We start from the raw sequence: 84,720 nt of genomic DNA, 5'->3' as shown, positions 1-84,720 counted from the left end.
CGCTCACGTCCCGTTGCTGAAATAAAAGTTTAACGGGCTCAGATACTGTTATATATCTGGCTTTGTTTGGTTGTTTCAAATTCTATAAATTAACCTACTGTTTAATTTTCAAAGTTCTTTTATGCTCCTCTTGAGCACATTATTAATATTATCACCATAAAAAAAATAAGTCAACATTTTTTTTATATATTTTTTTACAATTATATGTGTTAAATTATAAAAAGCCCTATTTCTAGGTCTTTTTATAATTAATTTTATTTATTAAGCAGCTTTTTTAATTTCTTTTGTCTTATTTATACTTAACTTAGGAACCCCAAACACTATTGCAAGTATACCACATATAGCCATTAATAACGGATAATGTAAATATTTAATTACCTCAACAGGAGATATAGAAGCCAAACCTGCTGCAGTTAACAATTGTGCTCCATAAGGAAGTATCCCCTGCCAACATGCAGAGAATATATCAAGCAAACTAGCTGTTCTTCTTGGATCTATTTCATATTCATCAGCAATATCCTTAGCTAAAGGTCCTGCCATTACTATTGCAATAGTATTATTAGCTGTACACATATCTACAAGACTAACTAATGCAGCTATTCCAAACTCAGCACCTTTCTTACTTTTAATCCTACTAGTTATGAAGTGTAGTAAAAAATCTATTCCACCATTATACTTTATAAGCTCAACCATTCCACCTATAACTAAGCTTATCATTGCCAACTCTTGCATTCCAGCCATACCATCAGCAACTGCAGTTAATGCACCTAAAATATCAAATGAGTTTGTAAATATACCTACTATTGATGCAAATATTACACCTCCACCCAATAAAGCAAATACATTAACTCCTACTAATGCACCAATTAATACACCTATGTAAGGTAATATTTTTATTAATTCATAATTGTATGCTTCATTTAATACTACATCATATCCAGATGTACTTATTCCTAATATTATCATAGTTATTATTGCTGCTGGTAGCACTATTAAAAAGTTAACCTTAAACTTATCTTTTAATTCGCATCCTTGTGTTCTTACTGCCGCTATAGTTGTATCAGATATCATAGATAGATTATCTCCAAACATCGCTCCTCCAACTATTGCGCCTAAAACTAATGCTACAGGTATTCCTGTAGTTTCTGATATTCCTAGACCAATAGGAGCTATTGCCGCTATAGTTCCCATAGATGTTCCCATAGATACAGATATAAAACAACCTATCACAAATAGTCCAACTACTACTAAGTTAGCAGGTAAAATTGATAAACTTAAATTAACAACTGAGTCAACTCCACCCATTGTTTTTGTAACACTTCCAAATGCTCCTGCTAATAAGAATATAATTACCATTAATATAATATTAGAATTTCCCGCACCTTCACAAAAGACTTCTAATTTTTTATTGAAGCTTTTCTTTGGATTAAATAAAAATGCTACAGCCGTAGATATAATAAAAGCTACTAAAACTGGCATACTGTAGAAATCTCCTGTTATAACTCCACTTCCTATAAATAATAATAAAAATACGCCTATTGGTAATAACGCCCACGGATTACCTTTTTCTAATTTTTTTCTCATTTTATCACCTCTCCTTTAATCTTAATATGAAAAATTTACTTTGCTTCTCCCGCTCATACTCTACCTATGTATAAATGAATGTTTTAACATATCCATAATATTAAAATAAGCCTGAGCATAAACTCAGGCTTTATAAGCAACATTTACACTCATCTTTCAGCATACACTGCAGGATTTAGCACCAATGTATATATAATATACTGGTTGCTGGGTTTCATAGGGCCAGTCCCTCCACCACTCTTGATAAAAGTATTTAAATTCATATTTAATTTTATTTTTTATATATTAACATTTTTCTGTAAATTAGTCAATATTTATATAAAATTTTATTCTTACTTCTGTACTTCCCAGTCAAATAATTGTAAGTTGTAATTTCTAATTAAGTTAATTAGCATCTCTGCATATATAGGTTGACCTTTATCGTCTTTCTTTGTACTATACCCTGCGTCTTCTAAAGCTTGAGCTTGACTTGTATAATGCTTTGCTTCAAATAAACCATTATCGCTATATCTTTTATTCTCAGTTAAAAATTTGCCGTGATCCTTAATTGATCCATCAACAGAGTCATAAACTCTAAAAGATGCAACAATCTTATCATTATAATTTTCACTAGTAGAAACCTCTATGCTTTTCCCATCCCAACGACTATCTGCCTTTATTCCAAATAAGTTATTACTGCTTTTGCTCAACTCTGACTCTCCCCACCCTGACTCTAATATACACTGCGCCATAGTTATTGAAGGAAGTATTTTATAGTCATAATAATTATCAATTGCCATTTTTTTTATTTTTTCTATAAATAAAACTTGCTTACTATCACTAGCTAAATCTTTACCAATCAAGTATACATTTTCTAGATTTTTCTTATAATCATTTGCTTTTTTCTTTTCCTTTTCAGATAGTTTAAGATTATCTAAAATCTTATTAAAGTCTTTTAGTTTATATATATACTCACCATCTTCATTTTTCTCTTTATATATAAACTCCTTACCTATATCCAAAGAGTCTTTTTTCCTTATTTGTGTTAAATCTCCATTATATATAGCCATTTCGATAGCCATAATCTCTTTCCAATTTACCTGTGTTTTTAAATCAGAGGCTTCGTCTGCTACATTCATATAATATTCTATTTTTGAGTTTTCAATATTTTTCTTTTTATACAACTCTTCAATGTGCTTCGTTGTAAAATATGTAGCTATTAAAAACAGTAACAAACCAGTTATTATTAATATTCTTTTCAAATAAACATCTATTTTGCTTTTGCTAGTCCTAAATCTCCTTCTTCTTCCGAGATTTTTTATCCTCTTTCTCCCCATAACAACCTCCCTGCCATACTCATATATCTATTATAATATAGTTTTTAAAATGCTAGTTAAGCAAAAATAAATCCTATATATAAATATATATTTCACCATAAAATTAATATTCTTTACTTTTGCATTTTAAGTACAAAAAAGCCTTCTGTTGAAATTCTCAAGAGAAGGCTTTACATTATCTATTTAGATTTTATTTCTGTCCATGCATCATCGTATAATCTTAATACGTCTGCTGGTAAGTTTACAAATGATTCACTTTTTTCTAGTATTTCTGAAGAAGGGTATGCTATTTTACTGTCCTTCATTTTTGGATCTAATAATTCTAAAGCACCTGTATTTGGAGTAGAGTATCCAATATAATCTACATTTACCTTAGCATTTTCTGGATCTAGCATAAAGTTTATAAACATTTCTGCTTCTTTTTTATTTTCTGCTGTTGTTGGAATACACATTGCATCTATCCACTTATTAGTCCCTTCTTTTGGTATTGCATACTCAAGATTTTCATTACTCTCCATTAAAGTAAGAGCATCTCCTGAATATACTATACCCATTGCAGCTTCTTCAGATAATAATCTATCTTTACCTTCGTCATTAACATAAGCTTGAACTAATGGCTTTTGCTTCACAAGCTCCTCTTTGGCAGCATTTATTTCATCTGGATTAGTAGTATTCATTGAATATCCTAGTTTCTTTAACGCTATACCAAAGCTATCTCTAACAGAATCTAACATTTGTATTTGACCTTCATATTTAGAGTCCCATAATATATCCCAACTATCTACAGTATCTTTTACCATAGTTTTATTGTATAATATTCCAAAAGTTCCCCATAAATATGGAACACTGTACTTATCTTCTGGATCATATGATGGCTTTTTAAAATCCTCACTTATATATTTATAATTAGGTATGTTATTATAATCTATTTCTTGTAACATATCTTCACTTATCATTTTTTCTACCATATAATCTGATGGGAATACTAAATCATATTTAGAACTTCCACTTTTAACTTTTTGATACATACCTTCGTTTGTATCATAAGTTTCATAAACTACCTTTATACCTGTTTCTTTTTCAAATTCTTTTATAAGACTTTCATCTATGTAGTCTCCTACATTATATACGTTTAGTACTTCATTTGATGCTTTTGAGCCACCACATCCTACTAGTAATGTAGATGCTAACATAAATACTGTTCCTAAAGATACTAATTTTTTAAACTTCATATCTAAACCTCCTTATATATTTTTTCGCATATTAATTATTTTTATTTTATTCTTTATTTAACACAGCTTGTTTCTTTGATGTTCTATTTGATAATAGTAATAATATTAAAACCACAACAAACATTATTGTTGATAAAGCATTTATTTCTGGTCTTATTCCTCTTCTAGTCATTGAATATATTTCTATAGACAAGTTACTTACTCCATTTCCTGCAGTAAAGAAACTTATTACAAAGTCATCTATAGACATTGTAAATGCTATAAGCATCCCCGAAATAATGCCTGGTTTTATTTGAGGTAATATTACTTTTCTTAAAGCATACATAGGTGTTGCACCTAAATCCATAGCAGCATCTTCAATATTAGTAGGAAGTTGCTTTAACTTAGGTAAAACAGAAAGTATTACATAAGGTATATTGAATACTACATGAGATAATAACATTGTAGTAAAGCCAAAGTCCATTTTGAAAAATACAAAAAGTGTCATTAATGATACCCCTGTAACAACATCTGGATTTAATATTGGTAAATAGTTTACATTTAGAAGTAACTTTTTGCGATTACCACTTCTCATCTTATGTATACCTATTGCAGTTATTGTACCTATTATTGTAGCTATTGCTGCTGATATTACCGCTATTACTATTGTGTAATATAGCGCACTCATTATTCTGTCATTTTGAAATAATTCTCCATACCACTTAAAGGTAAATCCTTCCCACTTTGACATAGACTTTGAATCATTAAATGAAAATACAGCTAGTGCAGCAATTGGTGCATATAAAAATATAAACACCAACGTTAAATATATATTAGATGTTATTTTCTTTAAAATAATAATCCACCGCCTTCTTTATCTGAATCCTTATCAAACTTATTCATAAATGCCATAGACAGTAAAATCATTATCATCATAAATATTGATACTGCCGAACCAAAATGCCAGTCTCCTACTGTCATAAACTGTTGCTCTATTAAGTTACCTAGTAACATGTACTGTCCTCCACCAAGTAGCTTCGATATAACAAACGTAGAAACTGCCGGCATAAACACCATAGTTATTCCTGAAGCAACTCCAGGCATACTTAATGGAAATACTACTTTTGTGAAAACATGGAATTTATTAGCTCCTAAATCCTCAGCTGCATTTATCAAATCTTGATCCATTTTTGAAAGGACCGTATATATTGGCAGTACCATAAATGGCAGGAAGTTATATACCATACCTAGTAATACTGCTGTATCTGTATATAATATATTAATTGGGCTAAATCCTATTGCGGTGATTATTGTATTTATAATACCATTTTTACCTAGTATTGCTGCCCATGCATATGTTCTTAATAAAAAGTTCATCCACATTGGTAATATGAAAAGTAATATTAAAGTTCCTCTTCTACTTACCTTAGCTTTTGATATTATATATGCTGCAGGATAACCTACAAATAAGCATATTATAGTTGATAATAAAGCTAACCATAATGATCTACCAAAAACCGTAATATATATAGGATCCATTAATCTATTGAAGTTTTCAAGAGAAAACGCATATTGACCATTTTGTTCTGTTGTAAAACCAAAGAATACAATTAAAAGTAAAGGAATTATTATAAATATTGCACTCCATATAGCATAAGGTGATGCTAAATATGAATATGAGTTATTTTTTTTCTTCATTATGCTTCACTTACCTTTTTCATTATGTGTATATCTTCTGGATATATGTCCATACCAAGTTCTTCTCCAACCTTAGCATTTTTAGTGTTGTGTAATATCCATTTTCTTGAGTTTTCTTCTACTACTATTTCATAGTGAACTCCTTTGAATACAACATCAGTTACGATTCCCTTTATCATTCCTTCACTTGGACTTGTCATTTTAATATCTTCAGGTCTTATTACAACATCTATATTTTCATTTTTTCCAAATCCTTTGTCAACACAATCAAAGTTTTGTTCACAGAACTCTACTTTATAATCATCATGCATAATACCATCGAATATATTACTCTCTCCTATAAACCTTGCAACAAAAGCATTTTCTGGTTCATTATATATATCTTCGGGTGTTCCCATTTGTTGGATTTTACCTTTATTCATAACTATTATTGTATCAGACATAGTAAGAGCTTCCTCTTGATCATGTGTAACAAATATAAATGTAATCCCTAATTTTTGTTGAATTTTTTTTAGCTCAGTTTGCATTTCTTGTCTAAGCTTTAAGTCTAATGCTCCTAGTGGTTCATCTAGTAAAAGTACCTTTGGTTCATTTACTAACGCTCTAGCTATAGCTATTCTTTGCTGTTGCCCACCACTTAGTGAGTCGATGCTTCTATTTTCAAAACCTTCTAAAGCTACAAGCTTTAACATTTCTTTAACTTTTTTATCTATTTCTGCCTTAGGCATTTTCTTTATTTTTAATCCAAATGCTATATTTTCATATATATTCATATGTGGGAATAAAGCATATTTTTGGAAAACTGTATTTACCGGTCTTTCATAAGGAGGTATTTCATTCATTTCTTTATCTTCGAATAATACATTACCTGCGTCTGCAAACTCAAATCCAGCAATTATTTTTAATGTAGTTGTTTTACCACATCCACTTGGTCCTAATAAAGTTAAAAACTCATTTTTCTTTATATCTAAAGATAAATTATCTAAAACCGTTAGGTCATCATATGTTTTACTAATGTTTTGTAATCTTATAATATTTTCTACCAAATTTAACACCTCTTTTCTAGAATGACGGCGGAGTAGTTACCCAAATCACTTTTGCATCTGTTTTACCTGAGTTTGATATATAGTGATTTGCTCTAGGTCTAAAATAGAAACTCTCTCCTTTTTTTACTTTGCTTTTTTTATCGCCTATATGTACATATATAGATCCTGCAAGTACATAACCAAACTCTTCTCCTTCGTGAGGCTTTTCTTCTTTATATTGCCCACCTGGATATAAAGTTATTATTATAGGCTCCATTTCGTTTTTTTGAGAATTCGGAATTAACCATTTTAATGTATACTTTAAGTCCTCGTCTTCAGTCTCAAACATATCATCTTTAGTAAATGAAATTCTCTCATCATCTATTTCATTAAAAAATTCCCTTAAATTTGTTCCTAAAATCTCTAGTATATCTATAAGGGTCGCAATGGATGGTGATGTTAAATTGTTTTCTAATTGAGATATAAATCCTTTTGATAGCTCACATCTATTAGCTAATTCTTCTTGTGTAAGCTGTTTTTCTATTCTCATTCTCTTAATTTTTTCACCTATATCCATATTCTCACCTCCTTAGTTTTTTGTTATTATAACTAAACATCTAGTTTAAAATTTCTAAACAACAAAGCTTATTATATAAAATTCTATGATATAATTCAATACTTTGTAACTAATTTTTTATTTTTTTTTAATTTAAGTAAAACTAGCATTTCTCACGCTTTCAAATAATATAGTTCAAAAGTTGTTTATATAAATATTCATAAAGTTTAGTATCCCTAATTTTTATAATTTAATTACAAAAAGCATAATAATAAAAAAATAACACCCATTTAAGGTGTTATTTTAGCTAGCTATTATCTTGTACACTTTCAATATTTTGTACTTCTTCTATATAACTTTTATTTTTATCTTCAATATATGTTTTAATGCATCTTATATCATCTGCAATGAATCTATGTTTTATTTTGCTACTATCAAATTTACATATCTTAAATACAATATGAATAATATATCCTAAACCTATAGCACTTATTACTGTCCCGATTCCTACGCTACCTCCTAAAATATAACCTACTATTAAAGCTCCTATTTCAATCGTACCTCTTATTAACTTAACCGGTTTATTAGTTCTTTTTTGTATAGCTACCATAAGACCATCTCTTGGTCCGCTTCCTAAACCACATCCCATATATAAAACTGTACCAAATGCCATGCATATCATACCTGATATTAACATTATAACTCCAGATAAAAATCTACTAGATACAGGAATTATATTACTAAAAGCTATCAAATCCATAAATATTCCTATGAAAGTCATATTTAATACTGTTCCCCATCCTATATTCTCACCTAATATAGCATCTAATATTACTACTATTGCACCTACAGTTATAGAAGCTGTACCTATAGTAATTCCGATATTTTTTGATAAGCCTTGATGTAATACATCCCAAGGTGATAAACCTAGACTTGCATTTATCATCAATACTATTCCAAATGCACAAATTATAAACCCTGCAAATAACCTAATTAACTTAAAACACACCTTTTTAATCAATTTCAAATCCCCCAAATTATATAGTCTCATAACAATTATAACATAACAATCATTCGTCCTAACAATGTTACCTCATTTTAATTCATACTTACCCTTACAATAACATTACTTTAGTATAAATTTAAGCATTATGATTTATATTTAGATTTATTACTAAATATTTGTCTATAATATATTTGTTAGGTATGATATTATAGTGAATTATACATAAAATTATTATTTATAAGGAGATGATTTAATTTGATTAATATAGGCGAATTTAATACATTAAAAGTAAAAAGAAAAGCTGAATTTGGCTATTTCTTAGATGGACTAACTCAAAATTCTAAAGATGATATACTACTTCACAATAGATTTCTTGGTAAGAAGTCATTAGAAGTAGGAGAAGAAGTTACTGCATTCATATATAAGGATTCAGAAGGACGTCCTACTGCAACATTAGATTTACCATTTGCTAAAGTTGGAGATGTTGCATTATTAAAAGTTGTTGAAAATACGGAAATAGGTACATTTATAGATATGGGACTTCCTAAGGATATATTAGTTCCTTTTAAAGAAAAAACTTTTGACTTAATTCCTGGTCAAAAATACTTATTCTATATATACTTAGATAAATCAGGTAGATTAGCTGCAACAACTAACATTGATTTACACTTATCTACTGACCATGAATATAATGTAGGAGACAACGTAAACGGTATAGTATATGGTTTCCAAACAAATAACTCAGCTATGATATGTGTAGATAACAAGTATGCTGGCGTGATTCTTCATAACGAATACTTCACTGAACTTAATATAGGTGATGAACTAAACTTAAACGTTATAAAATTATACGAAGATGGCAAACTAGGTCTTACGCCTAGACAAGCTAGAAAAGAAGAATTAGATACTCTTGAAACAAAAATCTTAAGTTACCTTGAAGGTGCTGATGGTCATATGAGATTTAATGACAAATCAACTCCAGAAGAAATATCAACAGTATTTAACTCTAGTAAGAAAAACTTCAAACGTGCTCTTGGAGTGTTAATGAAAAAAGGAATAATAATACAAGATGAGAACGGAACTCACTTAAAATAAAACCTTACATCTTCAAGTAAGTTAATTAACTATTACATATTTATAAATATGTAGATTTGTTAATATGCAAAATAAAAATAGGTTGTCTCTAAAAGGAGACAACCTATTTTTATTTTGCATATTGGATTCTTCCTGTTTCATATATATTATTTCCATAACTATCTATAGCCACAATTAATTGCAAGTCTTTTACAACTATTTTTCTTACAGCTTCTGCACCTAATTCTTCATATGCTATTATTTCACATTCTTTTATAGAGTTAGATATGTACGCACCAGCTCCACCAATAGCTGCTAAATAAACTGCTCCATAATTTTCCATAGCATCAATGACCTTCTTATCTCTCTTGCCTTTTCCAATCATAACTCTAAGTCCCCTTTCTAAAAGAGGAACTGTCAAGTCATCCATTCTATAACTTGTAGTTGGTCCTGCTGAACCAATAACATCTCCTGGTTTACTTGGAGTTGGTCCTACATAATAAATTCCTTGACCATCTAAATCAAATGGTAAGCTTTCGCCTTTATTTATACTATCAATCAACCTTTTATGCGCTGCGTCTCGAGCTGTATATATTGCACCACTTAAGCTTATAACATCTCCGCAAGTCAGTTTTCTTATATCTTCTTCTTTTAACGGCATATTTAAATTAATCATAGCCTTCCCCCCTATATTATTACTTTTTTATGTCTCGATGCATGACAATTTATATTTACTACAACTGGCAATCCTGCAATATGAGTTGGAAAAGTCTCAATATTTACTGCAAGTGTAGTTGTATTTCCTCCTAGTCCCTGTGGACCAATACCTAAATTATTTATTGATGTAACTAGCTCTTTTTCTAACTTAGATATTTCTTCATTTTCATGGTTTTCTCCAACATTTCTTAGAAGAGCTTTTTTTGCAATTTGAGCACATTTATCAACTGTGCCTCCAATACCTACACCTACTACTATAGGTGGACATGGATTTGGTCCTGCCTCTGAAACTGTATCAATAATAAACTTTTTAATACCTTCCACTCCATCTGACGGTTTAAGCATTTTTAACTTACTCATATTTTCACTTCCAAATCCTTTTGGCGCAAACTCAATACAAATTTCTTCTCCTTTTGTCATTTCATAATGTATTATTGCAGGAGTATTGTCTTTTGTATTAATTCTATTGATCGGCTCTACAACAGATTTTCTTAAATATCCCTCTTCATAGCCTTTTCTAACGCCTTCATTAATAGCTTCTTCTATAGTATCTCCTTCAACTATCACATTTTGACCTAATTTAACAAAGAATACTGCCATTCCCGTATCCTGGCATATCGGAATATTATTTTCCTTTGCAATTTTTGTGTTTTCCAATAATATGTTTAATATATTTTTACCTAGTGGACTTTCTTCTTTATCCAAACTTTTATTTATAGCATCGACAACATCATTACCTAAGTTAATATTTGCATCAATACACATGTTTTTAACTTTATCTGTTATTTCTATGGATTTCACTACCCTCACTCGAACATCCCCCTTTTTTTTAATTTTAAATATTCGTATACATATAAACCTTATCATTTTTAAGATAGTTTAACAATATATGAAAGTATATTATTAAAAATAACCCAATAAATTTTTCTAAAATATTATAATTTAATTTTATATTTACTCTATTGTGCATTTTTTGTTTTATTTTTAATTTTTTTAGAATATAAAAAGGAGGTAATCAAATCTTTTTATAGAATTAATTATATATAAGTATATTACTTGCTGTAGTATAATTTACACAATTTAGTCGTATCGGGAGTGAAATAAATGAATTTTGAAAGTATAGATCTAACAGTAAAATCTTTTGATGATATCAATCTTCATTATAAAAAAGATCTTATCGATAATCCAAAAGCAATAATATTAATTTCTCATGGGCTTGCTGAACATTGCGGTAGATACGACTATACTTCAAAAAAATTAAATAGTTTTGGGTATAGTGTTTATAGATACGATCTTAGAGGTCATGGGCTATCAGACGGACGCAGAGGATTTATAAAAAAAGTAGACGACTTATTTGAAGATGCTAATACATTTGTTAATTTAATAAAGTCAGAAAATCCAGGTAAACCTATATTTATGCTAGGTCATAGTTTAGGTGGACATATTTTAGCCGGTTTTGGCTGTAAATATAAAGATAAAGTTAACGGAATGATATTTTGTAGTTCTCTAATTTGTGATAACTTCGGATATACAGATGTGGAAGAGGAAAATCCAGACCCATATACTTTAATTCCAGAATGTAATGTTCATGATTTAACTCATGATCTTGAAGCTATATATTCTTACGAGAACGACGGTTTAGTATTAGAATATATCACATTAGGCATGTATAATGCATTAAATGAAAGCTGCAGTACTATAGAGAACATAATTCCAGATTTTAAGTACCCTAGCCTTATAATACATAGCAGTTCAGATAGCATAGTATCACCTGAAGATAGCAAGTATCTTTTTAATAATATTACTTCTAATGATAAAGAGTTTATGTTAATAAACGGACTTTATCATAAGCTTTTAGATGAAATAATGAAAGATGAGATATTACTTAAAATATCAAGTTGGATGGACTTAAGGATAGAAAAATAGAGACTTAATAAAGTCTCTATTTTTTTATTATATCTTCAAATTCACAATTTATTATAGATTTTAAATCACTAGGTGATAATTCTATTTGATATCCTATTTTCCCAGCACTAACTATTATAGTTTCTAAACTTTTCGCACTTTCATTTACAAATGTTTTATATAACTTTTTCATACCTATAGGAGAACATCCACCTCTAATATATCCAGTATATTTATTGATATCTTTTACAGCAATCATTTCTATATTTTTTTCTTTAGCTACTTTTGCACCTTTTTTTAAGTCTAAACTTTCATGAACTGGAATAACAAAAACATATAATTCTTTACTAGCTCCTTGAGCAACCAAAGTTTTATATACCTCATTAACATCACGACCTATTTCATTAGCCACTTCCACACCATCAACATGATCATTTTTTACACTATAAGACCATGTGTTATAATTCACCTTATTTGAATCTAATATTCTCATTGCATTAGTTTTTACTTTGCTCATAATCTTACTCCTTTTTCATTGGCTATTTAATTTAATATAATGTTATATTAAATTTGATACATCATCTTTATTCAAAAATTCATCATTACTAAGTATGCACTTAATTTCAACTGGACTATTACCTAAAACAAATATTTTATCTGATAAATATAAAGCTTCATCTATATCATGGGTAACAAAAATTATAGTTCTATTTTCTTTGACCTGAATTTCTTTTATTTTCTCCATAATCATATTTTTATTTTTTATATCAATAGACTTAAAAGGCTCATCCATTATTATTACTTTTGATGTATACATAAGACCTCTAGCAATGTTTACTCGTTGTCTAAGACCACCACTAAGCATTTGTGGGTAATATTTTTTAAATTCTTTTATCCCTACCATATCAAGATATTTATCACATATATTATCTATATCTTTTTTATTATATTTTTTTCTACATACAAGCTTTATATTTTCCTCAACGCTTAACCAGTCAATTAACCTGTCATCTTGAAAAATATAACTTATTCCCAATTCTTTTACCTTTTGTATTTCTTCAGTATCATTATCCATAATACCACTTATAATATTTAATAATGTACTTTTTCCACATCCCGACTTTCCAACTATAGTATTTATTTTATTACTATAAAAACCTATTTGAAAATCTTTAAATACAATTTTATCTCCATATTTCTTATTTATTTTTATAACATCTATCATCTTTTCCATATATATAGTCTCCTTTCTATTATTTTTGAAATTTTATCCAAAATCATAGAAATAGAGACTATAACAATTATCCAAGCAAATATAGCAGGAGTATTAAAATTTATCTTCTCTACTTGTATCATAGCCCCCATACCATACTTAGGTTGGCTATATACTTCCCCCGCAATAACAACTTTTAGTGCTAAAGAATATGTAGATACCAAAATTCCTGAAAGCTGTATCTTTATTGCAGGCAGATAAATTTTTAATATTTTATCTTTAAAATCTACTTTGTATAAACTAACCATCTCTATTACATTTTTATCTATCCCCATCAAAGCTGATAATACTGCGTCATATAAAATAGGAAACACTATTAAAAAGCCTACAATAAAAGAAGCCTTCTCTTTATTAAACCATATAAGTGCTAGAATTATTAGTACCATAGTAGGTATTGATGTTGCCAATGAATTTAATGGCTTTAAAAAATTTCTAAACAACCTACTAGCATATGCAAATATGCCAAGTATTATAGCTAATAAAGAAGCACATATAAAACTAAATAAGCATCTAAATATAGAATATAAAACGTCTAGGTAAAACTTCGAACTAGAAACTATTTCTCTTAAACTCTCAATCACCTGACCTATAGTAGGAAGGTAAATATCATTATTTATTTTAACTGCAACTATCTGCCATAAAAATAAGAGGATAGCACAAGAAAGCACTACCTCCATCTTATCATTACTTAGTATTTTTTCTAGATTTAGTTGCCACGGTTTAATATTTATCTTACTTTTTAACAAAGAAGATTTTTTCATCTGGCAAACTTCCCCCCACTGTCTTTCCATCAAAATTAAATAATTTTTTGTAGTAATCATTATACTCATCTTTCATATCTGCTATTGGTATGAATTTTAAGTTTGCTCTTTCCATACATTTGCCAATAACTTTAGCATCTGTAGAAACACCTATTTCATTTGCATAAACTCCAGCTTCTTCACTATTTGAATTTGCCCAATCTATACTTATTGATAATTCTTTTAAAAATATATCAACAAATTCCCTATTAGACTCTGCAAAGTCACTCTTTACTATAACTGTAGATTGAGGATATCCATTTTTTGAGTTGTTAGCTTCTTTCCATTCATCATTTAAACTTGATATGATCTTCATATCACTATTTTTTGCTAGTAAACCAGTAAGAGCTGGCTCAGGAACAAATCCTGTGCTTACCTTACCTGTTGCTAATAAAGGTACAAGTTCACTTGCTGAGTTTACATAATTAAAATTAATTTCATCAATATTTATACCTTTTTCATTTAGTAGTGATTGTACTGTAATATCTGGAGTTAATCCCTTACCTGTATTTCCAACTTCTTTCCCCACTATATCAGAAATACTAGATATATCATCACTAGATACTAAGTAAAAAGATCCCATACCTACTGTTCCTGCAATTTGATAATTAGATGTTTTATTATAAGCTATAGCTGCCATATTTGACGGAACTATGGCTATGTCTGGTTCTTCTTTCATAACTGTCGTAGACAACGTCTCAGCTGTTGCCTCTACATTGTATGCTAAATTATATCCGTCTTTTATTTTTGTTTTTTCTTTAGCTAATTTCGCTATAGATATTGCTGGCAACCCATCTGGTGATACTATTTTTACTTCAACATCTTCCTTTACGACTTCATTCTTCTCACCACTGCATCCGACTAATAATGTTGTACATAATGCTAGTGACAATATTACTGATACATACTTTTTCATTTTTACTCCCCCTTCATATCCCTCTTTATATTTTTACGAATAGACCCCTTTTATATTATTTTATTTATTAGTTCAGTATAAAAATAACCTATAGAATAAACAATAAATAATTGTCCATGCTATAGGTATTATATCTTATACGTCTAAACCATAATTTTTACATAATGTTTCTAGTCCGCCTTCAAAACCTGAACCTACAGCACTAAACTTCCATTCTCCATTATGTCTATATAATTCACAAACAACTATCGCTGTTTCTGTACTAAAGTCTTCTCCTAAATCATACTTTAATAACTCTTCTTGGTTGTCATCATTCATAACTCTAACATATGAATTTGATACTTGTCCAAAATTTTGTCTTCTTTCCATAGCATCATATATTGTAGCTGTTACTGCTATTCTTTCTATATGCTGAGGAACTCCTTTTAATTCTACAAATATCTGCTCATCATCACCATCGCCAGCTCCAGTTCTATTGTCTCCTAAGTGTTCAACTGAACCTGATACATGTTTTAAATTATTATAGAATATAAAATCTTCATCTCTCTCAACTTTTCCTGATTTACCAACTAAAAATATACTTACATCTAAATCAAATTCATGACCACTATCAAATGAATTTGTATCCCATCCTAATCCTAACAATATTTTGTTTAAGCTAGGATTTCCTTTTGTTAAATCAATTTTTTGGCCTTTTTTTAATACTATCCCCATAGTTAAACCTCCTAAAAATATTTATAAGTATATTTTAACATATTTTACTTTAATACTTAATCATTTTTAGAAGACGCATAGGTTATTTATTTTTGTATTTAACATCAGTTATATAGACTTTTTGAAGTGGTGGTAATATATTTATATTAAGGGAAATAATTTTTATAAGGTGGTGATAGTAAATGAAAAATAATAAACTTACATTTAATGAAATCGTTTCTATGATTATTGGATGTTTGTTAATGTCAGTATCAATAAATATGTTTTTCGAACCACATTCCATAGCTCCAGGAGGATTGACTGGACTTGCAATAGTTATTAATAAAGTAATTCCAATACCATTATGGGTAATAAACTTAATATTTAATATTCCATTATTCTTATTAGCATATAAAATACTTAGCAAAAAAGATTGTTTAAAAACTATCCTTGGTATAATATTTTTGACTATAGGATTAAAAATCACAGTAGGGTTAGCTAGTGTTAACGCAACTTCTGATCCAATATTAGCAAGTGTATGTGGCTCTATTCTAATGGGTATATCACTTGCCTTTATATTTAGAATAAATGGTTCTACTGGTGGCACAGATTTGATAGGTTTACTCGCTAATAGTTTTTTCCCAAACTTAAGCATTGCTATCCTTATGGGTTTTGCAGATTTAATAGTAGTTGTATTATCAGGTATAGCTTCTGGACAAATAGAAATTGCACTTTATTCTGCTGTATCTCTATATGTTATTGTTAAAGTTACAGACTTATTTATTGATGGATTTAATTATGCAAAATCATTTACAATAATATCAGATCAATACGAAGATATAAGCAGCTCAATAATAGATGAGCTTGGAAGAGGCGCTACTATATTAAAGGGGACAGGAGCATATACTGGAAATGACAAAAATATAATATTAGTTGTTGTATCAAAAAAACAGGTTGTTACATTAAAAAAACTCGTAAAATCAATAGACCCATATGCTTTCGTAATAATTTCAGATATACATGAAACTTTAGGCGATGGCTTTAAAACAATATAAAATATCTAAATGATAAGTTCATATACAAAAAGCCTATATGTCATAAACATATAGGCTTATATTTTAATAATATATCATTTTTTATTTTATTTATCTAGATAAATGGATTATAGAATCTAGCTCCATTTACATTAACCATATATATAACTACAACAAGCATTAACGTTAATATTATTATAGATATACAGTCCTTTTTACCAATCTTCTTGCTATTGTACCATGTACGTTTTTTACCATTACCAAATGCTCTTAGCTCCATAGCTAAACTTATCTTATCAATTCTTTCTAAGCTAGAAAATATAAGAGGCATTAATATAGCTGCAGAATTTTTAATTCTCTTACTTAACTTTTCTTTTTTAGATAAATCTATTCCTCTTGCTTGCTGAGCAAATGCTATATCTTTATAATCTCTTTGTACATCAGGAATATATCTTAACGCTATAGAAACTGTATATGCAGCCTTGTAGCTAACCCCTAGTTTATTTAGCGATGACGCAAATTCGCTAGGTTCTGTTGTAAGTATAAACAGTAACGCCATAGGTATCGTTGAGAAATATTTTAATATAACATTAAATTCATAGAATAATTGCTCTAATGTTACATAATATGGTCCTGCAATATGGAACAATTCTGTCCTTGAACCATAAATCGCCACCCCTTCTTCAGGAGAAAATATAAATATCATTATAGCATTAAGTAATAAAAACACGAGTATAAAGTAAAGCACAAAAGAAACTTCCTTAAACTCTATTTTTGATACTTTAAAAATTACTATACCAAATATAAACATTCCTAGTAATATTCTAGTATCATAAGTAATCATTGCCGCAACAGTCCATAATAAGAAACAAATTAATTTTGTTGCACCAGTTAATTTATGAATAGGAGAATCCTTTTTTATATATGATAACATTTCTGAATTCATATTTATTTGTCCCTCCTATCATAGCTTATAAACTTTTGTATAAATTCTTTCGGATTATTTATTTCACATTTTGTAGCTAATTCATATAATGATGTTTCTTTTAAATTAGCTTTCTCTATTACTTCATCATTAGTTAATATACTTATAGCATCATCATTTGCTATTACTTTACCATCACTTAATACTATTACATTATTAGTGTACTCTAACATTAAGTGCATATCATGAGTTATCATAACTATAGTTACACCTTTTTTGTTAAGCTCAACTAAGAATTCCATTATCTCATAATAATGCCTATAGTCTTGTCCAGCTGTAGGCTCATCAAGAATAATAACTTCAGGACTTAAAACAAGTATTGATGCTATTGTTACTCTTTTCTTTTGACCAAAGCTTAAAGCAGATATAGGCCAATTTCTATAGCCATATAAGCCACATATTTTTAAAACATGGTATACTCTTTCTTTTATATCTTCATCCTTAATTCCTCTTACTTTAAGACCAAATGCTACTTCATCAAATACCATTGTTTTAGATATCATTTGATTAGGGTTTTGCATAACAAAACCTATTTTCTCAGATCTTTCTTTTATAGTATCACTAGTTATTTCTTTTCCATCAAGGAATATAGAACCACTTGTAGGCTTATAGAATCCACAAATCACTTTTGAAATAGTTGACTTGCCAGCTCCATTTTTACCAACAATACTTACCATATCACCTTTATTTACTTTAAATGATACATTTTCTAAAATCTTCTTTTCACTGTTATATGAGAAGTTTATATTATCTAATTCTAATATTGTTTTAGAATTTACTGATTGTAAATAGTTTTTAGCACTTGTATTCCATGACTTTATGTTTCCTTTAAGGCCATCTATTTTTATTGTGTCTATACTGTGCGGTTTAATTTCTTCATTTATTTCGCAACCTGCATATTTTAAAGCTGTTAAGTATAATGGTTCACGTATACCAACACTAGTTAATATATCACTAGATAATAACTTATCTGGAGTAGTGTCTGCTACTATTTCACCTTTATCCATAACTACTATTCTATCTAATTCTCTATGAAGCACGTCTTCTAATCTATGTTCGATTATAACCATAGTCTTATTATGTTTTTTCTGTATTGAATCAATAAGCTCTATTGCACTTTTTCCAGTTGCAGGGTCTAAGCTTGCTAAAGGCTCATCAAACAAAAGAATTTTAACTTCATCTACTGTAACTCCCGCTAATGTTACTCTTTGCTTTTGACCTCCAGATAACTTATAAGGCGATGTAGCTAACTCTTTTTCAATATCTACTAGTTTAGCTGATTCCTTAACCTTATCTATCATTTCATTTTGTTCTACGCAATAGTTTTCTAATTTAAAGGCAATATCTTCCCCTACTGTTAATCCAATAAATTGGCTATCTGGGTCTTGTAGTACCGTACCTACAATTTCAGATAATTCAAATATATTTTTTTCGCTAATATCTTGTCCATCTATTTTTAAACTTCCAGTTGTTTTCCCACTATAAAAAAATGGAACTAATCCATTTAAACAATGCGCCAAAGTACTTTTACCAGAGCCTGAAGGTCCTAATATAAGTACTTTTTCGCCTTCGTATATAGTAAGGTTTATATTCTTAAGAGTTGGTTCTGATTGAACTCTGTACTGAAAGTTAAAATCCTTAAACTCTATCATCTTTCTTTTCATGAATATCTCCTTATATTCTTAGTATTAATCTTCTATTCTTAAACTTCCGCTCTTAATCTTTGTTTTAGAATAAGTTGATAATATTAATGTACCTAATATACCTACTGTAATCATATTTGCAGTTCCACCTATTGCCCCTTGAAGATAAACCTTATTTGCAGGCTCTAAATATATAACTATATCTAATGTAGGTGCAATCACAAACCAAGCAAGTACATTGGCAAATATTTGAGTTATATTAAATATTATTATTTCTTTTTTGCCGAAATCACCTTGGTCAACTTTAATCTTCTTCCACATGATTCCTATAACAAGGCCAACTACCGCAGATGATATCACCCAACTAAACCAAGGCATACCATAAAATACTAAATCTTTAAGTCCATGACCTATAAGCCCAATTAAAAAACCTGCTTTGGGTCCATATAAAATTGCCATTAATGCAAGATATGCATAAGCAGTTTCAATATTAGTATTTGGTATACCAGTTGGTATAGAACCAAATCTACCTAATATCATAAATACTGCTGCACCAATACCTACAGCAACTATAGTTTTTATTGAAAACTTACTATTTTTCATATTTGTACCTTTCTATATATAAATGATATATTAATATTACTTTAAATTTCACACAAATTTCAGTATAGATGGAATTTAAGCAAATGTCAATATTAGTCGAATTTCCTTTTTTAAACACATAAAAAATTCGCTTCGCTCATATCGCCAACGATTTCGTCTGTTGCTCAAAAGCTTTTTTACTTACAACTAGTGCATTATTATCACTTGGTTTTATGAGTTATACACAGATTATTAGCCATTATAATCCCCTAACACGCAAAATAGACTGAATCAAAATATCATTATTTTGGTTCAGTCATTACTAGTCTTTTAATCATATTTATCACTGACATAATTATACTCACTATATAGATAATATAGTGTATTTTTCAACAAACTTAACTGGATGATAACTTAATTTTGCCTTTCTAAGTCCCTCTATTCCTAAATCTTCTTCTCTATTAACAAGCTCTGCCGCCTCAAATTCATTTACTAAGAATTGTTGGTTTATGAATTGGTATAACCCTCTAATTTCCGAATTTGCTTTTTCTATATGAATAACAGCCATATTATCATTTAAGTATTCACCAATACTAAATGCCTCTAATCTATTATCTATAAATACGCCAAATATTTTAACTCTATCTTTTAGCATATTGTAGTTATCAAATATTTTCATAATAGCTACAAGCTCATCATCTACGCCATCTTCTTTGCTATCACTTTCTTCCTTATCCTCTTCCCATTTCTTCAACAACTTAATACATGAATCAAAATCATTCTCATCTAATAATCTATAATCATATCTTCCTTCATATTCTTTTAAGAAGGCGTTAAGGTGATTTCTTTTCTTTTGATTTTTTCTTCCAGCTAATGTTCTTAAACTTTCACCATCGTATACATAATCAAAGAAGTCCCGTTCTTCTTTATATTCAAATTCGTCTCCATATGTTTCCTTTATATAATCTACTACCTCTTTGGTAATGGCTCTTAGATATACTTTTTTATTTTCGTCCTTAAAGTATTCCATTATAAAATTCATAGCCTTAGGTAAGTTTTCTTTTTTTGATAAGGGCATTACAGAAAATGCATCACCTTCATATTCACCAACTACTATTGCAAAATCTTCTTCTATATAATATTTAGTATTATATACATTTTGCCACATATATAAAGTTGTGAAGCAGTATTCACAAGCTTCATAATCAACCATATCAAAGTATTTATCTAATATTTGCTTCGATTCTATATTTATGTCATTAAAAGTTATTGTTTGTGTAAAAATAATCATACACCTCCAGATATTTTTAAATAAAGTATATTGTATCCACTAAATAAGGCCAATATTAACTTTATTTACATTTAATTATTTTTAATTTATACTTAAATTATATATGATATTATTAATTTAGAAAGTACTTACTTTTTTGTTACATACTATCCATAAAGATAGTGAGGTGAAATTTATGGCTGATAATTGTAAACGTTGTAACTGTCCTGTAAACTACACTTTAAGCGTAATCGGCGGAAAGTGGAAACTAGTTATACTATGGTATCTTTATAATAATGGAGTTAAAAGATACGGTGAAATATATAAATTTTTAGATGGCATTACTCATAAAACTTTAAGCAATCAACTAAAAGAACTTGAATCAAGTGGTTTGGTCCACAGGGAAGAATATCCTCAAATACCTCCAAAGGTAGAATATTCTATAACAGAAAAAGGTGTTACTTTAATGCCAATTTTAAAAGCAATGTGTGAATGGGGAGATGAGCATCAAGAGTAAAAATTTATTTTACTCAAAAAGGTATGAAGCGCTGATATACGCTTCATACCTTTTCTTGTTATCTTCTTTTCTTTTTTCTATTATCAGTTTTTCTGTTTGAGTTTCTATTGTCTTGCTTACTATTTCTATTATCATTCTTAGAATTTCTATTACTCTTAGAATTTTTGTCTCTATTATCCTTAGAGTTTCTTGAAGAACCAGAATTTTTTCTATTTTTATTGTTGCTATTATTTGAACCTGAATTTCTATTTCCGTAGTATCTATCCTCTTTAGGCTTTATTAAACATCTTGGTCCATATCCAATTAAATCTTCTCTTCCTGCTTCAACTAACGCATTATGAACTAGATCATAATTTCTAGGAGCCCTATATTGTAATAATGCTCTTTGCATAGCTTTTTCAGTTTTACTCTTAGGCACATATACCGGCTTCATACTAAGAGGATCTATACCTGTGTAGAACATTGTAGTAGATAACGTACCCGGTGTTGGATAGAAGTCTTGTACTTGTTCTGGTTGGTAATGAGTGTCCCTTAGGTATTCTGCTAATTCTATTGCACTATTTAAAGTAGAGCCTGGATGACTTGACATTAAGTATGGTATTAAGTATTGTTTTTTACCTAATTGTTCATTTATAGCAAAGAACTTTTGTCTAAACTTATCATAAGTTTGTCCAGCTGGTTTTTGCATATAATGTAATACTTCATCAGCCACGTGTTCTGGTGCAACCTTAAGCTGTCCACTAACATGATGCTCTATAAGTTCTCTTAAGAACTTGTTATCTTTATCTGCCATTACATAATCATATCTAATACCAGAACGTACGAATACTTTCTTTATATTCGGAAGCTTTCTAAGCTTTCTTAATAATTGAAGATATTCGCTATGGTCTACATCTAAATTTTTGCATGGAGCTGGTGATAAACATTGTCTATTTTTACATGCCCCAACTGTAATTTGCTTTTTACATGCAGCCTTTCTGAAGTTTGCTGTAGGTCCACCTACGTCATGTATATATCCTTTAAAGTCAGGAAGCTGTGTAATTCCTACTGCTTCATCTATTATAGAGTTTTGACTTCTACTTTGAACCGCTCTACCTTGATGGAATGTTATTGCACAGAAAGAGCAACTTCCAAAACATCCTCTAGAACTAACTACACTAAACTTAACTTCTTCTATTGCTGGTATTCCACCCAGTTTTTCATATATTGGATGATAAGTTTTTTGATAAGGTAGTGCATAAACCTCATCTAATTCAGCTCTATTTAATGGCTTTTCAGGTTTATTCTGAACTAAGAACTTGTTACCATGAGGTTGAACTATTGCTTTACCTCTAAATGGATCTTGTTCGTCATATTGAACCTTAAATGCATCAACGTATTTCATCTTGTCATCACATACATCTTTATATGATGGTATTAAAATATAGTCTTCATATATTTCGTCTAAACTATCAGCTAAATAACAAGTACCATTTATATGTCTTATATATTTAGGATCAAATCCATTATTTAAAGCATCTGCAACTTCTACAATCTGCTTTTCACTCATTCCATATACTAATAAGTCGGCGCCACTATCTACTAACATGGATTTTCTTACTTTATCACTCCAGTAGTCATAGTGAGCAAATCTTCTTAAACTTGCTTCTATACCTCCTATTACTATAGGTATATCTTTGTATGCTTCCCTTATCTTGTTACAATAAACTATTGTAGCTCTATCCGGTCTGCATCCCATTTTTCCACCTGGAGAATAAAGATCTTTATCTCTTTGTTTCTTACTTACTGAGTAGTGGTTAACCATTGAGTCCATGTTACCACCATTGACTAGAAATCCTAATCTCGGTCTTCCTAGCTTCATAAAATCATCATTTGTTTTCCAATTAGGTTGAGCTATAATACCAACCTTATATCCAGCATGTTCTAATACTCTAGATATTATTGCCGTTCCAAAACTATGATGGTCAACATAAGCATCTCCTGTAACTAATACAAAATCTAGTTGATCCCATCCTCTATCTATCATATCTTGTTTGCATATTGGTAAAAATTTATTTTCCATTTTATCACCTGCTTACTCTATAGTTAAAATTATTATTGACTATTATCTTTCATTTTAATTCTCAAACATTAATTATATCACTAAAATCAATATATTTTTACAAAAAATAAAAAAAGGTATGAAATGTTTAAAACTTCCATACCTTTTCACTATAATATAAAGTTAATTTTATTTAAAAATTAATATTAAAGAACTCAATAATATCATCTTCATGATAGTTTATTACTAATTCATTTGGGAATTCATAACTGTCTAGAAGTTCCTGTGCATTAGTAAAATCTCCTATTTGGTAGCATATATGAGAGTCACTACCAAGTATTACCTTTACATTATGCTTTTCACATAATTCTAATAATGTTTTGTAATTTTCTTTTGCGCCTTGTCTAAAAGAGTTAGGACTTAAAGATGAGTTATTAACTTCAAATAAAATATTTTTTTCTTTTGCTTTTTTTACAATAACTTCATAATCGACTGGCCATCTTGAGTCATCTAAATGACCTATTATTTTAATTTTTGGATTATCCATAACCTTAAGTATTGTGTTTGTGTTTTCTTCCTTATTCCCACATCTTAAACAAGGTTCATGAAGACTTGCTATTACATAATCTACTCTTTCTAAAATATCTTCTTGAACATCAATATTTCCATCATAATCAATTATATTTGCTTCTATACCTCTAAGTATTTTTAAATCCTCAACTTGTCTAGGTATTACATGAAGATTGAAGAAATGAAATAGATGAGGACCTCCAGGCATATTTACACTATGGTCTGAAACACCATAAAACTTTAAGTTTTTCTTTATGGCTTCATCAATATTTTCCTTTATAGTACTATGAGCATGACCACTTACTATAGTATGTGTATGTAAATCTATTAAAGCTTTCATATTAATTCTCCTTACTAGTTAGTCAAATTTTCTATTAAAAGTATAATAATATTATTATCTTAATCTCAGTTTTTAATATCCAAAAAAGCCATACTGCGTATGCAAATATGGCCTTATATACAAAATATTACTTTTCTAAGTTCTTGAATTTATCTTTGAATAATTCTCCAAGAGTACCTAAAGAATCTTCAACTTCTAAGAATTCTGTTATATCTTCTTCTGGCTCTCTGTTAGCTTCTTTTATTGATACTAACATTCTTCTATTTTTAGGGTTGAAGTTAAGAACCATAACATTAACTTCATCTCCAACATTAACAACGTTAGTCATTTTTACTACTCTTTCATCACTTAATTCAGATATTGGTAAGTAAGCTTCAACACCTTCTCTTATTTCAACAAAAGCACCTTTTTCTATTATTCTAACAACTTTACCAGTTATTATATCATCTTCTTCAACTTCCTCAGCTACTAAATCCCATGGATCATTATTTATATCTTTTAAAGCTAAAGCTATTTTCTTAGTCTCTGCATCTACATCTAATACATAAACTTCTACTTCTTGACCTTCAGCTAAAACATCTTCTACAGATTCAACTCTAGTCCAAGCTAAGTTATTTAAGTGTACTAAACCTTCTAATCCTCCGATATCAACAAATGCACCGTAAGGCATTATTTTAGTAACTTTACCTTCTCTTTTTTGTCCTGCTTCTAAAGAATTAAATAACTCTTCTTTCTCAGCTTTTATTCTAGCTTTTTGTGCTGTTCTTTCTTCTTGAACACGTATTCTTTCTGCTTCTTTTTCTGCTTTTATACGTTCTCTTCTCTCTGCTCTTTCTATATCTAAACGCTCTTGTAATACTTCTCTATGAGTAGCTACTAATCTGTTTTTCTTAGTATCTAATTCCATTATGTATACTTCTAAATTACGACCTACATATGAAGAAGTCTCATTTACGAACTTAGTATCTAATTGAGATATTGGTATAAATAGTGAGTATGTCTTATATGATGCAAAAACTCCTCTTTCTATATTTTTTTCAACCTTTACAGTTATTATTCTATGTTCCTTGTAAGCCTTTTCAAGTTCTGCAAAATCATTTTTCTTATCCGCTTGTAATTTAGATAAAGTTATAACTCCATCTTTTTGAGATACTCTTGTTATAATGGCAGTAATTTCGTCTCCTACATTATATACTTCATTTGCAAATTTATTTTTTTCTATATTTAATTCGCTCACAGGTATAATCCCATCGAATCCGTAGTTTAATTCTAAAACAACTGAATCATTAGTTATTCTAGATATTTTTCCTGTTATTATTTCTCCAACTTTTACTGAACTAAAAGCTTGCTCTTGTTGATCTAATAGTTCTTGCATTGATAAATTATTAGTCATTATAATACATCCTTTCATTTGTATATGGTAGATATAAATATTATACCATTAATATTGCAAATGCTTACATTTTTCTTACAATTTTTCTAAGTATAATATAAATTTTATATTTCTATATTAAAGTACTACTTTAACTTCTTCCTTAATTTCTATAGAACCAGGAGTTACGACACTATCATAAGCCAAAACTTGAACTCCATTATTAGATGCATATATAAGTGCATCTCCTAATTCTTTATGCATCTCATTATTTGGAGTAAAATAAATAACTTCTTCCATTTGAACTACAAATATTATATAGCATTTATATCCATCTCTTGTAGCTTCTACAAGTTCATTTATATGTTTTACTCCTCTTTCTGTTTTGGCATCTGGAAACTTAACTATATTATTATCTTCTAAAGTTACTCCTTTTATTTCTATAAATACTTTTTCACTTTCAGTTTCTAAATAAATATCAAATCTAGAGTTACCATAAGTCTTTTCCGGTTTTATTAATATTATGTCATCTTTTAAACCTGGCAACACTATTGATTTATTAATAATTGCTTCTTGCACCACTTTATTAGGTACTTGAGAATCCATATTAATTAATCTATTCCCTTTTCTAACAGCTATTAATGAATATTTAGTCTTTCTATTAGGATTATCGCTTTCTTCTAGATATACAGTACAACCTGGAATTAATAGTTCCCTACACCTACCTGTGTTTTTTACATGAACTTTATGAGTCTCTCCACCTACACTACAATATGCTATAAATCTATTTGGTCTTTCTATAAACTTTGCTTCTAAAACTGTATTATAATTCATATTTCAGCCTTTCATATTTATTAGTAATATTTATATTATTTACTTTAATTCATTATTAATCATCTCTCAAGTCCTTTTATACAATAAATCTCTACTAACAATAATTATATCTAGCTTAAATTATAAAATAAAAGCCCTCATGATGTATAATCATAAAGGCTTTATATAAATTAGTGAGACTTCACTATCGTTTCTTTTATTTGCGTATTTTCAGTATCTGCTGAGCTTAAAGTCTTCTTGTAGAATGAAGCAAAGAATACCGCTGTAGTAAGTGCTGCTAGTATATCTGCTACAGGCTCTGCAAAGAATACTCCAAATAATTTATCTTGCATAAACATTGGTAATATAAATATTAAAGGAACTAATAATATTACTTTTCTTAATAGTGCTAAGAAAAGAGATACTTTTGCTTGACCCAGAGACAAGAATGTCTGCTGACAAGCCATTTGTATACCAAATATAAATATACCACCGAAGTATATTCTTATAGCCCATGAAGTTATTTCCATTAAAGCTGGGTCATTATTAAATATACCTACAAATACTTGTGGAGCTAGCATAAGTGCTGCCCACATTATAGTTGTATATGCTGTACATAATACTAAACATAATCTAAATGCCTTTTTAACTCTGTCCATTTGCTTGGCACCATAGTTATAACTTATTATAGGTTGAGCACCTTGAGTTAATCCCATAGTAGGTAATAATATTATTTGCATAATACTACTCATAATAGTCATAGCCCCAACAGCCAAGTCTCCACCATATTTTACCAATTGGCTATTCAAAGATACTAATACTAAACTTTCAGTAGATTGCATTATAAAAGGTGCTATTCCTAGTGTTAGTATAGGAAGTATAACCTTCATATCTGGCATTAAGAATTTTTTTCTTATTTTAAGAGTGCTTTTCTTACCAAACAAGAAACTTAACACCCATATTGCTGATACAGCTTGAGCTGTTACTGTCGCTAAAGCCGCACCTTTAACCCCAAGACCAAATCCAAATATTAAAATAGGGTCAAGTACTATATTTATTATAGCCCCAATTGTTACTGTCATCATACCAACTTTAGCAAAACCTTGAGTATTTATATATGGATTCATACCTAAAGCTATTTGAACAAATACTGTACCAAATACATATATACCAATATAATCTAAGGCATATCCTATCGTTGCATCACTTGCTCCAAATGTCCATAATATAGGCTCTTTAAATATAGTAAATCCTATTGTTAATACAGCCGCTAATATCATTAATGCAGAGAAACTATTACTCATTATCTTCTCCGCTCCATCATTATCCTTTTCTCCCATTTTTATTGCAGCTAAAGGCGCTCCACCCATTCCTACAAGTGAACTAAAAGCAGATATTAATAATATTATCGGGAAAGCAACACCAACTCCTGCCATTGCTAGGTCGCCATTTTCCATTCTACCAATAAATATTCTATCTACTATGTTATATAAAACATTTACCAGCTGTGCAATTATTGCTGGTGTAGCTAATTTAAAAATCAACTTAGGAATACTTTCACTTCCCAAATCAGTACTAGTTTTTTTTACGTCACTCATTATTCTCCTCCTAAAGTAATTTATGTCATTTACAATCATATGGCTCCAATTCTATATATTATACTATATTTTAAATCGTAGGTGAATGTTTTAATCTAAAATGAAATTTTTTTCACATTAAACTCATCTACTATATTCTTTTTTGCATTCATAAAATATGTTATCACAATTATACTATTATATATTTATTTTATTGAGTTTTTATATCAAACTATTATATAATTAAAATACATATCGTAACATTCGTTACATTAAACTCGAAAGTGCGGTGATAAAGTGTTCAAATCAAAAAGTAAAAATGAAATTTTAAAGTTCTTTGAAAACATACAGTATACGATTATTGATTATTCTAAAAATGATATAATAGCCTTAGAAGGCGATCCATGTGAAAGGGTTGGCCTTGTCTTAGAGGGGAACATTGATATCAAGAGAATATTAACTAGTAATAGTGTAATTCATTTATCTTCTTTTACAACAGGTAATTTATTTGGTGAAGTAATAGCATTTTCTAATACTAATAAGTATCCTGCAACTGTAATTTCTACAACTCCAAGTAAAGTAATGTTTTTAAGAAAAGAAGATTTTATTAAATTCTGTACGAAACATCCAGATTTTCTAGAGATGTTTTTAAATGAGCTAACTAATAAAATTATTACTCTTAATAATTCTATTACAGGACTATCTTTAACTAGTATTAGACAAAAGATCAGTAACTACTTAATTAATCAATATAAAATTCAAGACAGTCATTTTATTAAGCTTAATATGACAAAACAAAAGCTATCTGAAGCTCTAGGAGTTCCAAGACCATCATTGTCTAGAGAGCTTATTAATATGAAAGAACTCGGCCTTATCGATTATTCAAAGGACTTTATAAAAATATTAGACTTAGACAGTTTAGAAGAAATATTGATGGAATAATAAAAGTGGCGTTACACGCCACTTTTATTTATATATCCTTATGATCATTGCTATATGGTTCTATATGAACAATTACTTGCACACTATTATTTACCTTTTCTTGTATAACTTTTTCTATTTCATGCATTATATTATGAGAAGTTTCTACTGTTATTGTTGGGTCTACTAAAATATGCATATCTATATGAGCATCATTCAAACTACCTCTACTTCTAATTTCATGTACATCTCTTACTTCATTAAAATTTGAAATTATATCTCTAATTAAATCTTCATCTATAATCGCTTGATCTACCAAAACACTTGTTGATTCTTTAAATATGCTAAAAGCAGAATATATAATAAACCCAGAAACAACTAATGAAGCTATCTCATCAATAATAGATGGCAATCCAAGTTTTACACCTATTAAAGTAAATATAACGCCAATAGATACAAATATATCACTTCTTGTATGCATGGAGTCTGAAATAAGTATATAGCTATTTAATCTTTTTCCCTCTTTATACTCATATGTTGATACGAATATATTTATACATAAAGTGATTATTAAAACTATTAAACTTGAAATCGATATTGAAGGTGTAATCTGATTATTAAACCTTGAAAACGCATCAAATATTATTTTAGTAGCTACAACTATAAGCATGGCACCTATGAATAAACTAGACATCACCTCAAACTTTTTGTGTCCATATGGATGTTCTTTATCCTTTGGCTTAGAAGCTAGTGCTATGCCAATTAAGCCAACAATATTTGACGAACCATCTGATAAAGAATGAAATCCATCTGCCGTCATACTAGCGCTATTAACAGCATTTCCTATAATAATTTTTAATAATGCTACAGCAATATTGGCAAATAAGATACCCCAAAGTATCATCTTTACCTTTTCATAATTGTTGCTTTCCACTTTATTGCCTCCTTAAAATAAATTAAATAGAATATTTAATACAAAAAATCCATGGGAAGTGTTTTTAACTGTCCCATGGATAATATCCACTGCTAAAAGCCCGGCTACATGATATATACATTGCCTGCTCAGTTTTCTATATTCTTAATGTATTCAAATAAAGTAATATTTGTGCATTCTTCTTTTATATCTACTAAATTCGAAATAGTTACCCCTAAAAGGCGTATCTGCTTTCCATTGTTTAATAGATTTTTTAATAAATTATATATATTTACTCTTATGTCTTCATGCTTATATATAGGACTTTCAAGACTTATACTTCTAGTTATTTGTGTGAAGTCATCATATTTTATCTTTAATGTTATTGTCTTTCCCATTTTTTCCGAATTATTTAGTCTTCTTGATACGTCTTCACATATCTCACTTAAAATATCTGCCACTTCTTCATCTTCAATATTTAGATTTTGACTTAAAGTAGTTTCAGCTCCTACAGATTTTCTTTCTCTATATGGCTCCACAGGTCTATTATCTATTCCTCTTGAGTATTGGTAATATGAGTATCCTCTACTCTTAAATAGATTTTCTAATTCATACAGATCTAATTGCCTTAAATCATATCCATTGTTTATTCCTAAATTAAGTAATGCTCTAGATGTAACTTTACCTATTCCAAAAAACTTATTTATTGGTAGGTTATCTAAAAATTCTTGTGCATTTTTCGGCGTTAATACTGTCATGCCATTGGGCTTTTTATAATCAGAAGCCAGCTTAGCTAAAAATTTGTTATATGATACTCCTGCTGAAGCAGTAAGCCCTACTTCATTAAATATTTCTTCTTTTATTCTTTTAGCAATTTCTGTTGCATATTTAATATTCTTCTTGTTATTTGTTACATCCAAAAATGCCTCATCTAATGATAACGGCTCTACTAAGTCAGTGTACCTATAAAATATTTCTCTTATTTGATAAGAAACTTTCTTATACACATCAAATCTAGGTGGCACAAAAACTGCATAAGGACATCTATTGTATGCTACCTTTGAAGGCATTGCAGAATGAATACCATATTGTCTCGCCTCATAAGAACAGGTAGCAACCACTCCTCTACTTTGAGGATTACCTCCAACTATAACAGGCTTCCCCTTAAGCTTAGGATTATCCCTTTGTTCTACAGAAGCAAAAAAAGCATCCATATCTATATGAATAATTTTTCTTCTATATTCCATAAATAATCACCTTTAAAAATTTATATACTATAATTATATCAAACTTATGTTCTTTTTATTAATTTTTTATTATATTTTTATTTTTTTTTATTTTTTTCTTGCAAAGTTATACAAAAACCTTTAAAATAGATATTCCAAGGAACTAAACTAAATTCCTTATTGATAACCGTATATTTTTTATTTTTTATTTTTAAAAAAAGACCATACTACCTAAGTGGCAATATGGTCTTATATTTGTCTTTATTTTTATTAATTAGCGTAGTATAAATTCTTTGAAGGGTATTCAGGATCACTTGTTACGTCTATACCAAGTTCTCTAAATGTTTGTTCATCATTTTTACTTAATATAGTAGTTGAATGAGCTTGAGCACCTTTTAATATTGGTAATTTATCTATTGCAACTTGAGCCGTTGGATTAGTTACAGCACTTATACTTAATGCTGCTAGTACTTCTTCACAACTTAACTCAGGAGTTCTACTTGCCAATGTTTTAGTTTTTAAATTTAAGATTGGTTCTAATACTGCTGGAGATATTAAATGCATATCATCTGCAATGTTAGCTATATGCTTTATAGCATTTAATACTACTGCTGCACTTGCATTCATTACATTTGAACCTTTACCAGTTAATATTGTACCATCATTTAATTCTAAAGCTACAACTGGACATGTATCATTTTTACTAGCATTTTCTTTTAATTTAGCACTGTAGTTTCTAGCTGGTATAACAACCTTTCTATCTTCAGGCTTTAAATTAACTTCTTCCATTATTAATTTTATAGTGTCATATGCACTCTTATCAAACTGACCTTTTTTATATTCACAAGCAGTTTTAAAATATCTTCTTATTATCTCTTCTTTTGCAGCTTCTTTAACAACTTCATCATCAACTATACCAAATCCTACTCTATTGACACCCATATCTGTTGGTGATTGATATATTGATTCTTTTCCAGTTATTTTTTCTATTATTTTCTTAAGAACAGGGAATAATTCTAAATCTCTGTTATAGTTTACTGAAGTTTGTCCATATTTTTCAAGATGGAATGAATCTATCATGTTAACATCCTTTAAATCAACTGTTGCAGCTTCATAAGCTATGTTTACTGGATGCTTTAATGGTAAGTTCCAAACTGGGAATGTTTCAAATTTTGAATACCCAACACTATTTCCTCTTTTATTTTCATGATATAACTGACTTAAACAAGTTCCTAATTTACCACTGTTTGGCCCTGGAGCTGTTACAACAACTATCGGCTTAGTAGTTTCTATATATGGATTTGCTCCATATCCTTCATCACTTACTATTGTATCTACATCTGATGGATATCCTTTTGTTGGAGCATGCTTGTAAACTTTTATTCCTCTACGTTCTAATTTATTTATAAATACCGTTGTAGCAGGTTGTCCTTCAAATCTTGTGATTACAACACTATTAACATCTAATTCATAAGATCTTAAATCATCTATTAATCTTAGAACTTCCATATCGTATGTTATTCCGTAATCCCCTCTTATTTTGTTTCTTTCTATATCTCCTGCATAAACACATATAACAACTTCAACTTTTTCTTTCATGTGCTGTAAGACTTTTATTTTTGCATTTTCATCAAATCCTGGTAATATTCTTTTTGCGTGTAAGTCTCCTATTAACTTTCCACCAAACTCAAGATACAATTTATCAAAGTTATTAACTCTCTCTAATATGTATTTTGACTGTTCCTCTAGGTATTTCTTATGATCGAATCCTATTTTCATATTTCCACCTCACTAAATTTTAATTATTGATAACCGTATATTTTTTATATTTTTTATTTGTATTTAGTTAAATTTTCCAATTCGCTTAGTTTACGAACTTTTTTAACTAAGTTTATATTATACATTTAAGAAAAATTTTTTTCAAGACAATTTTCTCAATATTTTTTCAAAAAAATAGACTATCTTACGATAGCCTACCTTTAAACTTAACATCCACAGCCGTCAAAGAATTCTCCATAGCTGCAAACTATTAATAATAATATTAAGAATGGTATCCAAGTGCAAATATCAAACTCTGCCCAACAATCTTGGAATGCTAAGAATAGGAAAAATAATATTATTATCCACCATCCATCGCCACCAAAAAATCCACATTCTCCAAATAGTCTATCTAGCATATTGCTACCCCCTTGTTGATTTACATTCAGAGCTTTTTACTCTTGGTTTATATTATGAATTACTATTGGTTTTTGACATTACTTTCTAAAATTAATTATAAAAATAGACTATCTTTCGATAGTCTATCCTTATTTTACTTTAGCACTCGTCGAAGCATCCGCCACAACTAATTGCAATTAGTAATAATATTAAGAATGGTATCCACGCACAAATATCTATATCTACCCAAGTCTCACCAAAAGCTAAGAATAGGAAGAATAGTATTACTATCCACCATCCACATCCACCAAAAAATCCACATTCTCCAAATAGTCTATCTAGCATATTGCTACCCCCTTGTTGATTAATACCTGGAGTATTTACTCCTAGCATATACTATGATGCAAACTTAATTTTTGACATTACAATTTTAAGTTTTTCTTAATTTTTTTCTTCAGGCAACTAGTTATTATTTTTACAATAACTAATTTTTCCTTATACATAAAAAATAGACTATCTTTCGATAGTCTATTTCATAATTAACATCCGCAACCGTCGAAGAAATCTCCGCAGCTACAAACTATTAATAATAATATTAAGAATGGTATCCAATCACAAATATCAAATTCTGCCCAACACTCTTGGAATGCTAGGAATAAGAAGAATAATATTATTATCCACCATCCACAGCCACCAAAAAATCCACTTTCTCCGAAAAATCTATCTAGCATATTCTTACCCCCTTGTAGAATTATATCTAGAGTTTTTCTACTCCTAAAATATATTATGAAGCTAGATAGGTTTTTGACATTACTTTTTTATTTTAACTAAGAATATTTTTTATTTCCTTAAAATTAAGCCCATCCTCCAGTATTAGACTTCCATGATTATAGGGAATACACTAGGTCTTCTCTTTGTTTTATCATATATATAATGCTCAACAGATTTTTTTACACTTCCTTTTAATACTTGCCATTCGATTACTTTATTATCTAAACATTTTTCAACTTCTTCTTTAGATATGTTTTTTATACTGTTAATTAAAGATTCAGACTCCCTTGCATAAATAAAGCCTCTAGTAATTATATCAGGTCCTGCTAAGATGCTATAGGTTTCTCTTTCAATAGCTATAACAATAGTAACCATACCGTCTTTTGCTAGTTCTCTTCTATCTCTTAACACTATATTACCAACATCTCCAACACCTATTCCATCTACATATACAACCCCTGTATGAACATGTTTAGATGTATTTACTCCACTTTTAGATATTTCCAATACTTGACCAGTCTCTAATGTAAATACATTTTTAGGGTTCATACCTAATTTGATTGCCAAATCACTATGATGTTTTAAATGTCTATATTCTCCATGTACAGGCATGAAGTACTTAGGATTCACCAAAGTATGAATTAATTTAAGCTCTTCTTTATATGCATGCCCTGAGACATGGACTTCTTCTAAATCTTCATATATTACTTCTACACCTTTTCTAAATAACTGGTTTATAACTCTAGAAATCATTTTATCATTGCCTGGTATTGGTGAAGCTGAGATTATAAATAAATCATCTTTATATATTTCAATTTTTCTATGAGATCCATAAGCTATTCTTGATAGGCCTGCCATTGGCTCACCTTGACTACCAGTAGTTATTATTGTTATATTTTCATTTGGATAATTATTTATTTCATCTATATCAACAATATAGTCATTCGGTATATGTAAATACCCTAGCTCCATAGCAACTTGTGAAATATTTTCCATACTCCTTCCACTAAAAGCTATCTTTCTATTATATTTCATTGATGCATTAGCTATTTGTTGCATTCTATGAATATTAGAAGCAAATGTAGCAACTATAACTCTTCCTTTTGCATTTGAGAATATTCTTGTTAAAGTTTCTCCTATAGTCATTTCCGATAAAGAATGACCAGTTCTTTCTACATTTGTACTATCCGCCATTAGTAGTAGTACACCCTTTTTACCTATCTGAGATATCCTATTTAAATCGGTTATTCTTCCATCAATAGGTGTATAGTCTATTTTAAAGTCTCCTGTATGAAGAATAATACCTTGTGGTGTATAAATAGCTAATGCGCATGAATCTGCTATACTATGTGTAACTCCTATAAATTCAACACTTATTTTTTCTAGCTTTATAGTGTCTCCAGTTTTTACAGATATAATAGTGCAGTCAGATAACATCTCATGCTCTTTTAACTTATTCTCTACTAAGCCTAACGTTAACTTAGTTCCATATACAGGTATATTGATTTGTTTTAAAATATAGGGTATTGCACCAATATGATCTTCGTGCCCATGGGTAAGAAATATACCCTTAATTTTATCTCTTCGTTCAATTAAATACTTAATATCTGGTATAACCAAGTCTACACCATACATTTCTTCATCTGGGAAAGATACTCCGCAATCTATCACTATAATTTCTTCTCCACATTCAATAGCTGTAATATTCTTTCCTATCTCACCTAATCCCCCTAAGGGTATTATTTTTACACTATCACTATTCATAAAACACTCCTCCTTAGTTATATGTACTTTTATATGGTAAAAATATTTTACTAATATTTAAATTTCACAATTAGTCTTTCTCTTCATAATTATATTTCTACTCTCATATATTATTTTTTCTTTATTTACCTATATTTAATCCTATTTTTATTAAATAGATTAAAAAAAATATTTTAATTTTTGAATAATCTAGATAAATTTACTAAAACTAGTATTGGAGGTGTATTTATGATTAATTTAAATAATAAAGAAAGAATGCTTTTAGAAGATGAAAAATCTCACGAAGAATTATGTGTAAAAAAATACCAAGATTATGCTAAAAAAGTAGAAGACCCAACACTACAAGCACTATTTAACGAGCTTGCACAAAAAGAACAAGAACATTTAGATTCTATAAATCAAATGTTAAACGGAACTGTGCCAAATGTTAATCAACAACAAGGACAGCAACAACAGTCTCAACAAAATATGGCAGGTTCTATGAGTAATAATATAGAATCAATGATAAACGTTAACAATATGAATATAAATTCTATACAAAATACAACTTATAATGAGCATGATAAATTACTTTGCCAAGATACGCTTTCTACTGAAAAATATGTATCATCTACATATAATACAGCTATATTTGAGTTTAGGGATAAAAATATAAGACAAGTTCTAAACCATATACAAAAAGAAGAACAAGAACATGGAGAAAAAATTTACAACTACATGGCTCAACACGGCATGTACAATGCCTAAACAAAAAAGCTATAGACTAATTTGTCTATAGCTTTTATATGCATTATTTTACTAATGCTTCATATTCTTCTTTAGTTTTTGGAGCTTTTAATTCACCTTTTTGGAATCTTTGAGCTTGCTCGTTAACATAATCTATTATTTCTTGTGGCACTAACTTAGAAGTAGTATCAGCTATTCCAACCGCATTTTGATCTAATCCGTAAGTAACTGATGATCCACCTTTAAAGTTACCTTCAACTAAAGCTTTAACTGTCTCGTATACACCAACATCAACTCTTTTTATAGCTGAAGATAATACATTTTCTGGAGCTAATCCACTTTGATCTCTATCTACACCTATAGCAAATTTCCCTGTTTCTTTAGCTACTTCTATAGCTCCTGTTCCAACATCTCCACCTGCTGTGAATATTATATCTGCACTCTTATTGTACATTTGACTAGCTATAGCCTTACCTTTAGCTTGGTCAGTAAATGAGTTTGCATATTGAGCTTGTATTTCTGCTTCTGGGTTAGCAGCTTTCACCCCTGCCATAAATCCATATTTAAAAGTATCTATTACTGGTAATTCCATACCACCTATAAATCCTACATTATTTGTTTCAGTCGTTTTACCTGCAACTAGTCCAACTAGGTATGCAGATTGTTCTGCGTTGAATAGTATAGTTTGGACATTTCCTGGTATTTCAGGATAAGTTTCATCTACTAATACAAATTTTTGATCTTCATATAATTCAGATGCTTCTTTTATAGTATCAGCTAACTTCATACCTACACCTATTATTAAATCTGTATCTTGATCTACTAATGTTTCAACATTTGTCATGTAATCAGAATCTTGCTTTGATTCTAAGTAACTAACTTCTACACCTAATTCAGCTTTAGCTTTTTCTAATCCTTCCCAAGCACTTTGGTTGAAAGATTGGTCATTTACTCCTGCAACGTCTGTTATCATTGCTATCTTTAATTTGTCATCACTTGAACTTTCTTTTTCATCGTTACTTGAACATCCTACTAGTAAAGATGTTGATAATATAGCTACTGTTGATAATGCTACTAATTTTTTTAATTTCATGATTGTACCTCCGTCGTCTTTAATTAGCATAGCTAATGACACTCGTACTTTTCCATTCTTACTATTTTTGCTATAAAAAAATCCTTCTATCTTCAGAGATAAAAGGATGTACATTTTGATTATAATTGCTGTAAGTATGTAAATACCTTCATAGCCTCTCTGGACTAAGTTAAAGTGTCTTCATTTATTTTTCTTAATTATGTCATTATTCGACATTATTGTCAATATCAAAATATTATTTTATTTTATTTTTTATATGTAATCTTACTATTAGATTCTGTATATAGTTGTTGTTTTTATAAGTTTTTCAGGAATAAATTTCTTAATATATGTATATAAATGTATTATGTATTCTTCAGCAAAACTCAGAGGAAAATGTTTTTTTATATTGAATTTATTAACAACAAGTTAATTTCAAATAATTATTTTATAAGAAGGTTGGTGTAATTTATGGTAAACAATATAGTTAATTTCCCTTATAATGCTAGGGCTGTTGCAAGATTAGATTCAAATAATGTAGTTCACAATCACCTTTATCACGACTGTCCTATTGGTAGAATCGATGATAATAATGTTATACACAACCATCATAGCAATCATTCTCCTATTGGTAGAATAGACGAAGAAGGAATAATTCACAATCATCACTGCGATGACTCTCCTATTGGTAGAGTTTGCTCAGAAGGTTTTATACATAATCATCACGCTGAACACTCTCCTGTTGGTAGAATCGATGGTGATAATCCAAATTTAGCTGGAAGTGCTTATTTATTACTACTACACGGTAATAGATAATATTATAAATAATCGATACTAAAAAAACTTTGTGCATATATCTGCACAAAGTTTTTATTTTTGTATTATTTTATAAACTCATTTACAAACTTTATCATCATGGGCTTTAATACACCACTATAATCTACTATTTGAGCTATTTGACGATTATTTTCTGTTTGGGAATTAAAGTTTGCTATTTTAAATGTATAGCATCCATCTACTACTTCAATTAAATATCCACAATCCTTAGTATTATTTATTTCTATATCTGCTAAATCAGATTCACCTTCTATTATGCGCTCTTTATTTGCACATACTATATTTTCTTGTGCTGAGCTATCACCAATAGCAAATACAACGTATTGACCATTACTTTGTACGTTTTCATCCTTAACAAATAAACGATTTGTAAGACTACTTTTTACCATATTAACTGGGATTAAAGAACTATCTATAACTTCATCTAAGTTTTCCTTTGTACTTTCTATGAATTTGTCCATATCAAATTTTTCTAATTCAATTTTTAATATATTTAGGTTATCTAAATTTTCCTGTGGTATGTATTTAGATACATTTTGGAAAACGTGATAAAAATCTTGTATTTCATATCCTTTATTTATGTAATTATTTTTAACTTCATACTCTTCATCAAATTCTTTTAGTAATTTGCTTAGTTCTTCCTTTGTCTTTGAATCTTTTATGCTAGTTACAAAAGGTATTATCTTACTAGGTTTCATTAAAAAGTTTTGAAGCGGCTTCATAGTTTCATTAGCTTCTTTTATATCATTTTCTTCAAAAGCTACTTCAATACCATCTTCTAAAAATGCTACTTCTACTTCCATTTCATAGTCATCAATATCCATAACATTAGTTCCAACTGGATACATTGCTATCAACTTACTTTTATCATAAACATATCCAAATGCATAATCTATTTCTAGTTGTTTTTTCATATTTATCTCCTCGATTCTTTGTTTTTATGTAGATATATTATCATATATATTATATTATGTCTTAATTATGTTTTATACAAACAAAAAAGACGCCATCACAGGCGTCAATTTATTTTCACTTTATTTTTTATTTGCCTTAGCATTTTGCTTTATAGCTTTTAAATGCCTTCTTATAAAATATACTTCCATTGTCATTGCTGCACAAGCAAGTAACCTACTACTTATCTCCGATGAGTTTATAGCAAAATTATAGAAATACATTAACAGAGACAAATCAAGCCCTATCATAATTACATCGAACATATTACTATTATCTCCTATTCCATTTATATATAAAACTTTTAATTTCATTTATTTTGATTTAGTCTAATTAATAGTGTTATAATAACAAAATAGATTTATTAAGTCAAATAAATTTGAACATGATTAATTTCATTCAATCATTTTCAAAAATACTTTCAAATACTCTATTTTAAGATAGTATTTCACCAAGGAGAAAATAACATGTCTGGCAAAATTGATAATATAAAAAATAAAGCTAAAGAATATATAAAATTTAATATAGTAGGTATAAGTAATTTTTTAATCTCTCAATGTTTCTACATTACTTTAAACATAGTTTTTAAAATAAATTATATATTAGCATATACAGTTACAAGTGTTTTAAGTGTCATCGCTTCTTATATATTTAATACGAAATATACTTTTAGAGAAGAAAGTTTCTCCACTAAGAAATTTTCTTTAACTGTATTAATATATATTCTTCAATATATTATTAATATGGGTTCTATTATTACAATGGTAAATATATTTAACATTGGAGAAATATTGGCTTCTTTCTTTGCCCCAGCAATTTCAACACCTATAGTTTTTATATTAATGAGATTAGCAATAAAGAACAAAAGAGCTTGATTTTCAAGCTCTTCAAACTAGTCTATCGTAATTTTACATTTACGAAGAAATACACCAATTATTATAATTACACCCATTGCACCTGAGATAGGATATATAAAGTTTACTAAAGTAGCAAATGGAAGTCTCCCACCTATAAATCCAATAATACTACAACCTATAGCTATGAGCTTGAACTTATTTGAATTTTCCTTCGCAAAGCTAGAACATACACTCCAAAGTAATGGTACTGCTGTAGTATATATTCCTGCTATAAGCATAATAGAAAACATAGTTCCTACAATAGGGGATATTTTATCCGCCATATATAATGTAGGAATTTCTTTTATGTATACATTTTGTATATCAGAAAGTAGTCCTATATTCAAAAACATAGCTGCTATCATAAAAACTATTCCACCTATTATTCCGCCCCATATACAATTGCTCTTATTTTTTGCAGTAGATCCAACTCCAATTAAAAATGGCGTTACCACTATAATATTCAAACCACTATATAAAGGCACTGCAAGCCACCAGTTATCTACTGCTTTTGTTATACTTAAATTTTGAATTATAGTATCCACACTTGATAGTGTATCATAATTTCTAGCAATAGTGACTATACCAATACCTACAGATATAATAATAATCATCGGTCCAATATTTCCTAAGATATCAATAATTTTATTTAGCCCTAACAGAATAGATGCTAACGCTAAAATCACTATTAATAAACTTCCTAAACTTTTACTTATGCCATAATATTGATTGATAGCAGCACCTGCACCTGATATCATAACAACAAAGCTACAAAAGAAAAATATCGGCATGAATAGCTTAAAAAATTTTCCTATACAATTCCCACATAAGTATGTAAATATATCATTATTACTTCTGAGTCTAACACTTTTCCCCATCTCTAATAAACTAGCTCCACAATATGCAAGTATTACCATACAGAAAATATTAGCTACTATACTTACAGTTCCGTATGCTGTAAAAAATTGCATGATTTCTTGTCCTGTAGCAAATCCAGAACCGATACATACAGATATATACGTACCCGCAAACATCATTATCTCTTTAATATTATTTCCTTTACTCATTTTCCCCTCCTTATAAAATAGTTAATAACGTTGTCCATATATATATATGCTTGTTTAAATTTATTATTATTAAATAAAAAAAGTAGCTACAAAGATTGTTAATCTTTATAGCTACTTTCATTTACTAAACTATTTCATATCCATTACACATTAAAGCCTTTAATGCATATTCTATATCATTATTTTTTACTAATATATAATCACTATCAAATGTGGAAATTTCAAAAATATTTATCTTAGCATCTTTTAGTATTCTTTCTATTTTATTCAAAATACCTACCAAGTATAAATTCAATGGCTCAAGTATCTTAAGAATTTTCCACTCTTTATCAATATCCATGTCTGATGGTATATTTTCATCTGAACATATTAAACTTAATTGGTCTTTTATATTAGTTATATAGTAAAAATCATTAGTGTCTACAAATATTGGTGAACTTATATTACTATCTAAGCTACAAACTGCATAATTCCCTTTAAACAATTCTAACTGCATGTTTCTCCATCCCCTTTTATTTACACCTTTATTGGACTTGCTTTTACTTTATACTATGCTGCTTTTACTTTATTGTCATCATTATACATATCTAAATTTAAATCATTTTCACTTTTTGCTATTACAAGAGTACAAATATTATCTCCCATAACATTTACAGTTGTTCTAAACATATCTATTATTCTTTCAACTCCCATTATAAGGCCTATACCTTCTAATGGTAATCCTACTGATTGTAAGACCATAGATAACATTATCATACCTACTCCAGGCACTCCTGCTGTACCTATTGATGCTAATGTGGCTGTTAATACTATGGTAATCATATCATTTAATCCTAATTGTATTCCATATATTTGTGCTATAAATAATGCAGCTACCCCTTGCATTATTGCAGTACCATCCATGTTAATTGTTGCTCCCATAGGTATTGTAAATGATCTAGTACTTTTTCCAACGCCTAGCTCTTCCATTATCTCTAAACTAGCTGGCACTGAAGCATTACTTGATGCTGTCGAAAATGTTATTGCTGCAACTCTAGTAAATTTCTTTATAAAAGGCGCTATTTTTTGCTTAGTAAATAACTTGAACAATCCACCATACACAACACTTACATGTATTAATAATCCTAATAATACAATAACTACATATTTTAGTAGAGCCATTATTGCATCTGTTCCAACTGTAGCAAATGTATTTGTCACTAATGCAAACACTCCATATGGAGCAAATAACATTATTATATTTACCATCTTCATACAAATTTCGTTTGCACTCTCAAATATTACTCTAACTGGTTCTGCTTTTTCACCGACTACACTCATTGCAATACCTATAAGCATCGAGAAGAATATTACTTGTAACATCTCTCCATTTGCTAGTGAAGCTATTGGATTTGAAGGTATAATACTTAGTACTATATCTACCAATGATTTCGATTCTCCAATTGCTACTTCACCCGTAACCATACTACTCATATCAAGACCTATACCAGGCTTTAATAAATTACCTAGTGCTAACGATATAACTATTGCTATTGCTGTAGTTCCTAAGTAGAATACCATTGTCTTTCCACCTATTCTACCTAACTTCTTTACATCTCCCATAGAAGATGTTCCACAAACTAATGAAACAAACACTAATGGTACAACCATCATCTTTATTGCAGTTGTAAATCCGCTACCTAACACTTTAATAATCCCGTTTAATAGTACCGTATCTTTTAAAAATCCACCTGGTAATCCTTTTAATACAAGACCAAAGATGAATCCTAAGAATAATCCTAATAATATCTTACTTGTTAATGTCATTTTTCTCATAATGTATACCTCGTTTCGAACTTTTTTCTTATGCTATATATTTATTATACTCATATTTCACTTTTTTGTACATAATAAAATTAAGTATCGAACTGTACTTAAGCTCTATTTTTTAATTAAATATAGTTTTTTGTATTTTTTCTTAATTTTTTTAGGATATTCTTTCATTTACAGTTCTTTTTAATGTAAACACCTTAAAATTTGTTATTTAAGAAATAATTCGCATGTTATTAAAGTTAAAACCCATTTTTAATGATATAAATATAGCACTTTTTAGTTTTTATTCTAACTAATAAAGCTAATTCTAACTTTACCTTGATTATATAAATACAAAAAAACTGCTTCAATTATCTTGAAACAGTTTTCTCACATTATGACTTAATTATTATTAAATTCAATTATGTTATATTCATTATATAGTAAATCAACTATAAGCAATTTGTTTCTTAGTGTACTTCCCTTACTTAATAATACTTTTATAACTTCTCCAACTTGAATAGAAGCTATATTAGCAGGAGTAAATGCTGGGTTGCCAAGATCATTTTCTATACCTTTATTAATACCATTTTTATATATTAAACTTAATGTATTATCTCCTGGAAGTATTGTACACACCTGACCAAACCACCCACCTATTGCTCCATGTATCATAGGTATACCCAATTCTTCACAACTATTTTGAAGTATAAATCTAACACTTATACTATCTAGCGCATCTACTACTATATTATGATTTTTTATTATCTCTCTACAGTTATCTTCCTTTATTTCCTCTTTGATAAAGGTTACTTCTACATCAGAATTTATTTCCTTAATCCTATTTCTTGCTATTTCTACTTTACTAATTCCTATTGAATCTTCTTTGCATAATATTTGCCTGTTTAAGTTTGATTCTTCAAATACATCATAGTCAACAAGTGTTAAACACCCTATACCTAATCGTGCCAGCATTTCTATGATATACCCTCCAAGACCTCCGCACCCAACTATACATACACGAAATTCTTTTAATTTTTCATTTTCTTCTATACTCAACGAAGATATATTTCTTTTATATCTATCTTTAATTTTAACCACCTCCAACAGGCGGAAATAAAGATAATACATCTCCATCTTTTAGTTTTCTATTACTTGGTCCATCAAAACCATTTAATAATAATAAGGCTACTTCTTCTTCTCTTATTTGAATTCTCTTCAATATATCTAAGATACTAGTGCTATCATCCACATTTAATACTTGCACCTTATCTCGTCCTTCTCTAAAATATGCAAAAAGCCTTACTTCTATCTTAATTTTCCCCACCTCTACTTTCCTTAAATCTGATACTATTTTTATAACTAGCACTTCTATTATTTATAAAAATAGCCCCAAAACAAATTGAGGCTATTGTATATTACTAGCAAGTTACGCCTGATTCAAACGTACCTATATATTCTTCTAAACCTAACTTTATCAATGTTTCTTCTGTTGGTATCCCATTTTCATCCCAACCTCTTACACTATAATATTCTGGTAATAATATATCCAATTCATATTTTTCACCTTTAGTCGGTCCATTTACTATTGGGTCATTTAACAGTCTATCAGGTAAAGTATCTTGAGATTTATCTATACCAGCTCTCAAGTTAAATATTTTTTCTAAGTTCCATATTCTATCCCCAGCTTCTAATAGAGTTTCTGGAGTATACACTTCTCCACAAACTGCATTATACATATCTGTATAATCTTGAAGCCCCAATCCAAATGTTGTAAATACACAGATTCCCATAGAATCTATTACTGCTGTTAAATCATGGAATACCTTAGCATATGCAGGCTTTCCATCTAATGCTAATCTATCTAACTTTTCAGGAACACCTAATATTTCTGGATTTATCATATATCCTTTTATATGACATCCTCCTCTATTATTTACTGCATAAGTTATGCCATGTCCTTTAACACCTCTTGGGTCATATGCAGGTAATTCTTGTTTCTTTACAGTCATAGAATATTCTGTTGCATCATAGTTTTCACATAATCTATATGAACCTTCTGCTAGCTTATCTCCAAAACCTTCTCTTATTCCCATCTTTTTAGTCCACTCTACCATAGAATTAGAATCACCCCAATTAAGAGATAAACCATCTTTTTCTATTTCTTCATCTTTAATATATCCTCTTTGATATAACTCCATGGCTGTAGCTATAGTAGCACCAGCCGAAATAGTATCTAAACCATATTCATTACAAAGCATATTTGCTTCATTTATTGCATCTAAATCATATACATCACAATCTGAACCAAATGACCATAAAGTTTCGTATTCTGGTCCTCCACATTCAGTACCATTTTTTAGTTTAACCCATCTTCCACATGCTATTGGACATCTATAACAAGGATTTTTTCTTACTAAAGTATTTGCAGTCATACTTTCACCACTTATCAAGTCTGCATTTGGAGTATATGATTCTTGGAAGTTTTTAACTGGGTGTATTCCATTTTCATTAATTATATTTACTAATACTGCAGTTCCATAAGTAGGTAATCCTCCTCCTGCTACTGGATCATTCTTTAATATATTTACCTTTTCCAGGTTTACTTTCTTAACAAGTTCTTCATCAGATACTTTAACTTTACCAGTTCCCTTTACTACTACAGCCTTAACATTTTTTGATCCAAGCACTGCTCCTACTCCACCTCTACCAGCAGCTCTATCTACATCATTCATTATTGCTGATATAGGTGACAATTTTTCTCCTGCTGGACCTATACAAAGCACTTTAGCACCTTCATGAATTTTTGTAAGCTCATTAGTAATTTCTGAAGTTACCATTCCCCAATACTTAGATGCATCTTTAATTTCTACTTTATCATCTTCTATATAAACATATACTGGTGCCTCCGACTTTCCTTCCAGTATCATCATGTCATAACCAGCATTTTTTAATTTTGCTCCCCAGTGACCTCCTGAATTTGAAATAGCAATAGTTCCAGTTAATGGCGATTTTGTTACAACCATGTATCTACCACTTGTAGGCATAGGCGCTGCAGTAATTGCGCCAGTTGCTATTATAAATTTATTTTCTTCACTTAAAGGATCTACCATAGGATCCACTTCATCTATAAAAGTTTTTACTCCTAACCCTCTAGCCCCTATATATTTTTGTGCTACTTCTAAATTCAAATCTTCTTTGATAATATCTTTACTACTTAATTTAATTCTTAAAACCTTCCCACAATATCCATACATACTAAAATCCTCCTCATCTTGAATATCAATAGATTTTTATCATCAATATAACTAGAGTTAAGATTGTATAATTAAAAAGCCACCACCAAAATAAGTAAATATTAATCTACTCATCTTAGCGATGGCTATTTTTATTATTGCTAGTCCCCCAGAAATATAGATAATATTTTAAAATACTATCTCCTTTCCATCTGGAGGCATATTCATTTCTAAATACACCCTATCGTCCTATAAACCATAGTACATACTTTAGGTATAATAGGATCGGAGAAACTCTATTAACTTTTAATATAATGGTAGTACCCTTGTTGTCTTATGTCAACTAAGTTAATTATTTAATTTATATAACTTAATTAAAATTTAAAGTCACCTGATTTACCACCTGTTTTTTCTAATAAGTGTATATCGCTAATAACCATTCTTTTGTCTATAGCCTTACACATATCATATATTGTAAGAGCTGCTATAGATACACTGTTTAAAGCCTCCATCTCTACGCCTGTTTTACCTAAAGATTTAGCCGTACAGATTATCTCTATGTATTTATTTTCTTCATTAATATTAAATTCAAGATCACAACCTACTAGATTTATTTGATGACACATAGGAATGTTCATTGAGGTATTTTTTGCTCCCATTATTCCTGCTACCTGTGCAACAGATAAAACATCACCCTTTTTTATTCCACCAGTTTTTATTCTATCTAGAGTTTCTTCACTTATATATATTTTTCCACTAGCTACTGCACATCTTACAGTATCATTTTTTTCACTTATATCTACCATTTTTGCATAACCTTTATCATTTATGTGTGTTAGCATATTTTTCTCCCTATGTATTAATAATTATTTTCTGTCTTTAGCGCATTCACTTGCATCGCCTCTTAAAATATCAATTCCATGTCCTAAGACATCTATTACAAATTCTATACTTTCTATAGCTCCCTTTGGACTTCCTGGTAAATTTATTATTATAGTATTTTTTCTTATTCCACATACAGCTCTACTAAGGATTGCCCTTTTTATAATCTTAGATGATTCCATTCTTATATACTCACTTATACCTGGTATTTCTCTTTCTATAACATCCTTAGTCGCCTCAGGAGTAATATCTCTTTTTGAAAATCCTGTTCCACCATTAGTTAATATCAGATCTATATTGTTATCACACAGTCTTATTAACTCATTTTTTAGTTTTTCTTTGTCATCAGGAATCATTACATAATCCTTAACAACATAATTATCTTGACTTTCAATAAACTCTGTTAGTTTTTTGCCTGTTAAGTCTTCTCTTTCTCCCTTTGATCCCTTATCACTTAAGGTAATTATTGCAACGTTATACATATTCCCACCTCTTTAATTGTTGTATTGCTCCTATTTATTTAATTGTTTCAATATTCCTCTTATTTAGACAATCTTATATATATTGTATTGCTATTTTAAGTTAATATCAATAAAAGAGTCATAAGTTTAATAATTAAACTTATGACTCTTAATATTTTATCTAAATTAAAATGGTATATCTTCTTCTGCAATATCCACACATATTTCATCTTGTTTAAAAAGCTCTTTGCCTTCAAATATTATTTTCTTACTAATATCTTCTTGATTTTTATTTTTAGACTCTAAAAAATTTACATCATACAATCTTATTTTAGTAACACTTCTAGACCTTCCATCTGAACCTTTATAATTATCTACAATAATACTTCCATCTACACTAACTAAACTTCCTTTTCTTAAGTACTTATGGCATAACTCAGCCTTTTTATCCCATGCCTCAATATTTATAAAATCAGTTTTTTTACTTCCATCTTTACTTTTATGTTTTCTGTCTACAGCAAGTATAAATTCTACTACTGCACTTTGAGCACTTCCTACATACTTAATCTCTGGATTTTTCGTTAATCTACCTATTAAAAGAACTTTATTCAAATTAATCACCTTTCATTTTTTAATATTAATTATTTAGATTATAAACAAACATAAGTTCTGTTATACAGTAAATTAAAAATATTTTAAAAAGCCTATAACTGGCTTTAGCAGTTATAGGCTTATAAGTAGTAGATACTTTTATTTATATCTCATTAATTTCTAAATTATGTTTTAAATCGAATATAATAAAAGACTTAGGGTTTAAATCTATATAAAATAATCCATTTTCTTTTACTATATTTTCTATATATATTTTCTCAATACCTTTAGAATCTATTTCTTGTAAAAAGTCCCCATCTAAGTCTACTGATATTGATTTAGTATCATTACTTCTATTTAATAATATTACTACTTTATTATCAAAGTTATTTTCATCACATCTTATAAATCCAAAAACATCTTCGTCTTTAGTATCCACAAAGTTAGTTTCTCCGCTTGTAAGAACTTTATTTTTTGTTCTAACATTGATAATACTTTTATAAAACTCTATCATATCTTCATCTTCATTTTTCCAAGGATATGTTCTTCTATTATCTGGATCACTATTTCCTATTAATCCAGCTTCATCACCATAGTATATATATGGTACTCCTTCAAAAGTCATTTGTGTAGCTACTGCTAACTTAACCATGTCCTTATCTTCATTTAATTCTGTTTTTACTCTTCTTACATCATGAGTTCCTATTAAATTCAAGTTAGATTTAAAAGCTTCCTTTGGGTAGTTTTCTTTTATTTTCATATACTCACTAACCAATTGAGCTGATGTTATCTCATTCTTCAAAAATCCTAATATATTTTTTCTAAATGGATAACCCATAACTGAATCTAATTCATCTCCTAGAAGATAACTTCTTCTCTCCCCATAGCTTATTTTATTAGAAGCATCTTCCCATACTTCTCCAACTAATATACCTTCTTCATCTACATTTCTAATTTCTTTTTTTAATTCTTTTATAAATTTAGTTGGAAGTTCATCAGCTACATCAAGTCTCCATCCTTTGACTCCCATACTTGTCCATTTTTTTATAACACTATCATCATCATATATTATATAATCCATAAAGCTTGCTTCAAGTTCGTTAGTATTAGGTAGAGCTTTTATGTCCCACCAATATTTATAATCACCATTGTCTTTTGTATACCACTTACTATATGGTGAATCCTCACTTTGACATGCTCCTAAAGTATCATAGTTATTATATCTATTGAAATATTTGCTATCATCTCCAGTATGACTAAATACTCCATCTAAGATAATAGATATTCCTTTCTCTTTAGCTTTTTCTATTAATTCCTTAAATATCTCTTCATCTCCAAACATTGGATCTATTTTTTTATAGTCTCCAGTATCATATTTATGATTGCTAGAAGATTCAAATATAGGACTTAAATATATTATACTTACCCCTAATCTTTTTAAATATGTAAGCTTACTTATTATACCTTTTAAGTTCCCTCCATAGAAATCCCATCTTGAAATATTACCTTCTTCATCTTTTATATACATAGGATCATCTTCCCAATTCGCGTATATAAAACTATTTTTCTTTGGATTATTTATTTTTCCATTTCTGTTTCCATTATTAAATCTATCTACAAATATATGATATAAAATACCTTCCTTAAACCAACTCGGAGTATCATATTCTTCATATACTGTAATTTGATATTTATTTAGATTGTCATAGTTATATTCTTTGCTTTGAGCATCTTCATAGCTTCTTCCATAAAATAACTTTTCTAAACTCCCATCAATGTAAACATCAAGTTCAAAATGATAATAATAAACGCCTGTTTCATCAATTTTTTCAATTTCACCTATAAAATCCTTATTATTTTCATCATAAGTAAGTGCTATTCTATCACTTTCTACATCATCTTTGAAAATTACCCAGGTAATACTTTCTATATAGTAATTATCATTACCTGTGACAGCAATTTTCACCCCTTGATTTTTTTGTAAGGCTCCAAACGGAGCCTTACATTTTTCATCCCATGAATTATAACTTATTATATTTCTCATTTATCCCACACCCTTTAAACCAAATATCATTGGCATATTCTGAAATGGTTCTATCAGTAGAAAATATGCCTGAATTTGCAATATTAATTAAAGAAATTCTATTCCATTGTTCTTTATTCTTATATAGCTCATTTATTTTAGCTTGAGCTTCTTCATAATTAATCATATCTCTTAATACAAAATATTCATCATTGTAGGTTAATAAAGAATTATATATAGCTCTTCCTTCATTACCCATATTTGGTATAAAACCATTTATCAAATCATCTACTACTCTCTTAATCTTATGATTTGAATTATATAAATCTAGAGCTGAATACCCTCCATATTTATTATAATCCAACACCTGTCTAGCACTTAAGCCAAATAATACAATATTTTCGTCTCCAACTTGTTCATATATTTCTACATTTGCACCATCTAATGTTGCAAGAGTTATTGCCCCATTCATCATAAACTTCATGTTACTAGTTCCAGAAGCTTCTTTTGTTGTAGTGGAAATTTGTTCACTTACATTTGCAGCTGGTATTATTATTTCTGCTAATGAAACTCCATAGTTTTCAATAAATACAACCTTTATTTTATTATTTACTCTAGGGTCATTATTGATTTTTTCAGCTACTGAGTTAATAAATTTAATAATACACTTTGCTAAATAATATCCTGGTGCTGCTTTAGCTCCAAATATGAACGTTCTAGGCTCCATACTAAAATTAGGATTTTCTAATAACTCATGATATAAATGTAATACATGTAAGATGTTTAATAGCTGTCTTTTATATGCATGTAATCTTTTAACTTGAACATCAAATATTGAGTTAGGATCAACCAAAATATTATATCTATCCTTTATATAATTTGATAATATTTTTTTATTATAGTACTTAATATCGTCTAATTTTTCTAATACACTTTTATCATTTTTGTATCTTTCTAATTCCTTTAATTTGGAAGTATCACTCTTCCATTCATCACCAATTAATTCTGTAATAGCATCGCTCAATCCTGGATTAGCACTTATTAACCATCTTCTATGGGCTATTCCATTAGTCTTATTATTGAACTTACTTGGCTCATCATCATAGAAATTTTTTAACACTTCTTTTTTCAGTAGCTCTGTATGAAGCGCTGCAACCCCATTTACGCTATGACTTCCAATAATACATAAATTCGCCATACTAACATGATTATTATTAATTATTTTCATACTTTGAATTTTGGTATCGTTACCGTAATTTTTGAATAAATATTCATTATATCTTCTGTCTATCTCTTCTATTATCATATAAATTCTAGGTAGTAAATTTTTCAACATATCAGTTGGCCATTTTTCCATTGCTTCTGCCATTATGGTGTGGTTAGTATAAGACATTGTATTTTTAGTAATTTCCCATGCCTCATCCCATGATAGACCTTCTTCATCTAATAAAATTCTCATAAACTCTGGAATGCATAATGACGGATGTGTGTCATTTATGTGAATTGCTATTTTATTTGATATATTTTTTATATCAAGCTTATTTTTTCTATATTTTCTTATTATATCTTGTATTCCTGCACTTACAAAGAAGTATTCTTGCTTTAATCTTAATAGTAATCCTGCATAATTAGAATCGTTAGGATATAAAACTTGGGAAATTTCTTCTGTGTAATATTTATAATTTAATGCTTCTTCATAACTACCCGTATAACTTCTTGCATCACTTAATACTTTTGAGAAATCACTTCTAGGTGTTTCACTTTTCCATAATCTTAAAGTATTAATTCTTTCATTATGATATCCAATAATCGGTATATCATATGGCATAGCCATTACTGGCACGTAGTTTTTATGAACAGGTCTCAGTTTTTCTCCATCAGGTTCTAAATAAACATCCCCTTCAAACTTTACAATTATAGCTTTATTTGGCCTTACAGTTTCCCATACATATCCACCCTCCGTTAACCAGTTATCAGGTACTTCTACCTGATAACCATTAACAAATTTTTGCTCAAATAATCCATACTTATATCTAATTCCATAACCATGTCCGCTTATGTTTATAGATGCCATAGAATCCAAAAAGCATGCTGCTAGTCTCCCTAGGCCACCATTACCTAAAGCTGGATCTACTTCAGATTTGATTATTTCTTCTAACTCAATTCCTAATTCTTTTAATCCTTGTTTAATTGTTTCTTCTATGTTCAAATTTAGTATATTTGATTTAAGTTGTCTTCCTAACAAAAACTCAACACTAAAATAATAAACCTCTTTTTCAGTAGAAAGTTTGTTATCTATCCATTTTTTAGATATATGATCTTTTATTACACTGCATAGTGCATTTAATAATTGTTCATTAGTTGCTTCTTTAATAGGTTGTGCATATATACTGTACATTTTAGTTTCAAATTCTTGCTTAAACTTATTCTTACTTATTGTGACCATTAAATCACTCCTTTTAATCGAGCATTTCTTTATATGTTTCTAAATAAATTTGTGCTGATTTATTCCAGCTATTGTCAGTATTCATAGCATTTTTCACTAGTTTTTCCCATGTTTTTTTATCTTTATATACTTCTAATGCATTTTTTATTGTATATAGCATTTCATGTGCATTATAATTTGCAAAACTAAATCCATTACCTTCCTTTGTATATTTATTAAAAGGTATAACAGTATCCTTAAGACCACCTGTTTCTCTTACTATTGGTAATGTTCCATATCTCATTGCTAACATTTGACCTATTCCACATGGTTCAAATAAAGATGGCATTAAGAACATATCGCTAGCTGCATAAATTTGCTGTGCAAGTGATGCATCAAAAGTAATACTTGCAGATAGTTTTTTAGGGTCATGAGAGCTGTAATAATTAAACATAGATTGATATTGATGATCTCCTGTTCCTAATACTACTATTTGTAAATCCTCCCTCATTATTTCAGGCATTATATATGATATTAAATCAAATCCTTTTTGTGATACTAATCTTGAAACTATACCTATAAGTGGTACATCTGGATTAACTTCTAAACCTAAAATTTCTTGTAACTTAAGTTTATTTTCAACCTTATCTTCTATACTATTAACATCATAATTTACAAATATATCTTTATCAGTTTTAGGGTTGTTTATATCATAATCAATACCATTTAGTATCCCTTTTAATTTATAAGACTTTGATCTTAAAAGTCCATCTAATTGCTCACCATAAAATTCTGTTTGAATTTCATTTACATAGGTTGGACTTACAGTTGTTACTTTATCTGAAAATACAATTCCAGACTTCATAAAACTTACCCCTCTATAATACTCTATATCTCCATTATCCAAGTATTTTTGTGGTAATTCTAATACATCTCCTAATATACTATTTGCAAATACACCTTGATATTGAAGGTTATGTATTGTGTAATTTGTCTTTATATTTCTATATTTATCTAAATGACTGTACTTTTCTTTTAGTATTAAAGGTATCATACCAGTATGCCAATCATTTATTTGAATAATATTAGGATAAAAATCTAATCTTCCAATAGCTTCAAGTACAGCATTACTAAAGAATGTGTATCTTTCAGCATCATCTCCATATCCATATAAATATGCTATTTCGCCTTCTCTTTTAAAATAGTATTCATTGTCTATGAAATAAAACTTAACTCCGTCTAACTCCATTTCAAGTAAACCACAGTATTGATTTCTCCATCCAACATTCACATTAAAAACTGCTACTTCTTTCATCTTCTCTTTCAAGAAATTTGGTATATTAAAATATTTAGGCATTATTACCCTAACATCTACACCTTCTTTTTTTAATGCTTTTGGTAGAGCGTATGATACATCTCCCAGTCCACCTGTTTTCGCAAAAGGCCAACATTCTGATGTGACATAAAGAACTTTCACTAAAATTTCCCCCCTCTACATACTAATATTTTTTTCAACTACTATTGGGTAATTTTCATCACCTTTTAACTTTTTACCAGGTGATATACTTATATTTTTATCAAATATTACATTTTCCAGTTCAACACCAGATTCTATAACACAGTTTTGCATTATTACACAATTTTCTATTACTGCTTCTTTTTTCACATGAACTTTTCTAAATATCACACTATTTTTTACTGTTCCTTCTATAATACATCCTGTGGCAATAAATGAATTTTGTACCTTTGCATCTTCTGTATATATAGCTGGTGCTTCATTTTTCTCTTTAGTTAATATTTTTCTATCAGAATACAACATTTCCTTCGCTACGTCTTGATTCAATAAATCCTTATTTGCTTCAAAATATGATTGAACTGAATTTATACATATTAAATATCCTTTATGTTCATATGCCCCCACTTTCATAGTTTTGCATTCTTCTATTATGAATTCTTCCAAATAAGAATATGTTCCTGTGCTTACTGTGTGATACAAGCACTCAATGAAGTCTACTCTTCTCATTATATAAGTTTCCATAAATATATTAGCCTTGTTAAATATTCCTAAATTATTACCTATATTTATCACTCTATTATTATTTTCTAAGTTTAAAGTTAAATTTCCTTTGAAGTGTTTATTTGCATCTTCTGCATTTTTATAAATCAATGTAATATCATTCCCTGACTTTTTATGATAATCTAAAGCCTTTGAGTAATCTATATTACATAGCATATAGCTTGGAGCTATAAGAATATATTCTTCTTCACATTTTTCAACATAATCAATATTTGCCATAATGTTATATATATCGCCTTCTCTATGAGCATATGTATTTTGCTGTATTGTATTTTCTGGGCTAAATACAAATAGCCCACCTTTTTTCCTGCTCAGATCCCAATCTTTACCACTAGATAAATGGTCTGTCAACGATCTATATTTTTCTTTAGAATATATACCTATATTGTTTATCCCTGAATTAACCATATTTGATAAAGCAAAATCAATAACTCTATATCTAGCTCCTATTGGAGTAGATGAAATAGGTCTTCCATTGTTTAATTTACTTATTGATGGATCACCTTTTTTATTTAAATTCAATATTGCCATACATTCTTTTCTCATTCTACATTCCCCCTTGCTCTACCAACTGAGCCTTAACTAATGAGTATTCTGAAACAACCCCTATTTCATTATTATCTTCCTTTATATATGCATTATCTTCTATTACAGCACCTTCACCTATCATACATTTTTCTATTATTACATTTTTACCTATTTTTACATTTGGCATAATTACCGAATCTTTTATTTTACTTCCCTCTCCAATTACTACTCCATGAGATAACACCGAATGCTCTACATCTCCTAATACTTTACAACCATCTGCGATCATAGACTTATTTATACTTGCTTTTTCTCCTACATATTGAGGTGGCATTGCCATTGTATTTGTATATACTCTCCATGATGAATCATATAAATCTAGAGTCTTCGGAGAATCTAGTATATCCATATTTGCATCCCATAAACTTTGAATTGTTCCTACATCTCTCCAATATCCTTTAAATGGATATGCATACATTCCAACATTATCTTCCAACATTTTAGGTATTAAATCTTTTCCAAAATCGTCATAATTTATATTATTTTCTTCAGAATCTCTAAAATACTCTTTTATCATTTTCCAATCAAATATATACACTCCCATTGATGCAAGGTTACTCTTAGGCGCTTGTGGCTTCTCTTCAAATTCATATATTTCACCATCATCATTAGTATTCATTATTCCAAATCTAGTGGCCTCATCCCACGGTACTTCAATAACAGCTATAGTAGCTTTGGATTTCTTTTCTTTGTGGTATTCTAGCATATCGCTATAATCCATTTTATATATGTGGTCTCCTGATAATATAAGAATATACTCCGGATTGTAATTATCTATAAAATTCATATTTTGATGAATTGCATGAGCTGTACCTTCATACCAATTACCTTCTTTTTCATTCATGTATGGCTGTAGTACATATACTCCACCATTTATTCTATCTAAATCCCAATGACTCCCCATTCCTATGTGAGAATTTAATATTAAAGGTCTATACTGAGTCAAAACTCCTACCGTATCTATTCCTGAATTTGAACAATTACTTAAAACAAAATCTATTATTCTATATTTACCTCCAAATGATACTGCCGGCTTAGCTATTCTTTTTGTAAACACTCCAAGTCTAGATCCTTGCCCACCTGCTAATATCATAGCTAACATTTCTTTTTTCATTATATATCCCCCTGTATGAACCCTATCTATATTTATATTTATATTTATATTTATTTCTCTTCTTTATTTTTATTAATACTTAATATTTTCTTCCCTTTAATAAATGTTGTGCCTAGTGGTGGCACTTTAATTTTTATATGATAATCTTTATTATGCCACTTTTCATCTACTGCATTTAGCTCCGAATTTTCCATAGTCTGATTTGACCCCCAATATTTCTCATCATCCGAATTAAATACTTCTTCATAAACCCCAAGGTACGGTACTCCTACTTTGTAATCATAGCGTACTACAGGAGTAAAGTTTATAACTGCTATTATAAAATCTTCCTCTTTTTTACCTTTTCTCATTAATGTTATTATGCTTTGATTATTATTATGAGGATCAATAAAGTCAAATCCCTCATAATGGTTATCAATTTGATGCATAGATATTTCTGTTTTATATAAATTATTTAAATCTCTAACATATTCTTGCATTTTTATGTGTGGCTCTTCTTCTAAAAGTTGCCATTCAAGACCATATGCATATCTCCATTCTAATCCTTGTCCAAACTCTGATCCCATAAATAGAAGTTTTTTTCCTGGATGCATCATATAGTAGGAATACAGTAATCTAAGATTCGCAAATTTTTGCCACGGATCACCAGGCATCTTATCTAGTAAAGATCTTTTTCCATGCACAACTTCATCATGAGAGAGTGGTAATATAAAGTTCTCTGAAAAAGCATACATAAATGAGAAAGTAATAAGTTCATGATGGTATTGTCTATATATAGGATCCATTTCCATATATCTTAAAGTATCGTTCATCCATCCCATATTCCATTTATAATCAAAACCCAAACCACCTTTATATATTGGTCCTGTTACCATTGACCATGATGTAGACTCTTCTGCAATAATTATAGGATTATATATATCTTTATGAACCACTTCATTTAATTTCCTAATAAAAGAAATAGCTTCTAGGTTTTCTCTTCCACCATATTTATTTGGTGTATAATCACCTATATCATAATCTAAATACAGCATACTGGATACAGCGTCACATCTTATACCATCAATATGAAACTCTTTAAACCAATACATTACGTTTGACAATAAAAAACTATTAACTTCAGGTTTCCCCAAATCAAAATGTGCGGTTCCCCAACCGACATTTTCAGCCTTTAATGGATCCCCATATTCAAACTGAGGTGAACCATCAAATTTATATAAACCATGCTCATCTTTACAAAAATGGCTATATGCAAAATCTAAAATTACACCTATATCATTTTGGTGGCATATATCTATAAATGCTTTTAATTCTTCTGGATATCCAAACCTACTAGTAGCACTATAGTAGCCTATTGTTTGATATCCCCATGATTTGTCTAAAGGATGTTCCGTAACAGGAAGCAACTCGATATGGGTATAACCCATTTTTTTGACATAATCAATCATTTCATGAAGCTCTTCATATGTGAAAAATCCACCATCCCATTTCCTTTTCCATGACCCTAGATGAACTTCATATATATTAATAGGTAACTCATGGTGCTTCTTTACAATATTAGAAATTTGCCACTTTTTATCTTTCCATTTATATCTTTTTAGCCCATGTATTATTGATGCATTATCAGGTCTTAATTGAGATAAAAATGCATATGGATCTGATTTGACTCTACATACATCGTCTATTCCGTGTACATAATATTTATAAATTTCCCCTTGTTCTATATCCTTTATAAATATGCTCCATATACCGCTATCATTCAGATTGGTCATCGGATGTGCCGTCTTACTCCAATTATTAAAATCCCCCATTACATAAACATGCTTAGCTTTTGGTGCCCAAAGTGTAAAAGCAACCCCTATTTCTTCACCATGCTGTACAACATGACTCCCCATAAACTTATAACTATCGTAGGAGTTACCTGATTTAAATTTATCGATATTATTTTTGCTAATTATATCTTTATATTTTGTTATATTATAGTCAATTTCACTGTAATTAATGATAATCTCTCCCCCCACGTTCGTATTTTACATTACATTAATTATATAACAAAGTTAGTTATAATTGACCAATATATTTTCTTAAAATTCATACAATTAATTCGTTTTTATGACATTCTTCCATTTTTTATGACAAACAAATAGATTTTTTGAGTTTTGCATTCTTTCTATGCATACTATCTCTTCGTATTTTTTTAAAACAATTTGCCTACCCTGTTAATTTTAAATAAAAAAACTGAGTATGCTTTTATGCATACTCAGTTTAATTAATCATTTATTATTTATCATCACTTAATACTTCTTTTATTCCTTTAAAAGTACCTAAGAAATTAACTGTATCTGATGGTAATACTAACTTAGTAGCATTACCTTCTGCCACTTTTTCTAAAGCTTCCATTGATTTAAGTGCTAACATATTATCATCAACATCGGCTTCTTTCATAGCCTTAAGAACAGCAGCTAAACCTTCCGCCTTAGCTTCCTGTACTCTAACTATTACTTCAGCCTCACCTTGTGCCTTCGCAAGGGCTATTTCTTTAATAGCACTAGCTTCACCTTGAGCTCTTAGTACAGCAGATTGTTTTTCCCCTTCTGCTTCTCTAACCATAGCCTCTTTTTTAGCTTCTGCTTTAAGGATTGCTGATTGCTTTTCTCCTTCTGCTTGAAGTATTTGTGACGCTTTATTACCTTCTGCTTGCAGTATAGATTCTCTTCTCTCTCTTTCTGCTCTCATTTGTTTTTCCATTGCTACTTGAATATCATGAGGTGGCATTATATTCTTAAGCTCTACCCTATTAACCTTAATACCCCACTTGTCTGTAGCTTCATCTAATATTGCTCTCATTTTTGTATTTATTAAATCTCTAGATGTTAAAGTCTCATCTAAATCTAATTCACCTATTATATTTCTTAATGTTGTTGCTGTTAAGTTTTCTATAGCTGAAATAGGATTAGCTATTTCAAATACATATCTAACAGGATCTGTAATTTGATAATAGACTACTGTATCTATTTGCATAGTTACATTATCCTTTGTAATAACAGGTTGTGGCGGGAAATCAATAACAATTTCTCTAATATCTATAACGTAAGCCATATGGTCAAGAAATGGAACTAAGAAATGTACCCCTGTATCTGCAACCTTTCTAAACTTACCTAACCTCATTATTATACCTACTCTTGATTGTTTAATAACTCTAATGCACATTAAACTTAGTATAACTACAACTAAAATTAGAGTTACCAATAAAACTAACTTTGCCATGTACAATCTCCTCCTTTTAATTAATTAGTCGCTTTTTTTACAACTAATTTTACCCCTTCAATCTTTAGTACTTCTACCTCTGCATCTTTTTCTATAAGTTCATTATTATAGGATATTGCAGTCCATTCTTCTCTCCCAACTATTACAATTCCAGTATTATTTGGAAGTATATCTTCTTTAACATAGCCACCTTTTGATATAACACCCTGTAGGTTCGTATTATATCTATAAGTTTCATCTTTCTTTACTATTTTTTTAGTTGCAATAGCTAATAATGAAAAAGAAATAACACAGAATATAATTAGTTGAATTATTACACTTTCTATAAAACTACTTAAGAATATTAGTACTATAGCCCCAATACTAAACCAGACTAAAGTAAGACTTGTTGTAAATAATTCTCCTATGCCAAATGCAATAGCAACTGCTAACCATACAAGTTTCATAATAACCCCTCTTTTTATTAGAATATTTTTTATGATTAATAGAATTGTATCATTAATAATTCGGATATATGTTACAAACCAGTATCAAAGTTGGTCTTTTAACTATATCCATTATATTTATTTACTATCCTTACTATTCATTTTATTTGTTAGTTTATTAATTATTACAACTAGCTGTATATATTCATATAATAATACCAATCTATATATTTAAATAATATTATAACATTTATTTAGGTCTTTAACTATTTTTTAACAAAATTAAAAACTATAAAGTTTTTTTATAGTCCGGTTATTATTTCTTGTTAAGTTATAATAGATAATTTTTATAAATATATATTTAAATTTGCTATAAAATAATAAAATCCTCTAAGTTACATACTTACATAAGTATGCCTTAGAGGATTTTTATTATTTTACACTATATATTTATTTACTATCTCTTCAAATCTATTACTATTCATTTTTGTATATTCTAAAAATGATAATCCCGAAGCTTCTATATCTTTTGATAATTCATATAAAAATGGCGGAACTTTCTCACATAGTATATCACCATATGATTTTCCTAATTTAGTATCGTTGTTTCCAACATTTCCACCATAATATAACTCATATACATCACTAACAACATCTTTTACTCTCTTTTTCTTTCCTACAAAACCAAGCTTTGCAATTTGATGAGTACCACATGAATTAGGACATCCTGAAATATGCATTATTGGTAGAATATCTTTAAAATAATTTCTATCCTTAAAGTATTCTATTATATTTTTTAATAACTTTTGACTTTCTCCTATACCTATTTGACAAGTTGGTACTCCTATACAAGCTACACTTTGTTGTAGGTAATTTTCGGCACCTAGATTTTGAGTAATATTTAATATTTTTTTTGCTTCTTCTCCATTTAGGTTTCTTATGTACATACCTTCGTGCATATCTAATCTTATTTCAACATCATCTATATCTTCTAGAGAATCAATTATTAATTTAAGCTTTTCTAAAGTAAGTTGACCGTTTATTGGATGGAAAAATACAGAGTATAAGCCTTCTTGTTTTTGTGAAATTAATCTATTATGTTCAATATCTGTAACCAAACCTTCTTTTGTGTACTTCTTAGGATTAACATCAACATCTAAATTTTCATTAGCTTTAACTTCATTTAAGTGTTTTTTGTAACAATCAATAAAATCTTTTTTCCCCATCCTATCTACTATATATCTAGTACGTGCCTTATTCTTATTTTCATAATTTCCTTCAGCTATAAATAGTTTTACCATCGCTTCTACACAATATAAAATATCTTTACCTTCTATTAACTCGTCATATTCAACTGATAATGCTGGATTTTTACCTAATCCTCCTGCTAAATATAGTTTAAAGAAATCTCTATTGTCCTTTTTACATGCTAAAAAACCTAAATCATTAATTGTTGCATTTCCTGTGTCACTGTTTCCACTTGAGAAAGATACTTTTAATTTTCTAGGTAGTTTATAAGTGGTTATTCTATTCATAAAATACTTATTAACTTCCATAGCATAATCTGTAACATCAAATTCTTCTTCTTTATCTACTCCACTTAAAGGTGATATCGACACATTTCTCGGGAAATTTCCTCCACCACCTCTTGTATATATTCCTTTATCTAAAGCTTCCTCCATAATATCACAAACTTCATCAATAGATAAATCATGTAATTGTATAGCTTGACGAGTAGTAAGGTGAATATTATCTAAGTTTCTTTTTTCAGATAATTCATATACTGCTTTTAATTGTTCTAAGCTCATTATTCCTGATGGTATTCTAAGTCTTATCATAAACTCTTCACCACCACGTTGAGCATATACTCCCATACCACCTGATATACCTTTAAAGTCACCTACAGAAACTTCCTTGTTTTTAAATTTATGTCCTAGCTCTCTAAATTGTGGGATTTCTGGTAAAAAAGTATTTCTTAAATCTTTCATAATATTACTCCCTTCTGCACTCCAACAAATATTATTCATGACAAATTATATCATACTAAACCATTGGCTATTATGATTTTTAAGCAATTCAACCATTTAAGATTTTGATGGTAATTATAGGCAAACACGATGATGAAAATAAAAAGATGCTACTTTTAGAAATCTAAAAATAGCATCTTTTATTTATTAATTCTTTATATAACTATTGTAAATGTTGTTCCTTTATTAAGCTCACTATCAACAAATATTTCTCCGCCATGCAAATCTATAATTTGTTTAGTAATAGTCAGGCCTAGACCACTCCCACCTTTAACCTCAGAATTGGCATCTATTATTTGATTAAATCTATCAAATATTAGTTTATGATACTTTTTATCTATACCTATTCCAGTATCCTTTATTATTATTTTCACTTTATCGCCTAAGTCTTTTATAATAACTTCTATAGTTCCACCTTCTGGAGTAAACTTAGCTGCATTACTTACAATATTTACTATACACCTCTCTATTTCATATGGATCACAATTAATCATCTTCTCTTCTATCTCAGGGTCAATTATTAACTTAATACCTTTGTTTTCTATATAATCTTTTAAAGATAATGTAGCTTCTTCTACTACATATACAATATCATTATATTGACTATTAATCTTATAACTATTCGATTCAATTTTAGTAGTATCTATTAAGTTATTTATAAGGTTTAAAAGTCTCTTAGTATTTCGTCTTACAACTTGCATATACTCACTTAATTTTTCTCTCCCTATTCCATTTTGAGATTTATTAAGTTCTGTTATAAGCTGCTCAATAGAATGAATAACATTCAATGGTGTCCTTAGTTCATGAGATAAATTTATGAAATAATTATTTTTACTTCTTTCTAGTTCAATTACCTTATTTAATAATCTATTATTTTTATCCATTTCATCTCTTAATTGTTTAGTCCTATTATTAACCATATTATCAAGCCTTTTGACTCTATTAATATTATAATAAGCTATCGAAATAATAATTAATATATATATTAAAAATGCAGCTCCACTTGCCCAAAAAGGTGGCTTTATTACAAAACTAACACTATTTTCATCACTCAAAATTCCGTTATGATTTCTAGCTTTTATTTTAAAAGTATATTTACCTGGGGTTAAGTTACTGTAATTTATTTTATTAGTGTCTAATACGCTCCATTCATTATTTGCACCTTCTAGCTTATATAAATACTGTACTCCTTTTAAATTTTTATAGTCTGGTAAAAATACTTCAATATTTATAAAATTTTCATCATGTCTAAACTTTAAATTATCTATATTTTTATATTTTTTTCCTTTTACTTCAAATTCGCCAAACTTTACTTCCGGTGTGTAATTACTTTTTTTAAGCTCCTCTGGTTTAAAAATATTTAATCCATTAATACCTCCAAAAAAGAACTCTCCACTTTTACTTTTATAATAAGCCGAGCCATTAAATTCATTTCCCTGAATACCATCTGTTATACTAAAATTTTCAAAGGAATTAGTTTTTATATCAAGCTTTGATATACCTAAATTTGTACTAACCCAAGGATTATTTTCACTGTCTACTAATACTCCATATATAGTATTATTAGGCAGACCATCTTTAGTTGTATATCTTGTAAAATCACCAGTCTTTTTATCTAACTTATTTAATCCATAGCTAGTCCCTACCCATATGTTTCCATAAATATCTTCTGTAATTGATCTAATATTATTGTTACTAATTGATTTTATGTTATTTTCTTCATTTTTATAATTAGTAATAGCATTTTTGTGAGGGTCAAGTTTTACTAAACCACCATCTATAAAGCATCCTATCCAGTATATACCTTCACTGTCCTCATATATACTTTTTATATAGCTATCTTCTATACCATTATTTGTTAGAACTTTTTTTATATCTATTATTTTATTATTTGATGTGTTAAGTATATTTATTCCATCTGGTGAACCAATCCATAAGTAGCCTTTGCTATCCAAATATAATGATTTAATATTATTATCATTTAATCCATCAGATTCGTTATATACAGTTATTTTGTTTGTATTTTTATCAATTTTATTTAGTCCATTATTTGTAGCAATATATATTTGTGTTTCATCTCCAGTAATGTCATTTATAGAATCATCACTTATTGAATTTTCACCTTCAGATTTTATAAGATGTTTTACAACATTATTTTTTCTATCTATAATGTTTACACCTTTGGTATTTGTACCTACCCATAGTAATCCCTCTCCGTCTTCATATATACCATGTATGATATTATCATTTATAGAATTATTATCAAATGGATCATTTTTATAATGTTGCATTTTATTATTTGGATCGAATATACTTATTCCAGCATAAGTTCCTACCCAAATCAACCCACCACTATCTTCCATAATGCTAAAAGTATCATCCTCAACTAAGCTATTCTTATCATATATTTTATGATTATAAGTTGTAAACTCACCAGTTTCTTCATTAAACTTGCTAATTCCATTATTAGTTGCAACCCATAGATTTTCATACTTATCTCTATGTATATCTCTTACTGTATTTCCAGGAATAGATTTCTCATTTTCATTATCATGTATGAATCTAACAACCTCATTGGTTTTAATATCTATCCTATTTACACCTTCTTTTAAAGTCCCTGCCCATATATAGCCTCTCCTATCATAATAAAGTGTGTATATAGAATTTTCACTAATTGTATTTTTCTCATCTCCATTGTGTAAATACTCAATCTTTTTTTCCTTAATATTAATTTTATTTAGACCATTCTTTGTTCCTACCCATATATTCCCATCATCATCTTCTGCGAGGCAATATATCATTTGATTACTTAAATCATTAGGCTTTTGAAGTATATTTTCGAATCTATCCTCATTTTTGTTATATAAATTTAATCCATCTGACGTTCCTATATATATATCCCCTGATTTAGTTACTAGTATATCACCTATATTATAATGAGATAAATTTCCATTTTCCTTACCTACGTTGTAATTTGTTATAGAATCATTTTTACAATTTATCTTACTCAATCCATTTGCTGTTCCTACCCATATATTACCTTCAGCATCCTCTTGAATATCTACTATATAGTTATTTGCTATTGAGTTTTTTACCTCATCTTCATGTCTGTATACTTTAAAGTCATATCCATTATATCTATTCAATCCATCATTGGTACCTATCCATACATATCCTTGCTTATCCTGAATCATAGTTTCTACTGTAGCTTGTGATAAACCATCCTCATTAGTTAAGCTTCTAAAATTTATATCTGTATATGCTAGCACTTCTAATGTGTTAATTTCTACGATAATGCTAATTAATACTATTGCTATTATCTTTCTAAATGTTTTTATAGTCTTCATTAGTTTACCCCTCATCTACCGCTCGATTTTTGTATAACCATGTCAAATTATACTATATATACTCATTTTATTCTATATATATACAGTGATTTAATATTTAAAATAAAGATAAACTTGACTAACTATGTGATTATAACTATACTATACCTTTTAGTATAACCTTTATCATTATGGAGGAGATAAAATGAATTTTATTGCGATAGATTTTGAAACTGCTAACGAAAAGAGAAATAGCCCCTGCGCATTAGGTATAACAGTTGTTAGGAACAACAAAATTATAGAAGAAAAGTATTGGTTGATTAAGCCTAAAGAGCTTCGTTTTGAACCAATTAATATATGGGTTCATGGTATACGATCTGAAGATGTTATTAACGAGAAAGAATTTGATGAACTTTGGAGTGATATTTTACCATACTTTGAAAAAAATCTTGTTATTGCTCATAATGCATCATTTGATATAAGTGTGTTAAGAAATACGCTTGATTTGTACAATATTCCTTATCCTGAATTTAATTATTGTTGTACTATGGTTATGTCAAAAAACTTTTTTGATTTTCTAGATAACGCAAAGCTAAACACAATTAGTAATCACCTTGGATACGAGTTCAATCATCATAATGCTAGTAGTGATGCAAGTGCTTGTGCAAACATTATGATTAAAATTTCAGAAGAGTTAAAGTTAACTGATATAAATGAACTATTATCTTATGTCGGAATAGAATTTGGTAAAGTTTATGATAATAAGTACACTCCTTGCCGTAATACCGGCAAAAATATTACATCAAATAGAGAGTATGTTAATAAAGAAGACTTAATCGATAAGATTTCTAAATCAGCAACATCTTTTTTCGAAGATAAAGTAGTAGTTTTTACTGGACCACTATCTTCTATGACTAGATCAAAAGCTTCTAGCTTAGTCCAAAAATTAGGTGGAACTATAGGTAGCTCTGTAACTAAAAAAACTAATGTTTTAGTTACTGGTGTAAAAAATATGCAAGCTTTAAGCTTTAATCAAATGAGCACAAAGCTTAGAAGAGCCATTGAACTAGATAGTAATGGTCAAAACATAGAATTCATTAGTGAAGAAGAATTCTTAGATATATTAAATACTAATCAATAAAAGCTTCCTTGTATGTAAAAAAGTCTCAAATCAAAATAATAATTTTACTTGAGACTTTTTACCTTTTACCTACAATTTTTTTCTATCTTAACTGATACCCCACTCCAGGTTTTATTTTTCATATTTATATTTTTACAAGACCTTGATCCATTAATTATATTGTTCACATTATAATCTATAGCCTTTCTCAAGTTCTCTTCAAATATTGGTAATTCTTCTTCAAAAGGCACCCCTTGCCCCTTCATCTTAGGTAATTTTACATAACGGATTTTACCAGACTCATTAATTTCATTACCAATCCAATCCTTAACACCAGCTATATCTGTCGTAATAACATCTGTGCCACAAGCCAGTGCCTCTAGAACAACTAATGGCAACCCTTCATAAAATGATGGTAATATAAATATGTGAGATTTATTTAATAAATCCGAAAGCCTTGCTTGATCTAGCCTGCCTAAAAAATTCACCTTATAATTACATTTTTTAGATAACTTAATTATCTCTTCTTGTTGTTTTAAATCACTTCCCGTACCAGCTATATTTATATCTATAAGCTGACTCGGATAATCAAGGTTAGACATTGATTTAAATAGTGACTTTAGCCCCTTACTTTCACAAATCTTTCCTGCAAAAGTTATTTGAATCTTCCTACCATCTAATTTTAATTTCTTATTATAGAATATCTTATCATTATAACCACTACCTATTACTTTTATCTTTTCGTTGCTAACATTAAATACTTTAGATATTTCTTCCCTTTGATCATCATGCAATGCCATTATCATATCTAGCTTACCAATATTATATTTAATATATTCTTTTTCTAAGTCTATAGTATTAATTTGCCTTAGACATGTACCATGGCAAATAGCTACTACTTTTCTATCATTTACTATCTCCCTCGTAAATGCCGTCAATAAATATAAATGATTGCATATAATTAAATCTGGATTAAGTTCTTTTATTGCAAGGTTAATTTTCTCTTTAAATGCTGACTTGAACTTACTCACCATATCTTGATTTAAATCTTTATATCGTGTACTTTTATATGGCATGTTATCACTCATACCTAATACTGGAAAATTAATTTCTTTTGTGTTGTATAATACCGGATAAAAATTTATATTATCATTAAAAATACTTACCTCATCTTCAATATCTAGCCCTGCAATTACCCCCTGCTCATATCCTAATTGCTCAAATCCATTTATAATTCCGCACATATACACCCCACTCCCCGTGTTGTTTGGCTTTTGTGCTATTATGTGTAGAATTTTCATTTTATTACTCCCCTAACTAATTAACTTTATGTATACAAACTCAAACAATATTTTATCATGATTTAAATATATATGTTAATTTTTTTTCAATAAAGTTCTTTTTACTATGAAAACATTTGCCATTCTTGTATACAATAATGTAAAATATAAGTATAGATATATTTTACATTACTAATTAAGGGGGGTATATATATCAAAAGAAAATTCAAATTAAAAGTTTATTTAGTTGTGTATATTCTATTTTTATTCTTGTACATACTAAACTTTCAAGATGATTTAAGTTATGCTAATTTAAAAATCTGTTTGTATTCATCAATTGTACCTGCTCTAGTTGGGGGAACCGTAGGCAATTTATTATTTAAGTAAATTTATAAAATATCACAAAATATAATAATCATATTTTTTCTTAAATAAAGCTCTAACTTTAGAGCTTTATTTTATGGCTAATTATAAATCCCAATTTCTTTTGGATTAAGTAATGATTTTTTGCAGAATATAAATAGAGTTGTTAATCATATATATTAAACTATATAATATTACTTAGTTTGAAAGGAGAAATAATGAAGAAAAGTATAATACTTAACATTTTTACATATATACTTAGCATAGCTTTAGTAGTTGGTCTCTCTGCTTTTAACTTCTATATATCTATTTATTATAATACTCCAAATCCAGGTACTATTTATAATATTAAACCATTTTATATTCTTGGTTTAATTGGTATTTTTGTAATTATCCAATATATATGTATCCATAAAGTTTTTAAAAAAAGACAATAGTAAAGCACCTCAATATAATATTTTAAGGTGCTTTTATTATAAAAAATTAATATGTAATTTGACTACTTGATAGTTTTAGAAGGATTTTTAAATGCACAGGGTTCACAAATACATTTTCCACATGAACTATATATTGATTCTGAATTAAAATATTTATCTGTCATATAATCAAGCCTATTGCTACATTTTTCTTTATCTGTACCCTCATAACTTAGTGCTCCTACTGGACAATTCTTTACACAAGCTCCACAAGTTTTGTTTTTCTTATATAAGCAATATTCTTCGTTAATAACATCATCATACTCTACTTCTTTATTAATTATAAGGCTTCCATATCTGCCTGCACATCCATTGCTAGTTATTAGCATATTATTTATTCCAAAGGTTCCTAATCCACATATATATGCTACATGCCTTTGTGACCAATTATGAATGAATTTAACTTTATCAAATGCCCCTGATCCAGGATTACTTGAACATAGAATATCCTTTTCTTCTAACTTAGTTTTAATATTTTCTATAATATCATTAATTAGCTTTTCAGTATCTTTCTTTGCTTCTGCCCATTTAGGTATTGTTTCTTCATACTTTAAGTTGTAATTTACCAATTCTTGATTAAATGGTATGAAAAATGACACTACAGTCTTTCCATCTTCTAATACATCACTTGGTAGTAAATGATTTTCATGTGTGATTTTTTTCAAATCATTAAAAAGTGGATTTTTAGCATCTGCAAATCCTACAATAGGACTCCTATATATACTTAAGTTGCTATCATTTACATATTGTTCTATTTCTTTCATTATAAAGTCTTTTATATTCTCCATAATACTCCCCCAAAATTGTTATATATTAGTATTATTATAGTACAAATTTAATTATTATGGTTACATCCTTTAATTTGCAGAATGTATATATACTTTATTTGTAATAATAATTATAATAGTATTGGGCAATTTATTATGATATTATTAATTAATTATGATAAATACAATTTAGTTATGAGAGGTAATAATAATGAATTTTAAAGAATTAGGAATTGGCGAGGATATAGTAAAACTATTAAATAAATCAGGTATTTCTTCACCTACTCCAATACAACAACAAAGTATTGGTTATATAAAAGAAGGAAAAGATGTTATAGCAGAAGCACAAACAGGTACAGGAAAGACACTAGCATTTTTACTTCCTATATTAGAAAATATATCTCCAGATAAAAATCATGTTCAAGCTCTTATTGTATCACCTACAAGAGAACTTGCAATACAAATAACAGAAGAAGCAATGAAGCTTAAAGAAGCTAAAAATATAAATGTACTTTCTGCCTATGGTGGAAAGGATATAGGCTCTCAGCTTAACAAATTAAAAGGTAACATTCATCTAATAGTTGCTACTCCAGGCAGACTACTTGATCACTTAGATAGAAAAACTGTAGATCTTAGTAGGTTAAGTACTTTCGTTCTAGATGAAGCTGATCAAATGTTATTTATGGGATTCAAAAATGAAGTTGAAGCAATACTAAGACATATTCCTAAAAAGCGTCAAATGTTATGTTTTTCTGCAACTATGGATTCTCAAGTAAAAAAACTTGCATATAGATATATGAATGACCCTGTAGTAGTTGCTGTAAAAAAAGAACAAATTACTCTTGAAAGTATTAAACAGGAAGTAGTTGAAACTACAGATAGAAGAAAGCCAGATGCATTATGCAAAGTCTTAAATGAAGATAATCCATTTATGGCAATAATATTCTGTAGAACTAAAGCAAGGGTTGATAAACTTGAAGAAGTTCTATATCAAAGAGGATATAACTGTCAAAAGATACATAGCGATATAAAGCAATCTAAGAGAGAAAAAATATTAAAGTCTTTTAGAAATGCTGAAATCCAATATCTAATCGCTACTGATGTTGCTTCTAGAGGTCTTGATATATCAGGAGTTAGTCATATTTATAACTATGATATTCCTGAGATTCCAGAGGATTACATCCATCGTATAGGTAGAACTGGGAGAGCTGGTGAAGAAGGATATACGTGCGTATTTATAGACCCTAAAAATGAAAAAGCATTAGATGAAATAGAAGGAAAAATACAGCTTAAAATACCAAGAAGAGTTGTTGAATTATAATAAAAAACTAGTAGTTTCTATTAAACATAGATCTACTAGTTTTTTTGTTAGTTATTTCTCTACATCATTTTCATTATTTGAATTAGGATTAGTATTTGTGCTATTCGGAGGTGTGTCTAAAGCCGTTGACTTTCCAAAATAGTACCCTATTATCATACTAAATACAGGTATAAACTCTGATGACTTTATTTCACCCGTTACACTTAGATAACAAAATACAAGTGTTACTAAAAGCGCGATTACTTTCCTAACACTTGCAAAATTATTTATAAACGAACCTTTTTTTATTTTTACTTTATCCAAAATAATCACCTCTAATCCAGTTTATTCCTGTTGATAATGTATTGTGACTAATTGTTTATAAAGCAAAAAGAGAGGCAATTGCCTCTCGTATTTTACTAATTATTTTTATTAAAAGTTATTGTAACTTTAAATAAATCTCCATCAACCTCTATATTAAATTTACCATTTTGTAGTTCTACAAAACTTTTAGCTATTGCTAAACCTAAACCAGATCCATCTGTATTTCTAGATTTATCTCCTCTAACAAATCTTTCAACAATATCATTAACATCAAAGTCTATTTCTACAGCTGACATATTCTTAATTACTATATCAACACTATTTTCTTTATCAATAATATCTATATACACCCTTGAGTTTGGCATAGAATATTTACTTACATTTATTATTAGATTTTCAAATATCCTAAAGGTTCTTTGACTATCAAGTGGAAGCATTACTTTATTCTCAGGGAAGTTATTTTTAAATACTAGTGATGACTTAGATGTTTGATCTCTTAACTCTAGTAAAGTTTGTTTCATTAAAGATACAATATCTACATCAACAATATTTAAATTAATGTTTCCACTACTAGCTTTACTCATCTCAAATAAATCTTCTATTAATACTTTAAGTCTTTGACTCTTTCTATCCAATGTATCAATATATTGCTTACGCTTTTTATCATCTATAGTTTCATCTTTTAATAAATCTACATATGTGATTATAGATGTTAAAGGTGTTTTTAAATCATGAGAAACATTCGATATTAACTCTGTTTTCATACCTTGACTTTTTACTTCTTCTTCTACTGCCTTTTTAAATCCAGTTTGGATGCTTCCTAACTTGTCTTTTACAGGTTCAAATACACCTAAATCTTCATCAATATTTGCATTTAAGTTTCCATCTGCTATTTCATTTGTATATTTTAAAAGCTTATTATACTTATCTACTATCTGCCTATAATTTTTCTTAATCAAAACAAATAATACTACAGTATATACTAACGCTAATATTATTCCAAAGAACCATAATGATGAAATAACAGTTAGTATAATAAAGTTAGCAAGTACAGCTATTAATATTACTTTGTTAGGTTTTTCTCTAAAGTCAGTTTCTTTTAGAGCATTTAGTCCTTTTTTGCTAATATTTATTCCCTTTACAAATATTTTGCCGATAATGGTCTTTGTTACAACGTATTTTCTAAGACCAACACTAAATATATGTTTTATAAGTGTAATAACTATGAATATTAATACAAAATAAGCTACCCAATATAATATATTCATTGCATTTATAGATATAACCGCAAGATCAATACCTAATCCAGTTGACATTAATCCATCAACGAATTCTCTATTTATACTCATTCTTATAAGTTCTGAACTATTAAAATATAAGAATGTAAATATAAATCCTAACACTACCGCATTTACTTCAAAAAGAATTTTTGATATTTGTTCAAACCCTAATAAACTCTTACCACTCTTGTATGGGAATATTAGCGAAACAATCGCAAAGCATAAAGATACTATCCCCACCACTACATATGCGGGGTCAGAATAACCATACCTATCTTGATTTCTAATATCCCAATATATATTATCTTGATATTTAAGTTCATTTGGTACAGCATATACAAGAGTTGTGTTTTTAACTGGCTCTATTTTGTATTCATTAATTGATTGATTTTTATTAATAAACATTTTTTCTAATTTTTTTTGATCAATACCAAAGCTATCTAATATGTTTATATTTCCATTAGCGTCAAAGTCTATAACTGCATAGAAGCTATAGTTTTTCTTAAGAGCATCTAACTCTTCTTTACTTGCTGTTTGACCTATACTTTGTATATTATCATCTACTTTATTTTCTTCATTATCAGTAGTATTTTCTTCTTTTTTAACTAAATTATTATAAAACAAATTTAGTTCTTCAGTTGTATTTGACACACTAGCCTTACTTTCTTTATCTATTGCAAAGTATTCAAGATTTTCTAAGCTAAATAAATTATCTTGCCAATTGCTAAATGTATTATTAAAATCACGTTTTATATCAGATATATATTCTTCTTTTACCCTTGCCTCATCATATTCATCATACTCATTATAATAGCCCTCAGAGTTCATCTTTTTCTCTACCATATAATCTATAGATTTCTGGCTAAGGAAAGACTCTACTGGTATTTTTATTTCATCAGTTTTTTCTTCTAAAATTCTTTGAAATAATACATAATTACCTGTATATATATTTTCTAAAAAATCCCAACTTTCATAAGGATTATAATTTACTTTAGTAGCTTCTTTTTCTATCGATGAGTATGTACTCATTACAACTATAGATGCAGTTAATGCCATTATTAATACTATAACTGTAGCTATATATTTACTTTTATAACTTTTCGATTTTATATCCAACGCCCCACACCACCTTTAAATATTTTGGATTTTTAGGATTTATTTCAATCTTTTCTCTTATATTTCTTACATGAACCATTACTGTATCTGTACTTACAGCACTTTCATTCCAAACTCGCTCATAAATTTCTTCTGATGAAAATACCCTACCTGGATTTCTCATCATCAGATGTAATATTTTAAATTCTATAGGAGTCATCTTTACAGGTTTTTCATCTACACTTACTTCCTTAGTACTTTGATTAATCTCTAATCCCCCAATAGTAAACATATCATTATCATCTTCTTCTTTTTCCTTTAAGTTATCTATCATACTTAAGTACTTTGTATATCTTCTTAACTGAGAATTTACCCTCGCCAATAGTTCTAGTGGAGTAAATGGTTTTGTAACATAATCATCCGCTCCTATATTAAGTCCCATAATTTTATCTACTTCTTCTGATTTCGCAGATAACATAATTACAGGAAAACTGTAGTTTTCTCTAAGTTTCATTGTAAATGTAATTCCATCCATCTTTGGCATCATTATATCTACTATTGCTAAATGAATATTATTTTCCTCTATTATTCTTAATCCTTCAATACCGTTATGCCCTTTGAATACGTTATACCCTTGATTTATTAAATATATTTCTATTGCATCTGCTATTTCTTTTTCATCTTCAACAACTAATATATTATACTTTTTCATAAATTACCCCTCTTCAACATAATATCTATTATTTTTTCCATCAACTAACATTATACACCATATCATAATTTAATTTCTCCCTCTTCTAGGTTTATATCTAAATAATAAATCTAAAAACTTAAGATAATATTGGTATAAATCTTAAGATTTTCTTAAGATTTTAAACTAAAATAAAAGATGTTAGCATACAGCTAACATCTTTATTTCAGTGTCATAATTTACATGTGCTTTATTAAAAAATGGATTATTTCTAAAACTTCATATTCGATTAAGCTAAACATCTTGTATGCAACATGATTTTTAGGTAAGTTTTCACTTTCTTCTTCTTCAATCCAAGTTCTTATTACTACTTTTTCATTATCATCATATTCTGTATGTAATTTTGGCGTATCAAAGCCCTTCACTTCTATTGTAAATGTATATCTTTTATTATCAATGTTTTCCTGATTTTCTTCTATACATTCAATTTTAAACTTACTACTTTCAAAAATAACTGGCATTATAATAACCTCCTGTATTTTTCTAAATACATTTTGCCCCAAATACCAATTATTTATAATCTAGTTTATGTCTGATATTATCTCTTTTAAAACTGCTACAGCATCGTTTATTATATATTGTGGCTCTACCTCGTAATACTCACAATCTATGAATCTTTCTATTTTTTCAATATCTTCTACAGTTCCATCTGTTGCAAATAAAACTGCCATAGCTTCTTTTATATCATTTTTAGAAACTTCATTATTTATTACTTCATTTATTTGAGTCTCTACCATTATTTGATATCCTAGGGATTTTCCTGCTTCCTCTAATAATGATTTACATTTCTCATTTGAACATATTACTACTATTTTTTTCATTGCTAATCTCCTCTTAAGTAATTTTACTTTTATATTATTGACTTTTTAAATTAAATACGTCAACTGTTTAACTATTTATCATCTTACAAAGTCTCATTAGTGACTCTTCAAATTTTATATCATCTTCTTTTTGTCTTTTCTTTGGACCTTTTGTTCTTCCTCCAGCACTACGAACCTTCTTTGATATATGTCTAGTAAATAATAACTGGTCGATATTATCATTACTATATATCATTCCATTTTGATTTATAGCATATCCACCTTTTGATAATACCATAGCTGCTAGTCCATAGTCTTGAGTTATAACTATATCACTTTTTTAAACTTTATTTACAATAGCAAAGTCTGCAGAATCAGATCCTTTCGAGACTACTATTGTTTCAACACCTTTTTTATTAAAATTGTGTGAAGTATCACAAATTATTACTACTTCTAAACCTAAATTTGTCGCAACTTTTATCGTTAAATCCACTACTGGACAGCCATCAGCATCAATTAATATCTTCATAATATCACCTATTTTCTTATTTATTTAAGTTTATCATATATTTACCATTATGAAAGCCTCTCTTGGAACAAATACTATCTATAAGGACAATATTATTGTCTTTTATAAATATTTTAGAAAGGAGCTTTATTTAATGGCAAATTTCACTGGTGTAGTTAAGTGGTATGATTGCGAAAAAGGCTATGGCTTTATCAGTCCTAATGGTGCTGATGATGTTTTTGTACATCATTCTCATATTAAAGAAGAGGGACATAATAAAGATTTACACGAGGGACAAGAAGTAACTTTTGATATAGTTCAAGCTGATAGAGGTCCATGTGCTATAAATGTCCATAAATCTTAATAAGTATTATAAAAAAATAATTCCTATATTAAGTATAGGAATTATTTTTTATAAAGTACAATGCATTATTTGATTGAGGTTATATGTATCCCTTAAAATTTTCATGTCCATTCAATATATGATACTCTACTTTATTCAATATTTGCTTATTAAACAAACTTTCATAATAGAGCGCTCTTAGTTTATAATCACTGTCTATTACATCTAAAGTATTGTCATAATTTATTTCACTACAAGCATGTAGCACATACGCAAGCAAATCAATTAAGTTTATTAGTTTGAATGCATTATTTCGTGAATAAAACCTCCCCTCCCCCATTAAATGGGTTATATAATTTCTATTAAAGTATAACTTTTCCTCTGCAAGCTGATGTTTTGTAAAAACAGTATTTTCCCATATATCTATAAAAGCTCTTATGTATTCATCTATAATAAATTGATTTGATAGGTTTGAATCACTACAGTTATATTGTAACTCTGCCCACTTATTTAGTAATTGATTTTCTTTTGGTTTGCTTCCTGAAGAAAAATCAAATCCATACAATGATAAAAGTACACCCTCTATTACTGGTATTAATACCATTACAGTTGATATATACTCGCCTCTAAACAAACTAATATATGCTTGCTCTATTAAATGAGAAAATTTGTTTATATGTTTAGTCTTCATAATTATTGATGACATATTTAAGGCTCTATGCTCTGTATTTAATATATACGGCATTATAATATTTATTATTTTATTTTCAATATATTCTATTTCATTAGTATTATAGCTATTATTTAAGTCTATTTCTTCACAAATTTTTTCTAGTTTAACTATATCTTCTAGGTTAAGTTCTTCTACTATTATTGAAAATCCAAAATTGGTAAGTTTCTGATTAATCTTAAATATTTTTATTTGCATACTATCATAATTATTTAATTTAATATCTTGTACTTTAGGCTCTATAATATCTAACTTAATCATCTCTTTTATTTGGTCAAACACATTTCTTATTGCTCTACCTCTAGATTGAGACTTTTCTTTTATTCCTAGTTTTTCTATTTTAACAATATATTGATCACTTTTCTTATCAAAAGTCATTGGATATCCAAAAACAGTTTTTGCAAATGCACTTTTCATTACCTTCCCCCCATAGAACATAATGTAGCTATATATAAATTATATTTTTAATTCTTATATAATATCCACTTCTAATCTCTACTATTTGGTAGTATTTTACAGGTATTAATCCACTATTTTTATAGTATATTCAATATATCAATTAAAAAATTGAAAAATTTTACATATTTTTTGTCATATTTTACTAATAAATATCGATATATAGTATGTGTGAAATTTAAATACTTTAGAAGGAAGGTGCATCTTGATTTCAGACGAAAAACTGATTAAGGTTCTAAATACTAATCCCGAAAATGGATTAGAAATTCTTATGGAAAATTATACTGGTCTAGTTTATACAATAGTGTACAATCAGCTATCCAATGTATTATCCAATGAAGACATTGAGGAATGTGTTAGTGATATATTCTTTGAAGTATTTAATCATAAAGACAGAATCGATTTAAATAAAGGCTCTATAAAAGGCTTCTTAGCTGTTATTTCTAAACGAAAAGCTATAGATTTATATCGTAAGTATAAAAATGAAAACAACATTAAAGTACCAATAGATAATATAGATATTAATGATGATCGTGGTGATGTTGTCACAAAAATCACTGTATATGAACGTAATAATATCCTATTAGATACAATAAAGTCTCTTGGAGAGCCCGATAGCGAGATTATAATAAGAAAGTATTACTTTCGCCAAAGTTCAAAAGATATATCAAAAATTCTAGGAATTAAAGCAAATACAATCGATAAGAAAGCATCTCGTTGTATAAGTAAATTAAAAAACATATTAGGAGGAATTTTATAATTGGAAACAAAACTAACTCATATTCTAGACGATCTAACTGTAGAAGAAGTATCACAATTACTAGACTCAGAATTCACATTTCCAATAGATAAAAGTATACAAAATAGAATAATTAAATCTACAAAAAAAAAATTTATCCTAGATAATGAATGTAATAACTCTAGAAAGTTTCAAAATGCATTAAGTTTTATATTCGCTAGAAAAAGATTAGCATATACCTTAGCTACCTTTACATTATTTATTGGCTTAGGTTTTGGTAGTTATATATATCTTCAAATACCAAGCGCCTATGTATCGCTTGATATTAATCCAAGTATTGAACTTGGAATAAATAGATTTGAGAAAGTTGTAACATCTGAGGCCTATAACGCTGACGGCCAAAAAATATTAGATAATACAAAATATAAGCATTTACATATTGAATCTGCTGTAAATAATGTCCTAGCTAGCGCTATTGAACAAAGTTATATAGCTAATGAAAAATCTTTTGCTATCTCAATTGCTACTATAAGTAATGATGATTCTACTAGAGGTAATTTAGAACAAAAGTTAAAGAAAGCAATACATGCTTCTTTATATGATAACAATATAAATACTGAAGTTGATATCATTTCTTTTAATTCTAATTCTGCCAAAAGAGAGGAAGCTAAAGCCCTAGGTGTTACTTCCGGAAAGCTAAATCTTATACAAGAGCTTATGTCGCTTTCTACTGATATTAAATTTGAGGATTATAAGGATAAATCCATAATATATATACAAAATAAAATTAAAGAACTTAAAAATATAAAAATATCTTCTAATTTAAATAATACAAATATTAGTAGTCCACAAGTTACAGATTATGTAGCTAGTGAAACTAAAAGTGTTAATAATTCTACTACTGAAAATAGTAGTAACGATAGTAGCAGTGATAGTAATATAAAAAGCAATAATAGCACTAATAATAATGTTATCGCTAATAATAATAGTAATAATGATAATTTTAATAATAGTGGCAGCGGTAATACTGATAACAGCGTCAATAACAATGGTAATAGGCCTAATAATAAACCTACTCATGGCAATAACCATAAGGCAAACAATAAACCTAACAATGTTAACAAGCATGATAACGGCAATAAATATCATGATAAGCATAATAATTGCAACAAGGGCAACGGCTAAAAAAAATAATAAAATCAAAATACTTTACTATTTACAATAACTTTTTACTGTAAATTTTTTTGGGGGAAAATATATGAATATGCACAAGAGTTTTAATAAATTATCTTTAATCGCTTTAGGTACAACTGCTTTAACACTTGGTAATGTTATTACAGCAGAAGCACAAATAGTTCACGGTAAAACTACAGAAAACCTTAACTTAAGATTAGGCCCAAGTACTAAAGATGCTATAATTTTAACTATAAAAAAAGGGGACTCTATCGAAGTTTTAAACTACTCTGGTAGTTGGGCCTATGTAAAGTACAATAATAAGTACGGATATGTATCTAGGCAATATATTGCTGAGTATACTAATAATACTACTGTATCTGGTAGTGGCGGAGACGAAAATATAAATAATAATCAACTAATGGAGTGTAGCGTAGACTCGTTAAATATTCGAAAAGGTCCTTCTACTTCTGAACAAGTCATAGGAAACTTAAAAAAGGGTAATCAGGTTGAGGTTGTTTATCATACAAGCCGCGGCTGGTCTAGAATAAAGTTCAATCACAGTTATGGCTATGTTAGTTCTAAGTATTTAACTAATATCAAATTAGGCGAGTCATCTACTAAACATATAACAATGCAATGTAACACTAACAAATTGAATATCAGAAGGGGTCCTTCTACATCTGAACAAGTTATTGGCGCATTAAAGCAAGGTGATAAAATTGATGTAGTTGAAAAACTTGGTAATAACTGGTCTAAGATAAAATATAATAATGGATATGCTTATGTGAGTACATTATATCTAACTAAAGTACCATCAAATAATACTTCTACTAATTCAACTATTATGAAATGTACTTCTAGAAGTTTAAATGTAAGAAGTGGTCCAAGCACAAATGATATAATCTTAGGTAATATAAAAAATGGAGATAGGGTTGAAGTAATATATAAAGTAAACAATGATTGGTATAAAATAAAGTATAATGATGGTTATGCTTACGTAAGTAGCCACTATTTATATTAGAATTTTTACTAATACATAAAAAACTATCTAATTATTTAAAATAATTAGATAGTTTTTTAATTATTAAGATATTTCCTTTAAAACGTAATTTTGAATAGCATCTATTACTCCATTTTCGTAATTGCTCTTAGCTATAAAATTACCATACTGTTTCATATCTTCATTTGCATTTTCCATTACAAAACTATAATAAGCTTTTTGTAACATCTCTATATCATTATAAAAATCGCCAAATACCATAGTTTCTTCATATGATATATTTAAGTCTTTTTGAATTTTTTCTAAGGCAACTCCTTTATTTACATCTTTATTAGTAATATCTATCCATACACTCCCTGAAACAACAACATTTAAACCTTCTCCAAATTTATCATTTAATCCTGGATAAGAGTTTTCTTTTGATCCTCTAAGATCACAAATAGATATCTTAAATATTTCATCATCTACTTTTGAAAGATCTTCCATTTCTATTTTTTCTACATAGTACTTATTTATTTCTTCCATACACTCTTCTGAGCATTTTGAATGATACATACTCTTTGTACCACATAACAATACTGCTACATTTGGTATTTCAGATGCTACTTTTATTATTTCCTCAACTAAACCTCTATTTATAATATTTATTGATGATATGTTTGATTCTTCCACTACTACTGCACCATTATCGCATATATAATGAAGTTCTTTAGATTTTGGCTTAAATACCTTTTTCAAATTAGTATACGGTCTTCCACTAGCCACTACAAACTTAACACCTTTATTATCTAATTGTTCTAATATTTCCATGAAATCTTTAGGTAACTTGCCATCCTTATCAAGTAATGTACCATCCATATCTGTTGCAATTAATTTAATCATTGTATTCTCCCTCCAATATTTCTGTTTCTGTGATAATACCTGTTATTTCATCTAATGAGGCAAATTTATAAAACTCATCATAATCGAACTTATCACTTTCCATTACTAAATAAGTCTTATTCGATGACTCTATTATTGATTTTTTTATATTACCATCTTCAATATCTAAAGAACTAATAAACCCACTTTCTCTATTTACAGCACAAATTCCTATAAAAGACCTACTTAATGTAAATCGTCTTATATTTCTCTCAGCTTCTGAACCTAGTATGCCTTCCGCTCTTTTATGAAATTCTCCGCCTATAAGTATCGATCTAACATTTTTACATTGTTTTAGCTCTAAAACTATTTCTATCATATTTGTTACTACGGTAATATTCAAATCTCTTTTAGCAATTAATTTTGCTATCTCAATATTTATTGTAGATATATCTAAAAATATAGTCTCTCTATCTTTTATCAACTCTATTGCTTTTATGGCTATTTGCTTTTTTTTGTCGCTATTGACGCCCTTACGTTCTTCAAGCTTTTTAAAGTCATACTGGATTTTTTTAGGTATAGCTCCTCCATGTACTCTTTTTAACTTACCTCTATTTTCTAATTCCCTTAAGTCTTTTCTTATACAATCATCTGTAACATTAAATTTTTTAGACAACTCTTTTACTGTTGCTCGCCCCTTAGTCTCAATCTCTTCTACTATTTTTTCGTATCTCTCTTCAAGAAACATAATCTTACTCCTAATCTGTATCAATCGTTATTACTTTTCTATTCATTTATTATTATATCATATTATATATTATTATTTTATATTATTTTTATACTTTTGTTACAAGTTATCTATATTTTAAAACAAAAAAAAGCACTGACTTGTAAGCTATTGCTTTCAAATACAGTGCTTTTTTCAAGGACATAATTGATAGACTACGCCCTTTACCTCTATGATTTTTATCAAATATAGTTTGCAAATTAGTTAATAAGTCCACCCTTTGGCTATTGGATAGTAAACTATTTGCACGATAGTAGATTGAGGTAATCTAGTACCTTCATTATATTTAATATGATGTACATAAGACATCTCATCACTGATACTCCCAAAGGTACTATGAAAAGGATTAGATATTAGTCTAGCTTTTGTATAGTGAGTATTCAGTAGATAGTTAATAAACTATCTGATTATATATTAACCATTTTTAAATATAATATTCTTTATTATTATATTTTTATTTGCCTTTTATTTAGCTATCGGCTGTATATTATATCACAAATCCGCCATTTGGGCTTATTACTTGTCCTGTTATAAAGTTGGATTTATCACTTGCTAAAAACAATGCACAGTGAGCAATATCTTCCGCGCTTCCAAGTCTCATTAAAGGTGTTTCTTCCCTTAACATTTCTAATGTATCTTCAGATATTTCATTTAGCATATCAGTCTTTATTACACCTGGTGCAATACAGTTTACTTGTATATTTGATGGACCTAATTCTTTAGCTAACGCTTTTGTCATGCCTATCACAGCTGCTTTTGATGTTGAATAATGGACTTCAAATGAACCACCAACCATTCCCCATATTGAAGAAATATTAATTATTTTACCACTCATTTCTGGTAACATATATTGCAATGCTTTTTTAGTTGTATAAAAAACTCCATTTACGTTTATATCCATAACTTCTTGCCATTCTTCGTAGCTTATATCAGTAAATAAATTAGTTCTGCTTATCCCAGCATTATTTATCAATACATCTATTTTCTCAAATTGTCCAATACAATAATTTATCATTGCATTAACTTCTTCTATTATTGAAACATTAGCTTTATATGTACAAACTGAATATCCTTTCTCTTTTAACTCATTATATAAGCTAATTGCTTCTTCTTCAGATTTGTTGTAGTTTATTAATACGTTATATCCTTTTTCTGCAAAAAGTTTAGCTATAGCTCTTCCTATACCTCTTGATGCACCTGTTACTATTGCTGTTCTTTTATTCATTTTTTCTTCCTCTTTTACACTATTTATATATATATTCTATTATAACTTATTTTTTTTACAGCATACCACTAAAATTAGTCTCATTTCCTATTTCTTACACTTATTACTTTCTACCTAGGCTATATATATTCAGTTTAATATGACAAACTATACTTATATGGTTTTATTTATACTATAAATATTTTAAGATTTTTCTCAAAATTGTTATTTATTCTCATGTATTAATTTAAGAACATAGTTTAAATCTTGTACATTTATTTGACCTGGCGCCGATACTTTAGTTGATGATCCAAAAGTAATAGCTGAACCAAATACTTCACCTGCAATACGACTCACTAATCCTAAGCCTCCCATAGAAATTGCTATTATTGGGGTTTTTGCATGGTCTATAACCATTTCTTCTGAAGCACCTAATAATGTTAATACATCCGAACTACTTTGTGGCATAACAGCTATTTTTGTTAAATCTGCTTTTAATTCTTGCATTTTACAAAGACGGCTAACTATTTCTTCTTTAGTTGGGGTTTTGTCAAAATCATGATTTGATATTACTACCTTAACATCATTATTGTGAGCAAAATCTACTATATATTTTACTATATCCTCTCCAATAAATAATTCTATATCTATTAAATCTACCATTTTTGTTGAAGCTATTTCTTTATTAAGAATTGAATAAAATTCAGTAGATACTTCTCTCTCTCCACCTTCATTCTTACTTCTGAAAGTAAATAATATTGGTAACTCACCAACTATATTTCTTAATTTTTCTAATATATCTTTTACTTTATCTAAATCTTCAACATATTCATAGTGATCTACACGCCATTCTACCAAGTCTAATTTAAACTTTTTTAAGAATTCTGCTTCCTCTATTATTTGTTCATTGGTGTTACCTACTAAAGACACACATACTTTAGGTCTTCCTTCACCTAATTTTAAACCTCTTACTTCAACTATCCTACCCATCAATCTAACTCCTCTTATCAAATATTAATATCTATAATTTAGCATATATTAGTTTCTAATTTTGTTAACTTCTTTATTCTCTTGTGTACATAATTTCTTTATTACCTCTCCATTATTCCATATATCTTTATTATATTTTTTTTTGCTAAATTTGTCACACTAAAAAACCTCTTATATACTATATTAAATAGTATATAAGAGGTTTTTAATTTATATATATTTCAATTTCAACTTATTTATTAATTTAAACTATTTTATGCGAAGAACTTAAGAAGTACCCCTGCTGCTACTGCTGATCCTATAACACCTGCTACATTT

General features: G+C 28.7%; 79 protein-coding genes, 1 pseudogene and 3 riboswitches. Of the genes and pseudogenes, 14 read left to right on the top strand and 66 right to left on the bottom strand.

From position 1 onward, the window contains the following. Window positions 1-261: 261 nt before the first annotated feature. The 8 genes from ACI48P_RS20505 to ACI48P_RS20470 all read right to left on the bottom strand — a co-directional run bounded on the left by ACI48P_RS20505 (window position 262) and on the right by ACI48P_RS20470 (window position 8,411). Window positions 262-1,584 (bottom strand): Na+/H+ antiporter NhaC family protein, encoded by a 1,323-nt coding sequence (locus ACI48P_RS20505; RefSeq protein ID WP_475219130.1) that lies wholly within the window; start codon window positions 1,582-1,584, stop codon window positions 262-264. A 146-nt stretch (window positions 1,585-1,730) separates the two neighbouring features. After that, window positions 1,731-1,834, bottom strand: a riboswitch (SAM riboswitch). Between the two features lie 82 nt (window positions 1,835-1,916). Continuing rightward, complete coding sequence (locus ACI48P_RS20500; RefSeq protein WP_475219128.1) at window positions 1,917-2,900, bottom strand: glycoside hydrolase family 73 protein; 984 nt, start codon at window positions 2,898-2,900, stop codon at window positions 1,917-1,919. 179 nt (window positions 2,901-3,079) lie between these two features. Further along, window positions 3,080-4,132 (bottom strand): ABC transporter substrate-binding protein, encoded by a 1,053-nt coding sequence (locus ACI48P_RS20495; protein WP_475219126.1) that lies wholly within the window; start codon window positions 4,130-4,132, stop codon window positions 3,080-3,082. 46 nt (window positions 4,133-4,178) lie between these two features. Continuing rightward, window positions 4,179-4,862, bottom strand: coding sequence for an ABC transporter permease (locus ACI48P_RS20490; protein WP_475219134.1), 684 nt, complete (start codon window positions 4,860-4,862; stop codon window positions 4,179-4,181). A gap of 98 nt (window positions 4,863-4,960) precedes the next feature. Continuing rightward, window positions 4,961-5,809 (bottom strand): ABC transporter permease, encoded by an 849-nt coding sequence (locus ACI48P_RS20485; RefSeq protein ID WP_475219124.1) that lies wholly within the window; start codon window positions 5,807-5,809, stop codon window positions 4,961-4,963. After that, a complete protein-coding gene (gene potA / locus ACI48P_RS20480; protein WP_475219122.1) occupies window positions 5,809-6,855 on the bottom strand; it encodes a spermidine/putrescine ABC transporter ATP-binding protein in 1,047 nt (348 codons plus the stop codon). The genes ACI48P_RS20485 and potA overlap by 1 nt, the downstream gene beginning before the upstream one ends. Window positions 6,856-6,871: 16 nt before the next feature. Beyond that, window positions 6,872-7,411, bottom strand: a complete 540-nt coding sequence (locus ACI48P_RS20475; protein ID WP_475219120.1) for a helix-turn-helix domain-containing protein — start codon at window positions 7,409-7,411, stop codon at window positions 6,872-6,874. Between the two features lie 286 nt (window positions 7,412-7,697). Further along, window positions 7,698-8,411, bottom strand: a complete 714-nt coding sequence (locus tag ACI48P_RS20470; protein WP_475219118.1) for a YczE/YyaS/YitT family protein — start codon at window positions 8,409-8,411, stop codon at window positions 7,698-7,700. 240 nt (window positions 8,412-8,651) lie between these two features. Here ACI48P_RS20470 and ACI48P_RS20465 point away from each other — a divergent pair, with 240 nt between their 5' ends. Continuing rightward, window positions 8,652-9,491: a CvfB family protein gene (locus tag ACI48P_RS20465; protein WP_475219117.1), complete on the top strand. Its 840-nt coding sequence runs from the start codon at window positions 8,652-8,654 to the stop codon at window positions 9,489-9,491. Window positions 9,492-9,600: 109 nt separating this feature from the next. On the opposite strand, the gene ACI48P_RS20460 is transcribed toward ACI48P_RS20465, so the two are convergent. Beyond that, complete coding sequence (locus ACI48P_RS20460) at window positions 9,601-10,146, bottom strand: Fe-S-containing hydro-lyase (RefSeq protein ID WP_475219116.1); 546 nt, start codon at window positions 10,144-10,146, stop codon at window positions 9,601-9,603. A gap of 11 nt (window positions 10,147-10,157) precedes the next feature. Next, window positions 10,158-10,997, bottom strand: a complete 840-nt coding sequence (locus ACI48P_RS20455) for a fumarate hydratase (protein WP_475219115.1) — start codon at window positions 10,995-10,997, stop codon at window positions 10,158-10,160. A 294-nt stretch (window positions 10,998-11,291) separates the two neighbouring features. Between ACI48P_RS20455 and ACI48P_RS20450 the strand changes: the two genes are divergently transcribed. Next, entirely contained in the window at window positions 11,292-12,113 is an 822-nt protein-coding gene (locus ACI48P_RS20450; protein WP_475219113.1) for a lysophospholipase, read from the top strand. 16 nt (window positions 12,114-12,129) lie between these two features. On the opposite strand, the gene ybaK is transcribed toward ACI48P_RS20450, so the two are convergent. The 5 genes from ybaK to ACI48P_RS20425 all read right to left on the bottom strand — a co-directional run bounded on the left by ybaK (window position 12,130) and on the right by ACI48P_RS20425 (window position 15,795). After that, window positions 12,130-12,609, bottom strand: coding sequence for a Cys-tRNA(Pro) deacylase (ybaK, locus tag ACI48P_RS20445; RefSeq protein WP_475219111.1), 480 nt, complete (start codon window positions 12,607-12,609; stop codon window positions 12,130-12,132). A 42-nt stretch (window positions 12,610-12,651) separates the two neighbouring features. Beyond that, window positions 12,652-13,326 carry an ABC transporter ATP-binding protein gene (locus ACI48P_RS20440; RefSeq protein WP_475219110.1) on the bottom strand — a complete coding sequence of 225 codons (675 nt, stop codon included), beginning with the start codon at window positions 13,324-13,326 and terminating at the stop codon, window positions 12,652-12,654. Further along, window positions 13,314-14,126 (bottom strand): ABC transporter permease, encoded by an 813-nt coding sequence (locus ACI48P_RS20435; protein ID WP_475219108.1) that lies wholly within the window; start codon window positions 14,124-14,126, stop codon window positions 13,314-13,316. Before ACI48P_RS20435 ends, ACI48P_RS20440 begins: the two co-directional genes overlap by 13 nt. Beyond that, window positions 14,098-15,081: an ABC transporter substrate-binding protein gene (locus tag ACI48P_RS20430; protein ID WP_475219107.1), complete on the bottom strand. Its 984-nt coding sequence runs from the start codon at window positions 15,079-15,081 to the stop codon at window positions 14,098-14,100. Before ACI48P_RS20430 ends, ACI48P_RS20435 begins: the two co-directional genes overlap by 29 nt. Before the next feature lie 135 nt (window positions 15,082-15,216). Beyond that, window positions 15,217-15,795, bottom strand: a complete 579-nt coding sequence (locus ACI48P_RS20425; RefSeq protein ID WP_475219106.1) for a TerD family protein — start codon at window positions 15,793-15,795, stop codon at window positions 15,217-15,219. Between the two features lie 182 nt (window positions 15,796-15,977). Here ACI48P_RS20425 and ACI48P_RS20420 point away from each other — a divergent pair, with 182 nt between their 5' ends. Next, window positions 15,978-16,829, top strand: coding sequence for a YitT family protein (locus ACI48P_RS20420; RefSeq protein WP_475219104.1), 852 nt, complete (start codon window positions 15,978-15,980; stop codon window positions 16,827-16,829). Window positions 16,830-16,923: 94 nt separating this feature from the next. Here ACI48P_RS20420 and ACI48P_RS20415 read toward each other — a convergent pair whose 3' ends face one another. The 4 genes from ACI48P_RS20415 to ACI48P_RS20400 all read right to left on the bottom strand — a co-directional run bounded on the left by ACI48P_RS20415 (window position 16,924) and on the right by ACI48P_RS20400 (window position 21,309). Next, on the bottom strand, window positions 16,924-17,754 hold the full coding sequence (locus tag ACI48P_RS20415; protein WP_475219102.1) for an energy-coupling factor transporter transmembrane component T family protein: 831 nt from the start codon (window positions 17,752-17,754) through the stop codon (window positions 16,924-16,926). A 2-nt stretch (window positions 17,755-17,756) separates the two neighbouring features. Beyond that, window positions 17,757-19,457: an ABC transporter ATP-binding protein gene (locus ACI48P_RS20410; protein ID WP_475219101.1), complete on the bottom strand. Its 1,701-nt coding sequence runs from the start codon at window positions 19,455-19,457 to the stop codon at window positions 17,757-17,759. 24 nt (window positions 19,458-19,481) lie between these two features. Further along, the gene (locus ACI48P_RS20405) at window positions 19,482-20,039 is read right to left on the bottom strand and encodes an ECF-type riboflavin transporter substrate-binding protein (protein WP_475219099.1); all 558 of its coding nucleotides are present in this window, start codon (window positions 20,037-20,039) and stop codon (window positions 19,482-19,484) included. Window positions 20,040-20,382: 343 nt separating this feature from the next. Continuing rightward, window positions 20,383-21,309 carry a DUF2156 domain-containing protein gene (locus tag ACI48P_RS20400; RefSeq protein WP_475219097.1) on the bottom strand — a complete coding sequence of 309 codons (927 nt, stop codon included), beginning with the start codon at window positions 21,307-21,309 and terminating at the stop codon, window positions 20,383-20,385. Between the two features lie 175 nt (window positions 21,310-21,484). On the opposite strand from ACI48P_RS20400, the gene ACI48P_RS20395 reads away from it, so the two are divergent. Next, window positions 21,485-21,805, top strand: a complete 321-nt coding sequence (locus tag ACI48P_RS20395) for a winged helix-turn-helix transcriptional regulator (RefSeq protein ID WP_475219095.1) — start codon at window positions 21,485-21,487, stop codon at window positions 21,803-21,805. 58 nt (window positions 21,806-21,863) lie between these two features. Here the strand turns inward: ACI48P_RS20395 and ACI48P_RS20390 are convergent, their stop codons facing one another. The 5 genes from ACI48P_RS20390 to ACI48P_RS20370 all read right to left on the bottom strand — a co-directional run bounded on the left by ACI48P_RS20390 (window position 21,864) and on the right by ACI48P_RS20370 (window position 28,539). Then, complete coding sequence (locus ACI48P_RS20390; protein ID WP_475219093.1) at window positions 21,864-23,867, bottom strand: YgiQ family radical SAM protein; 2,004 nt, start codon at window positions 23,865-23,867, stop codon at window positions 21,864-21,866. Window positions 23,868-24,039: 172 nt separating this feature from the next. Continuing rightward, entirely contained in the window at window positions 24,040-24,756 is a 717-nt protein-coding gene (locus ACI48P_RS20385) for a phosphatase (protein WP_475219091.1), read from the bottom strand. 127 nt (window positions 24,757-24,883) lie between these two features. Next, entirely contained in the window at window positions 24,884-26,149 is a 1,266-nt protein-coding gene (locus tag ACI48P_RS20380) for a 30S ribosomal protein S1 (protein WP_475219089.1), read from the bottom strand. A 117-nt stretch (window positions 26,150-26,266) separates the two neighbouring features. Then, entirely contained in the window at window positions 26,267-26,962 is a 696-nt protein-coding gene (gene sfsA, locus ACI48P_RS20375; RefSeq protein WP_475219088.1) for a DNA/RNA nuclease SfsA, read from the bottom strand. Window positions 26,963-27,132: 170 nt separating this feature from the next. Next, window positions 27,133-28,539 (bottom strand): MATE family efflux transporter, encoded by a 1,407-nt coding sequence (locus tag ACI48P_RS20370; protein WP_475219087.1) that lies wholly within the window; start codon window positions 28,537-28,539, stop codon window positions 27,133-27,135. 276 nt (window positions 28,540-28,815) lie between these two features. Here ACI48P_RS20370 and ACI48P_RS20365 point away from each other — a divergent pair, with 276 nt between their 5' ends. Continuing rightward, window positions 28,816-29,460, top strand: coding sequence for a Crp/Fnr family transcriptional regulator (locus ACI48P_RS20365; protein WP_475219085.1), 645 nt, complete (start codon window positions 28,816-28,818; stop codon window positions 29,458-29,460). A 28-nt stretch (window positions 29,461-29,488) separates the two neighbouring features. On the opposite strand, the gene ACI48P_RS20360 is transcribed toward ACI48P_RS20365, so the two are convergent. The 7 genes from ACI48P_RS20360 to ACI48P_RS20330 all read right to left on the bottom strand — a co-directional run bounded on the left by ACI48P_RS20360 (window position 29,489) and on the right by ACI48P_RS20330 (window position 36,270). Then, window positions 29,489-30,343, bottom strand: a complete 855-nt coding sequence (locus ACI48P_RS20360; protein ID WP_475219133.1) for a cation diffusion facilitator family transporter — start codon at window positions 30,341-30,343, stop codon at window positions 29,489-29,491. Between the two features lie 96 nt (window positions 30,344-30,439). Beyond that, window positions 30,440-30,515: riboswitch (NiCo riboswitch) on the bottom strand. Beyond that, complete coding sequence (gene dinB / locus ACI48P_RS20355; protein WP_475219084.1) at window positions 30,502-31,599, bottom strand: DNA polymerase IV; 1,098 nt, start codon at window positions 31,597-31,599, stop codon at window positions 30,502-30,504. It overlaps the preceding riboswitch by 14 nt. A 249-nt stretch (window positions 31,600-31,848) precedes the next feature. Next, window positions 31,849-33,357, bottom strand: coding sequence for a DUF1846 domain-containing protein (locus tag ACI48P_RS20350; RefSeq protein ID WP_475219083.1), 1,509 nt, complete (start codon window positions 33,355-33,357; stop codon window positions 31,849-31,851). A 206-nt stretch (window positions 33,358-33,563) separates the two neighbouring features. Then, a complete protein-coding gene (locus ACI48P_RS20345) occupies window positions 33,564-33,755 on the bottom strand; it encodes a hypothetical protein (protein WP_475219081.1) in 192 nt (63 codons plus the stop codon). A gap of 139 nt (window positions 33,756-33,894) precedes the next feature. Further along, window positions 33,895-34,080, bottom strand: a complete 186-nt coding sequence (locus tag ACI48P_RS20340) for a hypothetical protein (protein ID WP_475219080.1) — start codon at window positions 34,078-34,080, stop codon at window positions 33,895-33,897. A 194-nt stretch (window positions 34,081-34,274) separates the two neighbouring features. Further along, window positions 34,275-34,466, bottom strand: a complete 192-nt coding sequence (locus ACI48P_RS20335; protein ID WP_475219079.1) for a hypothetical protein — start codon at window positions 34,464-34,466, stop codon at window positions 34,275-34,277. A gap of 142 nt (window positions 34,467-34,608) precedes the next feature. Continuing rightward, entirely contained in the window at window positions 34,609-36,270 is a 1,662-nt protein-coding gene (locus ACI48P_RS20330; protein WP_475219077.1) for a ribonuclease J, read from the bottom strand. A gap of 228 nt (window positions 36,271-36,498) precedes the next feature. Between ACI48P_RS20330 and ACI48P_RS20325 the strand changes: the two genes are divergently transcribed. Continuing rightward, window positions 36,499-37,017, top strand: coding sequence for a spore coat protein (locus ACI48P_RS20325; protein WP_475219075.1), 519 nt, complete (start codon window positions 36,499-36,501; stop codon window positions 37,015-37,017). Window positions 37,018-37,060: 43 nt separating this feature from the next. On the opposite strand, the gene ACI48P_RS20320 is transcribed toward ACI48P_RS20325, so the two are convergent. Next, entirely contained in the window at window positions 37,061-38,089 is a 1,029-nt protein-coding gene (locus ACI48P_RS20320) for a BMP family lipoprotein (protein WP_475219073.1), read from the bottom strand. A 450-nt stretch (window positions 38,090-38,539) separates the two neighbouring features. Here ACI48P_RS20320 and ACI48P_RS20315 point away from each other — a divergent pair, with 450 nt between their 5' ends. Next, window positions 38,540-38,884, top strand: a complete 345-nt coding sequence (locus tag ACI48P_RS20315; protein ID WP_475219071.1) for a hypothetical protein — start codon at window positions 38,540-38,542, stop codon at window positions 38,882-38,884. 65 nt (window positions 38,885-38,949) lie between these two features. Here the strand turns inward: ACI48P_RS20315 and ACI48P_RS20310 are convergent, their stop codons facing one another. Then, a complete protein-coding gene (locus ACI48P_RS20310) occupies window positions 38,950-39,819 on the bottom strand; it encodes a hypothetical protein (protein WP_475219070.1) in 870 nt (289 codons plus the stop codon). Between the two features lie 120 nt (window positions 39,820-39,939). After that, window positions 39,940-40,122, bottom strand: coding sequence for a hypothetical protein (locus tag ACI48P_RS20305; RefSeq protein WP_475219069.1), 183 nt, complete (start codon window positions 40,120-40,122; stop codon window positions 39,940-39,942). A gap of 201 nt (window positions 40,123-40,323) precedes the next feature. Between ACI48P_RS20305 and ACI48P_RS20300 the strand changes: the two genes are divergently transcribed. Next, entirely contained in the window at window positions 40,324-40,731 is a 408-nt protein-coding gene (locus ACI48P_RS20300; RefSeq protein WP_475219067.1) for a GtrA family protein, read from the top strand. Window positions 40,732-40,748: 17 nt separating this feature from the next. Here ACI48P_RS20300 and ACI48P_RS20295 read toward each other — a convergent pair whose 3' ends face one another. The 19 genes from ACI48P_RS20295 to ACI48P_RS20205 form a co-directional block, all read right to left on the bottom strand. Next, window positions 40,749-41,819, bottom strand: coding sequence for a YkvI family membrane protein (locus ACI48P_RS20295; protein ID WP_475219065.1), 1,071 nt, complete (start codon window positions 41,817-41,819; stop codon window positions 40,749-40,751). Window positions 41,820-41,943: 124 nt separating this feature from the next. Beyond that, entirely contained in the window at window positions 41,944-42,315 is a 372-nt protein-coding gene (locus tag ACI48P_RS20290; protein WP_475219064.1) for an ACT domain-containing protein, read from the bottom strand. 53 nt (window positions 42,316-42,368) lie between these two features. Beyond that, complete coding sequence (locus ACI48P_RS20285; protein WP_475219063.1) at window positions 42,369-43,634, bottom strand: dicarboxylate/amino acid:cation symporter; 1,266 nt, start codon at window positions 43,632-43,634, stop codon at window positions 42,369-42,371. Between the two features lie 378 nt (window positions 43,635-44,012). Further along, window positions 44,013-44,741 carry a HesA/MoeB/ThiF family protein gene (locus ACI48P_RS20280; RefSeq protein ID WP_475219132.1) on the bottom strand — a complete coding sequence of 243 codons (729 nt, stop codon included), beginning with the start codon at window positions 44,739-44,741 and terminating at the stop codon, window positions 44,013-44,015. Continuing rightward, a complete protein-coding gene (locus ACI48P_RS20275; protein WP_475219061.1) occupies window positions 44,704-44,937 on the bottom strand; it encodes a MoaD/ThiS family protein in 234 nt (77 codons plus the stop codon). The genes ACI48P_RS20280 and ACI48P_RS20275 overlap by 38 nt, the downstream gene beginning before the upstream one ends. Before the next feature lie 94 nt (window positions 44,938-45,031). Beyond that, complete coding sequence (locus tag ACI48P_RS20270) at window positions 45,032-46,867, bottom strand: aldehyde ferredoxin oxidoreductase family protein (protein WP_475219059.1); 1,836 nt, start codon at window positions 46,865-46,867, stop codon at window positions 45,032-45,034. A gap of 164 nt (window positions 46,868-47,031) precedes the next feature. Beyond that, window positions 47,032-47,149, bottom strand: a riboswitch (molybdenum cofactor riboswitch). A gap of 71 nt (window positions 47,150-47,220) precedes the next feature. Then, window positions 47,221-47,688 carry a cyclic pyranopterin monophosphate synthase MoaC gene (gene moaC, locus ACI48P_RS20265; protein ID WP_475219057.1) on the bottom strand — a complete coding sequence of 156 codons (468 nt, stop codon included), beginning with the start codon at window positions 47,686-47,688 and terminating at the stop codon, window positions 47,221-47,223. A 24-nt stretch (window positions 47,689-47,712) separates the two neighbouring features. Then, window positions 47,713-48,210, bottom strand: a complete 498-nt coding sequence (locus ACI48P_RS20260) for a MogA/MoaB family molybdenum cofactor biosynthesis protein (protein WP_475219056.1) — start codon at window positions 48,208-48,210, stop codon at window positions 47,713-47,715. A gap of 165 nt (window positions 48,211-48,375) precedes the next feature. Continuing rightward, a complete protein-coding gene (locus ACI48P_RS20255; protein ID WP_475219054.1) occupies window positions 48,376-48,801 on the bottom strand; it encodes a single-stranded DNA-binding protein in 426 nt (141 codons plus the stop codon). A 142-nt stretch (window positions 48,802-48,943) separates the two neighbouring features. Next, window positions 48,944-50,824 (bottom strand): glycoside hydrolase family 13 protein, encoded by a 1,881-nt coding sequence (locus ACI48P_RS20250; RefSeq protein ID WP_475219052.1) that lies wholly within the window; start codon window positions 50,822-50,824, stop codon window positions 48,944-48,946. Further along, window positions 50,802-53,249 carry a glycogen/starch/alpha-glucan phosphorylase gene (locus ACI48P_RS20245; RefSeq protein ID WP_475219050.1) on the bottom strand — a complete coding sequence of 816 codons (2,448 nt, stop codon included), beginning with the start codon at window positions 53,247-53,249 and terminating at the stop codon, window positions 50,802-50,804. The genes ACI48P_RS20250 and ACI48P_RS20245 overlap by 23 nt, the downstream gene beginning before the upstream one ends. A gap of 13 nt (window positions 53,250-53,262) precedes the next feature. Next, window positions 53,263-54,705 carry a glycogen synthase GlgA gene (gene glgA, locus ACI48P_RS20240; RefSeq protein ID WP_475219049.1) on the bottom strand — a complete coding sequence of 481 codons (1,443 nt, stop codon included), beginning with the start codon at window positions 54,703-54,705 and terminating at the stop codon, window positions 53,263-53,265. Window positions 54,706-54,720: 15 nt separating this feature from the next. Continuing rightward, entirely contained in the window at window positions 54,721-55,851 is a 1,131-nt protein-coding gene (gene glgD, locus ACI48P_RS20235; RefSeq protein WP_475219048.1) for a glucose-1-phosphate adenylyltransferase subunit GlgD, read from the bottom strand. Window position 55,852: 1 nt separating this feature from the next. Continuing rightward, window positions 55,853-57,007 carry a glucose-1-phosphate adenylyltransferase gene (locus ACI48P_RS20230; RefSeq protein ID WP_475219047.1) on the bottom strand — a complete coding sequence of 385 codons (1,155 nt, stop codon included), beginning with the start codon at window positions 57,005-57,007 and terminating at the stop codon, window positions 55,853-55,855. Between the two features lie 50 nt (window positions 57,008-57,057). After that, window positions 57,058-59,028: a 1,4-alpha-glucan branching protein GlgB gene (gene glgB / locus ACI48P_RS20225; protein WP_475219046.1), complete on the bottom strand. Its 1,971-nt coding sequence runs from the start codon at window positions 59,026-59,028 to the stop codon at window positions 57,058-57,060. A 259-nt stretch (window positions 59,029-59,287) separates the two neighbouring features. Continuing rightward, window positions 59,288-60,274 carry an SPFH domain-containing protein gene (locus ACI48P_RS20220; RefSeq protein ID WP_475219044.1) on the bottom strand — a complete coding sequence of 329 codons (987 nt, stop codon included), beginning with the start codon at window positions 60,272-60,274 and terminating at the stop codon, window positions 59,288-59,290. 20 nt (window positions 60,275-60,294) lie between these two features. Beyond that, window positions 60,295-60,720, bottom strand: coding sequence for an NfeD family protein (locus ACI48P_RS20215; protein WP_475219043.1), 426 nt, complete (start codon window positions 60,718-60,720; stop codon window positions 60,295-60,297). 416 nt (window positions 60,721-61,136) lie between these two features. Then, on the bottom strand, window positions 61,137-62,687 hold the full coding sequence (locus ACI48P_RS20210; protein ID WP_475219041.1) for a nitrite/sulfite reductase: 1,551 nt from the start codon (window positions 62,685-62,687) through the stop codon (window positions 61,137-61,139). Between the two features lie 194 nt (window positions 62,688-62,881). After that, window positions 62,882-66,073 carry a ligand-binding sensor domain-containing protein gene (locus ACI48P_RS20205; RefSeq protein WP_475219039.1) on the bottom strand — a complete coding sequence of 1,064 codons (3,192 nt, stop codon included), beginning with the start codon at window positions 66,071-66,073 and terminating at the stop codon, window positions 62,882-62,884. Window positions 66,074-66,257: 184 nt separating this feature from the next. On the opposite strand from ACI48P_RS20205, the gene ACI48P_RS20200 reads away from it, so the two are divergent. Then, entirely contained in the window at window positions 66,258-67,193 is a 936-nt protein-coding gene (locus ACI48P_RS20200; protein ID WP_475219037.1) for an exonuclease domain-containing protein, read from the top strand. Window positions 67,194-67,258: 65 nt separating this feature from the next. Here ACI48P_RS20200 and ACI48P_RS20195 read toward each other — a convergent pair whose 3' ends face one another. Both ACI48P_RS20195 and ACI48P_RS20190 read right to left on the bottom strand, forming a co-directional pair. Continuing rightward, window positions 67,259-68,473, bottom strand: coding sequence for a glycosyltransferase family 4 protein (locus tag ACI48P_RS20195; RefSeq protein ID WP_475219036.1), 1,215 nt, complete (start codon window positions 68,471-68,473; stop codon window positions 67,259-67,261). Window positions 68,474-69,314: 841 nt separating this feature from the next. Continuing rightward, entirely contained in the window at window positions 69,315-70,079 is a 765-nt protein-coding gene (locus ACI48P_RS20190; protein ID WP_475219034.1) for a hypothetical protein, read from the bottom strand. A gap of 190 nt (window positions 70,080-70,269) precedes the next feature. Between ACI48P_RS20190 and ACI48P_RS20185 the strand changes: the two genes are divergently transcribed. After that, window positions 70,270-71,379: a DEAD/DEAH box helicase gene (locus ACI48P_RS20185; protein WP_475219032.1), complete on the top strand. Its 1,110-nt coding sequence runs from the start codon at window positions 70,270-70,272 to the stop codon at window positions 71,377-71,379. A 51-nt stretch (window positions 71,380-71,430) separates the two neighbouring features. Here ACI48P_RS20185 and ACI48P_RS20180 read toward each other — a convergent pair whose 3' ends face one another. From ACI48P_RS20180 to ACI48P_RS20155, 6 genes and pseudogenes are all read right to left on the bottom strand, one after another. Beyond that, window positions 71,431-71,682, bottom strand: a complete 252-nt coding sequence (locus tag ACI48P_RS20180) for a hypothetical protein (RefSeq protein ID WP_475219030.1) — start codon at window positions 71,680-71,682, stop codon at window positions 71,431-71,433. A gap of 95 nt (window positions 71,683-71,777) precedes the next feature. Beyond that, entirely contained in the window at window positions 71,778-74,078 is a 2,301-nt protein-coding gene (locus tag ACI48P_RS20175; protein WP_475219028.1) for a sensor histidine kinase, read from the bottom strand. After that, entirely contained in the window at window positions 74,053-74,769 is a 717-nt protein-coding gene (locus tag ACI48P_RS20170) for a response regulator transcription factor (RefSeq protein ID WP_475219027.1), read from the bottom strand. The genes ACI48P_RS20175 and ACI48P_RS20170 overlap by 26 nt, the downstream gene beginning before the upstream one ends. 218 nt (window positions 74,770-74,987) lie before the next feature. Beyond that, the gene (locus tag ACI48P_RS20165) at window positions 74,988-75,269 is read right to left on the bottom strand and encodes a hypothetical protein (RefSeq protein ID WP_475219025.1); all 282 of its coding nucleotides are present in this window, start codon (window positions 75,267-75,269) and stop codon (window positions 74,988-74,990) included. Between the two features lie 60 nt (window positions 75,270-75,329). Beyond that, window positions 75,330-75,629 carry a PTS sugar transporter subunit IIBC gene (locus tag ACI48P_RS20160; RefSeq protein ID WP_475219023.1) on the bottom strand — a complete coding sequence of 100 codons (300 nt, stop codon included), beginning with the start codon at window positions 75,627-75,629 and terminating at the stop codon, window positions 75,330-75,332. A gap of 67 nt (window positions 75,630-75,696) precedes the next feature. Beyond that, a pseudogene (locus ACI48P_RS20155) lies at window positions 75,697-76,137 on the bottom strand (YaiI/YqxD family protein). A 133-nt stretch (window positions 76,138-76,270) separates the two neighbouring features. Between ACI48P_RS20155 and ACI48P_RS20150 the strand changes: the two are divergent. Continuing rightward, window positions 76,271-76,480 carry a cold-shock protein gene (locus tag ACI48P_RS20150; protein WP_475219022.1) on the top strand — a complete coding sequence of 70 codons (210 nt, stop codon included), beginning with the start codon at window positions 76,271-76,273 and terminating at the stop codon, window positions 76,478-76,480. Between the two features lie 79 nt (window positions 76,481-76,559). On the opposite strand, the gene ACI48P_RS20145 is transcribed toward ACI48P_RS20150, so the two are convergent. Beyond that, complete coding sequence (locus ACI48P_RS20145; RefSeq protein WP_475219020.1) at window positions 76,560-77,606, bottom strand: hypothetical protein; 1,047 nt, start codon at window positions 77,604-77,606, stop codon at window positions 76,560-76,562. Between the two features lie 244 nt (window positions 77,607-77,850). Between ACI48P_RS20145 and ACI48P_RS20140 the strand changes: the two genes are divergently transcribed. The 3 genes from ACI48P_RS20140 to ACI48P_RS20130 all read left to right on the top strand — a co-directional run bounded on the left by ACI48P_RS20140 (window position 77,851) and on the right by ACI48P_RS20130 (window position 80,581). Continuing rightward, the gene (locus ACI48P_RS20140) at window positions 77,851-78,405 is read left to right on the top strand and encodes a sigma-70 family RNA polymerase sigma factor (RefSeq protein ID WP_475219018.1); all 555 of its coding nucleotides are present in this window, start codon (window positions 77,851-77,853) and stop codon (window positions 78,403-78,405) included. After that, a complete protein-coding gene (locus tag ACI48P_RS20135) occupies window positions 78,406-79,569 on the top strand; it encodes an anti-sigma-I factor RsgI family protein (RefSeq protein WP_475219017.1) in 1,164 nt (387 codons plus the stop codon). 73 nt (window positions 79,570-79,642) lie between these two features. Beyond that, window positions 79,643-80,581 carry an SH3 domain-containing protein gene (locus ACI48P_RS20130; protein ID WP_475219015.1) on the top strand — a complete coding sequence of 313 codons (939 nt, stop codon included), beginning with the start codon at window positions 79,643-79,645 and terminating at the stop codon, window positions 80,579-80,581. 63 nt (window positions 80,582-80,644) lie between these two features. On the opposite strand, the gene ACI48P_RS20125 is transcribed toward ACI48P_RS20130, so the two are convergent. The 4 genes from ACI48P_RS20125 to aroD all read right to left on the bottom strand — a co-directional run bounded on the left by ACI48P_RS20125 (window position 80,645) and on the right by aroD (window position 84,402). Next, complete coding sequence (locus ACI48P_RS20125; protein ID WP_475219013.1) at window positions 80,645-81,442, bottom strand: Cof-type HAD-IIB family hydrolase; 798 nt, start codon at window positions 81,440-81,442, stop codon at window positions 80,645-80,647. Next, entirely contained in the window at window positions 81,435-82,169 is a 735-nt protein-coding gene (locus ACI48P_RS20120) for a DeoR/GlpR family DNA-binding transcription regulator (RefSeq protein ID WP_475219011.1), read from the bottom strand. Before ACI48P_RS20120 ends, ACI48P_RS20125 begins: the two co-directional genes overlap by 8 nt. Window positions 82,170-82,695: 526 nt before the next feature. Continuing rightward, window positions 82,696-83,433 carry an elongation factor P 5-aminopentanone reductase gene (ymfI, locus tag ACI48P_RS20115; RefSeq protein ID WP_475219009.1) on the bottom strand — a complete coding sequence of 246 codons (738 nt, stop codon included), beginning with the start codon at window positions 83,431-83,433 and terminating at the stop codon, window positions 82,696-82,698. Between the two features lie 204 nt (window positions 83,434-83,637). After that, a complete protein-coding gene (aroD, locus tag ACI48P_RS20110; protein WP_475219007.1) occupies window positions 83,638-84,402 on the bottom strand; it encodes a type I 3-dehydroquinate dehydratase in 765 nt (254 codons plus the stop codon). Between the last annotated feature and the right edge of the window lie 318 nt (window positions 84,403-84,720).

This window comes from Romboutsia sp. LXY-2, from assembly GCF_056171995.1.
Note: the sequence above shows the minus strand (reverse complement) of the source record. Positions and strands in the feature narration are given on the sequence as shown.

What these genes read in the sequence shown, in the direction of transcription:
- ACI48P_RS20170 (WP_475219027.1), bottom strand. Translation starts at nt 74,769, where the DNA reads ATGAAAAAGTATAATATATTAGTTGTTGAAGATGAAAAAGAAATAGCA.
- ACI48P_RS20260 (WP_475219056.1), bottom strand. Translation starts at nt 48,210, where the DNA reads ATGTATAACGTTGCAATAATTACCTTAAGTGATAAGGGATCAAAGGGA.
- ACI48P_RS20460 (WP_475219116.1), bottom strand. Translation starts at nt 10,146, where the DNA reads ATGATTAATTTAAATATGCCGTTAAAAGAAGAAGATATAAGAAAACTG.
- ACI48P_RS20410 (WP_475219101.1), bottom strand. Translation starts at nt 19,457, where the DNA reads ATGAAAAGAAAGATGATAGAGTTTAAGGATTTTAACTTTCAGTACAGA.
- ACI48P_RS20475 (WP_475219120.1), bottom strand. Translation starts at nt 7,411, where the DNA reads ATGGATATAGGTGAAAAAATTAAGAGAATGAGAATAGAAAAACAGCTT.
- ACI48P_RS20220 (WP_475219044.1), bottom strand. Translation starts at nt 60,274, where the DNA reads ATGGCAAAGTTAGTTTTATTGGTAACTCTAATTTTAGTTGTAGTTATA.
- ACI48P_RS20190 (WP_475219034.1), bottom strand. Translation starts at nt 70,079, where the DNA reads ATGGAGAATATAAAAGACTTTATAATGAAAGAAATAGAACAATATGTA.
- ACI48P_RS20305 (WP_475219069.1), bottom strand. Translation starts at nt 40,122, where the DNA reads ATGTTCGATGTAATTATGATAGGGCTTGATTTGTCTCTGTTAATGTAT.
- ACI48P_RS20440 (WP_475219110.1), bottom strand. Translation starts at nt 13,326, where the DNA reads ATGGAAAAGATGATAGATGTTATAAAAATAAATAAGAAATATGGAGAT.
- ACI48P_RS20360 (WP_475219133.1), bottom strand. Translation starts at nt 30,343, where the DNA reads ATGATACTTTGGGGTATCTTATTTGCCAATATTGCTGTAGCATTATTA.
- ACI48P_RS20345 (WP_475219081.1), bottom strand. Translation starts at nt 33,755, where the DNA reads ATGCTAGATAGACTATTTGGAGAATGTGGATTTTTTGGTGGCGATGGA.
- ACI48P_RS20205 (WP_475219039.1), bottom strand. Translation starts at nt 66,073, where the DNA reads ATGAAGACTATAAAAACATTTAGAAAGATAATAGCAATAGTATTAATT.
- ACI48P_RS20420 (WP_475219104.1), top strand. Translation starts at nt 15,978, where the DNA reads ATGAAAAATAATAAACTTACATTTAATGAAATCGTTTCTATGATTATT.
- ACI48P_RS20500 (WP_475219128.1), bottom strand. Translation starts at nt 2,900, where the DNA reads ATGGGGAGAAAGAGGATAAAAAATCTCGGAAGAAGAAGGAGATTTAGG.
- ACI48P_RS20300 (WP_475219067.1), top strand. Translation starts at nt 40,324, where the DNA reads ATGTCTGGCAAAATTGATAATATAAAAAATAAAGCTAAAGAATATATA.
- ACI48P_RS20160 (WP_475219023.1), bottom strand. Translation starts at nt 75,629, where the DNA reads ATGAAAAAAATAGTAGTAATATGTTCAAATGAGAAATGTAAATCATTA.
- ACI48P_RS20315 (WP_475219071.1), top strand. Translation starts at nt 38,540, where the DNA reads ATGGTAAACAATATAGTTAATTTCCCTTATAATGCTAGGGCTGTTGCA.
- ACI48P_RS20250 (WP_475219052.1), bottom strand. Translation starts at nt 50,824, where the DNA reads ATGAGAAATATAATAAGTTATAATTCATGGGATGAAAAATGTAAGGCT.
- ACI48P_RS20390 (WP_475219093.1), bottom strand. Translation starts at nt 23,867, where the DNA reads ATGGAAAATAAATTTTTACCAATATGCAAACAAGATATGATAGATAGA.
- ACI48P_RS20320 (WP_475219073.1), bottom strand. Translation starts at nt 38,089, where the DNA reads ATGAAATTAAAAAAATTAGTAGCATTATCAACAGTAGCTATATTATCA.
- ACI48P_RS20125 (WP_475219013.1), bottom strand. Translation starts at nt 81,442, where the DNA reads ATGATTAAATTAATTGCAACAGATATGGATGGTACATTACTTGATAAG.
- ACI48P_RS20200 (WP_475219037.1), top strand. Translation starts at nt 66,258, where the DNA reads ATGAATTTTATTGCGATAGATTTTGAAACTGCTAACGAAAAGAGAAAT.
- ACI48P_RS20245 (WP_475219050.1), bottom strand. Translation starts at nt 53,249, where the DNA reads ATGGTCACAATAAGTAAGAATAAGTTTAAGCAAGAATTTGAAACTAAA.
- ACI48P_RS20165 (WP_475219025.1), bottom strand. Translation starts at nt 75,269, where the DNA reads ATGCCAGTTATTTTTGAAAGTAGTAAGTTTAAAATTGAATGTATAGAA.
- moaC (WP_475219057.1), bottom strand. Translation starts at nt 47,688, where the DNA reads ATGCTAACACACATAAATGATAAAGGTTATGCAAAAATGGTAGATATA.
- ACI48P_RS20450 (WP_475219113.1), top strand. Translation starts at nt 11,292, where the DNA reads ATGAATTTTGAAAGTATAGATCTAACAGTAAAATCTTTTGATGATATC.
- ACI48P_RS20490 (WP_475219134.1), bottom strand. Translation starts at nt 4,862, where the DNA reads ATGTCAAAGTGGGAAGGATTTACCTTTAAGTGGTATGGAGAATTATTT.
- ACI48P_RS20485 (WP_475219124.1), bottom strand. Translation starts at nt 5,809, where the DNA reads ATGAAGAAAAAAAATAACTCATATTCATATTTAGCATCACCTTATGCT.
- ACI48P_RS20350 (WP_475219083.1), bottom strand. Translation starts at nt 33,357, where the DNA reads ATGAAAATAGGATTCGATCATAAGAAATACCTAGAGGAACAGTCAAAA.
- ACI48P_RS20370 (WP_475219087.1), bottom strand. Translation starts at nt 28,539, where the DNA reads ATGAGTGACGTAAAAAAAACTAGTACTGATTTGGGAAGTGAAAGTATT.
- ACI48P_RS20310 (WP_475219070.1), bottom strand. Translation starts at nt 39,819, where the DNA reads ATGAAAAAACAACTAGAAATAGATTATGCATTTGGATATGTTTATGAT.
- ACI48P_RS20395 (WP_475219095.1), top strand. Translation starts at nt 21,485, where the DNA reads ATGGCTGATAATTGTAAACGTTGTAACTGTCCTGTAAACTACACTTTA.
- ACI48P_RS20425 (WP_475219106.1), bottom strand. Translation starts at nt 15,795, where the DNA reads ATGGGGATAGTATTAAAAAAAGGCCAAAAAATTGATTTAACAAAAGGA.
- ACI48P_RS20495 (WP_475219126.1), bottom strand. Translation starts at nt 4,132, where the DNA reads ATGAAGTTTAAAAAATTAGTATCTTTAGGAACAGTATTTATGTTAGCA.
- dinB (WP_475219084.1), bottom strand. Translation starts at nt 31,599, where the DNA reads ATGGAATATAGAAGAAAAATTATTCATATAGATATGGATGCTTTTTTT.
- ACI48P_RS20430 (WP_475219107.1), bottom strand. Translation starts at nt 15,081, where the DNA reads ATGAAAAAGTATGTATCAGTAATATTGTCACTAGCATTATGTACAACA.
- ACI48P_RS20270 (WP_475219059.1), bottom strand. Translation starts at nt 46,867, where the DNA reads ATGTATGGATATTGTGGGAAGGTTTTAAGAATTAAATTAAGTAGTAAA.
- ACI48P_RS20505 (WP_475219130.1), bottom strand. Translation starts at nt 1,584, where the DNA reads ATGAGAAAAAAATTAGAAAAAGGTAATCCGTGGGCGTTATTACCAATA.
- ACI48P_RS20210 (WP_475219041.1), bottom strand. Translation starts at nt 62,687, where the DNA reads ATGAAAGATTTAAGAAATACTTTTTTACCAGAAATCCCACAATTTAGA.
- ACI48P_RS20215 (WP_475219043.1), bottom strand. Translation starts at nt 60,720, where the DNA reads ATGAAACTTGTATGGTTAGCAGTTGCTATTGCATTTGGCATAGGAGAA.
- ACI48P_RS20295 (WP_475219065.1), bottom strand. Translation starts at nt 41,819, where the DNA reads ATGAGTAAAGGAAATAATATTAAAGAGATAATGATGTTTGCGGGTACG.
- ACI48P_RS20130 (WP_475219015.1), top strand. Translation starts at nt 79,643, where the DNA reads ATGAATATGCACAAGAGTTTTAATAAATTATCTTTAATCGCTTTAGGT.
- ACI48P_RS20325 (WP_475219075.1), top strand. Translation starts at nt 36,499, where the DNA reads ATGATTAATTTAAATAATAAAGAAAGAATGCTTTTAGAAGATGAAAAA.
- ACI48P_RS20435 (WP_475219108.1), bottom strand. Translation starts at nt 14,126, where the DNA reads ATGAAAAAATCTTCTTTGTTAAAAAGTAAGATAAATATTAAACCGTGG.
- ACI48P_RS20290 (WP_475219064.1), bottom strand. Translation starts at nt 42,315, where the DNA reads ATGCAGTTAGAATTGTTTAAAGGGAATTATGCAGTTTGTAGCTTAGAT.
- glgD (WP_475219048.1), bottom strand. Translation starts at nt 55,851, where the DNA reads ATGAGAAAAGAATGTATGGCAATATTGAATTTAAATAAAAAAGGTGAT.
- ACI48P_RS20400 (WP_475219097.1), bottom strand. Translation starts at nt 21,309, where the DNA reads ATGATTATTTTTACACAAACAATAACTTTTAATGACATAAATATAGAA.
- sfsA (WP_475219088.1), bottom strand. Translation starts at nt 26,962, where the DNA reads ATGAATTATAATACAGTTTTAGAAGCAAAGTTTATAGAAAGACCAAAT.
- ACI48P_RS20285 (WP_475219063.1), bottom strand. Translation starts at nt 43,634, where the DNA reads ATGAGAAAAATGACATTAACAAGTAAGATATTATTAGGATTATTCTTA.
- ACI48P_RS20230 (WP_475219047.1), bottom strand. Translation starts at nt 57,007, where the DNA reads ATGAAAAAAGAAATGTTAGCTATGATATTAGCAGGTGGGCAAGGATCT.
- ACI48P_RS20120 (WP_475219011.1), bottom strand. Translation starts at nt 82,169, where the DNA reads ATGTTTCTTGAAGAGAGATACGAAAAAATAGTAGAAGAGATTGAGACT.
- ACI48P_RS20145 (WP_475219020.1), bottom strand. Translation starts at nt 77,606, where the DNA reads ATGAAAAGTGCATTTGCAAAAACTGTTTTTGGATATCCAATGACTTTT.
- ACI48P_RS20330 (WP_475219077.1), bottom strand. Translation starts at nt 36,270, where the DNA reads ATGAATAGTGATAGTGTAAAAATAATACCCTTAGGGGGATTAGGTGAG.
- ACI48P_RS20415 (WP_475219102.1), bottom strand. Translation starts at nt 17,754, where the DNA reads ATGAATTCAGAAATGTTATCATATATAAAAAAGGATTCTCCTATTCAT.
- ACI48P_RS20335 (WP_475219079.1), bottom strand. Translation starts at nt 34,466, where the DNA reads ATGCTAGATAGATTTTTCGGAGAAAGTGGATTTTTTGGTGGCTGTGGA.
- ACI48P_RS20405 (WP_475219099.1), bottom strand. Translation starts at nt 20,039, where the DNA reads ATGAAAAATAGTAAGTTTTCAATAAAAACTATAGTTGCTGTAGGTATT.
- ybaK (WP_475219111.1), bottom strand. Translation starts at nt 12,609, where the DNA reads ATGAGCAAAGTAAAAACTAATGCAATGAGAATATTAGATTCAAATAAG.
- ACI48P_RS20280 (WP_475219132.1), bottom strand. Translation starts at nt 44,741, where the DNA reads ATGTATTATCTTTATTTCCGCCTGTTGGAGGTGGTTAAAATTAAAGAT.
- aroD (WP_475219007.1), bottom strand. Translation starts at nt 84,402, where the DNA reads ATGGGTAGGATAGTTGAAGTAAGAGGTTTAAAATTAGGTGAAGGAAGA.
- ACI48P_RS20185 (WP_475219032.1), top strand. Translation starts at nt 70,270, where the DNA reads ATGAATTTTAAAGAATTAGGAATTGGCGAGGATATAGTAAAACTATTA.
- ymfI (WP_475219009.1), bottom strand. Translation starts at nt 83,433, where the DNA reads ATGAATAAAAGAACAGCAATAGTAACAGGTGCATCAAGAGGTATAGGA.
- ACI48P_RS20340 (WP_475219080.1), bottom strand. Translation starts at nt 34,080, where the DNA reads ATGCTAGATAGACTATTTGGAGAATGTGGATTTTTTGGTGGATGTGGA.
- ACI48P_RS20150 (WP_475219022.1), top strand. Translation starts at nt 76,271, where the DNA reads ATGGCAAATTTCACTGGTGTAGTTAAGTGGTATGATTGCGAAAAAGGC.
- ACI48P_RS20385 (WP_475219091.1), bottom strand. Translation starts at nt 24,756, where the DNA reads ATGAAAGCTTTAATAGATTTACATACACATACTATAGTAAGTGGTCAT.
- ACI48P_RS20195 (WP_475219036.1), bottom strand. Translation starts at nt 68,473, where the DNA reads ATGAAAATTCTACACATAATAGCACAAAAGCCAAACAACACGGGGAGT.
- ACI48P_RS20380 (WP_475219089.1), bottom strand. Translation starts at nt 26,149, where the DNA reads ATGACTAATAATTTATCAATGCAAGAACTATTAGATCAACAAGAGCAA.